Origin of the sequence: Castellaniella sp. (assembly GCF_049671645.1) — a bacterium.
GTDB lineage: Bacteria > Pseudomonadota > Gammaproteobacteria > Burkholderiales > Burkholderiaceae_B > Castellaniella.
In genome coordinates, this window is the sequence record NZ_JBATVG010000014.1 from 112505 (window position 1) to 226165 (window position 113661).

104 protein-coding genes (2 of these 104 only partly in view) are annotated in these 113661 nt (G+C 65.9%); 44 read left to right on the plus strand and 60 right to left on the minus strand.

From position 1 onward, the window contains the following. A protein-coding gene (locus WBG56_RS05155; RefSeq protein ID WP_424265926.1) for an ATP-binding cassette domain-containing protein crosses the window boundary here: on the plus strand, nt 1-702 show its end. 768 nt of this gene lie to the left of the window's left edge; only the last 702 of its 1470 coding nucleotides appear in the window; its start codon lies beyond the left edge, outside the window; its stop codon occupies nt 700-702. A 430-nt stretch (nt 703-1132) separates the two neighbouring features. Here the strand turns inward: WBG56_RS05155 and ruvB are convergent, their stop codons facing one another. The 4 genes from ruvB to WBG56_RS05175 all read right to left on the minus strand — a co-directional run bounded on the left by ruvB (nt 1133) and on the right by WBG56_RS05175 (nt 6482). Then, nucleotides 1133-2194 (minus strand): Holliday junction branch migration DNA helicase RuvB, encoded by a 1062-nt coding sequence (gene ruvB / locus WBG56_RS05160; protein ID WP_424265928.1) that lies wholly within the window; start codon nt 2192-2194, stop codon nt 1133-1135. A 140-nt stretch (nt 2195-2334) separates the two neighbouring features. Beyond that, nucleotides 2335-4083, minus strand: coding sequence for a ClcB-like voltage-gated chloride channel protein (locus WBG56_RS05165; RefSeq protein ID WP_424265930.1), 1749 nt, complete (start codon nt 4081-4083; stop codon nt 2335-2337). Between the two features lie 3 nt (nt 4084-4086). After that, nucleotides 4087-5136 carry a cytochrome d ubiquinol oxidase subunit II gene (locus tag WBG56_RS05170; protein ID WP_424265932.1) on the minus strand — a complete coding sequence of 350 codons (1050 nt, stop codon included), beginning with the start codon at nt 5134-5136 and terminating at the stop codon, nt 4087-4089. Further along, nucleotides 5133-6482, minus strand: a complete 1350-nt coding sequence (locus WBG56_RS05175) for a cytochrome ubiquinol oxidase subunit I (protein ID WP_424265934.1) — start codon at nt 6480-6482, stop codon at nt 5133-5135. Before WBG56_RS05175 ends, WBG56_RS05170 begins: the two co-directional genes overlap by 4 nt. Before the next feature lie 32 nt (nt 6483-6514). Here WBG56_RS05175 and WBG56_RS05180 point away from each other — a divergent pair, with 32 nt between their 5' ends. The 4 genes from WBG56_RS05180 (at nt 6515) to minE (ending at nt 10247) form a co-directional block, all read left to right on the plus strand. Then, entirely contained in the window at nt 6515-8266 is a 1752-nt protein-coding gene (locus WBG56_RS05180; protein ID WP_424265936.1) for a glutamine--tRNA ligase/YqeY domain fusion protein, read from the plus strand. A gap of 7 nt (nt 8267-8273) precedes the next feature. Then, nucleotides 8274-9044, plus strand: a complete 771-nt coding sequence (minC, locus tag WBG56_RS05185) for a septum site-determining protein MinC (RefSeq protein WP_424265938.1) — start codon at nt 8274-8276, stop codon at nt 9042-9044. A 103-nt stretch (nt 9045-9147) separates the two neighbouring features. Then, a complete protein-coding gene (gene minD / locus WBG56_RS05190; protein ID WP_424265940.1) occupies nt 9148-9963 on the plus strand; it encodes a septum site-determining protein MinD in 816 nt (271 codons plus the stop codon). Nucleotides 9964-9965: 2 nt separating this feature from the next. Beyond that, complete coding sequence (gene minE / locus WBG56_RS05195) at nt 9966-10247, plus strand: cell division topological specificity factor MinE (RefSeq protein WP_424265942.1); 282 nt, start codon at nt 9966-9968, stop codon at nt 10245-10247. A gap of 360 nt (nt 10248-10607) precedes the next feature. On the opposite strand, the gene WBG56_RS05200 is transcribed toward minE, so the two are convergent. The 5 genes from WBG56_RS05200 to ettA form a co-directional block, all read right to left on the minus strand. Continuing rightward, on the minus strand, nt 10608-11492 hold the full coding sequence (locus WBG56_RS05200; RefSeq protein WP_424265944.1) for an AEC family transporter: 885 nt from the start codon (nt 11490-11492) through the stop codon (nt 10608-10610). A 137-nt stretch (nt 11493-11629) separates the two neighbouring features. Further along, nucleotides 11630-13435 (minus strand): acyl-CoA dehydrogenase C-terminal domain-containing protein, encoded by a 1806-nt coding sequence (locus WBG56_RS05205; RefSeq protein ID WP_424265946.1) that lies wholly within the window; start codon nt 13433-13435, stop codon nt 11630-11632. A 236-nt stretch (nt 13436-13671) separates the two neighbouring features. Continuing rightward, entirely contained in the window at nt 13672-13899 is a 228-nt protein-coding gene (locus WBG56_RS05210; RefSeq protein ID WP_298013986.1) for a glycine zipper 2TM domain-containing protein, read from the minus strand. A 116-nt stretch (nt 13900-14015) separates the two neighbouring features. Continuing rightward, nucleotides 14016-14573: an isochorismatase family protein gene (locus WBG56_RS05215; RefSeq protein WP_424265949.1), complete on the minus strand. Its 558-nt coding sequence runs from the start codon at nt 14571-14573 to the stop codon at nt 14016-14018. A gap of 54 nt (nt 14574-14627) precedes the next feature. Further along, the gene (gene ettA, locus WBG56_RS05220) at nt 14628-16301 is read right to left on the minus strand and encodes an energy-dependent translational throttle protein EttA (RefSeq protein WP_424265951.1); all 1674 of its coding nucleotides are present in this window, start codon (nt 16299-16301) and stop codon (nt 14628-14630) included. Nucleotides 16302-16494: 193 nt separating this feature from the next. On the opposite strand from ettA, the gene WBG56_RS05225 reads away from it, so the two are divergent. Continuing rightward, a complete protein-coding gene (locus tag WBG56_RS05225; RefSeq protein ID WP_424265953.1) occupies nt 16495-17043 on the plus strand; it encodes a hypothetical protein in 549 nt (182 codons plus the stop codon). A 32-nt stretch (nt 17044-17075) separates the two neighbouring features. On the opposite strand, the gene WBG56_RS05230 is transcribed toward WBG56_RS05225, so the two are convergent. Continuing rightward, nucleotides 17076-18041: a glycosyltransferase family 2 protein gene (locus WBG56_RS05230; RefSeq protein ID WP_424265955.1), complete on the minus strand. Its 966-nt coding sequence runs from the start codon at nt 18039-18041 to the stop codon at nt 17076-17078. 125 nt (nt 18042-18166) lie between these two features. After that, entirely contained in the window at nt 18167-18295 is a 129-nt protein-coding gene (locus WBG56_RS05235) for a hypothetical protein (protein ID WP_003803595.1), read from the minus strand. Between the two features lie 231 nt (nt 18296-18526). Here WBG56_RS05235 and uvrA point away from each other — a divergent pair, with 231 nt between their 5' ends. The 4 genes from uvrA to WBG56_RS05255 all read left to right on the plus strand — a co-directional run bounded on the left by uvrA (nt 18527) and on the right by WBG56_RS05255 (nt 26974). After that, complete coding sequence (gene uvrA, locus WBG56_RS05240) at nt 18527-24226, plus strand: excinuclease ABC subunit UvrA (RefSeq protein WP_424265957.1); 5700 nt, start codon at nt 18527-18529, stop codon at nt 24224-24226. Further along, nucleotides 24223-25446: an aminodeoxychorismate synthase component I gene (gene pabB / locus WBG56_RS05245; RefSeq protein WP_424265959.1), complete on the plus strand. Its 1224-nt coding sequence runs from the start codon at nt 24223-24225 to the stop codon at nt 25444-25446. The genes uvrA and pabB overlap by 4 nt, the downstream gene beginning before the upstream one ends. Next, entirely contained in the window at nt 25421-26209 is a 789-nt protein-coding gene (locus tag WBG56_RS05250; protein ID WP_424265961.1) for an aminotransferase class IV, read from the plus strand. The genes pabB and WBG56_RS05250 overlap by 26 nt, the downstream gene beginning before the upstream one ends. 156 nt (nt 26210-26365) lie before the next feature. Further along, nucleotides 26366-26974, plus strand: a complete 609-nt coding sequence (locus WBG56_RS05255) for a C40 family peptidase (RefSeq protein WP_424265963.1) — start codon at nt 26366-26368, stop codon at nt 26972-26974. Between the two features lie 45 nt (nt 26975-27019). On the opposite strand, the gene WBG56_RS05260 is transcribed toward WBG56_RS05255, so the two are convergent. Further along, the gene (locus tag WBG56_RS05260) at nt 27020-27385 is read right to left on the minus strand and encodes a DUF2325 domain-containing protein (protein WP_424265965.1); all 366 of its coding nucleotides are present in this window, start codon (nt 27383-27385) and stop codon (nt 27020-27022) included. 253 nt (nt 27386-27638) lie between these two features. Here WBG56_RS05260 and WBG56_RS05265 point away from each other — a divergent pair, with 253 nt between their 5' ends. The 5 genes from WBG56_RS05265 to WBG56_RS05285 are packed head-to-tail and all read left to right on the plus strand — an operon-like array spanning nt 27639 to nt 32154. Continuing rightward, nucleotides 27639-28856, plus strand: a complete 1218-nt coding sequence (locus tag WBG56_RS05265) for an amino acid ABC transporter substrate-binding protein (RefSeq protein WP_424265967.1) — start codon at nt 27639-27641, stop codon at nt 28854-28856. Between the two features lie 28 nt (nt 28857-28884). Then, on the plus strand, nt 28885-29748 hold the full coding sequence (locus WBG56_RS05270) for a branched-chain amino acid ABC transporter permease (RefSeq protein WP_424265969.1): 864 nt from the start codon (nt 28885-28887) through the stop codon (nt 29746-29748). Continuing rightward, nucleotides 29745-30692 (plus strand): branched-chain amino acid ABC transporter permease, encoded by a 948-nt coding sequence (locus WBG56_RS05275; RefSeq protein WP_424265971.1) that lies wholly within the window; start codon nt 29745-29747, stop codon nt 30690-30692. Before WBG56_RS05270 ends, WBG56_RS05275 begins: the two co-directional genes overlap by 4 nt. Further along, a complete protein-coding gene (locus tag WBG56_RS05280; protein ID WP_424265973.1) occupies nt 30689-31423 on the plus strand; it encodes an ABC transporter ATP-binding protein in 735 nt (244 codons plus the stop codon). Before WBG56_RS05275 ends, WBG56_RS05280 begins: the two co-directional genes overlap by 4 nt. Continuing rightward, entirely contained in the window at nt 31420-32154 is a 735-nt protein-coding gene (locus tag WBG56_RS05285) for an ABC transporter ATP-binding protein (RefSeq protein WP_424265975.1), read from the plus strand. Before WBG56_RS05280 ends, WBG56_RS05285 begins: the two co-directional genes overlap by 4 nt. A gap of 15 nt (nt 32155-32169) precedes the next feature. Here WBG56_RS05285 and WBG56_RS05290 read toward each other — a convergent pair whose 3' ends face one another. Then, nucleotides 32170-33132 (minus strand): CysB family HTH-type transcriptional regulator, encoded by a 963-nt coding sequence (locus tag WBG56_RS05290; protein ID WP_424265977.1) that lies wholly within the window; start codon nt 33130-33132, stop codon nt 32170-32172. A 163-nt stretch (nt 33133-33295) separates the two neighbouring features. Further along, nucleotides 33296-34789 carry a CoA-acylating methylmalonate-semialdehyde dehydrogenase gene (locus tag WBG56_RS05295; RefSeq protein ID WP_424265979.1) on the minus strand — a complete coding sequence of 498 codons (1494 nt, stop codon included), beginning with the start codon at nt 34787-34789 and terminating at the stop codon, nt 33296-33298. 149 nt (nt 34790-34938) lie between these two features. Here WBG56_RS05295 and WBG56_RS05300 point away from each other — a divergent pair, with 149 nt between their 5' ends. Continuing rightward, complete coding sequence (locus tag WBG56_RS05300; RefSeq protein WP_424265981.1) at nt 34939-35901, plus strand: LysR family transcriptional regulator; 963 nt, start codon at nt 34939-34941, stop codon at nt 35899-35901. 21 nt (nt 35902-35922) lie between these two features. Here WBG56_RS05300 and lptF read toward each other — a convergent pair whose 3' ends face one another. Further along, complete coding sequence (gene lptF, locus WBG56_RS05305; RefSeq protein ID WP_424265983.1) at nt 35923-37044, minus strand: LPS export ABC transporter permease LptF; 1122 nt, start codon at nt 37042-37044, stop codon at nt 35923-35925. Between the two features lie 99 nt (nt 37045-37143). On the opposite strand from lptF, the gene WBG56_RS05310 reads away from it, so the two are divergent. From WBG56_RS05310 to WBG56_RS05320, 3 genes are all read left to right on the plus strand, one after another. Then, entirely contained in the window at nt 37144-38640 is a 1497-nt protein-coding gene (locus WBG56_RS05310) for a leucyl aminopeptidase (RefSeq protein WP_424265985.1), read from the plus strand. Then, complete coding sequence (locus WBG56_RS05315; RefSeq protein ID WP_424265987.1) at nt 38637-39080, plus strand: DNA polymerase III subunit chi; 444 nt, start codon at nt 38637-38639, stop codon at nt 39078-39080. The genes WBG56_RS05310 and WBG56_RS05315 overlap by 4 nt, the downstream gene beginning before the upstream one ends. Nucleotides 39081-39190: 110 nt before the next feature. Then, the gene (locus WBG56_RS05320) at nt 39191-39892 is read left to right on the plus strand and encodes a Bax inhibitor-1/YccA family protein (protein WP_424265989.1); all 702 of its coding nucleotides are present in this window, start codon (nt 39191-39193) and stop codon (nt 39890-39892) included. A gap of 123 nt (nt 39893-40015) precedes the next feature. Here WBG56_RS05320 and rarD read toward each other — a convergent pair whose 3' ends face one another. The 18 genes from rarD to WBG56_RS05410 all read right to left on the minus strand — a co-directional run bounded on the left by rarD (nt 40016) and on the right by WBG56_RS05410 (nt 56018). Further along, the gene (rarD, locus tag WBG56_RS05325; protein WP_424265991.1) at nt 40016-40915 is read right to left on the minus strand and encodes an EamA family transporter RarD; all 900 of its coding nucleotides are present in this window, start codon (nt 40913-40915) and stop codon (nt 40016-40018) included. 21 nt (nt 40916-40936) lie between these two features. Then, nucleotides 40937-41527 carry a DNA repair protein RecO gene (gene recO, locus WBG56_RS05330; protein ID WP_424265993.1) on the minus strand — a complete coding sequence of 197 codons (591 nt, stop codon included), beginning with the start codon at nt 41525-41527 and terminating at the stop codon, nt 40937-40939. Then, the gene (era, locus tag WBG56_RS05335; protein WP_424265995.1) at nt 41520-42455 is read right to left on the minus strand and encodes a GTPase Era; all 936 of its coding nucleotides are present in this window, start codon (nt 42453-42455) and stop codon (nt 41520-41522) included. The genes recO and era overlap by 8 nt, the downstream gene beginning before the upstream one ends. Then, nucleotides 42452-43207, minus strand: coding sequence for a ribonuclease III (gene rnc / locus WBG56_RS05340; protein ID WP_424265997.1), 756 nt, complete (start codon nt 43205-43207; stop codon nt 42452-42454). The genes era and rnc overlap by 4 nt, the downstream gene beginning before the upstream one ends. Beyond that, entirely contained in the window at nt 43207-44094 is an 888-nt protein-coding gene (lepB, locus tag WBG56_RS05345) for a signal peptidase I (protein ID WP_424265999.1), read from the minus strand. Before lepB ends, rnc begins: the two co-directional genes overlap by 1 nt. A 9-nt stretch (nt 44095-44103) precedes the next feature. Next, entirely contained in the window at nt 44104-45897 is a 1794-nt protein-coding gene (gene lepA, locus WBG56_RS05350) for a translation elongation factor 4 (protein WP_424266001.1), read from the minus strand. Between the two features lie 143 nt (nt 45898-46040). After that, complete coding sequence (locus WBG56_RS05355; RefSeq protein ID WP_424266003.1) at nt 46041-47522, minus strand: DegQ family serine endoprotease; 1482 nt, start codon at nt 47520-47522, stop codon at nt 46041-46043. Nucleotides 47523-47546: 24 nt separating this feature from the next. Next, on the minus strand, nt 47547-48566 hold the full coding sequence (locus tag WBG56_RS05360) for a MucB/RseB C-terminal domain-containing protein (RefSeq protein ID WP_424266005.1): 1020 nt from the start codon (nt 48564-48566) through the stop codon (nt 47547-47549). Continuing rightward, a complete protein-coding gene (locus WBG56_RS05365) occupies nt 48566-49072 on the minus strand; it encodes a sigma-E factor negative regulatory protein (protein WP_424266007.1) in 507 nt (168 codons plus the stop codon). Before WBG56_RS05365 ends, WBG56_RS05360 begins: the two co-directional genes overlap by 1 nt. A gap of 9 nt (nt 49073-49081) precedes the next feature. Next, nucleotides 49082-49681, minus strand: a complete 600-nt coding sequence (gene rpoE / locus WBG56_RS05370; protein ID WP_424266009.1) for an RNA polymerase sigma factor RpoE — start codon at nt 49679-49681, stop codon at nt 49082-49084. A gap of 19 nt (nt 49682-49700) precedes the next feature. Then, nucleotides 49701-50930: a beta-ketoacyl-ACP synthase II gene (gene fabF, locus WBG56_RS05375; protein ID WP_424266011.1), complete on the minus strand. Its 1230-nt coding sequence runs from the start codon at nt 50928-50930 to the stop codon at nt 49701-49703. Between the two features lie 140 nt (nt 50931-51070). Continuing rightward, nucleotides 51071-51310 carry an acyl carrier protein gene (gene acpP / locus WBG56_RS05380; RefSeq protein ID WP_043680887.1) on the minus strand — a complete coding sequence of 80 codons (240 nt, stop codon included), beginning with the start codon at nt 51308-51310 and terminating at the stop codon, nt 51071-51073. Between the two features lie 186 nt (nt 51311-51496). Continuing rightward, nucleotides 51497-52237, minus strand: coding sequence for a 3-oxoacyl-ACP reductase FabG (gene fabG, locus WBG56_RS05385; RefSeq protein WP_424266013.1), 741 nt, complete (start codon nt 52235-52237; stop codon nt 51497-51499). Between the two features lies 1 nt (nt 52238). Next, nucleotides 52239-53171, minus strand: coding sequence for an ACP S-malonyltransferase (gene fabD / locus WBG56_RS05390; protein WP_424266015.1), 933 nt, complete (start codon nt 53169-53171; stop codon nt 52239-52241). 11 nt (nt 53172-53182) lie between these two features. Continuing rightward, on the minus strand, nt 53183-54157 hold the full coding sequence (locus WBG56_RS05395) for a beta-ketoacyl-ACP synthase III (RefSeq protein WP_424266017.1): 975 nt from the start codon (nt 54155-54157) through the stop codon (nt 53183-53185). Nucleotides 54158-54176: 19 nt separating this feature from the next. Further along, nucleotides 54177-55235 carry a phosphate acyltransferase PlsX gene (gene plsX / locus WBG56_RS05400; RefSeq protein WP_424266019.1) on the minus strand — a complete coding sequence of 353 codons (1059 nt, stop codon included), beginning with the start codon at nt 55233-55235 and terminating at the stop codon, nt 54177-54179. Nucleotides 55236-55263: 28 nt separating this feature from the next. Continuing rightward, entirely contained in the window at nt 55264-55446 is a 183-nt protein-coding gene (rpmF, locus tag WBG56_RS05405; protein ID WP_298013908.1) for a 50S ribosomal protein L32, read from the minus strand. Between the two features lie 65 nt (nt 55447-55511). Further along, entirely contained in the window at nt 55512-56018 is a 507-nt protein-coding gene (locus WBG56_RS05410) for a YceD family protein (protein WP_424266022.1), read from the minus strand. 167 nt (nt 56019-56185) lie between these two features. On the opposite strand from WBG56_RS05410, the gene WBG56_RS05415 reads away from it, so the two are divergent. Together WBG56_RS05415 and WBG56_RS05420 are read left to right on the plus strand one after the other, a co-directional pair. Continuing rightward, nucleotides 56186-56782 (plus strand): Maf family nucleotide pyrophosphatase, encoded by a 597-nt coding sequence (locus WBG56_RS05415; RefSeq protein WP_424266024.1) that lies wholly within the window; start codon nt 56186-56188, stop codon nt 56780-56782. Nucleotides 56783-56786: 4 nt separating this feature from the next. Next, nucleotides 56787-57494, plus strand: coding sequence for an SAM-dependent methyltransferase (locus WBG56_RS05420; protein WP_424266026.1), 708 nt, complete (start codon nt 56787-56789; stop codon nt 57492-57494). A 317-nt stretch (nt 57495-57811) separates the two neighbouring features. Here the strand turns inward: WBG56_RS05420 and WBG56_RS05425 are convergent, their stop codons facing one another. Both WBG56_RS05425 and WBG56_RS05430 read right to left on the minus strand, forming a co-directional pair. Next, the gene (locus WBG56_RS05425) at nt 57812-58552 is read right to left on the minus strand and encodes an HAD family hydrolase (protein WP_424266353.1); all 741 of its coding nucleotides are present in this window, start codon (nt 58550-58552) and stop codon (nt 57812-57814) included. A 14-nt stretch (nt 58553-58566) separates the two neighbouring features. Then, nucleotides 58567-59538, minus strand: coding sequence for an RluA family pseudouridine synthase (locus WBG56_RS05430; protein WP_424266028.1), 972 nt, complete (start codon nt 59536-59538; stop codon nt 58567-58569). 454 nt (nt 59539-59992) lie between these two features. On the opposite strand from WBG56_RS05430, the gene WBG56_RS05435 reads away from it, so the two are divergent. After that, nucleotides 59993-62905 (plus strand): Rne/Rng family ribonuclease, encoded by a 2913-nt coding sequence (locus tag WBG56_RS05435; protein WP_424266030.1) that lies wholly within the window; start codon nt 59993-59995, stop codon nt 62903-62905. A gap of 228 nt (nt 62906-63133) precedes the next feature. Here WBG56_RS05435 and accD read toward each other — a convergent pair whose 3' ends face one another. The 4 genes from accD to WBG56_RS05455 all read right to left on the minus strand — a co-directional run bounded on the left by accD (nt 63134) and on the right by WBG56_RS05455 (nt 68388). Further along, nucleotides 63134-64015 (minus strand): acetyl-CoA carboxylase, carboxyltransferase subunit beta, encoded by an 882-nt coding sequence (accD, locus tag WBG56_RS05440; RefSeq protein WP_424266032.1) that lies wholly within the window; start codon nt 64013-64015, stop codon nt 63134-63136. Next, nucleotides 64012-64845, minus strand: coding sequence for a tryptophan synthase subunit alpha (trpA, locus tag WBG56_RS05445; RefSeq protein ID WP_424266034.1), 834 nt, complete (start codon nt 64843-64845; stop codon nt 64012-64014). Before trpA ends, accD begins: the two co-directional genes overlap by 4 nt. A gap of 9 nt (nt 64846-64854) precedes the next feature. Beyond that, the gene (gene trpB / locus WBG56_RS05450; protein WP_424266036.1) at nt 64855-66054 is read right to left on the minus strand and encodes a tryptophan synthase subunit beta; all 1200 of its coding nucleotides are present in this window, start codon (nt 66052-66054) and stop codon (nt 64855-64857) included. Nucleotides 66055-66189: 135 nt separating this feature from the next. Continuing rightward, a complete protein-coding gene (locus WBG56_RS05455) occupies nt 66190-68388 on the minus strand; it encodes a RelA/SpoT family protein (protein ID WP_424266038.1) in 2199 nt (732 codons plus the stop codon). Between the two features lie 219 nt (nt 68389-68607). On the opposite strand from WBG56_RS05455, the gene fdxA reads away from it, so the two are divergent. The 9 genes from fdxA (at nt 68608) to WBG56_RS05500 (ending at nt 76550) form a co-directional block, all read left to right on the plus strand. Further along, entirely contained in the window at nt 68608-68934 is a 327-nt protein-coding gene (fdxA, locus tag WBG56_RS05460; RefSeq protein ID WP_424266040.1) for a ferredoxin FdxA, read from the plus strand. A 190-nt stretch (nt 68935-69124) separates the two neighbouring features. After that, the gene (locus WBG56_RS05465; protein ID WP_424266042.1) at nt 69125-70342 is read left to right on the plus strand and encodes a polyhydroxyalkanoate depolymerase; all 1218 of its coding nucleotides are present in this window, start codon (nt 69125-69127) and stop codon (nt 70340-70342) included. A 105-nt stretch (nt 70343-70447) separates the two neighbouring features. Further along, nucleotides 70448-71056 (plus strand): RnfABCDGE type electron transport complex subunit B, encoded by a 609-nt coding sequence (locus WBG56_RS05470; protein WP_424266044.1) that lies wholly within the window; start codon nt 70448-70450, stop codon nt 71054-71056. Beyond that, nucleotides 71053-71691 carry an endonuclease III gene (gene nth, locus WBG56_RS05475; RefSeq protein WP_424266046.1) on the plus strand — a complete coding sequence of 213 codons (639 nt, stop codon included), beginning with the start codon at nt 71053-71055 and terminating at the stop codon, nt 71689-71691. The genes WBG56_RS05470 and nth overlap by 4 nt, the downstream gene beginning before the upstream one ends. A gap of 144 nt (nt 71692-71835) precedes the next feature. Continuing rightward, nucleotides 71836-72618 (plus strand): ABC transporter ATP-binding protein, encoded by a 783-nt coding sequence (locus WBG56_RS05480; protein WP_424266048.1) that lies wholly within the window; start codon nt 71836-71838, stop codon nt 72616-72618. Next, on the plus strand, nt 72615-73328 hold the full coding sequence (locus WBG56_RS05485; protein WP_424266050.1) for an ABC transporter ATP-binding protein: 714 nt from the start codon (nt 72615-72617) through the stop codon (nt 73326-73328). Before WBG56_RS05480 ends, WBG56_RS05485 begins: the two co-directional genes overlap by 4 nt. A gap of 54 nt (nt 73329-73382) precedes the next feature. Continuing rightward, the gene (locus WBG56_RS05490) at nt 73383-74594 is read left to right on the plus strand and encodes an ABC transporter substrate-binding protein (protein WP_424266052.1); all 1212 of its coding nucleotides are present in this window, start codon (nt 73383-73385) and stop codon (nt 74592-74594) included. Nucleotides 74595-74682: 88 nt separating this feature from the next. Continuing rightward, complete coding sequence (locus tag WBG56_RS05495; RefSeq protein WP_424266054.1) at nt 74683-75570, plus strand: branched-chain amino acid ABC transporter permease; 888 nt, start codon at nt 74683-74685, stop codon at nt 75568-75570. Then, entirely contained in the window at nt 75567-76550 is a 984-nt protein-coding gene (locus WBG56_RS05500; RefSeq protein ID WP_424266056.1) for a branched-chain amino acid ABC transporter permease, read from the plus strand. The genes WBG56_RS05495 and WBG56_RS05500 overlap by 4 nt, the downstream gene beginning before the upstream one ends. A gap of 148 nt (nt 76551-76698) precedes the next feature. On the opposite strand, the gene WBG56_RS05505 is transcribed toward WBG56_RS05500, so the two are convergent. The 5 genes from WBG56_RS05505 to WBG56_RS05525 form a co-directional block, all read right to left on the minus strand. Beyond that, complete coding sequence (locus tag WBG56_RS05505) at nt 76699-77901, minus strand: ABC transporter substrate-binding protein (RefSeq protein ID WP_424266058.1); 1203 nt, start codon at nt 77899-77901, stop codon at nt 76699-76701. A gap of 215 nt (nt 77902-78116) precedes the next feature. Continuing rightward, nucleotides 78117-78878: an ABC transporter ATP-binding protein gene (locus WBG56_RS05510; protein WP_424266060.1), complete on the minus strand. Its 762-nt coding sequence runs from the start codon at nt 78876-78878 to the stop codon at nt 78117-78119. Further along, the gene (locus WBG56_RS05515; protein ID WP_424266062.1) at nt 78875-80719 is read right to left on the minus strand and encodes an ABC transporter permease subunit; all 1845 of its coding nucleotides are present in this window, start codon (nt 80717-80719) and stop codon (nt 78875-78877) included. The genes WBG56_RS05510 and WBG56_RS05515 overlap by 4 nt, the downstream gene beginning before the upstream one ends. Before the next feature lie 4 nt (nt 80720-80723). Next, complete coding sequence (locus tag WBG56_RS05520; protein ID WP_424266064.1) at nt 80724-81761, minus strand: branched-chain amino acid ABC transporter permease; 1038 nt, start codon at nt 81759-81761, stop codon at nt 80724-80726. Nucleotides 81762-81825: 64 nt separating this feature from the next. Continuing rightward, a complete protein-coding gene (locus tag WBG56_RS05525) occupies nt 81826-82995 on the minus strand; it encodes an ABC transporter substrate-binding protein (protein ID WP_424266066.1) in 1170 nt (389 codons plus the stop codon). A 286-nt stretch (nt 82996-83281) separates the two neighbouring features. Here WBG56_RS05525 and msrB point away from each other — a divergent pair, with 286 nt between their 5' ends. Genes msrB through WBG56_RS05545 form a run of 4 tightly spaced genes read left to right on the plus strand, consistent with a single transcriptional unit; the run spans nt 83282 to nt 85342 of the window. Beyond that, nucleotides 83282-83677, plus strand: coding sequence for a peptide-methionine (R)-S-oxide reductase MsrB (gene msrB / locus WBG56_RS05530; RefSeq protein ID WP_424266068.1), 396 nt, complete (start codon nt 83282-83284; stop codon nt 83675-83677). Further along, nucleotides 83674-84255 (plus strand): septation protein A, encoded by a 582-nt coding sequence (locus WBG56_RS05535; protein ID WP_424266070.1) that lies wholly within the window; start codon nt 83674-83676, stop codon nt 84253-84255. Before msrB ends, WBG56_RS05535 begins: the two co-directional genes overlap by 4 nt. Next, a complete protein-coding gene (locus WBG56_RS05540; protein ID WP_424266072.1) occupies nt 84252-84551 on the plus strand; it encodes a BolA family protein in 300 nt (99 codons plus the stop codon). Before WBG56_RS05535 ends, WBG56_RS05540 begins: the two co-directional genes overlap by 4 nt. Next, nucleotides 84548-85342 (plus strand): peptidylprolyl isomerase, encoded by a 795-nt coding sequence (locus tag WBG56_RS05545; protein WP_424266074.1) that lies wholly within the window; start codon nt 84548-84550, stop codon nt 85340-85342. Before WBG56_RS05540 ends, WBG56_RS05545 begins: the two co-directional genes overlap by 4 nt. Nucleotides 85343-85399: 57 nt before the next feature. Here WBG56_RS05545 and WBG56_RS05550 read toward each other — a convergent pair whose 3' ends face one another. Then, nucleotides 85400-86320, minus strand: a complete 921-nt coding sequence (locus tag WBG56_RS05550; RefSeq protein WP_424266076.1) for a LysR substrate-binding domain-containing protein — start codon at nt 86318-86320, stop codon at nt 85400-85402. A gap of 101 nt (nt 86321-86421) precedes the next feature. On the opposite strand from WBG56_RS05550, the gene WBG56_RS05555 reads away from it, so the two are divergent. Together WBG56_RS05555 and WBG56_RS05560 are read left to right on the plus strand one after the other, a co-directional pair. Continuing rightward, nucleotides 86422-86877, plus strand: coding sequence for a cupin domain-containing protein (locus tag WBG56_RS05555; protein WP_424266078.1), 456 nt, complete (start codon nt 86422-86424; stop codon nt 86875-86877). After that, complete coding sequence (locus WBG56_RS05560) at nt 86874-87323, plus strand: carboxymuconolactone decarboxylase family protein (RefSeq protein ID WP_424266080.1); 450 nt, start codon at nt 86874-86876, stop codon at nt 87321-87323. Before WBG56_RS05555 ends, WBG56_RS05560 begins: the two co-directional genes overlap by 4 nt. 29 nt (nt 87324-87352) lie before the next feature. On the opposite strand, the gene ligA is transcribed toward WBG56_RS05560, so the two are convergent. From ligA to smc, 3 genes are read right to left on the minus strand one after another with little or no spacing between them, the layout of a single operon-like run. Next, nucleotides 87353-89473 carry an NAD-dependent DNA ligase LigA gene (ligA, locus tag WBG56_RS05565; protein ID WP_424266082.1) on the minus strand — a complete coding sequence of 707 codons (2121 nt, stop codon included), beginning with the start codon at nt 89471-89473 and terminating at the stop codon, nt 87353-87355. After that, on the minus strand, nt 89470-90462 hold the full coding sequence (locus tag WBG56_RS05570) for a cell division protein ZipA C-terminal FtsZ-binding domain-containing protein (RefSeq protein ID WP_424266084.1): 993 nt from the start codon (nt 90460-90462) through the stop codon (nt 89470-89472). The genes ligA and WBG56_RS05570 overlap by 4 nt, the downstream gene beginning before the upstream one ends. 19 nt (nt 90463-90481) lie before the next feature. Further along, nucleotides 90482-94015, minus strand: a complete 3534-nt coding sequence (gene smc / locus WBG56_RS05575) for a chromosome segregation protein SMC (RefSeq protein ID WP_424266086.1) — start codon at nt 94013-94015, stop codon at nt 90482-90484. 173 nt (nt 94016-94188) lie between these two features. Here smc and lplT point away from each other — a divergent pair, with 173 nt between their 5' ends. Then, the gene (gene lplT / locus WBG56_RS05580) at nt 94189-95493 is read left to right on the plus strand and encodes a lysophospholipid transporter LplT (RefSeq protein WP_424266088.1); all 1305 of its coding nucleotides are present in this window, start codon (nt 94189-94191) and stop codon (nt 95491-95493) included. A gap of 10 nt (nt 95494-95503) precedes the next feature. On the opposite strand, the gene WBG56_RS05585 is transcribed toward lplT, so the two are convergent. Beyond that, nucleotides 95504-96415 (minus strand): uracil-DNA glycosylase, encoded by a 912-nt coding sequence (locus tag WBG56_RS05585; protein WP_424266090.1) that lies wholly within the window; start codon nt 96413-96415, stop codon nt 95504-95506. Then, the gene (tsaB, locus tag WBG56_RS05590) at nt 96412-97653 is read right to left on the minus strand and encodes a tRNA (adenosine(37)-N6)-threonylcarbamoyltransferase complex dimerization subunit type 1 TsaB (protein ID WP_424266092.1); all 1242 of its coding nucleotides are present in this window, start codon (nt 97651-97653) and stop codon (nt 96412-96414) included. Before tsaB ends, WBG56_RS05585 begins: the two co-directional genes overlap by 4 nt. Nucleotides 97654-97808: 155 nt before the next feature. On the opposite strand from tsaB, the gene ompR reads away from it, so the two are divergent. Genes ompR through WBG56_RS05605 form a run of 3 tightly spaced genes read left to right on the plus strand, consistent with a single transcriptional unit; the run spans nt 97809 to nt 100574 of the window. Beyond that, a complete protein-coding gene (gene ompR, locus WBG56_RS05595; protein ID WP_298013833.1) occupies nt 97809-98543 on the plus strand; it encodes a two-component system response regulator OmpR in 735 nt (244 codons plus the stop codon). A gap of 45 nt (nt 98544-98588) precedes the next feature. Continuing rightward, nucleotides 98589-99980: an ATP-binding protein gene (locus WBG56_RS05600; RefSeq protein ID WP_424266094.1), complete on the plus strand. Its 1392-nt coding sequence runs from the start codon at nt 98589-98591 to the stop codon at nt 99978-99980. A gap of 45 nt (nt 99981-100025) precedes the next feature. Next, nucleotides 100026-100574, plus strand: coding sequence for a peroxiredoxin (locus tag WBG56_RS05605; protein ID WP_424266096.1), 549 nt, complete (start codon nt 100026-100028; stop codon nt 100572-100574). Nucleotides 100575-100652: 78 nt separating this feature from the next. Here WBG56_RS05605 and ispF read toward each other — a convergent pair whose 3' ends face one another. Together ispF and WBG56_RS05615 are read right to left on the minus strand one after the other, a co-directional pair. Continuing rightward, entirely contained in the window at nt 100653-101153 is a 501-nt protein-coding gene (gene ispF / locus WBG56_RS05610) for a 2-C-methyl-D-erythritol 2,4-cyclodiphosphate synthase (RefSeq protein ID WP_424266098.1), read from the minus strand. A 61-nt stretch (nt 101154-101214) separates the two neighbouring features. Next, nucleotides 101215-101955 (minus strand): IspD/TarI family cytidylyltransferase, encoded by a 741-nt coding sequence (locus WBG56_RS05615; RefSeq protein WP_424266100.1) that lies wholly within the window; start codon nt 101953-101955, stop codon nt 101215-101217. Nucleotides 101956-102138: 183 nt separating this feature from the next. Between WBG56_RS05615 and eda the strand changes: the two genes are divergently transcribed. After that, a complete protein-coding gene (gene eda / locus WBG56_RS05620) occupies nt 102139-102762 on the plus strand; it encodes a bifunctional 4-hydroxy-2-oxoglutarate aldolase/2-dehydro-3-deoxy-phosphogluconate aldolase (protein ID WP_424266102.1) in 624 nt (207 codons plus the stop codon). Between the two features lie 3 nt (nt 102763-102765). Here eda and WBG56_RS05625 read toward each other — a convergent pair whose 3' ends face one another. The 8 genes from WBG56_RS05625 to WBG56_RS05660 form a co-directional block, all read right to left on the minus strand. Continuing rightward, nucleotides 102766-103737: a 2-hydroxyacid dehydrogenase gene (locus WBG56_RS05625; RefSeq protein WP_424266104.1), complete on the minus strand. Its 972-nt coding sequence runs from the start codon at nt 103735-103737 to the stop codon at nt 102766-102768. Next, nucleotides 103734-104678 carry a sugar kinase gene (locus WBG56_RS05630; protein ID WP_424266106.1) on the minus strand — a complete coding sequence of 315 codons (945 nt, stop codon included), beginning with the start codon at nt 104676-104678 and terminating at the stop codon, nt 103734-103736. Before WBG56_RS05630 ends, WBG56_RS05625 begins: the two co-directional genes overlap by 4 nt. Beyond that, a complete protein-coding gene (locus WBG56_RS05635; RefSeq protein ID WP_424266108.1) occupies nt 104671-105459 on the minus strand; it encodes a sugar phosphate isomerase/epimerase family protein in 789 nt (262 codons plus the stop codon). The genes WBG56_RS05630 and WBG56_RS05635 overlap by 8 nt, the downstream gene beginning before the upstream one ends. An 11-nt stretch (nt 105460-105470) precedes the next feature. After that, entirely contained in the window at nt 105471-106235 is a 765-nt protein-coding gene (locus WBG56_RS05640; RefSeq protein ID WP_424266110.1) for an amino acid ABC transporter ATP-binding protein, read from the minus strand. Nucleotides 106236-106261: 26 nt separating this feature from the next. Next, on the minus strand, nt 106262-107065 hold the full coding sequence (locus tag WBG56_RS05645) for a transporter substrate-binding domain-containing protein (protein ID WP_424266112.1): 804 nt from the start codon (nt 107063-107065) through the stop codon (nt 106262-106264). Between the two features lie 64 nt (nt 107066-107129). After that, nucleotides 107130-107786, minus strand: a complete 657-nt coding sequence (locus tag WBG56_RS05650) for an amino acid ABC transporter permease (protein WP_424266114.1) — start codon at nt 107784-107786, stop codon at nt 107130-107132. After that, complete coding sequence (locus WBG56_RS05655; RefSeq protein WP_424266116.1) at nt 107783-108457, minus strand: amino acid ABC transporter permease; 675 nt, start codon at nt 108455-108457, stop codon at nt 107783-107785. Before WBG56_RS05655 ends, WBG56_RS05650 begins: the two co-directional genes overlap by 4 nt. Nucleotides 108458-108541: 84 nt before the next feature. After that, complete coding sequence (locus WBG56_RS05660; RefSeq protein WP_424266118.1) at nt 108542-109564, minus strand: LacI family DNA-binding transcriptional regulator; 1023 nt, start codon at nt 109562-109564, stop codon at nt 108542-108544. 158 nt (nt 109565-109722) lie between these two features. On the opposite strand from WBG56_RS05660, the gene WBG56_RS05665 reads away from it, so the two are divergent. Both WBG56_RS05665 and mfd read left to right on the plus strand, forming a co-directional pair. After that, complete coding sequence (locus WBG56_RS05665; protein ID WP_424266120.1) at nt 109723-110568, plus strand: SIS domain-containing protein; 846 nt, start codon at nt 109723-109725, stop codon at nt 110566-110568. Continuing rightward, a protein-coding gene (gene mfd, locus WBG56_RS05670; RefSeq protein ID WP_424266122.1) for a transcription-repair coupling factor crosses the window boundary here: on the plus strand, nt 110568-113661 show its 5' portion. 386 nt of this gene lie beyond the right edge of the window; 3094 of the gene's 3480 nt are visible here — the first part of the coding sequence; it begins with the start codon at nt 110568-110570; its stop codon lies off the right edge, out of view. The genes WBG56_RS05665 and mfd overlap by 1 nt, the downstream gene beginning before the upstream one ends.

Consider the following 113661-nt stretch of genomic DNA (forward strand, 5'->3'; position numbering starts at 1 on the left):
CCGACCAGAAGGTTGCTGCAGGCGCGGATCGACTCGGTCCGCTATGGCAAGTCACAGGCGCTGCGCGATATCGACCTGCACGTGGACGAAGGAGAATTCGTCTCCGTCGTCGGTTTGAACGGCGCGGGCAAGACCACGCTGTTCAACAGCATCCTGGGATTCGTGGACTACGCAGGCGACGTCCACTTCCACGGCCAGTCATTGCGATCCCGCAAGCCATCGGCCAATGCCTCTCTGGGCATCGCATTGTGTCCGGAAACCCGAGAACTGTTCTCGGCCATGTCGGTGCGCGAGAATCTGGACATGGGCGGCCACGCCCTGGACACCCGCGAACGAGCACGACGGCTTGAATGGGTCTATGACCTGTTCCCGGTGCTAGGCGCCCGCGCCGCGCAAAGCGCCCATACCCTGAGCGGCGGCGAGCAGCAGATGCTCACGATCGGACGCGCGCTCATGCAAAAACCCAGTCTGCTGCTGTTGGACGAGCCCACTCTGGGCCTGGCGCCACTGGTGCTGGAAGACATATCCGACGTGCTGACCCGGCTGCAGCAGGAAGGCGGGCTGACGGTCCTGCTGGCCGAGCAGAACCTGACTTTCTCGCTCAAGCATTCGGACCGCATCTACCTGCTGGAGACGGGTTCCTTGCGTTGGGACGGCCCCGCAGCGCGCTTTGCCGCGGAGGTCGGCGAAGACCTGCTATAGGAGGGAATGGCAACTTCATCGTCGTCTCGTGCGTGACCTCATCGTCGTGTCGCGGTCATCCGGCGCCGGTCGCCTATTGGCGGCTGCGCCGCGTATGGACCAGTATGCTCCAACAGCACCGGATGACCGCGACACGACGATAGACGACAGGATCACACTGCCATTCTTTTGAGATGGCGCGGTTCAAGAACCAGCAATGCTCCAATTCTCGTCATTCGGGGCGTGGGGCGTCGGGGTGGACTGTTGGAGCTTACTCGTCCATACGCGGCGCAGCCGCCAACAGGCGACCTGTCCACCCCGGCGCCCCACGCCCCGAAGAGATCCCCCAAAGAGATCCCTCGAAAAGATCTCCCCCCAAACGGCCGCCCCACGAGCCGTGATACCCCCAGGCAGCCAAACGAACAATGACCATTCCTGACAGGAGCAAGCTCTAAAACAGCTGGGCCCCGTCCCCGCCGCTGGGGGCCTTCAGGCCCAGATGCTGCCAGCAGCGGCGCGTGGCCATGCGGCCCCGGGGCGTGCGCTGCAGGTAGCCATGCTGGATCAGATAGGGTTCGATGACGTCTTCGATGGTGTCGCGTTCCTCGCCGATGGCCGCCGCCAGGCTGTCCACCCCCACCGGGCCGCCATCGAACTTGTGCACGATGGCCTCCAGCAATTTGCGATCCATCAGATCCAGCCCCTGGGGATCGACTTCCAGCATGGCCAATGCCGCCCGCGCCGTCGCGGTGTCGATCCGCCCATCGGCGCGGACTTCGGCATAGTCGCGCACCCGGCGCAACAGGCGGTTGGCGATACGCGGCGTGCCCCGGGAACGGCAGGCGATCTCCGCAGCGCCTTCAGGGGTGGTGTCGGCGCCCAGCAGACCGGCGCTGCGCCGCACGATGTGGGTCAGGTCTTCGGCCGAATAGAATTCCAGCCGCGACACGATGCCGAAGCGGTCGCGCAGCGGATTGGTCAACATGCCTGCGCGGGTCGTCGCCCCCACCAGGGTAAAGGGCTGAAGATCGATCTTCACGCTGCGGGCGGCCGGACCTTCGCCGATCAGGATGTCGATCTGGAAGTCTTCCAGGGCGGGATAGAGGATTTCCTCTACCACGGGGGACAGGCGGTGGATCTCGTCGATGAACAGGACGTCGTTGCGTTCCAGATTGGTCAGCATGGCGGCCAGGTCGCCGGGGCGTTCCAGCACCGGGCCGGAGGTCTGGCGCAGCTGCACCCCCATTTCGTGGGCCACGATGTGCGCCAGGGTGGTCTTGCCCAGCCCCGGCGGGCCGAAGAGCAGCACGTGATCCAGGGATTCGCCGCGCTGGCGGGCGGCCGCGATGAAGATGTCGAGCTGGTCGCGCACCCGCTGCTGGCCCACATAGTCGCCCAGGGATTTGGGCCGCAGGGCGCGTTCGATGGAGTCTTCGGCGTGCGAAGCCACGTCGGGGGCCACCAGCCTGGGCTCGGGAGCCCCGGAAGACAGGGAATCGGGTTGTATCGCCATGAATTGCCGCGCTGCGAAAAAACTGCGTTAAACAGAGGCCTGACTGTGCAAAATCACAGTATATCGTACAGGAGGGACATCCAGCCGTCCGGCCCGGCTCGCCGTCCCAGGGACGACGGCCGCATGGCAGGGCGCGTGTCTCACCGCCTTCGGGGCGACAGCACGAAAGCATCCTCGCTGTCCACGGCCCGCTTCAACTGCGAATAGCGTTCCAGCAGATCCGATTTATAGACGACCCCCAGCAAGCGCGCCGGCCGGTCCCGGCTGACGACGGGCAGGCGTTCGCCCTGGAAAGCGCTGAACTGCGCCTGGGCCTCGTCCAGGCTCAGGTCCGGATACAGGGGCTTGACGAAATCCAGGCGCAGGACCTCGCCGCAAGTCTTGGCCGCCACGTCGATTTCCCCCAGCATCATGCGGGTCAGGTCCTGCTGGGCGATCACGCCCTGCCAGCAATTGCCCTCGTCCACCACGTACAGATACTTGACGGGGTAATCCAGGAACATTTCCTGGGCCTGGCGCACCGGCATGGTCGTGCGCACCACGGTTTCCGCAGGCCGCAGCAGGCTGTCCAGCCGCGCCTGCCGCAGGCGCTGGCGCAGCGCCTGATTGTCCTCGTGGTGCAGCGTGACCTCGTACATGACGGCCTGCGCCAGACCGCGCGAGACGAAATAGGCCACGACGCAGGCCAGCACCAGCGGCAGCACCATCTGATAGCTGAGCGTCATTTCGAAAATCATCAGGATGGCCATGAACGGCGCGCTGGTGGCGGCCGCCAGAAAGGCGCCCATGCCCACCAGGGCGAAGACCGCCCCGTGCCCGGCCAGCATCGGCCAGGCATCGCCCAGCACCTGACCGAACAACACCCCCAGAGCGCCGCCCACGAACAGGGTCGGGGTGAATACCCCGCCCACAGCCCCCGAACCCGCCGTCAGGGCGGTCGCCAGCACTTTGCACAGCAGCATCAGCAGCACGGTCTGCCAGGCCCAGTGGTCGTGCAGCAATGACAGCACCACCCGATTGCCATTGCCCGCCATATCGGGCAACTGGGTCAGCAAAGCCCCCAGCAAGAGTCCGCCCAGCGCCAGGCGCCAGGGCAGGCCCAGTCCCGTGCGGTCGAACAGCGTCCTGACCCCATGAATGCACCGCAGGAACTGGGCCGCCCCCACCCCGGCCAACACGCCCAAGGCCAGGCAAGGCAGCAGCAATTCGACCGGCGCCGCCTGCAGATCCGGCAGCGGATAGCGGGGTTCGTAGTGGCCGGTCAGATGCATGACCAGGCTGGAGACCGCCGCCGCCACCAGCAAGGGACCGAAATTCTGGAAAGACATCGATCCCAGGATGATCTCGCCGACGAACACGGCGCCCGCCAACGGGGCGCCATAGGCGGCCGATACCCCGGCGGCGGCGCCGCAGGCCGCCAGCAGGCGCAGATGCGCCGTATCGACCCGCAGCAAGCGCCCCAGGCCCGAAGACCAGAGCGCGGCCAAGTGCACCATGGCGCCTTCACGGCCGATCGAGCCGCCCGACGCCACCGTGCACAACGACGACAGGGAACGCAGCAGCCCCTGCCCCAGGGACATGCGGCCATCGCCGATGGCCACGGCCTCCATATAGCTGGAATGCTTGTCGCGCGATACCCGCCGGGCCGCCACCAGCAAGGCGCCCGCGCACAGGCCGCCCACGGCGGGCACCAGCAGGCGCAACGGCCAGGACAGGCTGCCCATGACCTGGGTGATCAGCCCCGGCTGTTCGGTGAACAGGCGCTGGATGGCATGGATGCCGGCGTGAAAGGCGATCGTGACGAGCGCGCCGCCCAGTCCGGCCAGGGCCGCCCAGCACAACATGGCCGTCACCCCATCCGCCTGAATCCGCAGACTAGGTCTTCGCATGGCTCAACCGCGAAAATCCGGCGGACTGGGCGGACGCGAACGCCCCAACATGCGCCAATACACCCAGAGATTGAAGATCAGCGCCACCGGGAACGCGATCACCGTGGCCGACAGGACCAGGCGCAGCGTCGCCACCGGGGCGGCGGCGTCCCAGAGCGTGACCTCGTCGAGCACCACGTAGGGGAAGAAACTGTAGGCCAGCCCGCCCAGCAGCAACAGCACGATCACCAGCACCAGCGCGTAAGGCAGGGCCGAGGCCCGGTAGCTGTGCGCGATCATCCGCTGGAGCGTCATTTCCGTCAGCACGAAACACAGCAGCAAGGCCCCCCACACCAGCCCGACGGCCAGCCAATGATCGCCATCGCCCCATTTCAGGAAGACGCCGGCATTGGAAAAATCCAGCACCACCGATATGCCGACGGCGCCCACGGCGCTCCAGCGCAAGGTGCGCCGCGCCCAGCCGACCGCCCGGACCCGGAGCTCCCCGGCTTCGCGCATCATCAGCCAGGCCGCCCCCAGCAGGCCGTAGACCGCCACCGCGCAAATGCCCATCAGCACGGCAAAGCCGGTGTAGCCCGCCCCGACTTGGTAGGCGACCGCCACCCGGGCCAGCAGATAGCCGTGGGAAAACGCGACCAGGACCGCGCCCGCCCCGAAACCGAATTGCCACCGGCCCTGCTGTTCCACCGGCGCCCGAAACCGCCACTCGAAGCAGACCGAGCGCAACAAGGTCCCCAGACCCAGCAGGGACAGGGGCAGATACAGACGCCCCAAGGTCTGCGACCAGGCATAGGGGAAAGCGGCGGCCAGCAGGCCGATGCCCAGGAACAACCAGAATTCGTTGGCATCCCGCCAGGGGCTCAGCAACGAGAGCATGCGCGGCCGCAAAGCAGTGGGCGCCACCAGGGACACGCAACCCACGCCGATGTCGAAACCGTCGAGCAACACGCCGGCCACCAGCACGGCGAAAAAGATCACCATCAGGGCCAAGGGCATCCAGAAGGCGGGATCCTGCGCCCCCAGGCCCACCAGCGCGGCCAAAGAATCAATCATGCGCGCCCCCGATGACGAGCGACCGGCACCACGCCGTAGCGCAGGGTATGACCCAGCAATTGGCGAAACCCCAGGGCCAGGGCGCCGTACACCAGGATCTGCAGCCCCAGGACCAACCACAGGGTGCCCGGCGCCTGCACGGTGCCGATTTCCCGAAGCGTGACAGTGCCGTAGATGGCATATGGCAGGCTGCCCACCAGCAAATGGCCCCATCCGGCCGCCTGCACCCCCAGCGCCACCCAGGCCATGGCGCGCAGCCCTGCGCGACCGGGGTCGCTGAGGCCGTCGGGCTCGAAGCCCATGCGCCGGCCCCGCCACCAGGCGACCAGCGCCATCAAGGCCAGCATCCCCGTCAGCAGAACCGCCAGCCGCGAGCTGGCATAAGTCAGCCAGACGGGTGGACGCATGCCCATCAAGTCATCCAGCCCCTGGACCTTGTCCATCACGCCGCCATCCACCGCCGCGGCGCCGGGCAACCAGTCCGGCGGCACGGCGGGGCCGGTCAGCACCCAGGCATTGCGGCCCGCCGGCACGTCCAGCCAGGCCAGCAGGGACAAGCGCTCCGCCGGCCCGCTCTGCCACTGCGGCACGACCGCCGCCACCCGGGCCGGCTGAACCGGCAGCAACTGGCGTCCCAGCCAGGCCGCCATGCAGACCTGCAGGACCAGCGCCGCCAACAGCAGCCAGGCGCTCCCCGCGAACACGGCCCGGTCGCCCTCGTCGCTGGGCCGCGAGCGTGTGCGCTGGGCCATGATCGACAGCATCAGCGTGGCCGCCAGCATCAGGCCGCCCGACACCAGCACCCCGAACAGGGCCGGCGCGGCCCCGCCCAGCAGCGCGGGCCAGTCGGTGATCTGGTAGTGATTGTCGGTCAGCGTCGTGCCCACCGGCCACTGCAGCCAGGCCAGCAACACCACGATCCACCATGCGGTCAGCGATGTGCCCAGCGCCACCATGCCCACGACCGCCGTATGCGCCCGATCGGACAGCGAACGCTGGCCATACAGCATGGCCCCCAGGAAGCAGGACTTGAAGATGAACGCGGTCAGGATGGCCATGGCCAGCAGCGGCCCGGCCACTTCGCCGGCGCGATCCATGAAGTCGGGCCAGAGCGTGCCCAACTGCAGCAACAGCGGCAGGCTGGCCGCGAAACCGACGATCAGGGCCAGCGCGTAGATGCGCACCCAGAAGCGGTAAGCCAGCAGCGGCGCGCCCCCACGGCGTGCCCGCAGGCGCAGGACGAACAGCACCCACGCCAGGCCGAGTTCCAGCGCCAGGAAGAACAGCATGAAACCCAGTCCCAGATAGAACTGGGTCAGCGACAGAACCCATGCGGTTTGAGTCATAATGTGCGCTAGTTTATTATGCACCGGACAGTATGACCACCGACGCCGCGCCTGTTTCCAATTTTCTGCGCACCATCATCGACAACGACCTGAAAGCAGGCCGCTACCAGGACCGGCGCTGGGCGCTCCCGCCCAGCACCGCCAGCGCGCGCCTCGCCGGGGCGGTCGATCCCGCGCGCATCCGCACCCGCTTCCCGCCCGAACCCAACGGTTACCTGCACATCGGCCACGCCAAAAGCATCTGCCTGAACTTCGGGCTGGCGCGCGACTACCAGGGCATCTGCCATCTGCGCTTCGACGACACCAACCCTGAAAAGGAAGAAGACGAATACGTCCAGGCCATCATCGACACGGTCCACTGGCTGGGCTTCGACTGGTCGGCCAACGGCACGGAACACTGCTTCTACGCCAGCGATTATTTCGAAACGCTCTATCAATTCGCCGAAGCCCTGATCCAGGCCGGGCACGCCTACGTCGACCAGCAGTCAGCCGACGACATGCGCGCCACCCGGGGCACCCTGACCGAGCCCGGCAAGGATTCTCCCTGGCGCGACCGCCCGGCGGCCGAATCCATCGCCCTGCTGCGCGACATGCGGGACGGGAAATACCCGGACGGCGCCATGGCCTTGCGCGCCCGCATCGACATGGCCTCGCCCAACATCAATCTGCGCGACCCGGTGCTCTACCGCATCCGCCACGCCAGCCACCATCGCACGGGCGACACCTGGTGCATCTACCCCATGTACACCTGGGCGCACCCGGTGGAAGACGCCCTGGAAGGCATCACGCACAGCATCTGCACCCTGGAATTCGAAGACCAGCGTCCGTTCTACGACTGGATCCTCGAACGCCTGGCCGAACTGGGCCAGTTGGCGGCTCCGCTGCCGCGCCAATATGAATTCGCCCGGCTGAATCTCAGCTACGTCGTGACCAGCAAACGCAAACTGCGCCAACTGGTCGTCGAAGGCCACGTGCAAGGCTGGGACGATCCGCGCCTGCCGACGCTGGCGGGCCTGCGTCGCCGCGGCTACACGCCGGGCGCCATCCGCCTGTTCTGCGAACGGATCGGCGTCGCAAAAGCCGATTCCCGCATCGACTACAGTGTGCTGGAGCAGGCCCTGCGCGACGACCTGGACCCGACCGCCGCCCGCGCCGTCGCGGTGCTGGACCCGCTCAAGCTCGTCATCACGAATTTCCCGGCCGACCGCACCGAACCCTGCACCGCTCCCGTCAATCCCCATGACCCGGACGGCGCGCGGCGCGAATTCCCGCTGACCCGCGAACTCTGGATCGAACGCGACGACTTCCGTGAAGAGCCCCCGAAAAAATACTTCCGCCTGTTCCCCGGCAACCTGGTGCGCCTGAAATACGGTTACGTGGTGCGCTGCACCGGCTGTGTGAAAAACGATCAGGGCGACATCGTCGAAGTCCATTGCGAATACCTGCCCGACACGCGCAGCGGCACCCCGGGCGCCGACGCCGTCAAGGTCAAGGGCGCCATCACCTGGGTCAGCGCGGCGCACGCCATCTCCGCCGAGATCCGCCTGTACGACCGGCTGTTCCGCGAGGCCCACCCTGATCGGGGCGACCAGGACTTCCTGCAGGCCATCAACCCGGACTCCTGCCGGATCACGCAGGCCTGGCTGGAACCGGGCACCCGGGCCGAGCCCGGCGCCTGCTGGCAGTTCGAACGGCTGGGCTATTTCGTCGCCGACCGCCACGATTCCAGCGCCAGCCGACCGGTGATCAACCGCACCGTGACCCTGCGCGACACCTGGGCCTGATACCACCATGGCTACCCGATCCGACACGCTGGATTTCAAGAGCGCGACACTCTACACGCTGCGCGCCGTGCTGCACACGGCCGATACCCACGCCCTGCTGCAGGCGCTGGACGAGCGCATGCGCGAGGCCGGCGCCTTCTACGAAAACGAACCCGTCATCCTGGACGCGCTGGGCCTGGAGCAGGCCCCCGACTGGAAGGCCCTGATGGCCGCGCTGCGCAAGCACCACCTGCATCCCATCGGGGCGCAGATCGACCCGGCCCTGCAGACATCCGCCCTGAAGGCGGGTCTGGCGCCGCTGGACGCCTCGGCCGGCCGCCCCGCCGCCACAGGCAATCCGGACCCATCCGATACACGGGACGATGCGCCCGCCGTCAGCCTGATCCCGGCCGCGGCGGCTGCCGCGCCGGCATTGCCGGACACCCCGAAGACCGCGGCGCCCGGCGCCAGCCAGACGCTGGTCGTCCGCCACCCGCTGAGATCCGGCCAACGCATCTATGCCAAGGGCGGCGATCTGATCGTCATGGGTCAGGTCAGCCAGGGGGCCGAGGTCATCGCCGACGGTCACATCCACGTCTACGGCCCCTTGCGCGGCAAGGCCATGGCCGGCGCCCAGGGGCGCGCCGACGCCATGATCCTGACCACCCAACTGGACCCGGAACTGCTGGCCATCGCCGGCGTCTACCGGGTGGTTGAAACCCGTTTGCCGGAAACACTGCATAATCAAGCTGCCCAGATCACGCTGGACGGCGAAACGCTGCGAATCCGGGCACTCTAAAAAATCGTCAAATGCGGATACGTTCGGCCACGACCTGCCCTATGTACCGCCGCATTTTGCTTTACGATGTCATGAACTTTGAAAACAGGGGAATACCAACACTATGGCGCGCATCGTTGTAGTCACTTCCGGCAAGGGGGGCGTGGGCAAGACCACCACCAGCGCGAGTTTTTCGGCCGGCCTGGCCATGCGCGGCCACAAGACCGTCGTCATCGATTTCGACGTCGGCCTGCGTAATCTGGACCTGATCATGGGATGCGAACGGCGGGTCGTGTACGACTTCGTCAACGTCATCCAGGGCGAAGCCACACTGAACCAGGCCCTGATCCGCGACAAGCAGTTGGACAACCTCTACATCCTGCCGGCCTCGCAGACCCGCGACAAGGAAGCCCTGACCCGCGAAGGCGTGGAAAAGATCCTGAACGATCTGCAGACCATGGATTTCGAATACATCGTCTGCGACTCGCCCGCCGGGATCGAAACCGGCGCCATCATGGCCTCGTACTTCGCCGACGACGCCCTGGTCGTCACCAACCCGGAAGTCTCCTCCGTCCGCGACTCCGACCGCATCCTGGGCATCCTGTCGGCCAAGTCGCGCCGCGCCGAAAAAGGCGAGGAACCCATCAAGGAACACCTGCTGCTCACCCGCTACAACGCCAAACGTGTAGCCGACGGCGAAATGCTGTCGCTGGGCGACATCGAGGACATTCTGCGCATCCGCCTGATCGGCGTGATCCCCGAATCCGAAATCGTGCTGCAGGCCTCCAACGAAGGCATCCCCGCCATCCACAAAGACGAGACCGACGTGGCCCTGGCCTACCAGGACGTGGTCGCCCGCTATCTGGGCGAAGAAAAGCCGCTGCGTTTCGTCGACTACGAAAAACCGGGCCTGTTCAAACGGCTTTTCGGGGGTAAATAAGCATGTCGTTCCTGGATTTCCTGCGCGGATCAAAGAAAAATTCGGCCAGCATCGCCAAAGACCGGCTGCAACTCATCCTGATCAATGAACGCAGCAGCGGCCACAGCCCGGACTTCCTGCAGCAGATGCAGCAGGAACTGATCGCGGTGATCTCGAAATACGTCCAGATCAACCCGGAAGACATCAAGGTCAACCTCGACCGCCAGGATTCTCTGGAGGTCCTGGAAGTGAAGATCGAAATGCCCCAGGACGAGGCCGGACGCAAACCAGCCCCTGCGGGCTGATTCGCGCCTGCCGAATCAAAGCGGCCTGCAAGCCGCGACGTGTAAAAGCAGTCCGCAACTGGACGGGACGCGCATCTTCGTCCGCTTGCCCCGGACTGCGAGTTTGTAGTTTCGGGCTGTGCAGAGCGGGGCTGCCGGTCGCGAACTTCGAGCCCGCCAAGATGAACGGCATCAGCGGGGTGGCAAGCGAGCCACCGTTCAAGCGGGACGCTTGTGCTCAGTCCGGGGGACTGAGCACCCCGCGCGTTTGGCGAGCGCCCCGATGATGCCGTTGATCTTGGGGAGTCCCGGCAACGCCGGGACCGGGCGAGGTGAGCGGCCGGCAGCCCCGCTCTGCACAGCCCGAAACGGGCCGCCACCTCATATCCAGGTCAACGTCGCCCAGACCACCAGCGGAATCACCCCCACGGACAGCAGATTGCCCAGCAGCACCACGCTGGCCACCGTCTTGGGCTCCACGCCGTACTGTTCCGACAGCAGATAATTCAGCACGGCCGGCGGCAGCATCACCGACAATGCCACCAGGCGCGCCCATTCCGGCGTCAACGGCAGCAGCCACAACACGAACGGTAGCGTCAACAGCCCCGCCAGCAGGTAGAGCGCATTGATGCGCAGGGCCAGCCCCAGCTTCTCGATGCGATCCTGGGACAGCCGCACCCCCAGGGCGAACAGCATCAGAGGGATGGCGATCTGTCCTGTCAGATCAATGGACGTCGTCACGAACGCCGGAATCCAGTCCCGATGCGGCGCCAGGACAACCCCCAGCACAGCCGCCCAGATATTCGGATTGCGCAGCCACAGCCAGCGATTGCGGCCGCGCGACAGCAGGAACAGCCCCAGGGAAAACTGCAGCAGATTCGACAGCACGAACAACACGACGATGTCGCCCAGCAGGCCCTTGCCGTACGCCAGCATCATCAGCGGAATGCCGATATTGCCGGTATTGCGAAACATGCCGGGCACCAGGAAGGCCGTGCGCGACACCCCTCGGCAGCGCATGCAGGCCAGCAGCAGCCCCGGCACGATGATGATCAACACCCCCGCCGCCACCAGCGGCCACCCCTGAGCCAGATCGACGGGGTTGTCCAGCAGGGCCGAGAACACCAGGGCCGGACAGAACACCATCACATTGGCATGGTTGATGAACCCCATGTCCGGCGGTCGGACCTGGCGCCGCCCGAAGACATAGCCCAGGGCCGCCACGGCAAACACGGGCAGGACAATGTTCAGCAGGGTCAGCAGCATGTCGGAGTCGCAGATCAAGCAAAGCGCCCAGTGTACAGCGGCCGCATGACGGGCTTACGGACGCCCGGACGCGCAAGGGGGCTGCATCGCGCAGCCCCCTTGCACAAGCAACGGCCGAGGCCGCTGGTTCCGACGGATCAATACCCCAGGGCGAAATCCTCGGCCGGCAGATCCAGCAGCACGGCGGGCCCTGCCTTCATGGCTTCCGCGTGCGCCAGGGTGCGCGGCAGGATGCGGGTGAAATAGAAGCGGGCCGTATGCAGCTTGGCCTGGTAGAAGGCCTTGTCGCCCTCGCCGGCCTTCAGCTTTTCAGCAGCGACCCGCGCCATGTCGGCCCAGAAATACGCCAGAGTCACGTAGCCGGAATACATCAGGTAATCGACCGAAGCCGCGCCCACCGCCTCGCGGTTGGTCATGGCCGACATGCCGATCTTCATGGTCAGGCTGCCCCATTCCTTGTTCAGTTCGGCCAGAGGCTTCACGAATTCGGCAATCGCCCGGTTGCCGCTTTGCGCCTTGCAGAATTTGTGCACGACCTTGGTGAAGGCGCGCAGGGTCTCGCCCTGGGTCATCAGCACCTTGCGACCCAGCAGGTCCAGCGCCTGCACGCCGGTCGTACCTTCGTACAGCATGGAAATGCGGCTGTCGCGCACGTTCTGCTCCATCCCGTGTTCGGAAATGTAGCCATGGCCGCCGAACACCTGCACCCCCAGATTGGCGGCCTCGAAGCCGGTTTCCGTCATGAAGGCCTTGGCGATCGGGGTCAGGAAGCTGAGCAACTTGTCCGCCAGCTCGCGCTGTTCGGCATCCTGGCTGTAGTGGGCGATGTCCACCTGCTGCGCGGCGTAGTACAGCAGCGCCCGATTGCCCTCGGCAAAGGCCTTGATGGTCAGCAGCATGCGGCGCACGTCGGGATGCACGATGATGGGGTCGGCCGGCTGGTCCGGGAATTTCGGGCCGCTGAGCGCCCGCATCTGCAGACGGTCGTGGGCGTACTGGTTCGCCCCCTGGAAGGCGACCTCGGCGTGGGCCAGACCCTGGATGGCCGTGCCCAGGCGCGCCGTGTTCATGAAGGTGAACATGCAGTTCAGGCCCTTGTTGGCCGCGCCGATCAGAAAACCGGTGGCTGCGTCGAAATTCATGACACAGGTGGCGTTGCCATGGATGCCCATCTTGTGCTCGATGGATCCGCAACTGACGGCATTGCGCGCGCCCAGGCCGCCCTGCCCGTCCGGCAGGAACTTCGGCACGATGAACAGGGAAATACCCTTGGTTCCCGCCGGGGCGTCCGGCAGACGGGCCAGCACGATGTGCACGATGTTTTCCGCCATATCGTGCTCGCCGGCGGAAATGAAGATCTTGGTCCCGCTGATCTTGTAGCTGCCGTCCGCCTGGGGTTCTGCCTTGGTGCGCAACATGCCCAGGTCGGTGCCGCAGTGCGATTCGGTCAGGCACATGGTGCCGGTCCATTTGCCGGACACCAGGGGTTCCAGATAGGTTTTCTGCTGTTCCTGCGTGCCATGCGCCTGCAGGGTGTTCATGGCGCCATGCGACAGGCCGGGATACATGCCCCAGGCCCAGTTGGCCTCGCCCATCAGTTCGCTGATGGCCATGCCCAGCGACTCGGGCAAGCCCTGGCCCCCATGGGCGGGATCGTGCGACAGGGCCGGCCAGCCGCCTTCCACGTATTGTGCGTAGGCCTCCTTGAAGCCCTTGGGGGTGGCGACGCCATCCGGCGACCAGGTGCAGCCCTCGCGGTCGCCGACGGAGTTCAGGGGCGCCAGCACTTCCTGGCAGAATTTCGCGCCTTCTTCCAGGATCGCATTGACCATGTCCGGCGTGGCGTCCCCACAGCCCGGCAGGGACTGGTAGTGATCGGAATAATTCAGGACCTCGTCGCGCACGAAACGAATCTCGCGCAAAGGGGCTTTATAGTCGGGCATCTCCAGGTCTCCGGGTGGTTGGCCATCCGGCTGGCGCAGCGCCAGCACAGGAACAGCCGGGTCTCACATTAATTCAAACGATCGTTTGAATTTAAGTCGAGATCGCCCGGAAAGTCAAGGTCGGCAAGAGGAAAACCCAAAAAGAAAGGTCTTTGCGACGATTGCCGCAAAGACCCTTGAATCGGCCGGGACGGAGACGGATCCCGACGCCGTGTGTTAGCCGCCCGTGCTGCCGATCAGCGGTTCTTCCCGACTTGATCGCCGATCACGCCGCCGATGGCGGCGCCGCCGACCGTACCCAGGATACCGCCGCCTGTGATCACAGCTCCCGCCACACCTCCGAGTCCGGCACCGGTCACGGCGGATTTCTGACGATGGCTCATGTTGTCCCAGGAGGAGCAGCCTGCCATGGCGGTCGCCAACACCAGCACTGCACTGAATTTCCCAAGGGTACGAATAGTCATAGGAGGCTCTCCTTCTTTGAATACCTTGATTTCTTTATAACCCGGCGCCAGAGCGGAAACTGTGAGCCGAGGCTACATTTGTTTCGGGTCGGACCGCCCGCAAGCCCGAAAAACCCTTATTTCACCAGGGCCAGCACGTCTCGGAAAGCCGGGTGCGCCGGCGTTTCCAGCCACTCATACAGGGCCATCTCGGACGTGACGGTTTCCAGCCCGTAGCGACGCCAGCGCTCGCAGGCCGCCGCCCGATCGGACGGATGCCTGGAGCCGATGCCGTCCGTGACCAGCACGGGCTCGTAGCCGGCCTGGGCCAGGCCCAGCCCAGTTTGTAACACGCAGATGTGGGCTTCGGTGCCTGTCAACAACACCCGGGTGCGGCCCGCCGGCCACTGCCGCAGAAAAACGGCTTCGCGGCAGGCGTTGAAATGGGTCTTGGCGACGACCCGGTCGATATGGGGCGCCAGATCGGTGTGGGTCGGACCGATCTTCTGCGGCCAGTGCTCGGTGGCCCAGACCGGCACGGACAGCAGGCGGGCCGCCTGGGCGAACCGGGCCACCCGGCCCCGCAAGGCATCGGTATCCTGGATCGCCGGCAGCAGCTTTTCCTGCATGTCCACGATCAGCAGCAGGCTGGCGCTGGCCGTCAGCAAGGCCTGGTTCACATCCCTGGTTGTCATGACGCACTCCATATCGTCGGCCAGAAGGCCCCCGTGGCGGCCGGCCAGTCGGATTTACTTCAGAGCCTTGTAGCGGATCCGGTGCGGCCGGGCTGCTTCCTCGCCCAGGCGCTGGCGCTTGTCGGCCTCGTATTCCTGATAGTTGCCATCGAAGAACACCACCTGGGAATCGCCTTCGAAGGCCAGAATGTGCGTGGCGATCCGGTCCAGGAACCAGCGGTCGTGGCTGATGACCAGCACGCTGCCGGCGAATTCCAGCAAGGCGTCTTCCAGGGCGCGCAAGGTTTCCACGTCCAGATCGTTGGAGGGTTCGTCCAGCAACAGTACGTTGCCGCCCGCAATCAGGGTCTTGGCCAGATGCAGGCGGCCGCGTTCGCCGCCCGAGAGTTTGCCGACCTGCTTGCCCTGATCGGCGCCCTTGAAGTTGAAGCGGCCCAGATAGGCGCGGGAAGGCATCTCGAAGCGGCCGACGGTCAGCAGGTCGGCGCCATCGGAAATGGCGTCGAACACGGTCTTGTCGTCGGGCAGGGAGTCGCGCGACTGGTCCACGTAAGCCAGCTTGACCGTCTGGCCCAGCACGGCCTCGCCGGCGTCCGGGGTTTCCTGACCGGCGATCATGCGAAACAGCGTGGATTTCCCCGCGCCATTGGGGCCGATGATGCCGACGATGGCCCCGGCGGGAACCTTGAAGCTGAGATCGTCGATCAGGAGCCGGTCGCCGAACGATTTGGAGACGTTGCGAAACTCGATGACCTCGTTGCCCAGGCGTTCGGCCACGGGAATGAAGATTTCCTGGGTCTCGTTGCGCTTCTGGTATTCGTGCGACGACAGTTCCTCGAAGCGCGCCAGGCGCGCCTTGGCCTTGGCCTGGCGGCCCTTGGGGTTCTGCCGCACCCATTCCAGTTCTTTCTTGATGGTGCGCTGGCGGGCTGATTCGGCGGATTCCTCGTGCTTCAGGCGGTCTTCTTTCTGTTCCAGCCAGGAACTGTAATTGCCCTTCCAGGGAATGCCGTGCCCCCGGTCCAGCTCCAGGATCCATTCGGCGGCATTGTCCAGGAAGTAGCGATCGTGGGTCACGGCCACGACCGTGCCCGGGAACTGGCGCAGGAAGACTTCCAGCCATTCCACCGATTCGGCGTCCAGGTGGTTGGTGGGCTCGTCCAGCAGCAGCATGTCGGGCTTGGACAAAAGCAGGCGGCACAAAGCCACCCGGCGCTTTTCACCGCCGGACAGTTTGCCGACGATGGCATCCCAGGGCGGCAGGCGCAGGGCATCCGCGGCGATTTCCATCTGGGTTTCGATATCGTCGCTGCCGCTGGTGGCCGCCGCCGCGATGACGGCCTCCAGCTCGGCCTGTTCCGCGGCCAGGGCGTCGAAATCGGCATCCGGCTCGGCATAGGCGGCATAGACCTCGTCCAGCCGCTGGCGGGCCTCGAATACCTGGCCCAGGCCGGCTTCGACGGACTGGCGCACGGTGTGTTCAGGGTCCAATTGCGGTTCCTGGGGCAGATAGCCGATCTGCAGGCCCGCCATGGGGATGGCCTCGCCTTCGATGTCCTTGTCCACCCCGGCCATGATTTTCAGCAGGGTGGATTTGCCGGAACCATTCAGGCCCAGCACGCCGATCTTGGCGCCGGGAAAGAAGGACAGGGAAATATCGCGCAGGATCTGGCGCTTGGGGGGCACGATCTTGCCCACCCGGTTCATGGAATACACGTACTGTGCCATGGCGTCACCGTCAAAGCTCGGGCCGAGGGATTCGGCCCGCATAAAGGGTCGATTGTAGGCCGGACGTCGCGCGGGCATGCAAGTATGCCGTATATGGATGCATGCAGCGGCTGTCGGCCTGCCGGGAGCGGTCCATTGCGCCAGTGTGGGTCCTCTCCATGCCTGCCCCCGCAGGCTCTCCGCAAGAACTCCGATGCAGACCGTACAATGGGCGAAGACCGACTTTCTGAATTCCCGGACCACCACCATGCTGACCTTCACCGCCGCCGAGGCCGATCTGCTGGGCCGCACGGCCGACGCCCTGTGCGCCTACATGGGCAAGCCCGTCATTGCCGAAATCGTCGTGGAAACAGACGAAGGCTTCGAATGGGCGCTGTTCGCCCTGCCCCTGGGCCCCGACGACGAGGTCGAGGGCCGCCCGCGCGTCCAGGCCGGCGGTCCCGGCGCCCGGTTCCTGGGCAACGGCGGCGGGCTGGACCTGAGCGACGGCCAGCCGATCGACTGCGAATTCCTGTGGGCCATCCAGCTGTCCGAACTGGACGGCTGCCGCTACATCAAGGTCGATGCCCAGGGCGAGGAAGCGGGCTGGTCGGACACCTTGTCCGAACTGCTGCCCTTCGAACTGTCGGAGGCCGACCTGCCCGACGACGAGGATGACACCACCGACATCGATGAACCCGATGCCGGCGAAAACGGCGGCGATGAGGACGACATGCCCGGCGCGGGCCGCACCCTGCACTGATCGATGCGCTGAGTCGGCGTCTGCCTCGCGGGTCAGGTCGCCACGGAATGCTTGCTGCGAGCGGCGGCGTCGCGCACGCGATCCCGCGCATACAGGATCACCCCGGCCGGCCACATGGCCACCACCAACAGCCGGGACAGCGGATGGGTCAGGCGCCGCCCTTGGGGCCGGGCCACGCGGCGGGCGCGTAAATGCAGGGCAAACCGGGTATATCGCACGGCCGCCGCCAGGAAGGATGACGGTTGGTAGCGTAACCACGGCAGACAGCATTCCACGGTGTCATAGGACAGCAGCCACAAGCCCAGCGCATGACGGCTGCTGTCGGCCGCCTTCCGCTGGCACGACAGGCCGTCACCACTGTCGTGATAGACCCGGAACACCTGGTTGACGAAGCGCGTCAGATAGCCCGCGCGGGCGATGGAACGCCACACCAGGCTCTCGGGCACGAAGCCCGGGATGTCTTCCGGAAAGGGAAACTGACGCAGGACATCGGTGCGCAGGCAGCCGAATTTTTCCCCCCGCACATGGTAGCGGAACGTCATGTCCAGCGACGTGATGTCCATCACGTCATGGGGATACATGTCCCCCACCACCCGGCCATCCGGCCGGGCGCACAGCCCTGTGATCGCCACGTAGCGGCCGCGCTGGGCCGGGGGCACCTGGTCCCAGACCTGCGCCATCTGATACAAGGCGTTGGGGTCCAGTTCATCGTCGCTGTCGATGGCCACCAGCCATTCGCCCCGGGCTTGGCGCACGCCATTATTGAAGGCTGTTTTCTTATGTTGATTGGGTTGCCAGATGTAACGAATGGGAAAGCTGGCTTCCTCTTGCCACCCCCGCACCAGCGTGCGGGTATGGTCAGTGGATCCGTCGTCCACCACCACCCATTCGAAGTCCTGGAACGACTGTTCCTGCAAAGACAGATAGACGCGTTCCAGCGTGTGCGCCCGGTTGAAAGTGGGGGTGACGACAGAAAATAAATGACGCCAGCAAGCCATGCCGGTGAACTCCTCCTGTCCTCAGGGCTTCATGATAGCGGCAAAAAAAAACCACGGACGACGGTGTCCGTGGTTTCCCCGATGCCGAATTGTATGCAAACAATACGGCAGGTCCGGATGCGTCATCAGACGCGCTTGACCTTTTCCAGCATCTTGAAGACGCCTTTGGGGGCGCGCACGAAAAGACGCTTGAACGCTTTGCCAAGGCAACGGCGTTCGAGCGTATTGCGCCGCGTGCGTTTGATTTCGGCCATGAGAATCTCCTGGGTGTAAGGCGGGCTTGAATGCAAAACACGCCATTTTAGCAAAGTTCCTTGCCTCTGGCCCTGAAGCCGGACCAGCTTCCCGGGCGGGTCTGGTAACACATGCTTCCGATCTGTTGCCGGAACCCGCCGCCGGCCGCCGCGCCGCGGCTGCCCGCAATATCCCCGAGCCCCGCCGGACCACCCTCGCCGCCCGGCCCGGCCGCAGATTATGATGACGTCATGAACGCACCCATCCGCATCTTCGGCGCCCGCCAGAACAACCTGAAAAACCTGGACGTCACCGTCCGCACCGGCGAGCTGCTGGTGGTGACCGGCGTATCCGGCTCGGGCAAATCGTCGCTGGCTTTCGACACCCTCTACGCGGAAGGGCAGCGCCGCTACGTCGAAACCTTTTCGCCCTATGCCCGCCAGTTCCTGGACCGGATGGACAAACCGCAGGTGGACCGCATCGAGGGCATCCTGCCGGCCATCGCCATCGACCAGGTGAACCCGGTGCGCAATTCGCGCAGCACCGTGGGCACCATGACGGAACTGAACGATCACCTGAAGCTGCTGTATGCCCGCGCCGGCCATCTGCATTGCGCCGGCTGCGCCCGCCCCGTCGTGCGCGACAACCCGACCAGCATCCGGCGGCAGCTGGATGCTCTGTGCGCCGCCAGCGACCCTCGTCTGGTCGTCACCTTTCCGATCACGGTCCCGGGCAATTTCACCGAGGACGAGGTGCGCGGCTTCCTGGAACAACAAGGCTACACGCGCGTGCACGAGCCCGCTGCCGGCGCGTCGGGCACGACCGATGCCGCTGCGCAGCCGGCGGCGTCGGCCGCCATCGACCCGCAGGCCGCGAAAGCGTCCCGCCCGGCCAAGAGCAAGGCGGCCGCCGCGGGCCGTCGCCTGCATGTCATCCAGGATCGTTTCCGCCTGGGCAATGCCGAGGCGGCCCGGGTCGACGAGGCCCTGGAAACCGCCCTGCTCCAGGGCAACGGGCGGCTGACGGTCTACGCTCTGTTCGACGACCACGAAGAAGCCTGGCGCTTCAGCGCCGGACTGCACTGCGCCCAGTGCGACATCGAATACAGCACTCCGCTGCCCAGCACCTTCTCGTTCAATTCGCCCTTGGGCGCCTGCGAGGCCTGCAAGGGCTTCGGCCGGGTCATGGGCATCGACTATGGGCTGGTCGTCCCGGACGAGACGCGCAGCCTGCGCGACGGCGCCGTCAAGCCCTGGCAGACCGCCAGCTACAAGGAATGCCAGCAGGAAATGGAGCGCTATGCCGCCAGGATCGGCATCCGCCTGGACACGCCCTGGCGCGACCTGACCGCGGCGGAGAAAACCTGGGTGATCCACGGCGCGCCCGACTGGAAGGGCGGGTCATCCGCCTGGAAGCATCAGTGGTACGGCATCCAGCGCTTTTTCGACTGGCTGGAAACCAAGGCCTACCGCATGCACGTGCGCGTGCTGCTGTCCAAATACCGCAGCTACACCCCCTGCCCGGTGTGCCTGGGCGCCCGCCTGAAAGCCGACGCCACGCTGTGGCGGCTGGGCCGCGACACGGATGCCATACCCGGCTACCCGCGCTTCAAGCCCGCGCACGCCCGCTGGAGCGCCCAGCAGTTGGCCGACCTGCCGGGCCTGGGCCTGCACGACCTGATGCGCCTGCCCATCGAGCGCGTGCGCGACTGGTTCGAACACATCGAACTGGGCCAGGCCCTGGACGAGGCCCTGACCGAACTGCTGGATGAAGTCCGCACCCGGCTGCGCTTCCTGTGCGACGTGGGCCTGGGCTACCTGTCGCTGGACCGCCAGAGCCGCACCTTGTCGGGCGGCGAAGTCCAGCGCATCAACCTGACCACGGCCCTGGGCACATCGCTGGTCAACACGCTGTTCGTGCTGGACGAACCGTCCATCGGCCTGCATCCCCGCGACATCCATCGCATCGTGCAGGTCATGCAGCGGCTGCGCGATCACGGCAACACCCTGGTCGTGGTGGAACACGACCCTCAGGTCATGGTGGCGGCCGACCGCATCCTGGACATCGGCCCCGGCCCCGGCGAACGCGGCGGGCACATTGTCTTCGACGGCACCCCGGCGCAGCTGGCGGCGGCCGACACGCTGACGGGTCGTTATTTCGGCGGCCGCGAGCGCATCGAGGCGCCCCGCCCCATGCCCGTGGCGGACAAGACCCCGCGCCTGTTGCTGCAAGGCGTGCGGGCCAACAACCTGAAGGGCATCGATTTTTCACTACCGCTGGGGCGACTGGTCTGCCTGACCGGGGTGTCGGGATCCGGCAAATCCACGCTGGTGCAGGACGTGCTGCATCCGGCTTTGCTCAAGCGCATGGGCCGCCCGACCGAAGCGCCCGGGGAACACGACGCCCTGCTGGGCGCCGAGCAGATCGCCGACGTCGTCCTGGTGGACCAGACGCCCATCGGCAAGACGGCGCGATCCAACCCGGCCAGCTACGTCGGCGCCTTCGACGCCATCCGCAAACTGTTCGCGGCGGCCCCGCTGTCCCAGGAACGCGGCTACACCGCCGGCACCTTCAGCTTCAACACCGGAGACGGGCGCTGTCCGGGATGCGGCGGCACCGGCTTCGAACACGTGGAAATGCAGTTCCTGTCGGACGTCTACCTGCGCTGCCCGGATTGCAACGGCCGCCGCTTCCGGCCGCAGATCCTGGAAGTGCGCATCGAGCACCTGGGCCGCACCGCGTCCATCGACGAAGTCCTGGACATGACGATCAGCGAGGCCACGGAATTCTTCAAGGGCCTGCGCGACGTGCAATGGGGCCTGGCGCCGCTGGTCGATGTGGGCCTGGAATACGTGCGCCTGGGCCAGCCCGTGCCCACCCTCTCGGGGGGCGAGGCGCAGCGCCTGAAGCTGGCCGGGCATCTGGCGCAGGCTGCCAAATCCCGCGCGCCCCAGGGCATGCTCAAGGGCAGCCTGCTGCTGTTCGACGAACCCACCACCGGCCTGCATTTCGACGACATCGCCCGGCTGATGCGGGCCTTCCGCAAACTGCTGGCGGCCGGGCATTCGCTGCTGATCATCGAACACAACCTGGACGTGATCCGCGCGGCGGACTGGATCATCGACCTGGGGCCGGAAGGCGGCGACCAGGGCGGCCGCATCATGGCGCAGGGCTCGCCCGAGCAACTGATGCAGGAAGCCGGATCCCACACCGGACAGGCCCTGGCCGACTACACCCGCCTGCTCGACAGCCCGGCGCTGATGCTCCAAGAGCCCGCGCCACGGCCGCCGTCGGCATCCGCCAGCGCCGACATCCACATCGTCAATGCCCGCGAACACAACCTGAAAGGCATCGAGGTCCACATCCCGCGCAATGCCTTCACCGTCGTCACGGGGGTGTCCGGCTCGGGCAAGTCCACCCTGGCTTTCGACATCCTGTTCAACGAGGGGCAGCGCCGCTATCTGGAATCCCTGAACGCCTATGCCCGCGCCATCGTGCAGCCGGCAGGCAAGCCCGACGTGGACGCCATCTACGGTATCCCGCCGACCGTGGCCATCGAACAGCGCACCAGCCGGGGCGGGCGCAAGTCCACCGTCGCCACCATGACGGAAATCCACCATTTCCTGCGCCTGCTGTATGTGCGCCTGGGCACGCAGATGTGTCCGGATTGCCAGGTGCCGGTCGCCCCCCAGACGCCGGAGCAGATCGTCGCCCAGTTGCTGCGCGACCACGCGGGCGAGCACATCGGGCTGCTGGCGCCGCTGGTCGTGGCCCGCAAAGGCTATTACACGGACCTGGCGAAATGGGCGGCCTCGCACGGACACACCCATCTGCGCGTGGACGGAGCATTCATCCCGGTCGCCCCCTGGCCGCGCCTGGATCGCTACCAGGAACACACGATCGAGCTGCCGGTGCGCGACCTGATCGTGGACGTCCGCGACGAGGCGGGGCTGCGCGACGCCGTGCGTGCCGCGCTGGCCCTGGGCCACGGCAGTTTCCGCGTCCTGACGGGCCTGACGGCCGCCGGTCCCGCCACGATCGAGGCCCGCCGCGCAGCGGGCCTGGCCCCTCAACCGCTGCTGCTGACCTTCTCCATCAAGCGGGCCTGCCCGAACTGCGGCACCAGCTTCCCCGAACCCGATCCGCGCCTGTTTTCCTACAACTCGCGCCACGGCTGGTGCCCGGGGTGCTTCGGCACCGGCCTGTCCCTGGCGGGCTTCACGGAAGAACAGACCGGCGAGGAATCCGCCTGGCTGGAGTCCAGTCCGGACGACGCCCTGTCTGCCTGCCCCCAATGCCACGGCCAACGGCTCAACCGCGTGGCCCTGGCCTTCCGCTGGCACGATCGTTCCATCGCCGAACTGGCCGCCTTGCCCGTCAGCGACGCCCAGCGCTTTTTCCTGGGCCTGGGCACCCAGGGGCGCGAGGCCGAGATCGCCCGCGATGTCCTGGCGGAGATCCGCGGCCGCCTGGACTTCATGATGGACGTGGGGCTGGGCTACCTGGCCCTGGACCGGGCCGCCCCCACGCTGTCGGGCGGCGAGGCCCAGCGCATCCGCCTGGCGGCCCAGCTGGGGTCGAATCTGCAGGGGGTGTGCTACGTGCTGGACGAGCCCACCATCGGCCTGCACCCGCGCGACAATCGCATCCTGCTGGACGCCTTGAGCCGCCTGGAAGGCAACGGCAATACGCTGGTCGTCGTCGAACACGACGAGGACACCATTCGCCGCGCCGAACATGTGATCGACATCGGCCCCGGGGCCGGGACGCGCGGCGGCATGGTGGTCGCCCAGGGCACGGTGGCCGACATCGCCCGCCATCCGGCGTCGCTGACCGGCCGCTACCTGCGCGAACCGCTGCGCCACCCCATGAACGGCCGACGGGCCGTGGACGCGCAGACCCCGGCCATCGAGATCATCGATGCCAGTCTGCACAACCTGCACCAGGCCCGGGCCCGCATCCCCCTGGGACGCCTGACGGTCGTGACCGGGGTGTCGGGCTCCGGCAAGTCCACCCTGGCCCGCGAAGTGCTGCTGGACAACCTCAGCCGCCGGGTGAACAGCCGCCTGTCCGTCCCCTGGCAGGGTTGCCGCGACATCCGCGGCTGGGAAGCCATAGACCGGGTGCTGGAAGTCGACCAGACGCCCATCGGCAAGACCCCCCGATCCTGCCCCGCCACCTACGTCGGCTTCTGGGACGACATCCGCAAACTCTACGCCAGCACGCGGGAATCCCGCTTGCGCGGCTGGACGGGCTCGCGGTTTTCCTTCAATACAGGCGATGGCCGCTGCCCGGAATGCGAAGGCCAGGGCATGCGCACCATCGAGATGAGCTTCCTGCCGGACGTCAAGGTGCCCTGCGAAGCCTGCCATGGCGCGCGCTTCAACCAGGAAACCCTGGGCGTGCAGTGGAACGGTCGCAGCGCCGGCGACGTGCTGCGCATGGAAGTCGACGACGCCATCGGTCATTTTTCCGCGCACCGCAAGATCGCCCGCGCCTTGCAGTTGATGCAGGACGTCGGCCTGGGCTATCTGACGCTGGGCCAGCCGTCCCCCACGCTGTCGGGCGGCGAGGCCCAGCGCATCAAGCTGGTCACGGAACTGACCAAGGCGCATCTGGACGAGGGCGTGCTGCGCACCGGCCGGGCGTCGCGCGCGCCCCATACCCTGTACGTGCTGGACGAACCCACCGTGGGTTTGTCCACCGCCGACGTGGAAAAACTGATCGGCGTGCTGCACCGTCTGGTCGGCGCCGGGCATACGGTCGTGGTCATCGAACACAATCTGGACATCATGGCCGAAGCCGACTGGATCATCGACCTGGGGCCGGAAGGCGGCGAGCAAGGCGGCCGGGTGGTGGCCCAGGGCAGCCCGGAACATCTGTGCGCAGCGCCCACCCACACAGGCCGCATCCTGGCGGAATTCCTGCAACGGACACCAACCCCAGCATGAATACCCCACCCGTTTGCCTGTTTGAAAACCGCCTGAGCGGCTGGTCGCTGCGCCTGGACGAGCCGATCGACCGGATCGCGGTTCACCGCCGGGCCGACCTGCCGGCGGCCTGGGACGCCATCGAGGCCGCCCGCAAGGCCGGCCGCTGGGTGGCCCTGCTGCTGGATTACGAACTGGGCGCATGGCTGGACGCGGGCCCCGGCGGGTCCGACCCGCACGATCGGGAGCCGGACCCCCTGCCCCGACTGACCGCGCTGGTGTACGCCCGGGCGCAGGAACACGGTCGATGGGAACCGGACAGCCAGCCTGCCCGGTTCCCATCGCGACCCGCCCGCGACACACCGGCCGCGTCGCCCCAACAGCCCGCCGCGCCGGACCTGCGCCTGCGCAGCGGCCGATCACAAGCCGAGCATGCCCGGGCCGTCGCGTCGATCCGCAACGGCATCGCACGCGGCGACTTCTATCAGGTGAACTACACGATTCCCCTGCAACTGGACTGGCCGGCGGCGCTGGCGCCCGCGCAGGTCTACCAGGACCTGATCGCCCGCCATCCCGTTTCCCAGGCGGCCTGCCTGCGCGACGGCGACCGCTGGGTGCTATCGCTCTCGCCCGAATTGTTCGTCGCCCGCCAGGGCGGCCGCCTGCTGACCCGCCCCATGAAGGGCACAGCCCCGCGACACCTTGATCCGACACAGGACCGGCAGGCGGCGGAAGCACTGCTTCACAGCGAAAAGAACCGCGCCGAAAACCTGATGATCGTCGATCTGTTGCGCAACGATCTGGGGCGTCTCGCCACGCCGGGCACTGTGCACGTGCCAGCCCTCTTCAGCCTGGAGGGCTATCCTTCCGTCTGGACTCTGACATCCTCGGTGCAGGCCGAGGCGCCCGACGTACCGTTATCCCGGGTGCTGCATGCCCTGTTTCCGTGCGGGTCGGTGACAGGCGCCCCCAAGATCGCCGCCATGCGGGCCATCCAGGAGCTGGAAAACCGGCGCCGGGGCATCTACTGCGGCAGCGTGGGCTGGCTGGCGCCCAACGGCGATTTTTCCCTGAACGTCGCCATCCGGACCATCGAAGTGCGCGACGGCCAGGCCCGGTTCGGTGTCGGCGGTGGTATCGTTTTCGACTCCAAGGCCGATGAAGAATGGCAGGAATGCCTGTGGAAGGCCAGAATCCTGGACCGCTGGACCCCCTATGACGACGCCACCCGCCCTGATTGAAACCATGCGTCTGGAGCACGGACGGATCGCTCTGTGGCCCGGACACCGGGCGCGGCTGCTGGCCTCGGCCGCCGCGCTGGGCTATCCACTGGACCTCGCCGAGCTGGATGCCCGGGTGTCGGCCGGCATCCGCGCCGCCTCACTGGATGCTCCCGACAGTCGGCCGCCGACTGGCCCCGGGGCCGCCTGGCGCCTCCGTCTGCTGCTGGCGGCCGACGGCCAGATCTCGCTGGCGGCCGCGCCGTTGCCCGAGACTCCCGTGCCGGTCCGCCTGGCCATCGCCGCAGAAGTTCTGGGCGACGCATCCGCGGACGCCACGGCCGAACCCTGCCCGCCGCCTTCCCCCGAGCCCCGGTTCCCGGACGACTTCTGGCGGCGGCACAAGACGACCCGCCGCCCCTGGTTCGACGCCGCCCAACATTGGCTGCAGGCCCATACGGACTACTTCGATCTGGTGTTCGGCGACGCATCGGCCCTCCTGTGCGAAGGCAGCCGCTGCAATCTTTATGTCCGCGACCCCCAGGGCCGCTGGTTGACACCCACCGCAAACGGCGGCCTGCTGCCCGGCGTCCAGCGCCAGTGGCTGCTGGATCAGGGCCTGGTCAGCGAAGCGGACCTGAGCCTGGCCGACCTGCGCGCAGCGCCCGCCCTGCGGGTGTCGAACGCCCTGCGCGGCTGGCTGGATGCGCGACTGGATCAGGAAACCCGACACTGGGTGGAAACACAGGCTGGTGACATGCACAGCTTTACCCCACGAGCATGATCCTTTAGAATCGGACGGTTGCCCCGCAGGGTGGGCAAATTTTTCAACCCTCAGGCGTTCACTGGCCTTCCCAGGCCGCACGCCGAAGACAGAACTCAAGAACCCATGCCACCGCCACATTCCGCCTGCGCACTTCCATTCCAGCCCACCCCATTCGTGGCGCGTCTTTTGAAACTGGCTTTGTGCGCCAGCGCAGTGGCCCTGGCAGGATGCGCCACCCAGCCCCGCCAGACGGCGGACGCCAGTTCCAACCACCTGCTGCGCGACAGCTACCTGCTCAGCACCCAATCCGATCCCCTCGGCGCCTGGCTGGACAGCAAGGACCAGCTGGCCATCGACTATCCGCAGTCCGAGGCGCCCTCCAGCCAGGTACCCAAGACCCTGGCCGCCACGGCCCTTAAGTTCCTGGGGGTCAAGTATCGCTATGGCGGGGATGCGCCCGGCGAAGGCTTCGATTGCAGCGGCCTGGTGGCCTACGCGGCGGAAAAATCCCTGGGTTTGAAGCTGCCGCGCACCGCCAGCAGCCAGGCCCAGGAGGGCATCTCGGTCAATCGCGGCGAACTGCGCCGCGGCGACCTGGTGTTCTTCAATACCCTGGGCCGCCGCTTTTCGCATGTCGGCATCTATCTGGGCAACCACAAGTTCGTGCACGCGCCGCGCACCGGCGCGGCCATCCGCGTCGAGAGCATGGACGTGGCCTACTGGCGCAAGCGCTACAACGGCGCCCGCCGCCTGAAGGTCCAACCCGAAACCGCGCAGCGCTGACGCCCCCGGGGACAGGGGCCCGCAGCCTCCTCCGATCCCGCAGCCTCAGTTCAGACGCACTCCGGCCGATACGACCGCCCCGGCATTCTGCCGCAAAGGACACGCCTTGCAGTAGCCGCACTGGTCCAGAGCCTGCTGCATGCTGCACACGGATCTTCGGCAGGTCAGCACACGCACCCCGGCTCGCTGGGCGGCCGCCCGGAACGTCTTCATGACGTTGTGCCCCAGGAAATCCGTCAACAGGATCACCAGGTCCGTTCCCGACGGCAAGGCCGGCGCTTTTTTCTGATGAGAGGGATCCCGGCCGCTGATGTGGTGCCGGATCGCAATATTGTGGTCGCGCAGCAGATCCGGAATATTGCCCAGACGGTCCGCGCCGACGATCAATGCACTGACTTGAGACTGCGCCATGTGAGTGGCTCCTGGAAAAGGAACAGGAAGAAACGGGCTTCTTCCAATGAACATAAATAATAATCATTCTTATTCAAGAATGCAATTTTCACATGCCACAAAACGTCTCCGCCGTCGCGACGGCCTCAGAGAATTACGCCCTATTTGAAAGCAGGTTGCGGTGATTTTCAGCCGATGGTCAGGGATCATTCAGACGTTTGTTACGTTACAAAGCGCACAATGGAACGCAAGATAATCCTTAGGAGACTGTTCCATGCATACGCTATTTCGGCAAGGCCTGCCCTGCGCAGCCGTGGCGCTGGCCCTGGGCCTGGCCAGCGGCGCCAGCCAGGCGGCGGACGACCAGATTCTGCTGGGCGCATCCGTCCAGTTGACGGGCCCGGTCGCCAATACCGGCCGGTATTACAACGATGCCTACAAGCTGGCCATTGATCAGATCAACCGCAAGGGCGGCGTGACCGTCGGCGGCAAAAAATATACCCTGGCCCTGAAAATCTACGACAACCAGTCCGACGTCAACCTGAGCGTGCGCCAATACACGCAACTGGTCTCCCAGGACAAGGTCAACTTCCTGTTGGGACCGTTCGCCAGCAACTTCGCCCTGGCGGACTCGGCCGTCTCGGAAAAGTACCAGGTTCCCATGGTCCAGGGCGGCGGCGCATCGGACCAGATCTTCTCGCGGGGCTTCAAGTACGTCTTCGGCACCCTGGCGCCGGCCAGCGACTATTTCGGCAGCACGATCAAGATGTTCAAGCAACTCAAGCCTGAACCCGCGAAGGTCGCCCTGCTGTACGCGGATGACGCTTTTGACGTTTCCGTCGCCAAGGGCACCCGGCCGCTGCTGAAGGAAGCGGGCGCCGACACCGTGCTGGACGAACGCTACAGCTCCAATGCCAGCGACTTCAACACCCTGCTGTCGCAGATCAAGTCCAAGCAGGCGGACGCCGTGCTGGTCGCCGGTCACGAAACCGAGATCCTGAACTTCATCCGCCAGGCCAAGAGCCTGGACGTTTCGCCGAAGTTCTATTCCTTTACCGTGGGCGTGCCCAGCGAGGACTTCCGCAAGGCCCTGGGCAAGGACGCCGAATATGCCTTCGGCATGACGGCCTGGCTGCCCAGCGAAACCCTGAAGGACGAATGGTTCGGCGACGCATCCCAGTTCGCCAAATCCTGGGGCGCGCAATACCGCTACGAGCCGGACTATCACGCCGCATCCGGCGTGGCCGATGTCGAAGCGCTGGTCAAGGCCATCGAAAAGGCCGGCACGCTGGATCCGAAGGCCGTCCGCAACGCGCTGGCCGCCAGTGACTTCAACAGCCTGTACGGCCACATCAAGTTCGCCGACAACGGCCAGATCCATCTGGACCAGACCGTGATCCAGGTGCAGAACGGCAAGCCGGTCGCGGTGTTCGACGGGGACAAATTCATGACCCAGCCGAAATACCCGATGCCGGACTGGTCGAAGCGCTGATCCACCCCGAACCCCCGGAGCACCCGTCTTGGATCTTCTGCTGCAAGTCCTCATCAACGGCATCCTGCAGGGCGGGCTGTACGCCATCGTGGCGCTCGGCCTGGCCCTGGTCTGGGGGGTGCTCAATATCGTCAACCTCTCGCATGGCGCCTTCATCATGCTGGGCGCCTACATTTCCTGGTACAGCTTCCAGTGGCTGCACCTGGACCCCTTCCTGGGGCTGCCGCTGACGGCGGTCCTGATGTTCTTCGTGGGCTACGCCGTCCAGCGCGGCATCCTGAACCTGATCGTGCGCGCGCCCATGTTCAACACGCTGCTGATCACTTTCGGGCTGGAAGTCGTGCTGACGTATCTCGCCCAACTGGTGTTCTCCGCCGATTTCCGCACCATCAACCCCGCCTACTCCGGCCAGAACATCACCCTGGCGGGCCTCACCATCCCGCTGGTGCGGCTGGCGGCCTGCATCATGGCCATCGCCCTGACCCTGATCATGTGGTATTTCCTGCTGCGGACCCGGCTTGGCCGGGCCATCCGGGCCACGGCGCAGAACCTGTCCGCCGCGCGCCTGTATGGCGTCGAACCACGCCATCTTTACGCCGTCACCTTCGGGCTGGGCCTGGCGCTGGCCGGCGCAGCCGGCGGCCTGTACGGCACCGTCTCGCAGATCAACCCCTACATCGGCGCCACCTTGACCGCCAAATCCTTCGCCATCGCCATCATCGGCGGTCTTGACACGCCGTTGGGCGTGATCGCCGGCGGCCTGATCCTGGGCCTGATCGAATCCCTCGCCACGCTGTACATCGGCCCCACCTACGCGGACGTCGCCAGCTTCGGCGTGCTGATCCTGGTGCTGATCGTGCGGCCCACCGGCCTGCTGGGGAGAACCGCATGAAAATCTGGCGCCCCATCCTGATCGTCGCGGCGCTGGTCGCCCTGGCCCTGCTGCCCTGGTACGGATCCGACACCCTGGTCCAGTTCGGCATCAGCACTCTGCTGCTGGCCGTGCTGGCGCAGGGCTGGAACATCATCGGCGGTTATACCGGCTACCCATCCTTCGGCAATTCCGTGTTCTATGGCCTGGGCGCCTATGGCGTGGGCATCGCCATGGTGCAGTGGCAACTGCCCTTTGCCGTGGGCATGGCCTTCGGCGTCGTGCTGGCCGTGATCTTCGCCTTCCTGCTGGGCATCCCGGTGCTGCGCCTGAAGGGTCACTATTTCGCCATCGCCACCCTGGCCCTGGCGCAGATCATGGCGGCCATCGTCTCGAATGTGCCGCTGGCCGGACAGAACATCGGCCTGGTGCTGCCGCCGCTGAACGATGACCGCATGTTCTATGAACTGTCGCTCATCCTGCTGCTGGCCGCGACCCTGACTGTCTGGTGGCTGACCCGCAGCCGCTTTGGCTTCGGCCTGATCGCCATCCGCGAAAACGAGGAAGGCGCCGTCGTCATGGGGGTGGACACCACCCGCTACAAGGTCCTGGCCTTCGCCCTGGCCGGGGTGTTCAGCGCCCTGGCCGGCGGCATCCAGGCCTACTGGATCACCTTCCTGGACCCGGGCAGCGCATTCGACATCACACTGAACGTCAAGATGATCATCATGGCGGTATTCGGCGGCCCCGGCACGATCCTGGGACCGATCGTCGGGTCCTTCATCCTGTCGGCCATCTCCGAACTGCTGTCCAGCGAGGTCACCAGCATCGCGGGTCTGTTCTTCGGCATCGTCATCGTCGTCGCCGTCGTGCTGATGCCGCGCGGACTGGCCGACGTGGTACGGCGCTTTCACCGCCTGGGATGGCGCTATTTCATCGACAACATCCGGACCAACCGCATATGAGCCCGATTCTAGAAGCCCGCCAGCTCACGCGCCGTTTCTCGGGGTTGGTGGCGGTCCACGACGTCAGCTTTTCCCTGTCGCCCGGTGAAATACTGGGCTTCATCGGCCCCAATGGGGCCGGCAAGACCACGCTCATCAGCCTGCTCAGCGGCACGCTGAATCCCACCGAGGGCGAGGTCTGGTTCGACGGGCGACGCATCGACCGCATGGCCGCATTCCGCCGCGCGCGCCTGGGCATCGGGCGCACCTTCCAGATCATGCAGCCCTTCCCGGGCCTGTCCGTTCTGGACAACGTCGCCGTCGGCGCCCTGTTCGGGCGCGGCCAGGGAGAAGCGAAACTGTCCAGGGCCCGCGAAAGCGCCCGCGAATGTCTGCAGTTCGTCGGCCTGGGCAAGCACGTGGATCACCGCGCCGAGGACCTGGGCGGGCCGGACCGCAAGCGCCTGGAACTGGCCAAGGCCCTGGCCATGCAGCCGCGCGTGCTGCTGTGCGACGAAGTCATGGCCGGTCTGAACCTGGTGGAGATCGACGAAGTCATCGACATCATCCGCAAGGTGCGCGACACCGGGATCAGCATCATCGTCATCGAGCACGTGATCAAGGCCATCCGCAATCTGTCGGACCGCATCATGGTGCTGCACCACGGCGAAAAGATCGCCGATGGGGCGCCCGACAGCGTCCTGAGCGACCCGCGCGTGGTCGAAGCCTATCTGGGGAAAAAACGCACATGAGTTCCGCTCCTTCGACACGCACGCCGCTGCTGCAGATCCACAATCTGTCCGCCGGCTACGGACTGGTACAGGTGCTGCACGACATCACCCTGGAAGTGCGCGAGGCCGAATTCCTGGCCCTGGTCGGCAGCAATGGCGCGGGCAAGACCACCTTGCTGCGGGTCCTGTCCGGCCTGCTCCCCAGCCAATCAGGCCGCATCACATGGGCCGGCGCGGAGATCCAGGGCAACACGCCCGACCAGATCTTCCGGCAGGGGATCGTTCAGGTCCCCGAAGGCCGCCAGCTCTTTCCCCGCATGTCGGTGCAGGACAATCTGCTGATGGGCGCCTACCGGCGCGCGGATGCGGCGGCGATCCGCACCGATCTGGAGCAGGTGTACACCCAGTTCCCGCGCATGGCCGAGCGCCGCCGGCAACTGGCCGGCAGCATGTCGGGCGGCGAACAGCAGATGTGCGCCATGGCCCGCGCCCTGATGGCGCGCCCGCGCCTGCTGCTGGTGGATGAAATGAGTCTGGGCCTGGCGCCCATCGTCGTCGATCAGTTGATGGACAGCCTGGCGAGCATCCGCGACCAGGGCGTCACGGTGCTCCTGGTCGAACAGGACATCCATCTGGCCCTGGCGGCGGCCGATCGCGCCTACGTGCTGGAAACCGGCCATATCGTCCAGGAAGGTCCGGCCCGCGAGCTGATCGAGGACCCGGAGCTGAAACGGGCGTATCTGGGCGTATAGCGGTCGCCCGGCCGATCAGGCGACTTCGCGCACGGCCGGGGCCGGCTGCGCGATCGCCTCGGACACCCGGTCGCGGGTCAGTTCGGGGGCCAGCATCTCCATCAGCACGTACACGAAGTCACGCAGAAAGACGCCGCGCTTGATGGCGACGCTGGTGGTGTGCTTGCCGAACAGATGGCCGGCCGGCAGCCCCACCAGGCCTTTATCGCGCCGGGGGTCGAACGCCACGCCGGCGATGATGCCGATGCCCAGGCCGATGTCGGCATATGTCTTGACCACGTCCGCGTCGATGGCTTCCAGCACGATATCGGGCGTGATGCCCGCCTGCTCGAAAGCGGCATCGATGGCGCGGCGCCCCGAAAAGGCCCGGTCGTAGGTGACGATGGGATATTGGGCCAGATGTTCGAGCGACAGATTGCGGGCCGCGCTGGACGTCAGGCCGGTCAGGGGGTGATCGGGCGGCACCACCAGCGTGTGTTCCCAGGAATACACCGGCAAGGCCACCAGGCCCGGCGTATCGGCCAGGGTTTCGGTGGCGATGGCCAGATCGGCCTGCTCATGCAGCACCAGACGGGCCAGATGCTCGGGGTTGCCCTCGGCCAGCGAGACGTGCACTTTCGGAAACCGGGCCCGGAAGGCCGGAATCACGCGCGGCAACAGATAACGGGCCTGCGTGTGGGTGCAGGCGATCACCAGCGCGCCTTCGTCGCGCTGGGCGAACTCATCGCTGACCTTTTTCAGATTGTCCACCTCGCGCATGATGCGGTCGATGACGGTGGACACGGCCTGGCCCGGCTTGGTCAGGCCCTTCAGGCGCTTGCCATGGCGCTCGAAGATCTTGATGCCCAGTTCATCCTCGAATTCGATGATGGCCTTCGATACCCCGGGCTGCGAGGTATACAGGGCCCGGGCGGCTTCAGTCAGGTTGAAGCCGCGGCGGATGGTTTCGCGGACAAAACGGAATTGCTGAAGATTCATATGCCATGGCCCTGTAGGAACAGCCATTATATGGAATATGAAACGCGCTTTATATTATTTTTTGTTATTTGTTTAGTCGGCTGAATGGAAACGCGGCAGGGCGCCGGGCGGCCTTTCGACCGCACCGGCGCCCTGCCGTTCCAGACCCGATGGTCCGCCCGCGTCACCGCATGGCGATCGTCGTATTCACGTCCGTGGGGTGCGCCTGCCAACGCGCCGTGATGGTCTTGGTCTGCGTCCAGAAATAGATGGACTGACGGCCGTTGGGCCCCAGATCGCCGAGTTTCGAAGCCCTCGACCCCGTGAAGCTGAACCAGGCCACCGGCACCGGGATGGGGATATTGATGCCCACCTGGCCGACGTCGATGTTGTTCTGGAAATAACGGGCATGCCCGCCATCCTGGGTGAAGATCGACGTGCCGTTGCCATTGGGGTTGGCATTGACGAATTCGACGGCCTCTTCCAGGGTATCGACCAGGACCACGGACAGCACCGGCCCGAAGACTTCTTCTTCGTAGATGCTCATGCCGGCCTTGACCTTGCTGAACACGGTGGGACCGACGAAATTACCCTGCTCGTAGCCTGCGACCTTGATGCCGCGCCCATCCAGCAGCAATTCCGCGCCTTCGTCCACGCCTTTCTGGATGAAGCCCTCGACGCGTTTTTTGGCGGCGGGCGAAATCAGGGGGCCCAGATCCGCCTTGCGGTCGGTGCCGATATTGACCTTCAGTTTCTTGGCCCGCTCGACGAAGTCCGGCAGCCATTTCTGCGCCTCGCCGACCAGCACCAGCACGGAAATCGCCATGCAGCGTTCGCCGGCCGCGCCGAAGGCGGCCCCCAGCATGGAATTCAGGGCGGCCTCGCGATCGGCGTCCGGCATGATGATGCTGTGGTTCTTGGCGCCCATCATGGCCTGGCAGCGTTTGCCGGCATTGGACGAGCGGCGATAGATTTCCGTGCCTACCCGCGTCGAGCCGATGAAGGACACGGCCTTGATGTCGGGGTGATCGCACAATGCGCCGGCCACATCCGGGCCGCCATGCACGACGTTCAGCACGCCGGGGGGCAAGCCGGCTTCCAGGGCCAGTTGCGCCACCATCAACGAGGCGGTCGGGTCCTGCTCGGAGGGCTTGTACACGAAGGTATTGCCCATGGTGACGGCGATCGGGAACATCCAGCAGGGCAGCATCACGGGGAAATTGAACGCCGTGATCCCGGCGCAGACGCCCAGCGGCTGCAGGATGTTGTAGACATCGATGCCGGTGGCCGCGTTTTCCGCGTAATCGCCCAGTTGCAGCACATTGGCCGACACGGCGTGTTCCACGCCTTCCAGGCCGCGGGCAACCTCGCCTTCGGCGTCGGGGATGGTCTTGCCGTGTTCACGGGACAGGACTTCCGCGATCTTGCCGGTGTTGTCCCGCAGCAGGCGGGCCAGGTCGGTCATGATCTGCCGGCGCTTGGCCTGGCTGACGTTGCGCCAGGTCTTGAAGGCTTCTTTCGAGTTGGCGATGGCCCGCTCGACTTCGGCCGGCGTGGCGAAGGGCACCCGCGCCACCACTTCCTGGGTGGCCGGATTGATGACGTCCCGCCATTCTTTGGTTTCGGACTGGACCAGTTTCCCGTCGATCAGTAGCGGGACGCGTGGAATATCGCTCATGCAAGTCTCCTTGTTGAAATCGGATGGATTCCGCAGGGCGGGCTACTCAAGTCAAGTGCCGCCTCCTATGTCATTCCCCAGTGTAGTTGTGTAAAAAACTTATTACCATGAAAATATTTGCACATTGGTTGACGATATTTGCACAAGCCATGACAGACTGGGATGCCATCCGCTATTTTCTGGAAGTCGCTCGCACACAGAGGGCCAGCGCCGCCGCTCAACGGCTGGGGGTGCGGCACAGCACCGTCACGCGGCGCATCCGGGGCCTGGAACTCGACCTGGGCATCACCCTGTTCGAAAAATCACGCGTCAGCGGCTTCACCCTGACGGAAGAAGGCCTGCGCTTCTTCGCCTATGCCGAACAGGTGGAAAGCGCCCTGCTGGCCGCGCGCGAAGCCCTGTCCGGATCCGCGCAGGGGCCGAGCGGCCACCTGCGCATCGGCTCCACTGAAGGTTTCGGCAGCACCATCCTGACGCCGCTGATGATCGACTTCCAGCGCCGCCACCCCGGCATGACCCTGGACATCATGCCGGTGCCGCGCTACATCAGCCTGTCCAAGCGCGAGGCCGACATCGCCATTGCCCTGGAACGCCCCCAGCGCGGCCCCTATCTGTGCACCAAGCTGGGGGACTATGCCCTGCAGCTTTACGGCACCCGGGAATATCTGGACCGCCAGCCGCCCATCCGCCACCGGCACGATCTGGAACACCACCGCTTCATCGGCTATGTGGACGAGCTGCTGTTCAGCGACCGCCTGCGCTATCTGGACGACCTGGCGCCGGCAGCCAACGTCGTATTCCGCAGCACCAGCGTGCTGGCGCAATATCAGGCCGTCCTGGGCGGCCAGGCCCTGGCCATCCTGCCGTGTTTTCTGGCGGCGCAGGACACGCGCCTGGCGCCGGTGCTGGAACGCGACATCCACGTCACCCGCAGCTTCTGGATGTACTGCCACGAAGACCTGCGCCAGACCCGTCGCGTCATGGCCCTATGGGATTATCTGAAGCACGCCATCGACCTGAACCGCGACCTGCTGCAAGGCGGTAGCCGCACGCTGCGCACACCTGCCGAGGACTGGACGCCCTCCTACAGGGCGGATCCGGACGCCGCGTGAAGGCGGGTTGCCCGCGCGGGATCAGCCAGCGGCCGACGCTGCGTGCTGTCTGCGTGGCTTGGGCATGCGGATGCGCCGCCACAGCAGCCCCAGCCCCAAGGCCAGGAACAGGCCATGCACCAGCCAGACCCCCAGCCAGAAGGACAGCACCCCATTGCCGATCCAGCCGCGCGACAGATTGATCAGGTTCATGTACAGCAGCGCCAGCAGCCCGGCCAGCAGCAGGTCGCCGGAACGCCCCAGGCGTGGATTCACCGCGCCCAGCGGCAAGGCGATCAGGGCCAGATTCAGCACGGCGATCGGCAAAGCCAGGCGCCACATCAATTGGGACAGGGATTCATTGTCCCCATGCCGCAGCAGATCCAGCGTCGGCCGCGCCTTGATTTCCTGCAACGCCTTCTGGCGAGCGGCTTCCAGCGCCCCCGGGTCCGTGCGGCTTTCGATCCGCACGCCGTACCGCTGGAAATCCAGCATCCGCAGTTCGGGGGTGCCCGGCTTCAGGTCGTAGCGGTGCCCCGGTCCCAGCACCAGGAAACGGTCGCCGTTGGCTTCCGTGCGGATGGCGGCGCTGTCGGCGGTGACGATGCTCAGCCAATCGGGTTCGATGATCCGGGCCACGACGCGGCCCAGCTCATCGTCGGGGCGCGAAGGCGATTCGGCGAAAAAGACCCGCTGCCCATCGTCGGTTTCGATGAACTGGCCGGCCGTGACCTTGGACAAGTCGGAACGTTGTTCGAACCGCTGGCGATATTCGGCAATCTGCCCGTAGGCCCAGGGCGAGGCCGACAACGTCAACACGGCCACCACGGCGGCAACCGGCACCGCGAACATCATGACGGGGCGCAGCCAGTCGGCCAGCGACAGGCCGCTGGCGAACCAGACGGGCATTTCCGATTCGCGGTAGCTGCGCGTGACGGTCGTCAGCACCGCCACGAACAGGGCCACCGACAAAATGACCGGCAAGGCCGTGATGCTGGAAAAGGCCGCCAGCCCCAGCACGACGTTGGCGCCGATGTCGCCATTGGCGGCTTCGCCCAGCAGCCGCACGATCAGCACACTGAGCCAGACCACCAGCAAGGTGGAAAATACAATGCCGGCGTGGCTGGTGATTTCGGAAAAGACGGCGCGCTTGAACAATGACATGGGAAAATGCGGAATAATGGGCCGTCAATCTGAGGCGGGCATGTTGACCGGCGAATCAGCCGGATGCAAGACGCGCACAGCCGGATCTAAGGAAAACGAATGGAATTTAGCACAAGCACCTCGACTACCCTGCACACCGTGAAAACCCAGGCGCTGGCGGTCGGCGTCTTTCAGGACGGCATCCTGAGCCCCGCCGCCGATGCGCTGGATCAGGCCTGCGGCGGCGCGATCCGCGCCGTCGTCCAGTCGGAGTTCGACGCCGCCCCCGGCAGCTGCCTGACCCTGCACGCGCCCGCCGGCATCACGGCCAGCCGGGTCATTTTACTCGGCCTGGGCCGCCAGGATAGTCTGACGGCCTCCACCCTGGCCAAGGCGCATCAGGCTTTGGCGGGCTACTGCGTCCGCGCCGGCGTCAGCACGGCCGTCTCCACCCTGTGCGCCTTGAGCGCGAACGATGCGTCCCTGACGGATTGCGCCCGCGCGGCGGCCCGCCTGGTCAGCGCCGCGTCCTACCGCTACGACCAGACCTTCAGCCAGGCCAAACCCGCCGTCAAGCTGCGCAGCTTCACCCTGCACCTGCCCCGCGCCAAAGCCGCCCAGGCCAAGACCGGCCTGGAACAAGGCGCCGCCATCGGCGCGGGCATCAACCTGGCCCGTCTGCTGGGGGATTTGCCGCCCAACGTCTGCACCCCCACCTACCTGGGCCAGACCGCGCGGAACCTGGCCAAGCAGTTCAAGACGCTGAAGGCCGAAGTCCTGGACCAGAAAAAGATCGAAGCTCTGAAAATGGGTTCCTTCCTGTCCGTGGCGAAGGGATCGACCGAACCGCCGGCCTTCATCGTGCTGCGCCATACGCCCAGCAAACCCGCCAACCGCAAGGCCGCCCCCATCGTGCTGGTCGGCAAGGGCATCACCTTCGACGCCGGCGGCATTTCCCTGAAACCGGGTCCCGGCATGGACGAAATGAAGTTCGACATGTGCGGCGCGGCCAGTGTCCTGGGAACGATGCGCACCGTGGCCGAGCTCGACCTGCCGCGTGAAATCATCGCCATCGTGCCCAGTTGCGAAAACCTGCCCAGCGGTTCGGCCGTCAAGCCGGGGGACATCGTCACCAGCCTGTCGGGGCAGACCATCGAGGTCCTGAACACCGACGCCGAAGGCCGCCTGATCCTGTGCGATGCCCTGACCTATGCCGAACGCTTCAAACCGGCCGCCGTGATCGACGTAGCCACCCTGACCGGCGCCTGCGTCATCGCGCTGGGCCACGTCAACAGCGGCCTGTTCACCCAGGACGACACCCTGGCCGCCGAACTGCTGGCCGCGGGCCGCCAGGCCCAGGACCCCGCCTGGCGCATGCCCCTGGAAGACGCCTACCAGGATCTGCTGAAATCGAATTTCGCCGACATGGCCAATATCGGCGGCCGTCCGGCCGGGTCCGTCACGGCGGCCTGCTTTCTGTCGCGCTTCACCGGAAAATACCGCTGGGCGCACCTGGACATCGCCGGCACAGCCTGGCTGGAAGGCAAGCAGAAAGGCGCCACCGGCCGCCCCGTGCCCCTGCTGGTGCAGTATCTGCTGGGGCAATGCGGGGCATGAGCCGCGTGGATTTCGCCTACGGCGCGGCGCACCGCCTGCGGGCGGCCTGCCGCACCGCGGCCCGCCACGTAGAGGCGGGCCACCGCCTGCTGGTCTACTGCACCGACCCCCGGCGCCTGCGGCGCTTCGACGGCCTGCTCTGGGATTTCGACCCTGCCAGCTTCATCCCGCATGCCTACGCGCACGACCCGCTGGCCGACCAGGCCGACGTCATCCTGGCGGCGGACGCCGACGCCCTGGCTGCGGCGCCCGCCACCGGCTGGCTGCTGAATCTGGATCTTGCCTGCCCTCCGGATGCCGGCCAATTCGATCGCATCCTGGAAATCGTATCCGGGCACGAGGCCGACCGCGAAGCCGCCCGCAGCCGCTGGGCGCAGTACCGGGACGCCGGACATGACGTGCGGGGGCACCAGTTGTCAGCGGGAACTTGGGAACCCTGAGCCGGTCCAAGCCATGACAGTCTGGACGATTTCGTTCAGCTTAATGTAAGATTACTGCATCCACTATGCTATAAGCGTTAGACTGATCTGACGCACGACAGGAAACCACCATGTCCGACTTTCGCAATACCCTACCTCGCGCCGGCGCCTACGACGTGTCGGTCACCGCCCGCAACCGCGTGCTGCGCAACACCTACTGGCTGCTGGCCTTATCCCTGATTCCCACCGTGCTGGGCGCGGCCGTCGGCCTGCATTTCGGCATGGGCAAGGTCATGGCCTCCAACCCGGGCACCAGCACGCTGGTCTTCCTGGTGGGCGCCTTCGGCCTGATGTTCCTGGTCGAACGCAACAAGAACTCTTCGCTGGGCGTGGCCCTGCTGCTGGGCTTCACCTTCTTCATGGGGCTGATGCTGTCCAACCTGCTCGGTTTCGTCCTGGGCATGGGCAACGGCGCTCAGTTGATCATGCTGGCCTTCGGTGGCACGGCGGCCGTCTTCGGCACCATGGCCACGGTGGCCACCACCACGAAACGCGATTTCACCCACCTGCAGAAATTCCTGTTCGTGGGCGTGGTCCTGCTGATCGTGGCTTCGCTGGCCAATATGTTCTTCCAGATCCCGGCCCTGATGCTGACCTTGTCGGTGCTGGCCATCGGCATCTTTTCCGCCTTCCTGCTGGTCGACCTGCAGCGGGTCGTGCAGGGCGGCGAAACGAACTACGTCACGGCCACCCTGGCGGTCTACCTGGATCTGTACAACATCTTCGCCAACCTGCTGATGCTGCTGGGCATCCTGGGCGGCAACCGCGACTGATCCACAGTCTCACGCAGTGATCTGGCGGGCTTCGGCCCGCCTTTTTATTTGCGGCAAGCCCCGTCCGATGTCAACGGACCGGATCGGCCGGGAAAGCCCCCGGCGCCACCCCAGCGCCCAGCCTTACGCCGACGAGTCGGGCCGAGCGGCCGGCGCAGACAGTTTCTTCACCCCCTCGGCGGCGATCAGGATCACCGCCAGCCAGATCGGTCCGTAGGTCAGCCACTGGGCCGGGGCCACCGACTCGCCCATCAGCAGGAACGCCACCCAGAACAGCAGCACCGGCTCCACATAGCTGAGCAGCCCGAACAAGGTCATGGGCAGCAGTCGGCTGGCCGCCAGGTACATGGACAGCGAGACGGCGCTCAGCAGCCCCAGCAATGGCACCTGCAGCAGCAGGCGCGGATGCGCCGCGAAAATGCGGGCAGCCTCGGCCGCCTGGGACTGCAGGATCAGGACGGCAACGGGCAGCAGGAACAGCATGTCGAACCACAGGCTGCTCAGCGCATCGACCCGCAGGCGTCGCCGCAGGATGAAGTACGGCGGATAACCCAGCGCCACCAGCGCGGTCGCCCACGATACCGACCCCAGCCGCCACCATTCATGACCGACCCCCAGCAAAGCGAACGCGACCGCCCAGGCCTGCCAGCGGCTGAGCCGCTCGTGGTAGACCAGCCGGCCGGCCAACACCATGACCAGCGGCAGCAGAAAATAACCCATGGACACGTCCAGGGCATAGCCATGCAGGGGCGCCCAGACGAACAACCAGAGCTGGACCCCCAGCAACCCGGAGCACAGGAGCATCGCCGCCAGAAACCGGCCATGCCCGAATCGCCGCGCCGTCGCACGCAGGGCGCCCCAGCCCCGCGCCCGATGGACCACCAGGGCCATCATCGGCAAGCCCATCAGAATGCGCCAGGCGAACACGATGTCGCCATCGAAGGGCTGCATCAGCGTCGCATAGAAATACATGGCGGCAAACAACGCCGACGAAGCGACCGACAGGACGATGCCTTGCTTCATGAGAACAGACTTAAAAAAGATTCAGTAGCGTTGCAGGTCCATCAGCACCTGGCGCGTACGCAAGGGGGCGTCCAGCAGCATGTCCAGGCGCTCCCGCAAGGCCTGACGCAAGACCGGCTCGGCGCCCGCATCGGCGAAATCGGGCACAGGCGCATCCACGCCGTAGCCCGCTTGTTCCAGCAGCAACCATTCAAACCGCCGCAAAGCGGCGGCATGAGAGCGGGCCTGGGTATCGGCCAAGGCGTCCAGCGCCGCTTCGTAGGCGTCATAGACGCCGGGGTGCGGGTCCTCGCGCGCCAGCAGGCGCAGGATCAGCTCGTTCAGATACCAGGCCGACATCATGGCCCGGCCGTTCAACAGCCGCACAGGACCGGCTTCCGCCCGCACCAGGGTATGGACTTCGGCGGCCCCCGACCAGGACAGCCACAGCGGCTGGAACGCGACCAGCACCGGCCTCAAGACGGAATATGGGCGCTTGGCGCCCTTCGCCACCACCGCGACGCAACCGTGGTCGCGGGTGAAACACTGGACGATCAGCGAGGTTTCACGCCATGGGCTGGCATGCAGCACATAGCCTTGCGCATCCTGGATGCGCAAGCCTCGTCTAGTCATACCCCAGTTCCCGCAGGGTGGCCTCGCGCCCGGACCAGCCCTTGCGGGTCTTGACGTAGACATCGAGGAACACGGGCTTATCCAGCAGCTTGACCATATCCTGGCGCGCCTCGGTGGCAATGCGCTTCATGTGCTGCCCCCCCGCCCCCAGCAAAATCGGCCGGTGGCTGTCGCGTTCGATGACGACGCAAGCCGCGATCCGCACCCCGCTGTCGTCTTCTTCCCATTGTTCGATCACCACCGTGCAACCATACGGCAATTCATCGCCCACCAGCCGGAAAATCTTTTCCCGGATCAGCTCGGACGCGAGGAAGCGGACCGGGCGGTCGGTGAAGGTGTCGGCCTCGAAGAGGTGTTCGCCTTCAGGCAGATACTGGGCGATCTCGCCCACCAGCACGTCCAGCTGCACGGAACGCGCGGCGCTGACGGGCACGACCGCCGCATAGGGGAATTCCTGGGTCAGGCGCGCCACGTAGGCGAACAGGGCGTTCTTGTCCTTCAGGGCATCGATCTTGTTGACGACCAGGATCACCGGCCGCTGGCGCGGCAGCAACGGCACCATGGCCGCATCGCCCGCCGACCATTTACCGGCCTCGACGACGTGCACCACGACGTCGACTTCCGCCAGGGCCTGGGTGACGACCCGATTCATCATGCGATTCATGGTCCCGCCATGGCGGGTCTGGAAACCGGGGGTATCGACGAAGACGAACTGGTCCGCCCCCTGGGTCAGCACCCCGTGAATGCGGTGGCGGGTGGTCTGCGCCTTGCGCGACACGATGGACAATTTGGCGCCGATCAGGGCATTGCCCAGCGTCGACTTGCCGACATTGGGCCGCCCCACCAGGGCGACGAAACCGCAGCGGCTGGCGGGCTTTTCCGCATCCGCCCCCGTATCGGGAGGCGCCTTCAGGGAATCATCATTCATGTCTTTTCCTGGGAAACCGCGACCGGCAGGGACAACTGGGCGGACTTGCGATGGCGGCGCCCCGACCGGCGCGCCGGCCCCAGCGATTCCACTGCCGCGATGACCTGGCCGGCGGCAGCCTGTTCGGCCGCTCGCCGGCTGGCGCCCGAGGCCTGGACCCGGATATCGAGCTGCGCGACCGAACATTCCACGTCGAACGTCTGATTATGCGCCGCCCCGCGGGTGGAGACGACTTCGTAGTGCGGCAGATCCAGCCCGCGTCCCTGCATGATTTCCTGCAACAGGGTCTTGGGGTCCTTGCCGAAGGTGCGCACGTCGATGTGCGCCAGGATCGGGCGGTACAGTTGTTCGATGACCCGGCTGACCTGATCGTAGCCGCCGTCGAGCAGCAAGGCGCCGAAGATGGCTTCCAGGGCATCGGCCAGGATGGAAGGGCGCCGGAAACCGCCGCTTTTCAATTCGCCCTCGCCCAGGCGCAGGTAACTGGACAGGGACAGTTTCTGCGCGATGTCGGCCAGAGCCGACTGCTTGACCAGGTTGGCCCGCACGCGCGACAGATCGCCTTCATCCATTTCCGCGTGCTCGGTGAACAGCAACGCGGAGACGACGAAATTCAGCACCGAATCACCCAGGAATTCCAGGCGTTCGTTATGCGGCATGCCATGACTGCGATGCGTCAGGGCCTGTTCCAGCAGGGCCTGGTCCCGATAGCGGTAATCCAGGGCCGCCTGCAGCGTATCGAGCCCAGCCATCAGTGGAACCCGCCGATCCGGCTGGGCGAACTGAAGTTCATCCAGACGAAAAATGCCCGTCCGACGATGTTGCGGTCCGGCACGAAGCCCCAGTAGCGGCTGTCCAGGCTATTGTCGCGGTTGTCGCCCATCATGAAGTAATGGCCCGCCGGCACCGTGCAGCGCACCCCGCCATCCTGATACGCGCAATTGTTGATGTCCGGGAAACGCGTGATCGGCATGAAATCCTGGGGCGCGTGGACATTCAGCAGGATGCGGTGCGAAACCTGCCCCAACTGTTCCCGGTACTGGCCCACATAGACGGCGCGGTCGGGCTCGAAATAATCGCCGGCGCGCTCGCGCGGCACCGGCTGGCCGTTGATGGACAAGGTCTTGTCGCGGTATTCGATGACGTCGCCCGGCACCCCCACCACGCGCTTGATGTAGTCCACGGACGGGTCCACCGGATAGCGGAACACCACCACGTCGCCCCGATTGGGCGTGCCGATGTCGATGATCTTGCGGTCGATGACCGGCAGGCGGATGCCATACTGGAATTTGTTCACCAGGATCAGGTCGCCGTTTTCCAGGGTCGGCAACATGGAGCCGGACGGAATGCGAAAGGGCTCGACCACGAAAGACCGCAGCACGAATACGAACAGGATCACCGGGAAGAAGCTGACGCAGTACTCGACCCACCACGGGGCCTGAAAGGCGCGGTCGTACGCCTGCTGGCATTCGGCCTGCAAGGCGGCCGGGTCCAGGCCTGCCGCATTGTTGCGGCAGGCCTGGGCGGCGGCCTCGGCTCGCGCGCGGCGCCGGCCCCGCAAGCGGACCCGATCGAGCAGCCAGACCAGTCCGGTCACGACCAGGGCGACAAACAGCAGCAATGCAAAATCCCAGCTCATCGGCAATCCTTACTTATCCTCGACCTGCAGGACAGCCAGGAAGGCTTCCTGCGGGATTTCCACGTTTCCGACCTGCTTCATGCGCTTTTTGCCGGCTTTCTGCTTTTCCAGCAGCTTCTTTTTACGCGAGATGTCGCCGCCATAGCATTTCGCCAGCACGTTCTTGCGCAGCGCCTTGACGTTTTCACGGGCAACGACCTCCGCCCCGATGGCGGCCTGGATGGCGATATCGAACATCTGGCGGGGAATCAGGCCGCGCATGCGGGTCACGACATCCCGGCCCCGGTGCCGGGCATTGGCGCAGTGCACGATCATCGACAAGGCATCGACCCGATCTCCATTGATCAGCAGGTCCACGCGCACCACGTCGGCCACGCGGTATTCCTTGAATTCATAATCCATGGAGGCATAGCCGCGCGACACGGATTTCAGGCGGTCGAAGAAGTCCAACACGATTTCCGCCAGCGGGATTTCGTAGCTGAGATGCACCTGGCGGCCGTGATAGCTCATGTTCAGCTGCACGCCGCGCTTGGATGTGCACAGCGACATCACCGGACCCACGTATTCCTGCGGCATGAACAGGGTCACCGTCATGATGGGTTCGCGGATCTCCTGGATGTGGCCGACTTCCGGCATGCGGGCCGGGCTGTCCACCCGGAGCAGCTCGCCGTCGCGGTGCAGGACTTCGTAGACCACCGACGGCGCGGTGGTGATGATGTCCATGTCGAACTCGCGCTCCAGGCGCTCCTGCACGATGTCCATGTGCAGCAGGCCCAGGAAGCCGCAACGAAAGCCGAAACCCAGGGCCTGGGAGACTTCCGGCTCGAACATCAGGGACGAGTCATTGAGCTTGAGTTTCTCCAGGGAATCGCGCAGTTGATCGTATTCGCTGGATTCCACCGGGTAGACGCCGGCGAACACCTGGGGTTTGACTTCCTTGAAACCGGGCAAAGGACCGGAGGCCGGCTTGCCCGCCAGCGTGATCGTGTCGCCGACCTTGGCGTGCTCGAGTTCCTTGATGCCCGCGATGATGAAGCCGACCTCGCCGGCCGACAGGGCATCCCGAGCCTCGGATTTAGGCGTGAACACCCCCAACTGCTCGCACAGGTGCGTGGCGCCGGTGGCCATCAGCAGAAGCTTGTCCTTCGGACGCAGAACGCCGTTGACAACGCGCACCAGCATCACCACGCCCACGTAATTGTCGAACCAGGAATCGATGATCAGGGCCTGCAGCGGCGCGGCGGGATCCCCCTGGGGCGGCGGCACGCGCGCCACGACGGCTTCCAGGATCTCGTCGATGCCCAGGCCGGTCTTCGCGCTGGCCTGGATGGCATCGGTGGCGTCGATGCCGATGACGTCCTCGATTTCAGCGGCCGCGGCGTCCGGATCGGCGGATGGCAAGTCCATTTTGTTCAGGACCGGCAGGACTTCGACCCCCAGCTCGATGGCGGTATAGCAGTTGGCCACCGTCTGGGCCTCGACTCCCTGAGTGGAATCGACCACCAGCAAGGCCCCCTCGCACGCCGACAGCGAGCGGCTGACCTCGTAGGAAAAGTCCACGTGACCCGGCGTGTCGATCAGGTTCAAGGCATAGACGCGGCCATCGGCGGCGGTATAGCGCAATGCGGCCGTCTGCGCCTTGATGGTGATGCCGCGCTCACGCTCGATATCCATGGAATCCAGCACCTGCGCCGCCATCTCGCGGTCTTGCAGGCCGCCGCAACGGTGGATCAGGCGGTCGGCCAGAGTCGATTTGCCATGATCGATGTGCGCGATGATGGAGAAGTTGCGGATGTGGTCCATAGACTGCGTGCGGAACTCGGGAAAGTCGGAAAAGGATAGGGAAGGCAAACCGGTATGCCGTCAATAAAGGGGGGCGCCGCAAGGCGCCCCCCTTCGGTACAGACCGTATTTTAGCTTTTTCCCGTCGGGGAATCCCTAGGGGGTCATTGGAGCTTGACGATCACCCACTGGGACTGCTGATCCCGGCTGACCAGCAGCACGACCGGATTGGACTTGTCCAGAGCCTTGACCGCCTTTTCGTACTGCGCGGGGCTGGTGATGTCGGTGTTGTTCACCCGCAGGATGACGTCGCCCGCTTCGATCCCGGCATCCGCCGCCGGACCTTCGGCCCGGCTGACCAGCACCCCCTGATCCAGGCCCGAATCCGCAGGCAAGGCCTTGACGCCGAGCCCCAGGCGGTCGGTGCCGTCATTGGCGGGAGCTTCGGGGTTGGAGGACGCGGCCGCTTTCTGATCCAGTTCCGCGACTTTGGCCTTCAGTTCCAGCGACTTGCCCTTGCGCCAGACCTGGATCGTGGCATTGGTGCCCGGCTTGGTCGCTCCGACCAGGCGCGGCAGATCCGTCATGTGCTTGATGGCATGGCCGTCGAAGGCGGTGATCACGTCGCCGGCATGCACGCCCGCCTTGGCGGCCGGACCGTCGGGCTCGACGCTGCTGACCAGGGCGCCCTGCGACGTGCCCAGCCCCAGGGCCTTGGCGACGTCATCCTGGACTTCCGTGATCTGCACCCCGATGCGGCCACGCGTGACCTTGCCCTGCGTCTTGAGCTGATCCACCACCCGCATCACTTCATCGATCGGAATGGCCAGGGAAATGCCCATGAAACCGCCGCTGCGCGAGATGATCTGGGAATTGATCCCCACCACCTGGCCTTGCAGATTGATCAGCGGGCCGCCCGAATTGCCGGGGTTCACCGCCACGTCGGTCTGGATGAAGGGCAGATAATCCCCGGTATCCCGATTGATGGCGCTGACGATGCCGGCCGTCACGGTCGAATCCAGCCCGAACGGCGAGCCGATGGCCAGCACCCACTGGCCCTTCTTCAATTTGTCGGAATCCCCGATCGCCAGGGGCTTGAGCCCGGTGGCGTCGATCTTCAGAAGGGCGATGTCCGTGCGGGCATCCGTGCCGACGACCTTGGCCTTGTATTCCTTGCCATTGGTCATGGTGACGAAAATGCCATTGGAATTATCCACGACATGGTTGTTCGTCAGGACGTAGCCGTCGCTGGAAATGATGAAACCCGATCCGATCCCGCGCGGCACGGTGCGTTCCTTGGGCGCCGGCTGATCGGGCTTGGCATGCGGCCGCTGGGGCTGCTGCTGAGGCCCGTATCCGGGCGGCATGAAATCCGGCCCGAAAAACCAGCGGAACAGGTCGGAGGGGTCCCCGCCGGGCCCGACGGGCGACCGGCGCACCGGAACGGCCTCGGTCGTGCGGATATTGACGACGGAACCCTCGGTTTCAGAGACGATCTGCGTGAAATCCGGCAGCGCCGCCGATGTCGACACGGCGGTTTCGGCCTGGGCGGCGCCCATGGGCGCCGCCGAGATCAGCAGCAGGCCGGCGGCGGCGCCGGCAAAGGCCCGCTTGACACCCAGTGCTCGGGGCAATTGGAAAGCCATGGAGTTCTCCTTGGAAGAATAGATTTAGCGGGCCGCCTGCGGCACATATTGCACGGCACGGGCCAGATCGCGAACCGTCTGGGCGGGTGCTTCGCCAACGGCAGTCAACCAATAGGACGCCAGACGCATCCGATAGATATTGACTGCACCTTGCCGCAGGTCTCCCTGTCTGATGTTTTGATCGCGTTTCGGGTCAAAGGTTTCAATAAAAATCGAAATGGCGGCCAAGCCGTCGGAAACCACCAATTGGTTCACGGCATGGTCCGGCCCGATCTGACGTGATAATTCCGCGACGGACTGGAAACCGGGTGGCAGCGTGAAGCGCCAGCCCTGGGCTCGCAGGTCGGTGGGTTCGCTGGATTCCGTCACCAGCTGCCAATTGCGGGTGTCCCAGTGCGTCGTCAGGGAAGCCGGCTGCACGTCGGCCCCGACGCGGATGCTGCTGAACGCCACCTGGTCCACCAAATGGCCGGCCGGGTCCAGCGTCTGGGATTTCAGCAGCAGATGCGTCTTGACGTCGGTGCAGATGCGATAGCTGTAGCGCAGATGATCGCGGGCCTTGAGCTCGGACACCGTGCATTCCCGCCCGGCAATCCGGTAGACGCGGGACGAGGCGCGCCAGTCATAGTGCGTGGTGATGGCCTGGGAATTGCCCAGCAGCAGGCCCGGAAAATGATCGCTGCGCGCGGGCTGGATGATCACGACCTTGTGATCCGGCCGCAGGCACTGCTCAATACCGTTCTGACGCAGGCATTCGCGCGGGGCGCCGTCCAGCACCTCCAGGCGCTCGCGCTCGCCGGTGCCATCGACCAGATGCACCAGGCGGGACGCCTGCAGCACATGGCCCTGCTGATACACATAGATGCCGGAATAATCCAGCGACCGGGCGGCCTGCTGGACCTGCTGCAAAAAGGCCAGCGCATCGCTGCCGGCGCCCGCCGCCGGGGCGGACTGGGCCGCCGGGGCGCCCGCGCACAGCATCAGGCCCGCCAGCAGGCCGCAGGCCCAGCGGGCAGACCGGGCGCCGCCCTGCTGCGTCATCATCAGTGAGACCCCATGCCGTCATAGGATACCTGGCGCACCGGGCCTGCGCCGGCCATGTCCTGGTGCGCCGCCATGTAATCCGCCAGGCTGGGATCGCTGGCCTCGGACTCGGCGGCCTGGGCCAGCACCGGCGTGCCGGCCGGCGCGGCCTCCTGCCCGGAGAGAAATGGCCGCGCCATCCAGACCACCGAGGCCACGGCCGCCGCCACCGCCAGGCCGGACAGGCCGACGCGCCAGGCATGATGCCGCGCCAGCGGCGCCGGCGCGACGATCGCGGGTTCGGCATCCAGGGCAGCCGATACCCGGGCGTAGAAGCGCTCGGACGGCTGGATGGCCAGATCCTGGCTGCGCATGACATCGCCGATCAGGTGATAGGTATCCCAGACCTGGCGGCCATAGGGGCTGTCGAGCTCTTCGGCCCGCAGATCGGCTTCGCCGTCCACCCAGGACGACACCGAGGCTTCCCAGTCATGGTCTGCGACGGCCGGTTCATGCTTGATATTCATGAGGGCTCCTTACCAGCGGCGGGCCGGATCCTGTTCCATGACCGGCCGCAAGCGGCTGGCAATGGCTTCCCGCGCACGGAAGATCCGGGATCGGACCGTCCCGATCGGACACTGCATGGTGCTGGCAATATCTTCATAACTCATCCCTTCGATCTCTCGCAACACGATGGCCGTCCGCAGGTCCTCGGGCAAGGCATCGATCGCCTCGTTGACGGTCTGGGCGATCTGGCGACTGGCCATCATCGATTCGGGCGTGCTCTGGTCACTTAGGCCATCAATCTGGTCAAAAGTTTCACCATCATCGTTTTCCAGTACAGAAACGGTCGCCGGCCGGCGAAAGCTGGCGGCCTGCCAGTTGCGGGCCGTGTTGATGGCAATGCGATACAGCCAGGTGTAGAAGGCGCTGTCGCCCCGGAACTGCGGCAAGGCCCGATAAGCCTTGATGAAAGCTTCCTGGGCGACGTCCTCGACGTCGGCGGGATCATGGATCATGCGCGACAACAGGCGCATGATCTTGCGCTGGTATTTGATCACCAGCAGATCAAAGGCATGCCGATCGCCGCGCCGCACGCGTTCGACCAGCGCGAGGTCGACCTCGCGCTCGCTCATGCCAGGTCCCCGACGAAGGTCAGATTCGCCTCACGATCATGGAACCGTTGGTGCCGCCAAACCCGAAGGAATTGGACAAGGCGACGTCGATCTTCAGATCGCGCGCCTGGTTGGCACAGTAATCCAGGTCGCATTCCGGGTCCTGGTTGAACAGATTGATGGTCGGGGGCGAGATCTGGCGGTGAACAGCCAGCGTCGTGAAAACGGCTTCAATCCCGCCTGCGGCCCCCAGCAGATGGCCGGTCATGGACTTGGTGGAATTGATGACCAGCTTGCGGGCATGGTCCCCGAAGGCCAGTTTCAGGGCTTCGGTTTCGTTCTTGTCGCCCAGCGGGGTGGAGGTGCCATGGGCATTGACGTAGCTGATTTCATCCGCGTTCACGCCGCTATTGCGCAAGGCATGCAGTATGCCCCGGCGCGGACCGTCCTGGTCGGGACTGGTGATGTGATGCGCATCGGAACTCATCCCGAAACCCAGGAATTCGCCATAGATGCGAGCGCCCCGGCGCTTGGCGTGTTCGTATTCTTCCAGCACCAGCACCCCGGCGCCTTCGCCCAGGACGAAGCCGTCGCGGTCGCGATCCCAGGGGCGCGAGGCCGTGGCGGGATCATCGTTGCGCGTGGACAACGCGCGCATGGCGGCAAAGCCCCCCATGCCCAACGGCGAGACGGAGCTTTCGGCGCCGCCGGCGACCATCACATCGGCATCGCCGTATTCGATCAGACGGGCCGCATCGCCGATGGAATGCAGGCCGGTGGTGCAGGCCGATACCACCGCATAGCTGGGGCCCTTGAGGCCCAGCATGATGGACAACTGGCCGGAAATCAGATTGATCAGGGAAGCCGGCACGAAAAACGGCGAGATCCGCCGTGCGCCGCGCTGGAGGTATTCGGTCTGCATTTCCTCGATGCGAGGCAGGCCGCCAATGCCCGAGCCGATGATGGTCCCGATGCGGTCGGCATTCTCGCCCGTGATTTCCAGGCCGGAATCACGCCAGGCCTGGATACCGGCCGCCACGCCATAATGGATGAAAGTATCCATCTGCTTGGCTTCCTTGGCGGTCATGTAGTCCGTGACCTGGAAATCCTTGACCTCGCCCGCGATCTGGCTGTTGAGCACCGAGGCGTCGAATCGCGTCACCCGCCCAATACCGGAGCGGCCATGGATGAGGTTGTCCCAGGCGGTCTCGACATCATTCCCCACAGGCGACACGATGCCCAATCCGGTTATGACGACTCGTCGTTTCACATACGGCTCCTGAAAAGAAAAAGGCAGTTCATGGCAGATCATCAGGTCGGACATGCAGACCTGCCTGCCCGATGATCACCCGTCACGAACTGCCATGGCCCTGACGCGGCGGATTGCGCCTGCGTCGGGTCGAAATGAGATTACTGTTTGCTATGCGAGGTGATGTAATCGACCGCCTGCTGCACCGTCGTGATTTTCTCGGCTTCCTCGTCGGGGATTTCCGTTTCGAATTCGTCTTCGAGCGCCATCACGAGCTCGACCATATCGAGCGAATCGGCACCGAGGTCGTCAAGGAAGGAAGATTCGTTTTTGATCTCGGCTTCGTTGACGCCGAGCTGTTCAGCGACGATCTTCTTGACGCGCTGTTCGATGCTTTCCATGCATATCTCCAGTTAGGAAAAATCCCGCGAATTATAGCCAAACGAGGACAGCCGGGCTGCGGGTCTTAGTCAAAAAAAAGCAGCTCGGGACCAGACGACTATACGCTGGACGGTTGAAGCACCGAGATCTGCCTACTGAGTTTGAACGGATTTTACCTTAGACGGGTGTCGTCCGTTCTCTTTACCCTACATGTACATACCACCATTGACGTGCAAGGTCGTGCCTGTTACGTAGCCCGCCTGGGGGCTGGCCAGGTAAGCGACGGCATGCGCGATCTCCGCCGCGGAGCCCAAGCGGCCCAGGGGGATCTGCTGCAGAATCGCCGCCGTCTGGGTGTCATTGAGCGCCCGCGTCATATCCGTATCGATGAAGCCCGGCGCCACGCAATTGACCGTGATGCCGCGGCTGCCGAGTTCCTGGGCCAGGGCGCGCGACATACCAGCCACGCCGGCCTTGGCCGCCGCGTAATTCGCCTGGCCCGGGTTGCCGCTATAGCCCACCACCGAGGTGATGTTGACGATACGGCCCCAGCGGGCCTTCATCATGATCTTGGCCACGCCGCGCGACAGCCTGAACACAGCCGACAGGTTGGTGTTCAGCACGGCTGCCCAGTCTTCGTCCTTCATGCGCAGAATCAGCCCGTCGCGGGTGATGCCGGCATTGTTGACCAGAATATGGGGCCCGCCCTGCCCTGCCAGTTCCGCCAGCAGCGCGTCGCAGCCCGCTGCGTCATCGACATTCAGGACCGCGCCCCGGCCGCCCTGGGCCGCCAGGGCCTCGGTGATGCCGTCCGCCCCGGCCTGCGAGGTGGCGGTGCCCACCACAGTGGCGCCAGCGGCGGCAAGTTCCAGAGCGACCGCGCGGCCGATGCCGCGCGAAGCGCCGGTAACCAGGGCGATCTTGCCCGTCAGAATGAGTTCTGCCATATCAGCCTCTCAATGCGTCCAGCGTCTGCTGCAATGACGCCGGATCGGTGATGTTGAAGGTTGTCAGGTCGCGGTCGATGCGCTTGACCAGGCCGGTCAGGACCTTGCCCGGACCGCATTCGACCAGATGGGTGACGCCATCGCGTTTCATCGCCTGGATCGTTTCCACCCAGCGCACCGGATGCCAGGCCTGGCGCACCAGCGCATCGCGGATGGCGGCGGGATCGGCCGGTTGGGCCACATCCACATTATTGATCAGGGAAACGGCGGGCGCACGCACGGCGACCCCGGCCAGGGCCTGTTCGAGCACGGCCGCCGCCGGTTTCAGCAGGCGGGAATGGAAAGGCGCGGACACCGGCAGGGTGACGGCGCGCTTGGCGCCGGCCGCCTTGGCCAATTCGCAGGCCCGTTCCACCGCGGCCGCATGGCCGGCGATCACGACTTGGGCCGGCGCATTGTAATTGACGGCCTCGACGATCTGCTCGCCGGACGCCTGGGCGCAGGCCTGGCGCACGGCGTCGTCGTCCAGCCCCAGGATGGCGGCCATGCCGCCTTCGCCCACGGGAACCGCCGACTGCATGGCCTGGGCGCGCACCCGGACCGTACGCACGGCATCCGTCAGATCCAGCGCGCCGGCGGCCACCAGCGCGGAATATTCCCCGAGGCTGTGCCCGGCCACGACGGCAGGCGCGGCGCCCCCCGCCTGCTGCCAGGCGCGATACATGGCGACCGAGCACAGCAACATGGCGGGCTGGGTATTGGTCGTCAGATTCAGGGATTCGACCGGGCCCCGGGCGATCAGGCCCGTCAGGTCTTCGCCCAGGGCGTCATCGCCCTGCCGCAGGACGGATTGCACGCCGGCGTGATCCGCCCAGGCGTCCATCATGCCTACGGTCTGGGAGCCCTGGCCGGGAAATACGAATGCGATTTTCATGGATGCGAGCCTTACAGTCGGACGAGGACGGAGCCCCAGGTAAAGCCGCCGCCGACACCCTGCAGCAGGGCCAGTTGCCCCGGACGGATACGCCCGTCCCGCCAGGCCACATCGAACGCCAAGGGGACGCTGGCCGCCGACGTGTTGGCATGCTTGTCCAGCGTCACGATCACCTTGTCTTCGGGCAGAGCCAGCTTGCGGCTGATGAAATTCAGGATACGGACGTTGGCCTGGTGCGGGACCATCCAGTCCAGGTCCGAGAGTTCGACGCCGGCCTCTTCGCACACTTCGTGCGCCGAACGCGTCAGGGAATTGACCGCGAGCTTGAACACGGCCTGGCCATCCATCCGCAGGAAGGGATCGCCCGTGACCTGGCCGCCGGCCACGTTGCCCGCAGCGCACAAGATATGCTGTTGGCGCCCATCGGCATTGAGCCGGGCCGCCAGAATGCCGGGTTCGTCCGAGGCGCTGAGCACCATGGCCCCCGCGCCGTCGCCGAACAACACGCAGGTGCGCCGGTCGTTCCAGTCGAGAATGCCGGAAAAGACCTCGGCGCCGATCACCAGGGCATGGCGGGCGCGGCCGGCGCGGATCATCGCATCAGCGGTCGCCAGGGCATAGACAAAGCCGCTGCACACGGCCTGCACGTCAAAGGCGGCGGCGCCGCCGACGCCCAGATTGGCCTGCACCAGACAGGCGGTGCTGGGGAAGATGAAGTCGGGCGTGGAGGTGGCGACGATGATCAGATCCAGGTCGCCCGCCTGCACACCGGCGTTCTCCAGCGCGGCTCGCGCCGCGGCCGTGGCCAGGGTGCTGGTCTTGGTGCCGGGATCGGCGATATGGCGCTGGCGGATGCCGGTACGTTCCACGATCCAGGCGTCGGACGTTTCCACGCCGCGCGTGGCCAGGTCGGCAGCCAGATCATCGTTGGTGACGACACGAGGGGGCAGATAGCCGCCCGTTCCGGTAATCCTGGCGTAAGGCATATCGATTCCGAAAAAGAAACTAGACAGCCTGGGCAGCATCGCCCTGCGAGGGCGAAGGCACGCGGCTGCGCAAGGCATCCAGGCGCTGGATGGTGCCCTCGAGCAGGCCGTTCAAGACGGCCTCGCGGGCACGCTGCAGCGCCTGTCCATAGGCATAGATATCGGCAGATCCGTGGCTCTTGATGACGATGCCGCGCAAGCCCAGCAGCGCTGCGCCATTGTAGCGACGATTGTCCACCCGATCGCGAAAGCGGCGCAGCACGGGCGTGGCCGCCAGACCGGCCGCCATGGTGAACGGCGTGCGGCGGAATTCCTCGCGCATCATGGTGCTGATCATCCGCGCCAGGCCTTCGACCGACTTCAGGACGACGTTGCCGACGAAGCCGTCGCAGACGACCACGTCCACCGTGCCCTTGAAGATGTCGTCGCCTTCGACGTTGCCATAGAAGTTCAACCCGCTGGTCCGCAACAATTCGGCCGCCTGCTTGACGACCTCGTTGCCCTTGATGACTTCTTCACCGATGTTGAGCAGGCCCACCGAAGGCTGGGTCCGGCGGTCCACCGCCGACACCAGGGCCGCCCCCATCAAGCCGAACTGCAGCAGATGGTCGGCCGAGCAATCGACGTTGGCGCCCAGGTCCAGCACCGTGGTCGCCCCGCCCTTTTGATTGGGCAAGGCGGTGGCGATGGCAGGCCGGTCGATGCCGTCCAAAGTCTTCAGCACATAGCGGGATATCGCCATCCAGGCGCCGGTGTTGCCGGCGGAGACCGCCGCATCGGCGCGGCCGTCCTTGACGGCCTGGGCCGCCACCCGCATGGACGAATCCTTTTTGCGGCGCAGGGCGACTTCGACCGAATCGTGCATGGCGACGACTTCGGAAGCATGCAGGATGTCGAACTGCCCGGCGGACACCATGTGCTGCGCCAGCATGGGGCGAATCTGGGATTCGTCCCCCACCAGCAGGCAGCGGGTGTCAGGATGCGCCTGGGCGAACGCCACCGCCGCCGGCACCGTGACGGGCAGGCCGTGATCGCCGCCCATGCAATCGATGGCGACGGTAAGAGTGTGATCGGGCATTGGGCGCGATGGAAACCGAGGCGCCGGATTACTCGTCGTTCTTGGTCTTCAGGACCTTGCGGCCGCGATACACGCCGTTGGGGCTGATGTGGTGGCGCAGGTGTTGTTCGCCGGTGGTGGGCTCGATGGCCGTGGCCGGCGCCGTCAGGAAATCGTGCGAGCGATGCATGCCGCGCTTGGACGGGCTCTTTTTGTTTTGCTGGACAGCCATGATGACTCCTGTGATCGAGGTCGCTTATTTTAAGGTAAGCGCGAACCCGAGTGTTAAATGATGGTTCAGTGTTTCCTGAGCTGTTCGAGAACGGCAAAGGGCGAAGGTTTGGTCACATCCTGGTGTCCTGGTTCATCCGCCGTCCCAGGGCAGACATCGTGCCGGGGGGCGTAGGGCAAAGCCAGAATCAGTTCGTCTTCGATCAGCGCCAGGACATCCAGCTGCCGATCGGCAACCAGATATTCGACGTCGGAGCCTTCACCGGCGGATTCAAGCGCGTCCAGGGCTTCCAGCTGGGCCTGGTCTTTGACCAGCCCGACCGTATTACCCACCTGCACAGGCAAGACAAACGGCCTCAGGCACCGCTGGCAGACCAGTCGCACCGCCCCTTGGGCATGCACATCCAGCCACAAACGCCCGGTGCCGCCATCCTGACGACCCGCGACACGCCAAGTGATTTCAGCATCCTGAGGCACCGGCAGGCCTTGGGTGAGACGCACGAACTCGGAAGCTTTCCGGCTGCCTTCCAGCACCCGACCCGCCCGCGAGAACGCAACGGCATCGACGACCATGAATTCTGACTTCCAGGAAAACTCTAGATTTTACTTGGCAACGGCGATTTAATCAATTTGGGAGATCGATTCACACGAATCCCCTCGAACGGAGTGTAGGGATCCGACAACCCGTGGCGGTCGCGGCGGCGCAGTACACTGCCGGATCCCACCCTACGGCTTGCGTCATGACTCTCATCCTGGCCTCCAGCTCCGTTTATCGGCGCGAACTGCTGCAGCGGCTGCGGCTGCCCTTCCAGTCCCGCTCGCCGGACGTCGACGAGCGTCCGCTGCCGGGCGAATCCCCCCGGGACCTGGCCTGGCGGCTGGCCCGGGAAAAGGCCGACCGTGTCCTGGCCGATCACCCCGGCGCCCTGGTGATCGGATCGGATCAGGTGGCCGCCTGCGAAGGCCAGGCCATCGGCAAGCCCGGCACCCACGAGGCCGCCCGAGCCCAGTTGCAGCGCTTCAGCGGCCGGGAAGTCCGGTTCCATACAGCTGTCTGCGTCACCGACGGGCAATCGCATTTGCAGGACGAGATCACTACCGAATGCGAATTCCTGCCCCTGAGCGCCGCCCAGATCGAGCATTATCTGCGCACGGAACAGCCGTACGATACGGCGGGCAGCGCCAAGGCCGAGGCCCTGGGCATCGCCCTGATGGCCCGCATGCGCAGCGACGACCCGACAGCCCTGATCGGTCTGCCCCTGATCGCGGTATGCCGCATGCTGCGCGCCTTCGGCCTGGACCCCTTGGGATCCTCTGAACCTACCCCATCGGCCTGACTCCATGACTATTCTGCATCTCATTCCCGTCGGACTGGGCGAATCCGCCCCGGAGCGCTGGCTGCCTCTGGCCGCCCGGGAAATCACCGCGCAACTACGCTATTTCATCGCCGAAAACGCGAAGTCGGCACGGGCATTCCTGAAGTTGATCGGCACGCAGGTTCCGCTGCAGGAGATCACGATCCACACGCTGAAACCGGATAGCACGCAGCAGGAGATCCGCGGCTGGCTGGATGCCGTGCCCGCGGACCAGGATCTGGGGCTGGTGTCCGAGGCGGGTTGTCCGGCGGTGGCGGATCCGGGGGCGCTGGTGGTGGCGCAGGCGCATGGGCGCGGTCTGCGGGTGCTGCCCTGGACAGGGCCGTCGTCGATCATGCTGGGGCTGATGGCCAGCGGTCTGCAGGGTCAACGCTTTGCATTTCACGGCTATGCGCCGGTGAAGGCGCATGAGCGCGACGCGCAGTTGCGGGCCTGGGAATCCATGTCGCACAAACAACAGCAGACGCAGATCCTGATTGAAACCCCCTACCGCAACAAGGCGATGTTCGATGCCTTGACGCAGACGCTGAGGGAGACGACGCGGGTGTGCATTGCCAGTTCGTTGACGTGCGCGGACGAGTCGATCCAGACCCGGACGGTGGCGCAGTGGCGCAAGGCGGGGGCGCCGGATTTCGAGAAGAAGCCGACCTTGTTTCTGTTTTTGGCGAGTTGAACGACCAGGGCTTCATTCAGTGAGACCTCGGCGGCGGCCCGCAAGTCTTGCGCCGGCCGGTCGCTTGGTTCCGGCTGCGCCGGAACTGCCCGGACATCAGGCCGGGATCGGGGCGCTCGCCAAACGCGCGGGGTGCTCAGTCCACAGGACTGAGCACAAACGTCCCGCTTGAACGGTGGCTCGCTTGCACCCCCGATCCCGGTCTGATGCCCGGCAAGCTCCAACAGCCGGCGCAAGACTTGCGGGCCACCGCCTGACGAAAAATGCCCGCCCCGGATCCTTTGACAGGTCGTTACCTGGACTGACGGACAACCGCCCTAGGAATCGACGACTTCCCGGTTCAAAGTGCCGGGAGCGACGCGGGCGCGGATCCAGGCCTGCATGTCGGGCACCGTGCCGACCAGCGCCGTGGGCTGGGCGGATTCCAGCAGGGAGGCCCGGTGCGCCCCATAGGACACGGCCAGGCTGTCGATGCCGGCGGCCTTGGCCATCAGCACGTCGTGCGTGGTGTCGCCCACCATCAGGACGGATTCGGGGGCCAGGTCCAGTTCGGCCAGCAGTTGCTCCAGCATGTCGGGGTCGGGCTTGCCTCGGGCCTCGTCCACCGTGCGGGTGGCCCGGAACAGATCTTGCAGGCCCAGACGCTCGATGGAGGTATCCAGGCCCAGGCGGCTTTTCCCGGTCGCCACGGCCAGCACCACGCCTTGGGCGTGCAGGTCGCGCAGCAATTGCGCCTGTCCGTCGAACAGGTGCATGTCGGCCAGCAGATGCCTGAAGTGGGTTTTGTAGCGTTCCGCGAAGGCGTCGACCTGGTCTGCCCGCAGTTCGGGGACCAACTGGTACAAGGCCGTCTGCAGCGACAGTCCGATCACCCAGCCGGCCTGTTCCCGGGTGGGTTCGCGCAGCCCCAGGTCGCGGCAGGCGCCGATCAGGGCGCCGACGATGTGATGGGTGGAATCCAGCAGGGTGCCGTCCCAGTCGAAGATCACGGCCCGGTAGGCTGAGAGGCCGGCATCGGCGATCGGGTCGGCGGCTGTCAGGGGGATGTTCTGTGTCATGTCGTCCAAGGGGGTCATCGTTTCGTATCCAGCCAGTCCAGCACCGCCCGGCAGGCGGGCGGCAGGGGCGCTTCCAGCGCCAGGGGTTCGCCCGTCACGGGGTGAGGAATGTCCAGCCGGTGGGCATGCAGGAACATGCGCCGGAAGCCCTGGGCGAAGAGCGCCGCGCGGACGGCATCCGGTCCGTATTTCTCGTCGCCCGCGATGGGATGGCCCTGGGACGCCAGATGCACCCGGATCTGGTGGGTGCGCCCGGTGCGCAGCTCGGCGCCCAACAGGGAATAGGCGCCGCCATAGCGGCGCTGCAAGGTGATGATGGTGTGCGCGGGTTTGCCCAGGGGGTCGACCCGCACGCGGCGCTCGCCGCCCGGGGTCAGGTATTTCAGCAGCGGCAGGCGGATGTGCTGGCGGTCGTTGACCCAATCCCCGACCACCAGGGCCAGGTAGTGCTTGCGGCCCAGGCTGTTGCGCATCATGTCGTGCAGGGCCACCAGGGCCTTGCGGCTGCGGGCGATCATGAGCACGCCGGACGTTTCCCGGTCCAGCCGGTGGGCGAGTTCCAGCAGACGTTCGTCGGGGCGGGCGGTCCGCAACTGCTCGATGACCCCGAAAGAGACACCGCTGCCGCCGTGCACGGCCACCCCGGCGGGCTTGTCGATGACCAGAAGATGGGCGTCTTCGTACAGGACGGGGAAGGTGGCCGGCGGCGCGGCCGGGCGGGCGGCGGGGTCGGGCAGCCTCAGCGGCGGGATGCGCACCACGTCGCCCGCCTGCACCCGTGTGTCGGCGCGGCAACGGCCCTTGTTGATCCGCACCTGACCGTCGCGGATGGCCTTGTACAGATGGCTTTTAGGCACGCCTTTGTTCAGGCGCAGCAAGAAATTGTCCAGCCGCTGGCCCGCCGATTCGCTGTCCACCAGCACCTGACGCACAGCCGGTTGGCGCTCGGGTGACATATCTATTTTGCGCATAGGGAAAAGCGGCATATAATCGCAACAGCCTATAGAGGCCGAAAACCGCCAGACGTAGAGACGCAAGGCATGCGCTCCGCCGGGCTGCAGGGACATCATTGTACTGCCTGGATTTCGGTTTCTGGGTCCTTGGTCGCCGGCTCTGTCCCGGTTCCTCCGTCCACCCTATCAGACGGGGAAATCGACAAGCCGCGTGCGACGTTGCAGATTTCTGCTCGCTCTTCCGCACCGGACGCCGCGTTTCGCGCGTTCGCCGTTCCCAGCAACCTTTCGTCAATCACGACCGTGCCCTTGACCTTCCTGCTGCCAGAACCTCGCGCCTACCGGCGCGCCGTGCCACTCTTACCGGAGACTGGCGCGGCCTGATTTCGTCCGCAGCCACCTCCACCGCAGACTGCCGCTATGCACACCGAGTGACCCGTGGTCGTGCGCCGAATCCGGCGCACCTTGACAACGGAGAAACCCACTCATGAAACGCATGCTGTTCAATGCGACGCACCAAGAAGAACTACGCGTCGCCATTGTCGATGGCCAGAAACTCATCGATCTGGACATTGAAACTGCCGGGCGCGAACAGCGCAAAGGCAATATCTACAAGGGCGTCATCACGCGCATCGAACCGGGCCTGGAAGCCTGCTTCGTCAGCTACGGTGAAGAGCGCCACGGCTTCCTGCCCTTCAAGGAAGTCGCCCGCACCTACTTCAAGGAAGGCGTGGACGTGCGCACGGCGCGCATCCAGGATGCGCTGACCGAAGGCCAGGAACTCATCATCCAGGTCGAAAAGGAAGAGCGCGGCAACAAAGGCGCGGCCCTGACGACCTTTATTTCCCTGGCGGGCCGCTACCTGGTCCTGATGCCCAACAATCCGCGCGGCGGCGGCGTCTCGCGCCGCGTGGAAGGCGAAGATCGCCAGGAACTGCGCGACACCATGGACCAGCTGGAAGTCCCGGCCGGCATGAGCATGATCGCCCGCACGGCCGGTATCGGCCGCAGCGTGGAAGAACTGCAGTGGGACCTGAATTACCTGCTGCAACTCTGGACCGCCATCGACGGCGCCGCCCGTGAAAACAAGGCTCCGATCCTGATCTACCTGGAATCCAGCCTGGTCATCCGCGCCATCCGCGACTATTTCTCGCCTGAAATCGGCGAGATCCTGATCGACACGGACGACATCCACGACCAGGCCACGGCCTTCATGAGCGTGGTCATGCCCGACAACGTCAGTCGCGTGAAACGCTACCGCGACGACGTGCCGCTGTTCTCCCGCTTCCAGATCGAACACCAGATCGAAACCGCCTACTCGCGCACGGTGACGCTGCCCTCGGGCGGCGCCATCGTCATCGATCACACCGAGGCCCTGGTGGCCGTGGACGTCAACTCGGCCCGTTCCACCCGTGGCGCCGACATCGAGGAAACCGCCCTGCGCACCAACGTGGAAGCGGCCGACGAAGTCGCCCGCCAGCTGCGCCTGCGCGACCTGGGCGGCCTGATCGTGATCGACTTCATCGACATGGAAGAAGGCAAGAACCAGCGCGCCGTCGAACAGCGCCTGCGCGACGCCCTGCACTTCGACCGCGCCCGCGTCCAGATGGGCAAGATTTCCCGCTTCGGCCTGATGGAACTGTCCCGCCAGCGCCTGCGTCCCGCCCTGAACGAAGGCTCGCACGTCACCTGCCCGCGCTGCACCGGCACCGGCGTGATCCGTGATGCGGAATCCAGCGCGCTGCACGTGCTGCGCCTGCTGCAGGAAGAAGCCATGAAGGAAGGCACCGCCGCCCTGCACGCTCAGGTGCCGGTGGACGTCGCCACCTTCCTGCTGAACGAAAAGCGCCACGACATCAGCCAGATCGAGTCGCGCCTGAAGGTCAACCTGGTCCTGATCCCCAACAAGTCCCTGGAAACGCCGCATCACCACATCGAGCGGCTGCGCCACGACGATCCCCGGCTGGACGACAACAAGACCAGCTTCGAACTCGTCCAGGAACCCGAAGACAAGCTCGTCTGGCAGCCCAACAAGGACCAGGAAGCCAAGGCGCGCCCGGAAGCCCTGGTCAAGGGCATCCAGCCCGCCCAGCCGGCGCCGCACCACGTCGAACGTCCGGCCAAGGCCGCTGCCGCCGCACCGGCGCCGGCCGCCGATGCCACGGGGGGCCTGCTCAAGCGCGTCCTGTCCTGGTTCACCGGCACGACCGCGCAACCGGCCGCGCCTGCGGAATCCACCCCATCCAGCCCGGCTCGCCGGGAAGATGACGGTCGTCGACGCAATGGCGCCGGCCGCCACAATGGACGCCGCCCGGAATCCCGCGCCAATGGCCGCGGCGACCGCGGCGGTCGCGCGGAAAAGGCGGAACCCCAGGATCGTGCCGAGCGCGCGGAGAAATCCACGGACAGCCGCCCCACGCAGCGCCGCGAACGCACGTCGGACGACCGCGCCGCTCAAACGGCAAGGCCCGCCGTCCCCGCGGCTGACGCCACGCAAGACACGGCAGAACCGCGCCGCAGCCGCAACCGCCGTGGCCGTGGCCGCACCCGCAGCGAAGACACGCAGGATCAGGTCGCAACCGACACTGCCGAACTGACGGCCGTCGCCGCTGTGGCAACCGCCTCGACAATGGAACCCGCCGCGCCCGCCGCCGCTCGCGATGACGCGCCGGCGCCGACCGACACCGATGCCGACCTGGTCGCCGGCCCGGCCGTCGACGTCGAAGGGGACGCCGGCCTGGACAGCCCGGACCCGGAGCGCAAGCGCCGTCGTCGTCGCGGCCGTCGCGGTCGCCGTACCGGCGAAGGCGCGGAATCCGCGTCCAGCACAGACACGACGGACACCCCGGAGACCGGCTCAAGCGATCTCGAAACGCATGAAACGCCGCGCTTCGATCCGGAAGCCCTGGATACGGAAGAAGAAGCGGACTCCCTGCAAGCTGCGCCGGCCGAAGAAACCGACGTCACGCCGGCAGCGCCCGAAGCCGTGGCTGCAGAAACCGCTGCCTTCGCGGAACCAGCGCCTGCCGTCGTCCCGGCCGAGATCTTCGAGGCCCCCTCCGCGATGCCGGCCGCCGCGCCCGAAGTCGACGCGCCGGAAACCGACGCCTCCGAAGCTGATGCGCCTGAGGCCGCCGACGTCCCCGCAGCCGCCGCGACGCCTGCTTTCCACCTGCCTCCGGCAGCCCCGGTGCCTGCGCCGGCAGAGGACAGCCATCACCCGATCGTCCTGCCGACCATCGATGAATCCCTGCAATCCGCCGGCATGCAGCTCATCGAAACCCGGGCGGGAGCCACCCCGGCCACGCCCGAGTCGGCGCCCAAGCCTCTGGGCCGCGCCCGCAAAACCGTCGCCAAGGCGCAGGAAGAACCCCTGCAGCAGGTGGAAACCACGCACTGACGGCACGACAGTCGTGGAATAACGCGCCAGCGCTATTCCACGACCGGGCGCCTCCCAGGGGAACACTGTCATCCCCGGAAACGCCCAGTGGTAAAAAAGGCCCGGGATCTGCGAAGATCCCGGGCCTTTTCATGCCTCGGACGCAATGATCAGAACGGCGCCGGACGCATCGCCGCGGCGGGCGCCATGACAGCATCGTCCGCCGCCGGGCTGCCCGCCTGCGGGGCGTCAGGCCGCCTTGGAGACGACCTCGATCGGCTGGCGGGTGAACAGCGCCAGGATATGGGCCAGTTCGGCCTGCATCTCGCGGCGATCCACGACGCAATCGATGGCGCCCTTGGTCAGCAGGAACTCGGCCCGCTGGAAGCCTTCCGGTAATTTTTCACGCACGGTCTGTTCGATCACGCGCGGGCCGGCGAAGCCGATCAAAGCGTTGGGTTCGGCCATGACGACGTCGCCCATGAAGGCAAAGGACGCGGACACGCCCCCCATGGTGGGGTCCGTGAGAATGCTGATGAACGGCAGGCCGGCTTCGGACAACTGATGCAGCATGGCCGTGGTCTTGGCCATCTGCATCAGGGAAAACAGCGATTCCTGCATGCGGGCGCCGCCGGAGGACGACACGCAGATGAAGGGCATGCGGTGATCGATGGCCGCCTGGACGCCCCGGGCGAAGCGTTCACCCACCACCGACCCCATCGAACCGCCCATGAAGGAAAATTCGAAGCAGGCCAGCACAGCCGGCACCGACAGTATCGTGCCGCTCATGACCACCATGGCCTCGGACTCACCTGTCTGCTTGGTTGCTTCGGAAACGCGTTCCGGGTATTTGCGCGAATCCTTGAATTTCAGAGGGTCCATGGGACGCGTCTGACTGCCGATTTCAACCCGGCCTTCCGAGTCCAGCAAGGCGTCGATCCGCGCCCGCGCCCCGATGCGCATGTGATGACTGCATTTCGGGCACACATTCAGGGTCGCCAGCAGATCTTCTTTGTACAGCACGGATTCGCACGAGGGGCATTTGACCCACAGGCCTTCCGGGACCCGTTTGGATACGGCGTCGTGTTGTCGATTGATGCGCGGGGGCAGGATTTTTTCGAACCAGCTCATGGTTGACCTTTTTGGACGTGATCGAGGGCTTGGCGGACATCGGCCAGCCACGCGGCAGCGGCGCCTACCGCTGCCTGAGGGCCGTCGCCAAGCGAGGTTTCCTCGATGATTTGAATCAGTTTGCTGCCGATGACGACGGCGTCGGCATGCGTCGCCACGCGGGCGGCGCTGGCGGCATCCCGGATGCCGAAACCGACGCCGACGGGAATGCCGACGTGGCGGCGGATGGTGGCCAGATGGCGGGCGACGTCATCGGTATCCAGATGACCGGCGCCCGTGACGCCCTTCAGGGAGACATAGTACACATAACCCCGGGCCAGGCGCGCGACGTCGGCCATCCGGGATTCGGTGGAGGTCGGCGCCAGCAGGTAGATGGGATCGATGCCGGCCGCCGACAGGCCGGCGGCGAAATCGACGGATTCCTCGGGGGTGTAGTCCACCACCAGAACCCCGTCGACGCCCGCTTGGGCGGCGCGGCGCACGAAATCATCCCGGCCCATGCACTCGATGGGATTGGCATAGCCCATCAGCACGACGGGCGTACGGTCGTCCTGGCGGCGGAATTCGGCCACCAGATCCAGCACCCGGGCCAGGCTGGCGCCGGCCGCGATGGCGCGTTCTCCGGCCCGCTGGATGACCGGGCCATCGGCCATGGGATCGGAAAACGGCACGCCCAGTTCGATGACGTTGGCGCCTGCGGCCACGAGCGCGTGCATCAGGGCAGGCGTGGACGTGACCAGAGGATCTCCGGCCGTGATATAGGGGATCAGGGCCGTGCCCCCCGACAGGCCGGAAAAGGCAGCCGCCAGGCGGTGATTGGATGCAGTCAAGAGAAGCTCCTAAAGCGCGATGCCGCTGGTTTCGGCCACGGTATGCATGTCTTTGTCGCCCCGCCCGGACAGATTGACCAGAATGATCTGGTCTTCGGGCAGCGTGGGCGCGAGTTTGGCCGCATAAGCGATGGCATGGGCGGATTCCAGCGCCGGCATGATGCCTTCGATGCGGCAGCAGCTGTGGAAGGCGGCCAGGGCTTCCTGGTCCGTGATGCCCACGTACTGAGCCCGCCCTGAATCCTTCAGCCAGGCATGTTCCGGCCCGACGCCCGGGTAGTCCAGACCGGCGGAGATGGAATGGGTTTCGGTGATCTGGCCGTTGGCATCCTGCAGCAGGTACGTGCGGTTGCCATGCAGCACGCCCACCACCCCGCGATTCAGGGACGCGGCATGGTGCCCGCTGTCCAGGCCTTCGCCGGCGGCTTCGACGCCGATCAGGCGCACGGATTCATGTTCGATATAGGGATGGAAGATGCCGATGGCATTGGACCCCCCGCCCACGGCGGCGACCACATAGTCAGGCTGGCGCCCGGCATCGCGCGGCATCTGCTCCAGGCATTCGCGGCCGATGATGGTCTGGAAGTCGCGCACCATCAGCGGATACGGATGCGGGCCCGCCACCGTGCCGATGATGTAGAACGTATTTTCGACGTTGGTGACCCAGTCGCGCATGGCTTCGTTCAAGGCGTCTTTCAGCGTGCGCGACCCGGATTCCACCGGCACCACCTGGGCGCCCAGCAGCTTCATGCGATAGACGTTGGATGCCTGACGGCGCACGTCTTCGCTGCCCATGTAGACCACGCATTCCAGACCATAGCGGGCCGCCACCGTGGCCGTCGCCACACCGTGCTGGCCGGCGCCGGTTTCAGCGATCACGCGGGGCTTGCCCATGCGGCGGGCCAGGAGCGCCTGGCCGATGCAGTTGTTGACCTTATGGGCGCCGGTATGGTTCAGGTCTTCGCGCTTGAACCAGATCTGGGCGCCGCCCAGTTGCTGCGACCAGCGCCGCGCATGATAGACAGGGCTGGGGCGCCCGACGAAGTGTTCCAGCTCGTCGGCGAACTCGCGCAGGAATTCAGGATCGTCCCGGTAGTGCTGATAGGCTTTCTGCAGGGCATCCAGGGCGTGCACCAGGGTTTCGGCCACGAATGAACCGCCAAACTGGCCAAAATGCCCCTGTGCATCCGGCAAATGATAGGGTTTCAAATCCAGACTCGCTTCAAAGGTGCCCGAACCGGGCGGAGCGGGCCACAACGGCCAGCCAAACAGGCATTTTAACAGCGCGGGCCGACGGGCAGCAGCCGCTGCCGCATCCGGCCCGCGGCGGGTCGCGCCGTCCGGCTATTGCCGGCTGGCCTGGACCCCCGGCAACTCATTGACGGCGTCCAGCGCCTGGCGGATCTGCGCGCCGTCGCGCACTTCGATCGTGAACACCATATGCGCCAGAGACCGCCGGCTGTGGGTCGTCACCCGAACCACCCGCAGCCGCAGGCGGGCGAACACTTCGGACAGATCCCGCAGGAGATTGGGCCGATCCTGGGCATGGATGCTGAGATCCACCGGGTACAAAGCCTGGCCGGTTTCCCCCCAGGCCACCTGGATGCAGCGTTCCGGATGCCGCTGGGCCAGCGCAGCCCAGGACGCGCAATCCTGCCGGTGAATGGACACCCCCCGGCCCCGCGTCACGAACCCCTGGATGGCATCCGGAGGGGCCGGACGGCAACAGCGGGCCAACTGCGTCAGCAGGGAATCCACTCCCACCACCAGGACCCCGCTTTTACCGGTGCGCGCCACGCTGCCGGCATCGCTGGCATACACGCGGGCGGCATCCGGCATTGCCGGTTCGGATTCCGGCTCGCGGAAGGCCTGGTCGATCTGCCTCAGGCTGAACTCTTCCTTGGCGGCTGCCACATACAGATCATCCGCCCGGGCGAACCCCAGTTGCTGGGCCAGATGCTCCTGGTTGACGGCGGTCCTGCCCAGGCGCTGCAGTTCTTTTTCAACCAGCGTCTGGCCCTGGGCGATGCGCTGCTGCAATTCCACCGCGTTGAACCAGGCCCGCACCTTGGCCCGGGCGCGCGGGCTGGCCAGATAGCCCAGCTGCGGGTTGAGCCAGTCCCGCGAAGGCCCCCCCGATTTGGCCGCGATGATCTCGACCGTCTGGCCGGTGCGCAAGGACGTGGACAAGGGCACCATCTGGCCGTCGACCCGGGCGCCGCGACAGCGGTGCCCCAGGTCGGTATGCAGCAGATAGGCGAAATCGACGGGAGTGGCGCCTTCGGGCAGCTCCAGCACCCGGGCCTGCGGCGTCATGACATAGATGTGCCGTTCGCTGCGCGGCGCCTCGGGCGCCGGCGCCGGCCCGCCGTCTTCCTTCCACGCCAGCAACTGGCGCATCCAGGCGATCTTCCGATCGTATTCCCCCGACGCCGCCACCTGTCCGCCCCGGGACCCGGCCTCTTTATAGCGCCAGTGCGCCGCCATGCCGAACTCGGCGAACTGATGCATGTCCCGGGTGCGGATCTGCACCTCGAATGCCCGCCCCTGGCCGTCCGCCACCACCGTGTGCAGGGACCGGTAGCCGTTGGGCTTGGGCCGCGCGATGTAGTCGTCGAATTCTTCGGGCATCGGGGTCCACATGGCATGCACCAGGGCCAGCACAGCGTAGCAGGTGCGCTCGTCGGCCACGATCACGCGCAGGGCCCGCAGGTCGAACAGCTGGTGGAATTCCAGGTGCTTGATACGCATCTTGTTCCAGATGCTGTAGATGTGCTTGGGCCGGCCGCTGATATCCGCCTGGATGTGCGCGTCATCCAGCGCCGTCCGCAGCCGGTCCACCACGTCATCGATGAAGGCTTCGCGCTCGACGCGTTTTTCTTCCAGCTGGCGGGCGATGGTCTTGTAGGTATCGGGCTGCAGAAAGCGGAAGGACAGGTCCTCCATTTCCCATTTCAGCTGCCAGATCCCCAGCCGGTTGGCCAGCGGCGTGTAGAGCGCCATGGTTTCCCGCGCGAATTCCGGCGGACAGGGCGTGTGGGTCGCGGCGAACCAGCGCAAGGACTGCAGCCGCGAAGCCAGCCGCATCAGCACGATACGCAGGTCGGCCGCCATGGCCAGCAGCATCTTGCGCTGCATTTCCTTTTGATCGGCCCCGGATTCACCCCCGGCGCGCCTGGCCACGGCCCCCAGATGCAGCAGGGCGCGCGCGCCCTGCACCAGCGTGGCGACTTCCGGGCCGAAGGCCTTGCGCAAGGGGTCCGTGCGGGAGAGTTCGCCTGCCGGCACCGGCTGCACGGCCAGCAGGGCCCCCGCCTGCGTCGCGGCGTCCGCGCCCAGATCCCGCAGGATCAGGGCCACGGCCGCGCAGTGCGCAGCCAAGGGTTCCCCCGTGCTGGCCCGAGCCTGGCTCAAAGGCTCGCGCACCCAATCCACCGCCTGCCGCAGCAGAGCCGCCCCATCGTCATCCAGGCCCTGGGTTGCCGCCCGGAACCAGTCCGGGTCAAACGGGTCGGTCAGTACAGTGCTCGAAGGGATGCTCATGGCAAGGAAACACAAGGGAAGACAGCCGCAATCGGCCACCCCTCTATACTACTTGAGTCCTCCGGCCGATGGTCGCCGCCGACCGGCGGCTCTCCGGGGGCGTGGCTCGCGCGGCCCCATCCCTATCCCCATATCAGGCTCTGCGGGTTGACCCGGATAAATTCGGTAAAATCCCCCCAGGCCGTCATCGGCCTCTGTTTGCCTGCCGGAGTTCCCCCCATGACCCACGTCGTCACCGAAAACTGTATTAAATGTAAATTTACCGACTGCGTCGACGTCTGTCCGGTGGACTGTTTTCGCGAGGGGCCCAATTTCCTGGTCATCGACCCCGAGGAATGCATCGACTGCGCGGTCTGCGTACCGGAATGCCCCGCCAATGCCATCTTCGCCGAAGAAGACGTGCCTCAGGATCAGGTCGACTACATCCCCCTGAATGCCGAGCTGTCCCCTATTTTCGGACCCATCAACCGCTCCATCCAGGCCCTGGACGGCGCCGACGAATGGAACGGCGTCGCCGACAAGCTCAAATACCTGGAACGCCCCTGAGCCCCCCGCGCGAAGCGAGCCGCCAGCGCGGCCGCGTCTGTCTGTAAAAGCCCACACCCTGAGCAGGGAATCCGCCCGCCTCGGGTAATTCCTGTAGCGCGTCGTAACGATTACCAGTACTTTAAATCCGGACTACCGATATGAGGGCGCACGATCTGCGCCATCGCCGACCACCGGAACGCATTCATCCATGCTGTACGATCTTCACGAGCTGCAACGCTCTCTCCTGGCCCCCTTCACCGCCTTCACCGAAACGGGGTCCCAGCTGTTCTCCAATCCCTACAGCCCGCTGGCCTACACGCCCTTGTCGCGGCAGTTCGCCGCCACCTACGAGCTGGCGCACCGCATGGGCAAGGACTACGAGAAACCCGCCTGGAACCTGCCGGTCACGACGATCGACGACCGGGAAGTCGCCGTCGCTGAAGACATCGCCCTGGCCCAGCCTTTCTGCCGTCTGGTGCATTTTCGCCGCGACATCCGGCGCCAGGATCCCTGCATCCTGCTGGTGGCGCCGCTCTCGGGCCACCACGCCACGCTGCTGCGCGACACCGTCCGGGCGCTGCTGCCCGATCATGACGTCTACGTCACCGACTGGATCGACGCGCGCATGGTGCCGGCCGCCGAAGGCACTTTCGGCCTGGACGACTATGTGCACTATATCCAGACATTCCTGCGCCACCTGGGACCCGACACGCACGTGATGTCGGTCTGCCAGCCCACGGTGCCCGTGCTGGCCGCGGTCTCCCTGCTGGCCGGCGCCGAAGAGCCCTGCCAACCGCGCAGCATGATCATGATGGGCGGCCCCATCGACACCCGGAAATCGCCCACGCAGGTCAACCGCCTGGCCACCACCAAGCCCTACGCCTGGTTCGAAGACAACCTGATCCACCGCGTGCCGGCCCGCTACCCGGGCGCCGGGCGCCTGGTATACCCCGGTTTCCTGCAGCACGCGGGCTTTGTCGCCATGAATCCCGACCGCCACCTGAAATCCCACTACGATTTCTACCTGCACTTGCTGCGCGGCGACGACAACGACGCGGAAGCCCATCGCCGCTTCTACGACGAATACAACGCCGTGCTGGACATGCCGGCCCGCTTCTACCTGGACACCATCCGCACCGTCTTCCAGGAATTCAGCCTGCCCATGGGCAACTGGACCATTGACGGCGCCCTGGTGGAACCCGCCGCCATCCGCAAGACCGCCCTGCTGACCATCGAAGGCGAACTCGACGACATTTCGGGCTCCGGCCAGACCCATGCGGCCCACCAGCTGTGCGCCAATCTGCCGCCCTCGATGCGGGAAACCTACACGGCCAAGGACTGCGGGCATTACGGGATTTTCTCCGGACGGCGCTGGCGTTCGCAGATCTGTCCTAAAATCTCGGCGTTCATCCGCGCCCACGCCTGATTCATCGCACGCGCCCGCAGCAACCCGGCCGCACCGCCGGGACGCAGGCGCTTCCCGCCCGGAACACGGCCACGCGACGGTGTTTTCAGCGAACCTGTTTTCCTCATGCCTTCTCTCATTGACGATCTGGACGCCCTGCTGCCGCAGACACAGTGCGGACAATGCGGCTTTGACGGCTGCCGCCCCTACGCGCAGGCCATGGCCGAAGGCCGGGCCGACACCAACCGCTGCCCGCCTGGCGGGCCGCGGACCATCGCCGCCCTGTCGCAACGACTGAACCGGCCGGCCAGGCCGCTGGACCCGGACTGCGGCGCCCACCAGCCCTTTCGCGTCGCGCTGATCGACGAAGAACACTGCATCGGCTGCACCCTGTGCATCCAGGCCTGCCCCGTGGACGCCATCCTGGGAGCCAGCCAAAGCATGCACACCGTCATCGAGGCCGACTGCACCGGCTGCGAGCTGTGCGTGGCCCCCTGCCCGGTCGACTGCATTTCCATGACGCCGGCCGGGCGCGACTGGTCCCCCGATGACGCCCGGGCGGCCCGCCAGCGCTATCGGTCGCGCACCGAGCGGCTGCTGGCCCGCCACGCCGAATCCGCCGGGCCGGCCGCCCGCACCCTGGCCAACAAGCCGGCCCTGGCCGCCGCCACCGACCACGATAAACAGGACCGCATCGCCCAGGCCCTGGCCCGGGCCCGCGCCCGACGCTCATGAAACGCACAGCCATCGAGGAATGCTTCCGCCGCCTGCGCGAGGCCAACCCCCACCCCAAGACTGAACTGGAATACGACAGCACCTTCCAGCTGTTGATCGCCGTGATGCTCTCGGCGCAAGCCACCGACCGCTCGGTCAACCTGGCCACGCGCCGATTCTTCCCCGGGCACGGCACGCCTGAAGGCCTGTTGGCCCTGGGCGAAGACGGCCTGAGAGACGCCATCCGCACCATCGGCCTGTACAAGACCAAGGCCCGCAACGCGATCCGCACATGCGAACTGCTGCTGGAACGCCACGGCGGCCAGGTGCCCGACCGCCGCGAGGCCCTGGAGGCGCTGCCGGGGGTCGGCCGAAAGACCGCCAACGTGGTCTTGAACACGGCATTCCGGCAAACCGCCATGGCGGTGGACACGCATATTTTCCGCGTCGCCAACCGGACTGGAATCGCACCGGGGAAAACCGTGCTGGCCGTCGAACAGGCGTTGCTGAAACGGGTCCCGAAAGAGTATCTGCTGGACGCTCACCACTGGCTGATCCTGCACGGCCGCTACGTCTGCGTGGCCCGCACGCCCAAATGTCCGCAATGCCCGATCAGCGACCTGTGCGACTACCCGGACAAGACCCGGCCGACCTGAGTCGCCGCACTGCAGCATTTTTAATTGACGTTAGGGAAACTCTGAGAAACCCCTATGGAGGCCTGTCCGGATCCGGCCCATACTTCAAGCATTCCGCCAAACGGCGCTGCACTGCGACAGGACACACAGGACTCCTCGGACACTATGGGCACGGAACAATCCACCATCCTCGAAACCCGCGATCTGACCAAAACCTTCCTGGGATTCGTCGCCGTCGATGCCGTCAACCTCAAGGTCCAGCGCGGCCACATCCACGCCCTGATCGGCCCCAACGGGGCCGGCAAGACCACCTGCTTCAACCTGCTCACCAAATTCCTGACGCCCACCCAGGGCCAGATCTTCTTTGACGGCCAGGAAATCACGCGCGACAACCCCGCCGAAATCGCCCGCAAGGGCATCATCCGGTCCTTCCAGATCTCGGCCGTATTCCCGCAACTGTCGGTGCTGGACAACGTGCGCATCGCCTTGCAGCGCAACACCGGAGTGTCCTTCCACTTCTGGCGCAGCGAAACCAGCCTGCATCACCTGAATTCCCGCGCCCTGGAACTGCTCGACGAAGTCGGCCTGGCCGATTTCGCCAGCGTACTCACCGTCAACCTGCCCTACGGCCGCAAACGCGCCCTGGAAATCGCCACCACCCTGGCCATGGAACCCAGCCTGATGCTGCTGGACGAGCCCACCCAGGGCATGGGCCACGAAGACGTCAACCGCGTCACCCAGCTCATCAAACAGGTCAGCGTCGGGCGCACCATCCTGATGGTCGAACACAATATGAAAGTCGTGTCCTCCATCGCGGATCGGATCACGGTCCTGGCCCGGGGCGCCGTCCTCGCCGAAGGCGACTACGCCACCGTCTCGAACAACCCCGCCGTCATGGAAGCCTACATGGGCACAACCCAGGGCGAACTCGAAGGAGCACAGGCATGAGCGCCCCTGCACTGGAAATCTCCAATCTGCAAGCGTGGTACGGCGAATCCCACGTGCTGCACGGGGTCAACATGCGTGTCGAACCCGGCCAGGTCGTCACCCTGCTGGGGCGCAACGGCGCCGGACGCACCACCACGCTGCGGGCGCTGCTGGGGCTCACCAGCCGGCGCACGGGCTCCATCCGCATCCAGGGCACCGAATCCATTCACCTGCCCACCTATCGCATCGCCCACCTCGGCATCGGCTACTGTCCCGAAGAACGCGGCATCTTCGCCTCGCTGTCCTGCGAGGAAAACCTGCTGCTGCCGCCGACTGTGGGCAACACCCTGGGCGGGGGCATGTCGCTGGCCGAAATCTACGACATGTTCCCCAACCTGCTCGAACGCCGCCATTCCCCGGGCACCCGCCTGTCCGGCGGCGAACAGCAGATGCTGGCCGTCGCGCGCATCCTGCGCACCGGCGCCAATCTGCTGCTGCTCGACGAAATTTCCGAAGGCCTGGCGCCCGTCATCGTGCAGGCGCTGGCCCGCATGATCACAACCCTGAAGTCCAAGGGCTACACCATCGTCATGGTCGAGCAGAATTTCCGTTTCGCCGCGCCGCTGGCTGACCACTTCTACATCATGGAACACGGCCAGATCGTCGAGGAATTCCCCGCTGCCCAGCTGCAAGAAAAACAATCCACGCTCGACAGCCTGTTGGGCGTCTGACACGAATCCATCATGACATCTACCGGCACAACCGGTTTCCTCAGGAGTCTTCCCATGAAATTGCGTACCCTATCCGCCGCACTCGCCGTAGCCGGCCTGGGATTTGGCCTTTCCGCCCACGCCGCCGGGATGTCCGACGACGTCATCCGCATCGGTTTCATCACCGACATGTCAGGGGTCTACGCCGACGTCGACGGCAACGGGGGGGCTGATGCCATTCGCATGGCCATCGCCGACATGGGTGGCGAGATCAACGGGAAGAAAATCGAACTGCTGACCGCCGACCACCAGAACAAGGCCGATATCGCCTCGGCCCGCGCCCGCGACTGGTTCGACACCGAGCACATGGACATGCTGATCGGCGGCACCAATTCCGCCACGGCGCTGGCCATGGCGGGCGTCGCGGCCGAAAAGAAAAAGCCCTTCATCGCCATCGGCGCGGGCTCCTCCCAACTGACCAACGCAAAATGCACGCCCTATACCGTGCATTACGCCTACAACACCACGGCGCTGGCCAACGGCACCGGCTCCGCCGTGATCCGGGAAGGCGGCAAATCCTGGTTCTTCCTGACAGCCGACTACGCCTTCGGCCACTCCCTGGAACAAGACACTGCCGCCGTCGTGAAAAAGGATGGCGGCAAGGTCCTGGGCGAGGTCCGCGCCCCCTTGTCCACGACCGATTTCTCATCCTTCCTGCTGCAGGCCCAAAGCTCGGGCGCCCAGGTGCTGGGCCTGGCCAACGCGGGCGGAGACTTCATCAATTCGGTCAAGGCCGCCAAGGAATTCGGCATCACCAAGACCATGAAACTGGCCGGCCTGCTGGTGTTCATCAACGACGTCCATTCACTGGGCCTGGACAATACAGCGGGGCTGTACCTGACCACGCCCTGGTACTGGAACCAGTCTGACGCGTCCCGCGCCTGGGCCAAACGATTCTTCGACAAGCTCAACCGCGCGCCGTCCTTCGTCCAGGCAGCCGATTATTCCGCCGCCCTGAACTACCTGCAGGCCGTCAAGGCCACAGGCACCGATGACGGCGACACCATCATGCAGTACCTGAAATCGCACAAGATCAACGACATGTTCGCGAAAGACGGCTATGTGCGCAAAGACGGCCTGTTCATGCACGATATGTACCTGGCCCAGGTGAAACGCCCCGACCAGTCCAAAGCGCCCTGGGATTACTACAACATCATCCGCGACCTGCCGGCCGAATCGGTCTACGGCCCGGAATCCGCCTCCACCTGCCCGCTGCTCAAGGGCTAATCTCGACGCCTGATCCGCATGGCCCCGCCGCGACGGCCGGGCCATGCGCTCATCCAGCGCTCCAGTCATCCCCCTTCACTGCGGCTCTATGACAGAACTTTTCGGTGTCCCCATCCAGGCCCTGCTCGGGCAATTGCTGCTAGGCCTGGTCAACGGCTCTTTCTACGCCGTCCTATCGCTCGGGCTGGCCATCATTTTCGGCCTGCTCAACATCATCAATTTCACCCATGGCGCGCTCTATATGCTGGGGGCCTTCGTCGCCTGGCTGGGCCTGCAATACCTGGGCCTGAATTACTGGGTGATGCTGATTCTCTCGCCCATCGTCGTGGGGCTGTTCGGCATCCTGCTCGAACGCCTGCTGCTGCGCCACCTGTACAAGCTCGACCCGCTATATGGCTTGCTGCTCACCTTCGGCCTGGCGCTCATCATCGAAGGCCTGTTCCGCAGCATCTATGGGGTTTCCGGTCAGCCTTACTCCACGCCCGCGCTGCTCTCCGGCGGCGTCAACCTGGGCTTCATGTATCTGCCGATCTATCGCGCCTGGGTCGTCGTGGCATCCGTCCTGGCCTGCCTGCTGACCTGGTTCCTGATCGAAAAGACCCACCTGGGCGCCCTGTTGCGCGCCGGCACTGAAAACGCCAAGCTGGTCGAGGCCTTCGGCGTCAACGTGCCGCTGATGATCTCGCTCACCTTCGGTCTGGGCGTGGGCCTGGCGGCCTTCGCCGGCGTGCTGGCAGCCCCCATCCTGCAGGTGTCCCCCCTGATGGGCTCCAACCTGATCATCGTGGTGTTCGCCGTGGTCGTCATCGGCGGCATGGGCTCGATTCTGGGATCCATCCTCACGGGCCTCGGGCTGGGCATCGTCGAGGGCTTCACCAAGGTCTTCTGGCCGGAAGCCTCCAGCACCGTGGTGTTCATCATCATGGTGATCGTGCTGCTGCTGCGCCCGGCGGGGCTGTTCGGGAAAGAATCATGAATCGACAACTGCTTGCCTATCTGGCCGCCATCGTGGTGATCGCGGCACTACCCGAACTGGGCGCCTATCCGATCTTCATCATGAAGGTCATGTGCTATGCCCTGTTCGCCTGCGCCTTCAATCTGCTGCTGGGCTACACCGGCCTGCTGTCCTTCGGCCATGCGGCCTTCCTGGGGCTGGCGGGCTACGCCTGCGGCCAGGCCCTGACGGTCTGGGGCTGGCCCACCTTCAGCGGCCTGCTGGTCGGCACGGCCAGCGCCGCCTTGCTGGGCCTGGTGTTCGGGATCCTGTCCATCCGGCGCAGCGGCATCTATTTCGCCATGATCACCCTGGCGCTGGCGCAGATGCTGTTCTTCTATTTCCTGCAGGCGCCCTTCACAGGCGGCGAAGACGGCCTGCAAGGCATCCCGCGCGGCAGCATCCTGGGCCTGGATCTGAACCAGGACATCAATCTGTACTATGTGGTGATGGCGATCTTCGTGCTGGGCTACGCGCTCATCTGGCGCACGGTGCACTCGCCCTTCGGCCAGGCGCTGAAGGCCATCCGCGAAAACGAAGCCCGCATGGTGTCCCTGGGTTATCACGTCGATCGTTTCAAGCTGCTGGCCTTCGTGTTGTCCGCCGCCCTGTCGGGGCTGGCGGGCGCCACCAAATCCGTGGTGTTCGTCTCGGCCACCCTGTCGGACGCCACTTGGCAGATGTCGGGCATGGTGATCCTGATGACGCTGATCGGCGGCATGGGCACCCTGACCGGGCCGGTGCTGGGGGCCATCATCGTCGTGGCGCTGGAAAACAAGGTCGGCGACATCGGGCGCTTCCTGATGCAGGAAACCGGCATCCAGTGGTTCAGGGTGCTGGGCGAATCCGTCACCATCGTCATCGGTCTGATCTTCGTCATCTGCGTGCTGACCTTCCGCCGCGGCATCGTCGGCGAATGGCTGCACCGGCACGCGTTGCGCAAGGCCCGCGCCACCGACTGAACAGGGGGGCGCTCCACGCACCGCCCGCCCGGCCCCAAGACGCTTTTCGTCTCGGGACGACCCAAGGGCAAAGAACTCCGGCCCGCCTGATAGGCGGGCCGGAGTTCTTTGCGGCATTGTCGGGCCGGGGCTCCCCGCCCCGGATCGATCAACCTTGTTTGACCAAGGGGCAGGCGCTTTCCGACAAGGGCACCGACACCAGATCGGCCGGCAAAGTCCTCAGGATCTTGTAGTAATCCCAGGGGCCCTTGGATTCGGCCGGAGTCTTCACCTGGACCAGGTACATGTCGTGGGCCATCCAGCCGTCCTTGCGGACGACGCCGTTGTGGGCGAAGAAGTCATTGACCGGCAGTTCACGCATCTTTTCGGCCACGGCCTTGCCATCCGTCGTCCCGGCGGCCTTGACGGCCTTCAGGTAATGCAGGGTGGACGAATAGACGCTGGCCTGCACCATGCCGGGTTCGCGCTGGGTCAGTTTTTCAAAGCGCGCGGAAAATTTCCGGCTGGCGTCATCGCGATCCCAGTAGAACGGCGTGGTCGCCACCAGCCCCTGGGCCTTTTCCAGGCCCAACGCATGCACGTCGCTGATCACGATGCCCAGGGCCACGAGTTTCTGGCCGGCCTTGGTCAGGCCGAATTCGGCTGCCTGCTTGATGCTGTTGCTGGTATCGGCCCCGGCATTGGCCAGCGCCACGGCCTGCGCCTTGGACGACTGGGCCTGCAGCAGGAAGGACGCGAAGTCGGACGTGCCCACCGGGTGGAAGACTTCGCCGACCACCTTGCCGCCGTTCTTGTCCACGACCTTGGTCAGGTCGGCCGCCAGTTGTTTGCCATAGGCATAGTCGGCCCCCAGAATGAACCAGTTCTTGGCGCCTTCCTTGACCAGCCCGGTGGCCGTTCCCACCGACGACGCATAGGTGTCGAACGCCCAGTGGAACCCCGTGGGGGAGCAGGCCTTGCCCGTCAGCGCCGCCGAAAACGGGCCGGACGCAATCGTGATCTTGCCCTTTTCCTGAGCCAGGCCCTGCACCGCCAAAGCCACTGCGGAATTGGTGAGATCGCCGATCATTTCGACATGATCCACATCGAACCACTTGCGGGCGATGGACGTCGCGATATCGGTCTTGTTCTGATGATCAGCGGACACCACTTCGATCTTCCGGCCCAGGACCTCCCCGCCGAAATCCTTCACGGCCATCTGGGCCGCCGTCACCGACGTCACCCCGCCAAAATCGGAATACAGGCCCGATTGATCGTTCAGAATCCCGATGCGCAAGGGTTCCGCCGCGCCGGCAAACTGAGGGATCGCCGCAGAAATAGCCAGGCACAGCAACAACTTCTTCATCTTCATGGAGTGTCTCCGTTGATTATGTTTTGTGTTGCGAAGTCGCGCGCGCGGGACGCCAAGGCCCCGGCGTGGGCTGCCTTTCGAGAGTATCGTCGGGGCGAGGAGGTGTCAATGCGATGGAACCCTGCATGAGCGGGCCGCGGGAGCGCTTCAAGCCGTTGCAGCTCTCCACGTCGCGGCCTGCATGCCGCTCGGACTTGCCTGGCGCAACAGAGTTCTCAAGAACTCTGCTGCGTCCCGGCAAGTCCCAGGTAGCTTTCGATGACTCGGGGGTGGGTGGCCAGCGTGGCGGCGTCGCCCTGCAGGACGACGGAGCCGGTTTCCAGCACGTAGCCGGTATCGGCCACATGCAAGGCCGCCCGGGCGTTCTGTTCGACCAGCAGGATGGACACGCCCGTGCTGCGCAACTGGGCGATGGTCTGGAAGATTTCCCGCACCACGCGGGGCGCCAGACCCAGGCTGGGTTCGTCCAGCATCAACAGGGACGGGCGAGCCATCAGGGCGCGGCCCACCGCAAGCATCTGGCGCTCGCCGCCCGACAGGGTGCCGGCCGCCTGGTCCGCCCGCTCGCGCAGGCGCGGGAACAGGGCGTAGACCTGATCCAGGGTATCCCGCCACCCGCGCACCCCGGCCCTGTACAGGCGGAACCCGCCCAGCAGCAGATTGTCGTGAACCGACATGCTGGCAAAGAGCTCACGCCGCTCGGGCACCAGCGTCAGGCCCAGTCCGACCCGGCGTTCGATATCCCAGTCCTGGATCGCCTGCCCCTGGAACAGCACCCGGCCCTGGCTGTGGCCGCGTTGCGGCAAGGCCCCCATCAGGGCATTGAGCAAGGTGGATTTCCCGGCCCCGTTGGCGCCGATCACCGTCACGATCCGCCCCTGCCCCACCGTCAGGTCCAGGGGGTCCAGAGCGGCCACCTTTCCATAATGAGCCGATAGGCCTTGAACCGACAACACCACGTCTTCGCCCGCCGTCATGACACGACTCCGGCAGACAAAGGCGCGGAGGCCGGCGCGATGGGATCCCAATCATCATCGAGGCCGCCCAGGTAGGCTTCCAGCACGGCGGGATTGGTTTGAATGTCGGCCGGCACGCCTTCAGCCAAGGGCGTGCCGAAGTCCATGACCAGCAGATGATCGGTCAGCCGCATGACGAAATCCATATCGTGTTCCACCAGCAACAGGCTCATGCCCTCGCGGCGCAACTGATCCAGCACGGCCGACAAGGCCTGTTTTTCCTGATAGCGCAGGCCGGCGGCAGGCTCATCGAGCAGCAGCAAAATGGGATCCCCGCACAGGGCGCGGGCGATCTCGACGATACGCTGCCGACCCAGCGGCAGGCTGCCGGCGGGCAGATCCATGACGTCGCCCAGTCCCACTCGCTGCAACTGGCGGGCGGCCTCCTGCAGCAACGATGCCTCGCTGGCCCGATCCAGGCGCAATGCCGCCGCGACCACCCCGGTGCGGCTGCGCAGGTGCGCGCCCAAGGCGACGTTGTCCAGCACCGTCATGTCCGGCAGCAGCTGCACGTGCTGGAAGCTGCGCACCAGGCCTCGCCGGGCGATATCGTGGGCCGGACGGCCATCGATGCGCTCGCCCATGAACCGCACCTGGCCGCCGCTGAGCGGCAAGACCCCGCTGATCAGATTGAAGGTCGTGCTCTTGCCCGCGCCGTTGGGGCCGATCAGCCCCATGATTTCCCCAGCCCGCAACTGGAAGCTGATGTCGTTCACCGCCACCAGTCCGCCGAATTCCTTGCGGACCCGGTCGACTTCCAGCACGATCTGCCCGCTGGGCGGCAAAGGCCGATGCGGCAGGTCGGCCGCCGCGCTCCGTGGCGGCCGACCGGGCGCGCCGGCGGATACCCGCCCGCCCAGCCAGTGCCCGATCCGGGCCAGCACCGGCCACAGGCCGTCGCGGGCGTACTGCAGCACCAGGATCATCAGCACCCCGAAGGCCAGCAGTTCCAGGTTCACCCCCGTGCCGACCAGCTTCGGCAGCAGGTCCTGCAACTGATCCTTGACGATCAGGATGGCGGCCGCCCCGGCCACCGCGCCCCAGACGCTGCCGGCGCCGCCCACCACCGCCATGAACAGGTATTCGATGCCATACCCCAGGCCGAAGGGGCTGGGGCTGACGGCCCGCTGCATGTGCGCGTACAGCCAGCCCGACACGCTGCCCAGCAGGGCCGCATAGACGAAGATCACCACCTTGTAGTGCGCCAGATCGACACCGAACGATTCCGCCATGGACCCGCTGCGCAGGGCGCGGATCGCGCGTCCCGCGCGGGAATCCAGCAGATTATGCGTGGCCCACAAGGCCAGCAGCAGCACCAGCCAGATCAACAGATACATGGATTCGCTGGCCGCCAGCGACCAGTTGCCCAGCATCAGCGGCGGAATGCCGGCAATGCCGTCGTAGCGCCCGAGGAAATCCAGATTGCCGTACAGGTAATACAGGGCTAGGCACCAGGCCAGAGTGCACAACGGCAGATAGTGGCCGGACAGGCGCAGGGTGATGACCCCCAATCCGTAGGCCACCAGACAGGTCAGCGCCAGGCCCGCCAGCAAACCCCACCAGGGCGATACGCCCAGGGCCGTCGACAGCCACGCGGTGGAATACGCGCCCAGTCCGACGAAGGCGGACTGGCCGAACGAGGTCAAGCCCCCGACCCCTGTCAGCAGGACCAGCCCCAGGACGACCAGGCTGTACAGCCCGATGTAATTCATCTGCGTGATCCAGAATGCGGGCACGCCCGGTATCCAGGGAAGCAGCGCCAGCACGGCCAGGGCCAGGATCTTGAGCCAGAGACGGCGCATCGACTCAGTCCTCCTCATCCAGTTGCACGCTGCCGAACGACCGCCACAGCAGCACGGGGATGATCAGGGTGAACACGATCGCTTCCTTGAAGGGGCTGGCCCAGAACGAAGAAAAGGCTTCCAGGATGCCGACGAACAAAGCGCCCGCCGCCGCAACCGGGTAGCTGACCAGGCCGCCGAAAATGGCGGCGACAAAGCCCTTCAGCCCGATCAGAAAGCCGGTGTCGTAGTAAATGGTGGTGATGGCGGCAATCAACATGCCCGACAAGGCGCCGATCGCAGCCGCCAGGGTGAAGGTCAGGCTGCCCGCGACTCTCGTGCTGATGCCCACCAGCCGGGCGCCTCGGCGATTGACCGCGGTCGCCCGCAAGGCGCGGCCATATAGCGTGCGACTGAAGAACAGCCACAGGGCGGCGATCAGGACGGCGCACAGGCCCAGCACCGCGAAGGTCTGGGCTGTCCAGGCCACCGGGCCGATCTGCACGCTGCCTTCGACCAGCGCGGGGGTGCGCCAGCCCTCGGCGCCGAAAAACAGCAGGCCCAGGCCCGTCAGGGCGAAATGCACGGCGACGGAAATGATCAGCAGCACCAGCACGCTGGCCTGTTCCACCGGCTGGTAGACCAGGCGATAGATCATCGGCCCCATGGGGATGACCAGCGCCAGAGCGAACAGCACTTGCAGCAGCAAAGGCGTCCCCTGGGCTGCCGCCCGGGGGGCCAGCGCCAGCAGGATCAGCGGCAGGATCAGCGCCCACGCCAGGGTGCGGCCATAGCCGCGCCACTGATGCGTGCGCCAGGCGGACACGGCTTCGGCCAGGCAGACCAGCCCGCCCAGCAACACCAGCAGATACGCGGTGCCCGGCACCCGGCCATTGGCCAGGAAGGCCAGCGACAGGGCGCCGAACGTGACGAATTCACCCTGCGGAATCAGAATGACCCGGGTCACCAGGAATACCAGCACCAGCGCCAGTCCCAGCAAGGCGTAGATGGCCCCGTTCAGGATGCCATCCTGCAGCAGGATCAGCGCGATCGTCAGATCCATGACTGCCCCGCCCCGTGGACGCGCCCATGCCCTGCGGCGCGATCAAGACCGCCTTGCGTCATGCTTACAGATCCGGCTGGTAAGTCCATTTGCCCTGGACGACCTTGACCATGACGCGGCCGCGCGTGTCCAGGCCTGCATGGTCCGTGGGGCTCATGGTGAAGATCCCCTGGGAAGCCGGCAGTTCCTTGACCTGTTCCAGGGCGTCGCGCAGCGCCGAGCGGAATTCCGGCGTGCCCGGTTTCGCGCCGGTCTTCAGCGCGCGCGGGATTGCATCGTTGATCAGCCGGCCGGCATCCCACATATGGCCGCCGAAGGTATTGGTGGTTCCGACGCCGTATTTGCCTTCATAGGCATGCACGTAGACCAGAGCGCTCTTTTTCACCGGATTGCTGTCGGGCAGCTGCGCAGCCACCAGCAGAGGCCCAGCGGGCAGGATCATGCCTTCGCAGGCCTTGCCGCACACCCGCAGCACGTCGTTATTGGCCGCGCCGTGGGTCTGGTAGATCTGGCCCTTGTAGCCGCGTTCGACCAGTTCCCGCTGCGGCAGCGCCACCGGCGTGCCCGAGGCCGCGATCAGGATACCGTCCGGCTTGGCGGCCAGCAGCTTCAGCACCTGGCCCGTGACGCTGGTGTCGGGGCGGGCGAAACGTTCGGCGGCCACGACCTTGATGCCCTTGGCTTGGGCGGCGGCCTTCATTTCCTGCAGCCAGCCGTCCCCATAAGCATCGCTGAAGCCGATGAAGCCCAGGGTCTTCACCTTCTGCTTGACCATGGCGTCGGCCAGCGCGCTGGCCATCAGGGCATCATTCTGCGGCGTCTTGAAGATCCATTTGCGCGGGCCATCCACCGGCTCGACCAGTTTGGCGTTCGCGGCCACGCTGATCATGGGCGTGCCGGTTTCGGCCGCCACGTCCGACATGGCCAGGGAAGCGGGCGTGACCGAGGTCCCCAACACTACGTCGACATGGTCGTCGGCCGTGAATTTGCGGATGTTCTTGACCGCCTGCGTGGTGTCGGTGGCGTCATCCAGAACAATATACTGGACCTGTTCGCCGCCGATCTGCGTCGGCAGCAGCGCGACGGTATCGCGCTCCGGAATGCCCAGCGACGCGGCCGGCCCGGTGGCCGAGACGGTCACGCCGACCTTGATCTGGGCCGACACGGTCAAGGGCAAGGCGGCCAGCAGGGCGGCGGCGCCCAGGGTCAGCCGGAAGGAACATGCGAATTTCATGGTTGTCTCCGTAGGTTTTTGATCGCTGCGCAAGCGCATCAGGGCTTCAGGCAGACGGGCGGATCGGTGCATCTGTGCAATCCCTGATGACAAATCAGCCTGTTTTCAGCATGAATCATAATCGGGCGTCATATTATCGCAGGATGACGCAATTTGCTGCTGAAACCATCCGCTCGACACATCCGGGGGCCGAAATGAAACCCGAGGTGACAGCCGGGGGACAGCGATGGAAAAGTCGTTTAAGATAAACAAGTTACTGATTCAGCTACTCTACACTGGGTTTTTCGTGGACAAGGTCACTCGCACCGACGCCCAATGGCGCGCGCAACTGTCGCCGGATGAATTCGCCGTCACCCGCCTGAAACACACCGAACGCCCCTTCACCGGCCGCTACTGGGATTCCACCCAGGCCGGTACGTACGTCTGTGTGTGCTGCGGCACGCCGCTGTTCGTCTCCGACACCAAATTCGATGCCGGCTGCGGCTGGCCCAGCTATTTCGAACCCATCCGCCCCGATGCGATCCGCGAAGAGCACGACGCCAGCCACGGCATGGTCCGCACGGAAACGCTATGCGCCACCTGCGGCGCGCACCTGGGCCATGTCTTCCCTGACGGCCCCGCGCCGACCGGGTTGCGCTATTGCATCAATTCCCTTTCTCTCAAATTCATCCCGGCCGAATGAAAAAATTTCTTTTCGACCTTTTCCCCCTGATCCTGTTTTTCGTGGCGTTCCGCTTTGCCGACATCTATGTCGCCACAGGCGTGGCCATGGCGGCGGCCATTGGCCAGATTCTCTGGCTGCGGCTGACGCGCCGCGCCATCGAGGGCACGCACTGGATCAACCTGACCGTGATCGTGGTGTTCGGCGGCGCTACGCTGCTGTTCCACGACGATACCTTCATCAAATGGAAGCCTACCGTCCTGTACTGGCTGTTCGCCGTCATCTTGCTGGGCTCCCGCATCCTGACGGGCCGCAACCTGATGCGCCGTCTGATGGGTGAAAAGATCGCCCTGCCCGACCGCGCCTGGGCTCGTCTGAACGACAGCTGGGCGGGGTTCTTCATCGCGTCCGGGGCGCTGAACCTGTACGTGGCCTTTTCCGGGCGATTCACCGAATCGCAGTGGGTCAACTTCAAGGTCTTCGGCCTGATGATCCTGCTGCTGTTGTTCGTCGTCGTGCAATCCGTCTGGCTCGGCCGGCACATTCAGGCCGACGCGCCGGCGGATGCCACGCCCGCCAAGCGCCCGGATGCCTCATGAACACGGCTGCGGCACCCGATCCGGCGGACCTGCGCCGTCAGTTGCAAGCCCGGCTGCAAGACCTCGCCCCGGATGCGCTGGACGTCATCGACGAATCCCATCTCCATGCCGGGCACGCGGGCGCCCAGGGTGGCGCGCGGCACTTTCGGGTCCGGATCGTGTCCAAACAGTTCGAGGGGCTGGGGACCCTGGCACGCCATCGCCTTGTGTATGATTGCGTGCGGGATCTGATGCCCTTTCCGATTCACGCATTGGCCATCGAGGCCAGCATTTCCCCCAACCAAGGACTTTCATGAAACGTATTGCTGTTGTAGCCCTGGCCTGCTCTCTGGCTCTGCCGGTCTACGCCAAGGACCTCGTCACGGTCAACGGCCAGGGGATTTCCCAGGCCAAGTTCGACCAGTTCGTCAGTCTGCTCGTCAGCCAGGGCGCCCAGGACTCTCCGCAGCTGCGTGATCAGGTCAAACAGGAAATGATCAACCGCCTGGTCGCTGTCCAGGCCGCCGAAAAGGCCGGGCTGCAAAAAGACCCCGCCGTCCAGCAGGAAACCGAACTGGCCTCGCAAAGCATTCTGGTGCGCGCCCTGATGGCCAAATACCTGAAGGACCACCCCGTCACCGACGCGGACCTGAAGAAGGAATACGACACCCTCAAGGCCGAACAGGCCGACCGCAAGGAATACAAGCTGCGCCACATCCTGGTCAAGGAAGAAGACCAGGCCAAGGCCCTGATCAAATCCATCAAGGCCAAGAAGACCACTTTCGAAGCCGCCGCGAAAAAGGATTCCATCGACACCGGCAGCGGCAAGAACGGCGGCGAACTGGGTTGGGGCCCGACCAGCAACTACGTGCCTGAATTCGCCCAGGCCGTGGAAAGCATGAAGAAGGGCCAGATCAGCAGCGAACCGGTCAAGACCCAGTTCGGCTGGCACGTGATCCAGGTCGAGGACGAGCGCCCCGTCGCCTTCCCGTCCTTTGACGAAGCCAAGCCCCAGCTGGAAGAAATGATGCGCCAGCAGGCTCTGGGCGAATACCAGAAAGGCCTGATGAAGGACGCCAAGGTCGTGGATAACAGCGCGGCCAAATAAGCGCCTGCGCTCTTGCACGCCAGCGGCCTCCAGTCATGGAGGCCGTTTTTTTTGGGGTTACCCGGATTGGCTCCATAAAGGATCGGCAGCCATGAGGCCGGCGACCCAGTCGGTGAATACGCGCACCTTGGCCGACAGACGCCGCGTGTACGGATAGACGACCGACATCGGCATGCTGGGCATGCTCCAGTCCGCCAGGACCTCGACCAGGCTGCCCGTGTTCAGATGGTGCTGGATCTCCGCCCGGGCCAGGAAAGCGACACCCAGCCCAGCGACGGCCGCCGCAGTGGCCGCGCTGCCATTGTTGAAATACATGAAGGGGGCCTGATCGAGCGTGAAGCTCTCGTTCCCGCGGGTCACGGTGGGGACGAATCGCTTCCCGGTTCCGGGGAACCTGAAACCCAGATGCCGATGATCCACCAGGCTGGAGGGGTGGTCGATCAGGGCCGCGCTTGCCAGGTACGAGGGCGACGCGCAAAAGCAGAACCGCATTTGTCCCACAGCCCGCGACACCAGGTCGAGATCGGCCAAAGCCCCTCCCCGGATGGCGCAGTCGATGCCCTCTTCCACCAAATCCACCACGCGTTCGCTGCAACCGATATCGAGCCGGATTTCAGGAAACTTCGCCGTGAAATCCGGAAGCGCGGGGATGACCAGATGAAGGCCCACCGGCGAAGGCATCTCGACGGATACGCGGCCCCGCACGACGTTATGGCTCTGCGACACCGCGGACTCGAGTTCGTCCACTTCGTCGATCAAGGCACGGGCACGCGCATAGTACGCGGCGCCTTCGGCCGTGGGCGCGACCTTGCGGGTGCTGCGGTGAAGCAGCCGGATCCCCAGCAGCTTTTCCAACGACCGCACCTGACCCGAGACCGTTGTGGTGGCCAATCCCAAGGATTCCGCCGCCTTGCTGAAGCTGCCGATCTCCACGATCCGGCAAAAGGCGCGCATTGCTTCCAGACGATCCAATGCCATGATTATCCGAATTCACGTACAAACAAAACGATTTTAGCCACTTTATCCGACAACACAGCCCTAATACAGTAGAGCCATCCCAACAACGAATGCCCCCAAACATGCCCCAGTCCCTCAAACGACCCATCGCCGCGGCGCTCTGCTCAATAGCGGCGCTCACCTGGACTGCCGCCTCATCGGCGCACGAAGCGGGAGAAAAAGTCACACCCAATTTCGAGCAGGCAATCCCCAATATTCCGGGGAAGTCCCTCATCGCGGTCGAAGTCGAATACCCGCCCGGCGAATCTTCCGCGCCGCACCATCACGCCCGATCGGCCTTCATCTACGCCTACGTCGTGTCCGGAGCCATCGAATCCAAGGTCAATGACGGCGAAACCCGCATCTACACGGCGGGCCAGAGCTGGTCGGAGCCTCCGGGAGCGAGCCACCCGATCAGCCGCAACGCGAGCAAAACCGAACCCGCCAAGCTGCTGGCTGTCTTTGTCGCCGACACGGACGACCGCGAACTGACCACCCCCACAAAATCACCCGAACAATCGACAGGAGTTCTGAAATGACACAACGAATCGACTACAACCAGGTCGCGCCAGGCGGCGCGAAGGCGCTCGGCGGGGTATACAGCTACGTGACGCACAGCGGCTTGCCGGCTGACCTGGTCGACTTGGTGTATCTCCGGGTTTCACAGATCAACAACTGCGCGTACTGCCTCGACATGCACACGCGGGATCTGGTGAGAAAAGGGGTGGCGGTCGAGAAGCTCGCCCTGGTCCAGGCCTGGAGCGAAGGCGGAAACCTGTTCAGCGCCCGGGAGCGCGCCGCGCTCGCGTGGGCGGAGACCGTCACCCGCGTTGCCGCCACCGGCGTCCCGGATGCGGACTACCAGGCGGCAAAGGCGGTGTTCAGCGAGAAGGAACTCGTGGACCTGACGATTGCGGTGGGGCTGATGAATGCCTACAACCGCATGGCGATCAGCTTCCGGAATACGCCTCAGGCTGCGGCCTGACGGCGCCGCTCACAGGAACCGGCACGGGCTCAGTGCGACTCCAGCAGCGCCAGCAGGCCGGCTTCATCCAGGATGGCGACGCCGAGTTCTTCCGCCTTGACCAGCTTGCTGCCGGCTTCCTCGCCGGCGACCACCCAGGCGGTCTTGCGTGACACCGAGCCGCTGACCTTGCCGCCCGCCGCGAGAATCCGGCGGGTGGCCTCGTCGCGCGCCAGAGTGGGCAGTGTGCCGGTCAGCACCAGCGTCTTGCCGGCCAGGGGCTTGGCGCCGACCGGGGCGGCATCCGCCTGCGGTTCGACGCCCGCCGCCTGAAGCGCGGAGACGACTTCGCGGTTATGCGCTTCGGCAAAGAAGCGGCGGATGGAGGCCGCCACGACCGGCCCCACGTCGGGCACCTGCAGCAACTGATCCTCGGAAGCATCCATGATGGCCTGCATGGACCCGAAATGGCGGGCCACGTCCCGTGCCGTCGTTTCGCCCACGTGGCGGATGCCCAGGGCATACAGCAGCCGCGACAACGGCGGACGGCGGCTCTGATCGATGGCCCGCACCAGATTCAACGCCGACTTGCGCCCCATGCGCGGATAGGTGGACAGCTCCAGCTCCTGCAAGCCGTACAGGTCGGCCAGGGTGCGCACCCGGCCGCCGTCGACCAATTGCTCGATCAGCTTGTCGCCCAGGCCGTCGATATCCAGAGCCTTGCGGCTGGCCGCGTGCCACAGGGTCTGTTTGCGCTGCGCGGGGCAGAACAGGCCGCCCGTGCAGCGTGTGATGGCCTCGCCTTCGGGTCGTTCCACGGCGGAACCGCAGATCGGACAAACCGGGCAGACGGCCAGCAGATCGAACGGCAGCGCATCCGCCGGCCGCAATTCCAGCACCGGCCCGACCACTTCGGGAATCACATCCCCGGCGCGGCGCACGATCACGGTGTCGCCGATACGGACGTCCTTGCGGCGGATTTCATCCTCGTTGTGCAGGGTCGCATTCGTGACGGTGACGCCGCCCACGAAGACCGGCTGCAGCCGCGCCACGGGGGTCAACGCCCCAGTGCGTCCGACTTGGACGTCGATGCCGACCAGGCGGGTGGTTTCTTCCTGGGCCGGAAATTTGTGCGCGATGGCAAAGCGAGGCGCGCGCGCCACGAAGCCCAGCACATCTTGCGCTCTCAGGTCATTGACCTTGTAGACCACCCCGTCGATGTCATAGGGCAGTGTGGATCGCTGCGCGCCGACCGAAGCATAGAAACGCAGCAGTTCCGCCGCGCCCCGGCAGTGCCGGCGCCCGGGGCTGACGGCGAAGCCGAACGCCGCCAGCCAATCCAGCATGGCGGCATGGGTGGCCTGCGGTTGCAGATCGCGCCCCGCGGCATCCCGGATCTGCCCCCAGCCATAGGCGTAGAACCTCAGGGGCCGCGTCGCCGTCACATGCGGATCCAGCTGACGCAGGCTGCCGGCCGCGGCATTGCGCGGATTGACGAAAGGCTTGTCGCCCCGGGACAGTTGCTGCTCGTTCAGACGGGCGAAATCGGCGCGCGCCATCAGCACCTCGCCGCGCACCTCAAGCACGGCGGGCGCGGCATCCCCGCGCAGGCGCAGCGGCACGGAACGCAGGGTGCGAATGTTGGCGGTGATGTCCTCGCCCTCGGAACCGTCACCCCGGGTAGCGGCCTGGACCAGGCGGCCCTGTTCATACCGCAGGCTGACGGCCAGGCCGTCGAACTTGTATTCCGCCACGTAATCCACACCCGGAGTGGCGGAGCCCGAGGCCCCGGCCGCGGCATCCGTCGGGAACAGTTCGCTCTGTTCCCTGCCGGCGGAGGCCAATAGCCCGGATTCGGCCAGGATCGCCGTCACGCGATCATCGAAGGCCCGGATGTCCTCGTCTTCGAAGGCATTGCCCAGGGACAGCATGCGCACCGCATGACGTACCGGCTCGAAATGCCCGGCGGGCGCAGCCCCGACCCGCTGAGTCGGCGAATCCGGCGTCACCCAATCGGGGTGATCCTGTTCGATGGCCTGCAAGCGGGTCATCAAGCGGTCGTACTGCGCGTCGGAGATGGACGGCTCGTCCTGCACGTAATAACGGTGATTGTGGGCTTCGATCTCAGCCCGCAGGTCCTGCAGTTCCTGGCGCAGGGGGTCGACGGTCACGAAAATACCCGGGCGGTGCGTTCGGTGCCGGCCAGAAAGCCCGCCTGATCCAGTTGGTCGTACAGGGCGCTGATCTGCTTGTCGATGGCCGGCGCCGAGGCATCCTGGAAGGTGCGGCCCTGGTCATCCAGCACGTGGGCCTCCAGTCGCTGGGCCAGGTCGCGTCCCACCGCCACCATCCGGCTGAATGCCTGGTCATCGGGGATGCTGTTGGGCACATCCAGGATCAGGTCGGCCCGGTGGGATGCGTCTTGCGCCTGCTGATCGACCCGCAGCACGAAACGCGGCAGACCGTTTTCAGCCATCCAGGCCCACTGCCCGCGGGACTGCACGAAACCGGCCTCGGCGGCGGCCTCGGCGATGGCGGCGGCGGGGCGCGGAGCGGCCAGTTGCAGAATCAAGCCGACCTGGGCATCCATCGCCGCGCAACGCGCGTCCAGCTCGGCAGCCTGTTTCAGGACCACGTCCTGTTCAGGCGCCTCGATCTGCCCGTCGAAACGCTCGGCCAGGTTCTGCGCCAGGGTCCAGAGATTCGACCATTCAATGGCGGTCAGCGCGCCGCCCCGGTTGGCCATCACCACGGCCAGCTGCAACGATACATAGGATTCGTCATCCCGCAGGCGGGTGCGGTGACCGCCGCCTTCCCGTTCGGCGAAGACCCGCACCGGCTTCTTGCCGACCCGCGCGATGGACTGCACGGCTTCCGACAGCGCCTCGCCCGAGGCCGGATGCGCCAGGGCGATATCGATCACGGCTTCACAGGCCGGGTCGATTTCCGGGGACTCGTCGGCCACCGCCGCGCGGTCGGGTTCCCAGAGACTGGGTTCACGCCGGGGCACGACGTCCTGCATGAGCACGTCTTGTTCGGATTCGGGCAGAGTCGCCCGCATGCTGCGCCGCGCGCGCCATTCCTGCCAGCCGTTGTACAGCAGGACGATGACGATCAGCGCCGCCCCAATCGAAATCAGCAAAATCTGCAAATCGCTCATAAAGACCTCGTTACCCTGTTCAGACAGTGCCGGCAACCCACTGCAAGGCTGAATCCATATCCACTGCCACGATTCGCGACACGCCTTGTTCCTGCATGGTGACTCCGACCAGCTGCCGCGCCATCTGCATGGCAATTTTATTATGTGAAATAAAGAGAAACTGTGTCTGATTGCTCATGCCCCGCACCAGATTGGCGTAGCGTTCCGTATTGGCGTCATCCAGCGGCGCGTCGACCTCGTCCAGCAGACAGAACGGCGCCGGATTGAGCTTGAACAGGGCAAACACCAGCGCCGTCGCGGTCAGGGCCTTTTCGCCGCCCGACAGCAGATGGATCGTGCTGTTGCGCTTGCCGGGCGGCTGCGCCATGACCTGCACGCCGGCGTCCAGGATTTCATCGCCCGTCATGCTCAGGCGCGCCTCGCCGCCACCGAACAGCTGCGGGAACAACTGCCCGAAATGCTGGTTCACCGTATCGAAAGTCTGGGACAGCAGTTCGCGGGTTTCCCGGTCGATCTTGCGGATGGCGTTTTCCAGCGTGTCGATGGCCGACAGCACGTCGTCGCGCTGACGGTCCAGGAATGTCTTGCGGTCCCGCGCGGCGGACAACTCATCGAGCGCGGCCAGATTGACCGCGCCCAGCGATTCGACGCGCCGGGTGATCCGCTGGACCTCGGACTGCAGCCAATCCAGCCGCTGCCACTGCGGCGGCTGTTCAGCCAGATGGCGCTGCAGAGCGGCCCGGTCCACCTGCCGGGCATCCAGCTGTTCGGCGTATTGTTCCACCGACAGGCGCGAGGCCTGTTCTTTCAGCTGCAATTCGGTGATCCGCGCCCTCAGAGGATCCAGGTTGCGCTCCAGCGTCAGGCGGCCTTCATCGGCTTCCCGCAGCGTGGCGGCGGCCTGATCCTGTTGCACACGCGCCAGACGCAAAGCCTCTTCTGATTCGGCCCGCGATTCCAGGGCGTCCTGCAAACCGGTCTGGGCTACGGACTCGTCCAGTTCGAACAATTCACCCTGCAGGGATTCCAGTTCGGTACCCGAGCGGCGGCTTTGCTCGGCCGCCAGTTGCAAAGTGCGGCGCAGCTCGTCCAGGCGAGTGCGCAGCGCGCGCACAGCATAGTCGGCCTCCTGGGCGGCGCGTTCCTGGTCGCGCCCCTGCTGGCGGGCCTGCTCGGCCTGGGCGGCCAGATCTTCGATCTGCATGTCCAGCGCCGCCTGCCGTTCCTGCTGTTCGGCCAGCACGGCATCCAGGGATTCGAACCGGGTCTCGGCCTCGTCGCGCCGGGCGGCCAATTCAAGCTGCTGCGCCTCGACATCCTTCAGATCGCCGTCCAGGCGGCGAGCCTGGTCGTCGGAGCGAGCCATCTGCTGGCTGATCTGATGATGCTGCATCCGTGCATCGTGCTGGGCCTGCATGCGTTCGGCGATCTGCAGCCGCGCCGGCTGCAAGGCCTGTTCCAGGGCGCGGCGCTCGGCATCCGCGCGCGCATGGGCATCCAATGCCTGGTCGGCGATCAACTGGGCCGCCTTGATTTCACGAGCCAGATTGTCGATCTGCTGCTGACGCGCCAGCAGACCGGCCTGTTCGGAGTCCGCCGCGTAAAACCGCACGCTGCAGACATCGACGCGATGCCCGGCCTGCACGACCCACAGCCCTGCGGGCGGCAGTTCGGTCCGACGCGACAGGGCCTGGCCCAGATCGTCGGAGACATACACCCCCTGCAGCCAGTCGGCCAGCAAAGGCTGCAGCGCGGCATCCCGCACCCGTACCCGATCCAGCAAGAGAGCGGCCCCCGCCGGCGCCGGCGCCGGGCTCGGCGCCTGGGCGGGAGCCTGATAAAAAGCCAGGCGGGCGGGCGGCGCATCCTGCGCAAACGCGCGCACATGATCCAGCGTGCGCAGTCCCAACGCGTTCATGCGTTCGTGCAAGACGGCTTCCAGCGCCGTTTCCCAGCCGGCATCCACCTGCAATTGCTGCCACAGGCGTCCCAGGCCCTGCAGTTCCTGGCGCTGCAGCCAGGGTTCCAGGGCATCTTCGGACTGGATTTTTTCCTGCAAGGCAATCAGCGCCTGGCGGCGGGCGTCCAGCCGTTCCAGATCGAGCCGGGCCGCCTGGCTGGCCTGCTGCGCCCGCGCCCCGGCGGACTCCAGGTCCGGCTGCCGGGATTCCAGCTCCAGCAGGCGCGCCTGGGCTTCTTCCAGGCGCGCCTCGGCCACCGCGCACTCGCCCGCCCAGCGCTGCAATTCCGCCGGGTCCGGCATCCCCAGCGCCTGGCGTTCGTCCTGCAGACGCTGGCGGCGGTCGTCCAGGCCGCGCCACTGATGATCGGCATCGCGCTGCGACTGGGCCGCCAGCGCCAGATCCTGTTCGGTGCGGGCCAGGCCGCGCCGCCACTCATCCCGCTGCAGGTTCAGCGCCCGCAGACGCTCATCCAGTTCCGGCAAGCCGTCCTGAGCCGATTGGGCCTGGACGGCCAGGGTCTCGGCCCGGGCCAGCGCCTCGTCAATCTGTTCCTGGACTTCCTCGATGGCCGCCTGGCTATGGGTCTGCTGATCGCCCCATTCCTGCAGCTGGGACTGCAGCTGGGTGCGCCGCGCCTGCAGGCGATGGCGGGAATCGACCACGTGGCGGATCTCGGCCTCCAGGCGGCTGACCTGGGCCCCCGCCTCGAACACGCGCCCCTGAGCCTGGTGCACCGCCTCGCTGGCGGTGAAATGGCCCTCGCGCCGGGATTCCAGATCGGTTTCCAGGGCTCGCAGGCCCGCCACAGCCGATTCCAGTTCGGCCTGGGCGCGCTCCGTGTCCGCGGCCAGCGTCTGGCGGCTTTCGCGGGCGGCCTGTTCACGCAACAGCCACAAGGCATGCTGTTTGAGTTCGCCCTCGGTCTGCAAGGCCCGGTAGTCGGAGGCGACCCGGGCCTGCGATTCCAGTTTTTCCAGCTGCGCGGCCAGTTCACGCAGAATGTCTTCCAGGCGCGTCAGGTTTTCACGGGTATCCTGCAGGCGGTTTTCCGTTTCGCGACGGCGTTCCTTGTAGCGGGACACGCCGGCGGCTTCTTCGAGATAGACACGCAATTCCTCGGGACGCGCCTCGATCAGGCGGTTGATCATGCCCTGACCGATGATGGCGTAACCGCGCGTGCCCAGGCCGGTGCCCAGGAAAATATCGTGGATGTCGCGCCGTCGCACGGGCTGGTTGTTGACGAAATAGCTGCTGGCGCCGTCGCGCGTCAGGATGCGGCGCACCGCGATTTCCGCGAAGGTCGACCACTGGCCCGCAGCCCGGCCCTGGCTGTTGTCGAAAACCAGTTCGACCGACGCGCGGGCGGCGGGCTTGCGCTGCCCCGACCCGTTGAAGATCACATCCTGCATCGAGGCGCCGCGCAATTCGGAGGCCTTGGTTTCCCCCAGCACCCAGCGCACGGCGTCGATGATGTTGGACTTGCCGCAGCCGTTGGGGCCCACCACGCCGACCAGTTCACTGGGCGTGGGAATCACGGTCGGATCCACAAAGGACTTGAATCCGGCAAGTTTTATCTGCGTGAGGCGCACGGAAGTCTGGTGGGCAAAATTCGAGTGAATCGCAACAGCGTATGATAACGCACCAGGATAAGCCCCCTGGCAGGGCCGCCCCGTCCGGGCCCAGTAACCCGCTATACTGCAACTCCATTTTACAGTCGCGCACCTTAGTGCCGACCTGCCACCACTCACTTCGGGGTCCGCGATTGAACAAGGGCTTTTTCATGGTCATGGCCGCGCAGGCGCTGTCCTCCATCGCGGACAACGCCCTGCTGATCGCCGCCATCGGGCTGATCGCCGATCTCAGCGGCCCGGACTGGATGGCCCCCATGATGAAGTGGTGGTTCGCCCTGGCCTACGTGGTGCTGGCGGCTTTCGTGGGGGCCTTTGCCGATTCTTTCCCCAAGGGCCGGGTCATGTTCGCCACCAACGCGCTCAAGACCTGCGGCTGCCTGCTGATGTTCAGCTATGGGGCCTTCGGGTTCAGCCATGGGCACCAGTTGGTGCTGATTTTCGTCGCCTACACCATCGTCGGCATAGGCGCAGCCGCCTATTCCCCGGCAAAATACGGCATCGTCACCGAAATGCTGGCTCCCGAGCTGCTGGTCAAGGGCAATAGCTGGATCGAAGGCCTGACGGTCCTGTCCGTCATCATCGGCACCGTGCTGGGCGGGGTGTTGATCAGCCCGTCGGTATCCGCCTGGCTGATGTCCTTCGACTGGGTGGACAGCCTGGTCAACAACACGGCGCAATGCGCCATCCTGATGATCGGCCTGGTCTACGTGGCCGCCGCCATCTGCAATCTGCTGATCCCGGACACCCACGCCTTCTATCCCCGCCAGCAGACCCGCCCGGCGGCGCTGATCCGCAATTTCACCACCTATGTGCGCATCCTGTGGTCGGACAAGCTCGGCCAGATCTCCCTGGCGGTCACGACCCTGTTCTGGGGGGCGGGCGCCACGCTGCAATTCATCGTCATCGAGTGGGGCGCCCAGCACCTGGGCTACCGCCTGGACCAGGCCTCCGTGCTGATGGGCGTCGCCGCCTTCGGCACCGTGATCGGCGCCATCCTGGCTGGCCGCGTCCCCTTGCGCCGCGCCCTCAGCGTGCTGCCTGTCGGCGTGGCGATGGGTCTGGTCGTGCTGCTGATGCCGCTGGTCTACCAGCCCTTCGCCGTCTACTGTCTGCTGCTGCTGATCGGCGGCCTGTCGGGCTATTTCGTCGTGCCCATGAACGCCCTGCTGCAGCACCGGGGCCACGTGCTGCTGTCGGCGGGTCATTCGATCGCCGTGCAGAATTTCAACGAGCAGCTGAACATCCTGCTGATGCTGGCCGTCTACAGCCTGATGCTGTGGCTGGGCCTGCCCATCAACGCCATCATTGCGCTCTTCGGCGTGCTGGTCGCCTGCCTGATGGTCGTCTTCATCCAGTGGAACCGCCTGAATCACCGCGCCCACCCCGAACTGGAGCAGCAGATCGGGCAGACCGGCCACGGGACGGCGCTACGCTAGCCGGATGGGCTCAGGGGGCGGCGCTCTCCGGATCGGCCGCCTGCACAGCCCGCGCCAAGCCCACCAGGTCCCGCCATGCCTCGGCCTTCAGCGCCGAGCGCACCAGGAGCGATGCCGGCTGGTGCGTCACCCAGACCGGGATTTCGCGGCCATCCTCTTGCCGATAGCGATGGGCGGCGCCGCGCAGGACGTCCAGATCCGCCGTGTCGCCCAGCACCGCCTGGGCGGCGACCCGCCCCAGCGCCAGAATCCAGCGCGGCTGCAGCAAGGCAATTTCACGATGCAGATACGGCACGCAAGCGGCCACTTCCGCAGCATCGGGCTCGTGCCCGCCCGGCGCCCGGCATTTCACCACATAGGTGCCATAGCGGGAATCCGCCTGCGGCAGATGGACGGCGGCCAGCATGGCAGCCAGCAGGCGGCCGGAATCACCCTGGAACGGCTGGCCGGCAACCTCGTCATCGATGCCGGGCTGCTCCGCCACGATCAAGTAATACGGGTGGGCTGCCTGGCCCGCGCCTGACACGGCGCGCAGCCGCTGCTGATGCCGGAGGCATTGCTGGCAGGCCTCCGCCATCCGGGCCAATGTGGCCAGATCGGCGTCTCCCACCCGCGGCGCCGGCTGGACGGCAGGCGCCGCGGCCGGAGCCCGGGCGGAAGGCCCGGACGGACGCGCCACCGGCCCGCCCTGGGCAGGCTCGTCGGCAGCGCCGGGAGCCATCGGAGCGGGCAAGCGCGCCGATGGTCCGTCATGGACGGGGCGGGCATCCTGTGCGGCCGCTGGCGGCGGCACGGGCTGCGCCACCGGGGCGTCTCCCGCGGACGCCGCCACCGGGGCGATGGGCCGCACATCCAGCCAATGCAGGTCCAGCCCGATTTCCGCCAGCCAGGCGGCCTGCGCCGGGCGCAACTGGGGCTTCATGCCGGGATTTCCTGAAACGTCAGCGTCATGATCCAGGCGTCCTCCCGGGCGCCATGGGCCGCCGGGTAATAGCCGCGCCGCAAGCCCAATTGCCGAAAGCCGTGCTGCTGGTAGAAGGCGACGGCCCGGATATTGCTGGGACGCACCTCCAGCGTCAGCGCCGGCAGGCCCGCCTGATGGCAGTGCGCCGCGCAATAGCGCAGCAGTTCGGCCCCCACGCCCTGTCGCTGGCTGTCGGGGCGCACCCCGATGACCAGCAGATGGGCCATGTCCGGCGCATCCATGACCAGAGCGAACCCCAGCAGGGCCCCCAGGCGGCGCACGACCCAGCCCCGATATCCGGCGGCCAGGCCATCGGCAAAATTCTGCCGCGTCCAGGGAAAGGACTGGACTTGCCGTTCGATCGCGGCGACCTCGTCCAGATCCGTCATCCCCATGTCGTGCACCGACCAGCGCGCCGCATCCGCCTGGGGATTGCCGCCCAGCCCTCCCGCCCGCTCGACCGTGGTGTAGGCGACTTTGTCGCGCACATAGGCCGGCGCGGCCAGGGCCGCGTCCAGGGTCCGCCCCTGTTGCCAGGCGCGCGCGGCCATGCGGGCCACCGTGGAGGCATGGGCGCAGACCCGCTCATCGCCGCTCGCCGCGACCTCGGCCCCCAGCGCACGCAATTCCCCGGCCAGGCCGGGAAAGACGTCCAGGGCATCCCCATGCGCCGCCCACCCGCTCCCGGCCCGCATGGCCCAGGCGGCCGATTGGTCGGCAACCCAGGCGGTCGCATCGGACCGGGCGATCAGGGCCGGGGCCTGCAAAGTCGTCCATTCGCCCTCGACGCATTGATAGGCGGCGGCGTAAATCTCGTTCATACGGGCATCCTGCAGGACCAGGTGGACGCCGGAGGCATCCGCCCCCGCCTGCTGGAAGGCCAGCGCGCACAGAGAATCCACCGGCAGCACCGGAATATCCAAGGCGACGGCCAGGCCCTGCGCCACGCCGCACGCCACCCGCAGGCCCGTAAACCCCCCCGGCCCCTGTCCGAAGGCCACCGCGGACAGGTCGGCGCGGCTCAGGCCGGCGTCGGCCAGCAACTGCTGAGCCAGCGGCAGAATGCGCTCGGCGTGTTCCTGGCGGCCTTCGTGCTGCGCGACGCGCAGGCGCATGCGCCCGGCGGCCTGCGACAACAAGGCGACGCTGCAAAGAGAGCTTGATGTTTCAAACGCTAGAATGTGAAAATCGTCCATGGCGCTGTTATTTTAATGGAGGAGCGACCCGCACTGGATCCGGCCGCGCATCTGGTCTTTCCGCCGGCCCTACTTACGACACAACCAAACGCTTATTGTGTAATTTGTTGTGATAAGCGCTGGTGCTGTTTTCCCGACCCTGTTACATTTTCCTCATGAATACACATAACCAGACCCTCACCCGCAAGATCCTGATCGTCGACGACGATCCCCGCTTGCGCGACCTGTTGCGGCGTTATCTGTCCGAACAGGGGTTCAACGTCTACGTGGCCGAAGACGCGAAAGAAATGGCCAAGCTCTGGCAGCGGGAACACTTCGACCTGCTGGTGCTCGACCTGATGCTGCCCGGCGAGGACGGTCTGTCGATCTGCCGCCGCCTGCGGGGCAATCACGACAACACGCCCATCATCATGCTGACCGCCAAGGCCGAGGAAATCGACCGCATCGTCGGTCTGGAAATGGGGGCCGACGACTACCTGACCAAGCCCTTCAACCCCCGCGAACTGCTGGCCCGCGTCAACGCGATCCTGCGCCGCCGGGGCACTGAAGAACATCCGGGCGCGCCCAGCCAGGAAAACGAATCCGTCGAATTCGGACCGTACGTGCTGAATCTGTCCACCCGCACGCTGATGAAGAGCGGCGAATCCGTTCCCATCACCACGGGCGAATTTTCAGTGCTGAAGGTCTTCGCCCGCCACCCCAAGGTCCCGCTCTCGCGCGACAAACTGATGGAACTGGCCCGAGGCCGCGAATACGAAGCCTTCGACCGCAGCCTGGATGTCCAGATCTCGCGCCTGCGCAAACTCATCGAACCCAATCCTTCCAAACCGGTGTTCATCCAGACGGTCTGGGGACTGGGCTACGTCTTCGTCCCCGACGGCGGACAATAATCGTTGCACGGCCCGCAGGGGACTCTCCTGCGGGCCTTTCCTGTCATGATGCTCGTCAAACGGCTTCGGCGCGCCATCCTGCCCCGGTTGCGCCTGGGATTGTTCACCCGCTCCTTTCTGCTGATCGCCTTCCTGATGCTGGTCAGCCTGGGCGCATGGCTGCAGATCGTCTTCAACATCGAGGAAGGCCCCCGCGCCGTCCAGCTGGCCCAGCGCATCGCCACCACGGTCAGCATCACGCGCTCGGCCCTGGTCTACGCGCCGCCGCAAGTCCGCCCGGCCCTGCTGCTGGACCTGGCCACCCAGGAAAGCCTGCGGGTGCAGCCGCGCGAATCCACCGACGTCCTCGAACCCCTGCCCCACACGGCGTACTGGGACAATGTCTCGACCGAGATCCGCAACCGCCTGGGGTCGCAGACCGCCATGATGTGGGCCGTCAACCAGGTGCCCGGCATCTGGATCAGCTTCCAGATCGACGGCACGCTCTACTGGCTGGTGTTCGACCGCGACCAACTGCGGCTGACCACAGGCCGCGAGTGGCTGGGCTGGGTAGCCGCATCCCTGATGCTGGCGCTGCTGGGAGCCGCCGTCAGCGTGCGCTTCATCAACCATCCCCTGGCGCAGCTGGCCAAGGTCGCCCAGCAACTGGCGCGCGGGGAAACCCCCACCCCATTGCCTGAAAAAGGGCCCATCGAAATCCGCGACATGAACATCGCCTTCAACCGCATGTCCCGGGACCTGCGGCAGAACGAGGCCGACCGGGAAATCATGCTGGCGGGCATCTCGCACGATCTGCGCACGCCGCTGGCCCGCATCCGCCTGGAAATCGAAATGAGCCACATGAGCGACGAGGCGCGCCAGGCGATCGACGACGACCTGGCGCAGATCAATCACAGTATCGGCCAGCTGATGGAATACGCCCGCCCTGCGGGACAGGTGCCCGAGACCGGCATCGACGTCTCGCGGGTGCTGCAGGACCTGCTGGAACGCGAACGCAGCCATACCGAATCCCTGGGCGGCGACCTGCAGGCCGGCATCGAACCGGGCCTGCAGGCGCGCATCAGCGCCAACGATCTGAAGCGCATCGTCAGCAACCTGATCGAAAACGCCCGGCGCTACGGCCGCAGCGTCAGCGATGATCGCGCCCACATCGTGCTGCGGGCCTACCAGAGCGGCAACCTGTTGCGCATCGAAGTGCAGGATCATGGCGTGGGCATTCCGCACGCGGACGTCCAGCGCCTGCTGCGCCCGTTTGCCCGGGGCGAGTCCGCGCGCACCGGCGTCAGCGGCGCCGGCCTGGGCCTGTCCATCGTGGAACGGCTGCTGGGCCAGGTAGGCGGGAAATTCGAACTGATTTCCCAGCCCACGCAGGGGCTGCTGGCGCGCATCGAAATACCCAAGGCCAAGGCGCGGCCGGCCGACAAGGCCATGGCGTAGAATGACAAGGCGGCCCGATTGGCCGTCCTTCACTCAGGAGCCCCGATGAAAACCATAGGCGACAAGCTCGAGGCCTTCCGCGTCACCGGCGTCAAACCCGGATTCAATCAGCACGAGGAAAACGGCGTTTCAGCCTTCGAAGACATCACCGAATCATCCTTCCCCGGCAAATGGAAGGTGATCTACTTCTACCCCAAGGACTTCACCCAGGTCTGCCCCACCGAAATCATCGGCTTCAATGCCCTGGCCGATGCCTTCGAAGAACGCGACGCCGTGCTCATGGGCGGATCGACCGACAACGAATACGTCAAATTGGCCTGGCGGCGCGAAAACCCCGAACTCAGCAAGCTGAACCACTACCAGTTCGGCGACACCAACGGCGCCCTGATCGACCAGTTGGGCATCCGCGACAAATCCGAAGGCGTGGCCCTGCGTGCCACTTTGATCATCGACCCGGACAACCTCATCCAGCACATCTCGGTGAACAACTTCAAGGTCGGCCGCAACCCGGAAGAAACCCTGCGCATCCTGGACGGATTGCTGACCGACGGCCTGTGCGCCTGCAATCGCGCCATCGGCGGCGGCACGCTATAGCACGACAAGGGCCCGCGGATGCGCCGACCGGCGCTGCGGCCCCTGGCGCCTGCGCCCGCGGTCAGCACCTGCGCCCGATCAGGCGCCCGGGCAGGCCGCCAGCAGCACGGCGGCGCTGGCTGCGATGCCTTCGCCACGCCCCAGATAGCCCAGGCCCTCGTTGGTCTTGGCCTTGATGTTGACATCCGCCGCTTCGATCCCCAGGTCCAGGGCGATGCACGCGGCCATCGCCGCCGCGTGAGGGCCGATCTTCGGCGCCTGGGCATGCACGGTGGCATCCACGTTGACCACCTCCCACCCGGCTTCGCGGGCCATGCGGGCAGCCTCGCGCAGAAACAGGCGGCTGTCGGTCCCCGCCCAGCGCGGATCCCGATCGGAAAAATGGCGCCCGATATCCCCCAGGCCCGCCGCGCCCAGGACGGCGTCCGTAACGGCATGCAGCAGCACGTCGGCATCCGAATGACCGTCCAGGCCCCGGTCATGGGGAATCGTGACCCCGCCGATGATCAGGGGACGGCCGGGAACCAGCACATGCAGATCATGGCCCTGCCCCACACGAAAGGGAAAGCGTTGCGTCATTGTCGTCTCTGCTGATGATCAAGCCCCGATTTTAGCCGGGGCGCAGTCCGGCGACAGACCGTCAGGAGGCTTCCGGCTGCCCGCGCAGCCACGACTCGAACCACTCGAAATCTTCCGGCCAGGTGAGTTTGTCGTTCTGGCGGCTGCCGGGCACCAGCAAGGGCGGCCGTCCTCCCGACAATTCCACCGCCGAGGCTTCGTCCGTGACGCGTGGGTCGGCGGCGCAGGCGTCCAGCGCGGCGCCCAGGTCCCCCGCGCGAAACATCTGCGGGGTCTGCGCCAGCCACAGATGATCGCGCGGCAGCGTCCGCGCAATGGCGTCCAGCTGCGATCCTGCGTCATCCGCCCCGGGTCCCGACGCGGGAGCGGCCTGCTTGACCGTGTCGGCCACCGGCAGGGCCAACAGCCCGCCCCGCCCCTGCCGCAGGCAGGTATCGATCAGGCGCGCCAGGGCTTGCGCGGGCAAGCCCGGGCGCGCCGCATCATGCACCAGCACCCAGGCATCCGGCGCCAGGCCGGCATCCCGCAGCGCAGCGCCCACGGTCGCAGCCCGCGTGGGGCCGCCGCACGGGCGCCAGACCGTGCGCGGCAACCCCGCCAGGGCCTGCGCCACCCAAGGGTCTTCCGCCGCCACGGCGACCCGCACCTGGTCGATGCGCGGATCAGCCAACAGCGCGCGGACGGCGCGGCGCAACATAGGTTCGCCCTGCAAGGCGCGATACTGCTTGGGCGCGCCGCCGGCGAGGCCGGCCCGGGCGCCGATGCCGGCAGCCGGCACAATGGCAATCAGGGGGGGGTTCATAGACGCGGATTTTAGCCGAGCGGACCCGGACCGCGCCAAACGCCCGTCCCGCTTCCGATGGCCGACAAGTAGCCAAATAATAAAAACTACAGATTATTCCCTATTATTTTCTGATTATGTAGAATGGCTACATTCCTCCGGCCGCCTTGCTGCCGGTTCATCGACCCTGTCCCGCCGTCACGCATGAACGCTCTGGAACTTCTCGCATATAGCCCGGTCATGCCGGTGATCGTCATTCAGGATACGGAATCCGCCGTGGACCTGGCCCGCGCACTGGTGACCGGCGGCATCCGCTCCCTGGAAATCACGCTGCGCTCGCCCGCCGCGCTGGATGCCATCCGCGCCATCCGGGACCAGGTCCCCGACGCGCTGGTCGGCGTGGGCACGGTTCGCACACCCGGGCAACTGGATGCCGCCCTGCAGGCCGGAGCCTGCTTTGGCGTCAGCCCGGGCCTGACACCCGCCCTGGCCCGGGCTGCCCAGGCAGCCGGCATTCCCTTTCTACCCGGCGTCGCCACCGCCTCGGAAGCCATGCAGGCCGCCGACTGGGGCTTCACCGTCCAGAAACTGTTTCCCGCCGAAGCCGTCGGCGGCGCGGCGCTGCTGAAAGCCTGGCACGGCCCCCTGCCCGACCTGAGATTCTGCCCCACGGGCGGCATCCACGCCGGCAACGCCGCCGGCTATCTGGCCTTGCCCAATGTCGGGTGCGTCGGGGGTTCCTGGCTGACGCCGGCCCAGGCCGTGGCCGAGCGCGACTGGGACGCGATCACGCAACTGGCCCGGCAGGCCTGCGCGCTGGCGCGATAAACACTACGCAGGCAGCGGATAGGCCGCCAGCGGCGCCTCGCCCCGCAGCACCCGCAAGAGATTGCTGACGGCCATGTCCGCCATGGCCAGGCGTGTCTCGTGCGTGGCCGACCCGATATGCGGCAAGGCCAGGATGCCGGGGTGGCCGCGCAGAGGCGAATCCGTCGGCAAGGGTTCCACATCGAACACATCCAGCCCCGCCGCCCGCAAGCGGCCGCTGTCCAGGGCATCCAGCAGGGCGCGTTCCTGAACGATCGGCCCGCGCGCGCCATTGATCAGGATGGCGCCCGGTTTCATGCGCTCGAAGGCCTGGGGCCCGATCAGGCCTCGCGTCTGATCCGTCAGGGGCAGGACCAGCACGATGAAGTCGGCCGATGCCAGCACTTCGTCCAGGCCCGCCGCCCGGGCCTTGCCATCCGGCAGACCGCTATCGGCCGGATGGCGGCTATGGTAGAGCACCGGCATGTCGAACCCCAGCGCCGCCCGGCGCGCCAAGGCCCGTCCGATACGGCCGTAGCCGACGATGCCCAGCGTCTTGCCATGCACGTCCCAGCCGTACTGATCGGCGCCGACACTGCGCTGCCAGCGGCCCTCGCGGACCATGGCCGCCATCTCGCAGACCCGGCGGCTGGTTGCCAGCATCATGGTGAACAACAGATCGGCCACCGACTCCGTCAGGACGCCGGGGGTGTGACACAGGACGATGCCCCGGTCCCGCAGCGCCGCCAGCGGGTAGGCATCCACGCCCACGGAGATGCTGGACACCACCCGCAGCCGGGGCGCCCGGTCCAGCATGGCCGCATCCAGGCGGACACTGGACCCGATCATGCCGTCGACCTGCGGCAGGGCCTCGAAAAACGCATCCCGCTGGTCCTCGCGCCGGGGATCGGCCTGGATGACGTCGTGTTCCCGCAGAATCCTGTCCAACTGAGGCCGGGGCAGGTCGCGATAGACGAGGACGGATTGGCGGCTCATAGCCCCGCCTGCCGCAGGGCCGCCCGGGTCGGCAGGCCCTCGGTATCGCCTCGGACCTGCACGGCGCGGGCGCCGATCCAGGCTCCCCGGACCACCGCGCTGCGGAGATCCGCGCCTTCCAGCAGCGCGCTGATCACCCCGACGGCAAAGCCGTCGCCGGCTCCCACCGTATCGACCACCTGCTCGACGGGGCAGGCCGGCACGTAACCCTGTTGCTCCCCATCGTCGTAATACGCGCCCTCGGGACCCAGCTTGATCACGACCAGCCGCGCGCCCAGATCCCGGTAAAACCGCGCGATCGCCTCGGGCTGTCGCTCCCCCGTCAGCAGACGTCCTTCCTCCAGGCCGGGCAGGACCCAGTCGGCCAGGGCGGCCAGCTGATGGATCCCGGCGCGCATCGCGTCCTCCGATGCCCACAGCGTGGGCCGCAAATTCGTATCGAAAGACACGGTCCTGCCGGCCTCGCGCATCAGCCGCATGGTCCGCAGCGACACCTGAAAACTATCGGCGGACACGGCGGCGAATACGCCGGTGGCATGCAGGTGGCGCGCGCTCAGCAGCCAATCCCGGTCCACATCGGCCGGCGCCATGCGGCTGGCGGCGGAGCCGGCCCGATGATATTCAACCAGCGGATCGCTGCCGTCCTCGACCCGGCCCTTGAACAACATTCCAGTCCGTTCGCCGGCGACCAGCTCCACGCGGGAACAGTCCACGCCCTCGTCCCGGATGCTGGCGAGCAGATACCGCCCCATCGAGTCCTGCCCCAGGCGGCTGCCCCAGGCCACGTTCAAACCCAGCCGGGCCAGACCGATGGCCACATTGGTCTCCGCGCCCGCCGTCCGCTTGTGGAACACATCCACCTGTTCCAGCGGCCCGGGCGCGCCCGCCACCAGCATCATCATCGCCTCACCGAGGGTGACGACATCCAAGGCATCATTCATCAGACATTTGCTCCAATCGACGCAGCGCATTCAAGGCCTGCCGGGTCACGTGTTCTAGATCGGCGCCCGTCAGGGGATATTCAATGGCCCGGAAGGCGGCCGCGGGCAGCGCCCGCAGGACGGCGCGCCACGGGGCCGCGGACGTCTGCAGGGGCACGGCGACCCAGCGATCGGGGCGCCGCAACACCCCCTTGCAATGGACGTAGCGCACCCGGGCGGCAAAGACGCGCGCCGCCTCCAGCGGGCATTCCCCCACCCAGTGCCAATTCCCGACATCAAACGTCATCCCCAGCGACACGCCGGCCGCATCGGCGGCGCGAAAAAAGGACGACAGGGCCGGCACGCTGCCCGCCGCTTCCGTCTGGTCGTTTTCCACCAGCAACGTCACGGGGCTGACGGCAAGCGCGTCGCGCAAGACATCCATGCCCGCCGCATCGCCGGGCCGACGCCCGCCGATGGACATCTTCAGGACCTTCGCGCCCAACCGCCGGGCACGCTCCAGGCCTTCCCGGACGGCATCGCCGTCGAACCGGCCGTCCGCATCCCACATGCCTTGCGCGCTGGAATAGACGCAGGCCATCCCGGATTCAGCGACCAGATCCGCCAAGCCGTCGAGTTCGGCGGCCCCGCCGCGCAACAGCTCGCTGCGGACCTCGATGCCGTCCGCGCCCGCCGCCCGCGCCAGACGCGCGAACCCGGCCTGGCCATGGCGGCGAACCTCGTCGGCGCCATAGGCCGTCAGGGATACGAGCACGCTCCCCGCGGAAATCATCCCTGTCATACCCGCATCCTTCAGTGATTCAGAATCTGACCCAGGAAGCTGCGAGTCTTCTCGTGCCGGGGCTGGCTGAAGAATTGTTCCGGCGGCGCCTGTTCGATGATCACGCCGTCGGCCATGAAGATCACGCGGTCGGCCACGCTGCGCGCGAAGCCCATTTCATGAGTGACACACAGCATGGTCATGCCGTCGCCCGCCAGACCGATCATGGTATCCAGGACTTCCTTGACCATTTCCGGATCCAGCGCCGACGTCGGCTCGTCGAACAGCATCACTTTCGGCGTCATGCACAGCGCCCGGGCGATCGCCACCCGCTGCTGCTGCCCGCCGGACAGCTGGCTGGGGTATTTATGCGCCTGCTCGGCAATGCGCACCCGCGACAGATATTCCATGGCCAGGGCCTCGGCCTGATCGGCCTTGAGCCCGCGCGAGCGCATCGGCGCCAGCATGCAATTGCGCAATACCGTCATGTGCGGGAACAGATTGAACTGCTGGAACACCATGCCGACCTCTTGCCGGACGGCCTCCACCCCGCGCCCATCCGGGCTGAGGGTGGTGCCATTGACCACGATCCGCCCGTCCCGGATGGTTTCCAGGCCGTTGATGCAGCGGATGAGCGTCGATTTCCCCGAGCCCGAAGGCCCGCAGATCACGATGCGCTCTCCCGCCGCCACAGTCAGATCGATATCCGCCAGCGCGTGGAACTGGCCATACCATTTGTTGAGCTTCTCGATCTGGATGATCGGGCCTGCAGCTTCGGGATGCGGGGTCGTCGTCATGGCAAGGCTTCGGTTTTCAATCGGGATTACTTCAGTGCCGGCAGCGGGGTGCCCAGCCATTTCTGGTAGAACTGGCTGAATTGGCCATTCTGGATGTTGCGGCTGATCACGTCATTGACGGCCTTCAGGGTTTCAGGCTGGCCCGGACGGATCGCCACGGCCATTTCCTGCTGCAGCAGCACGAACTTGTTGTCGAAACGATTCGGCGCCCGCTTGGCGATCCCGGCCGCCACCGTGGTGGAACACCCGATGGCATCCACCTGCCCCGACAGCAAGGCCTGCATGGCCGACGCATCGTCATCGAAACGACGGATCTCCGCATCCTTGGGGGCGATCTTGGTCACAGCGATATCCTGGGTGCTGGCGCGCGCCACGCCGATCCGCTTGCCCGACAAGCCTTCGGGGCCCGACACCTTCAGGTCCTTGCCGCCGAACACCACGATCTGGGCAGCGGAATACGGCTGCGAGAACTGCACCTGTTTGGCGCGTTCGGGGGTGATGGCCAACGAGGCCACCAGCATGTCGACCTTGTCGGTCAGCAGATACGGGATGCGATTGGGTCCGGTGACGGGCACGATCTTGACCTTGACGCCCAGATCCTTGGCCAGGGTCTTGGCGACGTCGGCATCATAGCCATCCGGTTGATTGTCGCTGTTCATGATGCCGTAGGGCGGAAAGTCGACCAGCATGCCGACCGTCAGCTCGCCTTTTTGCTTGACCTGATCGATGGTTTCGGCCGATGCCGTCGGCGCCAGGCCGACCACCAGGCTCGTGCAGGCGGCCAGCAGGGTGGTCCCCAGGATGCCGCGCAAGGTATGACGCTTGAACATAGGATGTCTCCGTGAAGTTGGCCTGAGCCAGGATGGGGCGCGGCGCGCCCCGACAGTGAAAGTGCTATTCCCGCGCCAGGGAAATCGCCAGGCGCTTTTCCATCCGCCCCGCCAACAGCGACAGCGGCCAGCACAACAGGAAATACAGGACCGCCACGACCGAGAACACCATCATGGGTTCGAACGTCGCGTTGTTGACGATCTGCCCCGCCCGGGTCAATTCGGTGAAACCGATGATGGCCGCGAGCGACGTCCCCTTGATGACCTGCACAAGGTAACCCACGGTCGGCGGGACGGCGATCTTCAGGGCCTGCGGCAGGATCACGTCGCGCAGCAGATAGCGGTATTTCAGGCCCAGCGCGGCGGCGGCTTCCCACTGCCCCCGGGGGACGGATTCGATGCAGCCGCGCCAGATCTCGCCCAGGAAGGCGCCGGCATTCAGCGCCAGGGCCACGGCGGCGGCCGTCCAGGGGTCCACGTCGAACCCGATCACCGGGGCGCCGAAGAACACCAGGAACAGCTGCAGCAACAACGGCGTGCCCCGGAAAATCTGGATGAAGCCCATGGACAGCGCACGGGCCGTCCGGTTGGTTCCGGTGCGCGCCAGCGCCACCGCCAGCCCGACCAGCCCGCCGCCGGCGAATGCCGTCAGCGACAGCAGCACCGTCCATTGGGCGGCATAGACGATGTACCAGAAGTCAGACAGCCCGAATGTTCTCATGATCGACCGTCCGGATAATGCAGGTACCGCTGATGGATTCTGTGAAACACATAAGAGAAGAACAAGGTCAGCAGCAGGTAGATCACCGTGATCACGATGTAGATCTCGAAGCTGCGGAAGGTTTCGGACTGCAGCGTCGCCGCCACCGAGGTCAGGTCATCGGCCGAAATCACCGACACCACGCTGGAGGCCAGCATCAGCAGGATGAACTGGCTGGTCAGCGCCGGATAGATGGCGCGCAGGGCGGGCTTGAGGATGACGAAGCGGAAGATCTCGACGCGCGACAGATTCAGGGCAAGACCGGCTTCGATCTGGCCCCTGGGAATGGCTTCGATGCCGGCGCGGACGATTTCCGTGGCATAGGCCCCCAGATTGACGGTCATGGCCACCAGCGCCGCCATGTAGGGCGACCAGCGCACGCCGATGGCCGGCAGCGCGAAAAAGAAAAAGAACAGCTGCACCAGGAACGGTGTATTGCGGATCAATTCGATGTACACCTGGATCAGGGCGCGGACCGGCGCCGGGCCGGCCGTCTTTCCCCAGGCGCACAGGACCGCCACCACGCCGCCGAACAGCATGGCCAACGCGGACAGCTGGATCGTCATCCAGGTGCCGTGGAGCAGCAAAGGCCAGGCCTCGAACACGGGGCCGAACTGAAAGGTGTAATTCATGAGGTGCCGGGAAAACAATATCCGGACGCTATTGAAACCGGTTTCAACATACTAGGCAAGCCCTACATCGAGGAAAATCAGGAATTACCCTAGCTGCGTGGAGCCCCGCGCCACCAGGACGCCCGGCAAGCGGATGGCGCGGGCAGGCGCATCCAGCCCCGCCATGCGTTCGATCAGGCATTGGGCCGCCAGCGCGCCCAAGGCATCCGTGGGCTGCGCGACGGCGCTGATGCCCGGCCCCACGTAGGGCGCCCATTGCGTGTCGTCGATGCCCACCAGGCCGATGTCCCGCCCCAGCGTCCAGCCCAGCTCCGCCACCGCCGCGACAATCCGCATGGTGACCACCGCATTGCCGGCGATCAGCGCCGGCGGGCGCCGGGCGGCGCGGCGAAGCGCACGCAAGGCATCGACCAGGCCGGCATGATCGCCGGGGCGCGCTTCCATCCATTGTCCCTGGGCGCCTTGCCGGGATTCGAAGGCGGCGAGACGTTCCAGCCGGGAGCTGACCCCATCGAGCGGCTCGGTCACCAGCAGGAACTCCCCATACCCGGCCTGCGTCAGATGCTGGACGCACATGCCGATGGCCTGTTGATTGTCCAGGGATACGAAATCGGCATCCATGCCCTGCCGCAGGCGATCCACCAGCACCACCGGACGCCCGGCAAGCGCCTGCGTCACCACGGCCTCGCGTTCCAGGCCCATCGTGTTCAGGATGAAGCCTTCGACCTGGTAGCTGGACAAAATCCGCAGACCGACGCTTTCGCGTTCGCGGTCATTGCCCAGGTTGAACAGCATCATCAGGAACCCCGCCCGGCGGCAGGCCTGCTCCGCGCCGCTCAGGACTGCGACCGAGTACGGATTGGTGATGTCGGCCACGACCAGCCCCACCAGACGGGACCGCCCCCGCTTCAGGGCCTGCGCCATCGGGCTCGGGGTATACGACAAGGCGTCCACCGCAGCGGCAACCCGCCCGGAGATCTCGGGCGACAGCAGCGTGTCCCGATGGTTCAGGAATCGGGATACCGTGGCTTTCGAGACCCCGGCATGACGGGCGACGTCGGCGATCGTGGCCCTGGGCGCGGCATTTTTACGGATGATATCGGCCATTGAAAAAGAGGTGTCCCCTGGAGGCAGGCAGCGTCGGATCACGTCCCGCCGGATGACCCCAGGCATCCTGGCGCAGACGGACGAGAGGCTTGCGGGATGATATCAGCCCCCCACGGCCGATGCCATGCGCGCCACGCGGCCTTTATACTAAGCCCCTCATGAGCACCCCCATTCTGCCCGAGCTGCGCAGCCGCCTGCCGCACCTGAGCCGCGCCGCCGCCCGCGTCGCCCGCCTGGTCATCGCCCGGCCGGGCGATACTTCGCGCATGGCGATCAGCGACCTGGCCCAGGCTGCCGAAGTCAGCGAACCCACCGTGATCCGGCTGTGCCGCGCCCTGGGCTACGCCGGCTGGCCGGCCTTCAAGGTCCAGCTGGCGGCCAGCCAGATCAGCGGCGTGCCTTACGTCCATTCGGCGCTCGCGCCCGGCGACGGCGTGCCCGCGCTGACCGGCAAGGTCTTCGACAATGCCGTGTCGGCCCTGCTGCGCGTGCGCAACGGCCTGGATCCCGTCCAGGTCGAAGCCGCCATCGACCGGCTGACGGCGGCCCGACGCATCGAGTTCTACGGCATCGGCAATTCGGGGATCGTCGCGACCGACGCCCAGTACAAGTTCTTCCGTTTCGACCTGGCGGTGGCCGCCTATGCCGACAGCCACACGCAAAGCATGGCGGCCTCGCTGCTGGGCCCCCGGGACGCGCTGGTGGCGATTTCGCATTCCGGGCGTTCACGCGAACTGCTGGATGCCGTCGCCCTGGCCCACGGCAACGGCTGCCCCATCATCGCCATCACCGCGTCGGGCTCGCCACTGGCCCGGCTGTCCGCCATCCTGCTGCGCGCCGACACCCAGGAAGACACCGAACTCTACAGCCCGATGATCTCGCGCCTGGCGCACCTGACCATCATCGACGTGCTGGCGCTGGGCGTCGCCCTGCGCCGCGGCGATCAGGCCAGCCGCGTGCTGGCCAAGACCAAACACAGCCTGAAGAACAAACGAAAGTCCTGATGCCCGACCTCTCCACCCGCACCGCAACCCCCGCTCTGCCCACCCTGCCGGCGACGCTGACCGCCCTGAGACCCGGCCAGCGCTACGCGCAGCCGCGCCCGCCGGGATCCGGGGACGCGCTGTGGCTGGCCGCGCTGGCCCGGCAGGCCGGGCGCCCGCTGGCGGCATTCTGCGCCGACCCCCTGGCGGCCCAGCGCCTGGCCGATGAAATCACCCTGTTCGACCCCGACCTGCGGGTGCGATTCCTGCCCGATTGGGAAACCCTGCCCTACGACAGTTTCTCCCCGCACCAGGATCTGATTTCCGAGCGCTTGCGCACCCTGCACGCCCTGGGCCAGAGCGCCGTGGACGTGCTGGTCGTCCCGGTCACGACAGCCCTGGTGCGCCTGGCGCCCCCGGAATTTCTGGCTGCCTATACCTTCCAGTTCCGCCAGGGCGATACCCTGGACGAAGAACGGCTGCGGGCGCAGCTGACCCTGGCCAACTACAGCCACGTCACTCAGGTCAGCGCCCCCGGCGAGTTCTGCATCCGCGGCGGCCTGATCGACCTGTTCCCCATGGGTTCGGCCCTGCCCTACCGCCTCGATCTGTTCGACCGCGAGATCGAATCGATCCGCAGCTTCGACATCGACACCCAGCGCAGCCTGTATCCGGTGCGCGAGATCGAGCTGCTGCCCGGCCGCGAATTCCCCATGGACGAGGCCGCCCGCAACCGCTTCCGGGCCCGCTTCCGGGAAATCTTCGAGGGCGACCCGTCGCGGGCGCTGCCGTACAAGGACATCGGCAACGGCATGGCCTTTGCCGGGATCGAATACTATCTGCCGCTGTTCTTCGAGCACACCGCGACCCTGTTCGATTATCTGCCGGAAGACACCCTGGCCGTGACGCTGGGCGATGCGTCCGCCGCCATCGGCCGCTTCACCCAGGACGCGCACAACCGCTGGCAGTTCCTGAAGTCCGACCCTGAACGGCCCGTGCTGCCCCTGGACATGCTGTTCCTGGACGACGAGGGCTTTCACGCCCGGCTGCGCGAACTGGCGCGCCTGGCCCTGGTCCACGACCAGACCCACCCGGATTTCGCCGCCTGCCCGGACGTCGCCGTCAACCGTCGGGCCGAAGACCCCCTGGCCGGCCTGCGACGCCACCTGGACAGCAGCCCGCTGCGCACCGCCATCTGCGTGGATTCCGCCGGCCGGCGCGAAACCATCACCGAGCTGCTGGGCGACTACCGCCTCAAACCCGACGCGGCCTTCGATACCTGGCAGGACTACCTGGACAGCAAGGCCCGTTTTTCCCTGATCGTCGCGCCCCTGACCGGCGGCTTCCTGATGCCCCCGGCCGGCCTGGCCATCCTGACGGAAAACGACCTCTATCCCGCCCAGGCCGCCCGTCCCGCCCGCAGCCGCCGGCGACGTCTCGAGCAGCACAGCGATATCGACGCCATGGTGCGCGACCTGGCCGAGCTGCACGTGGGAGACCCGGTGGTGCACGTGCAACACGGCATCGGCCGCTACCGGGGCCTGGTCAGCATGGACCTGGGCGACGGCCCCATCGAACTGCTGCACCTGGAATACGCCCGCGACGCCACCCTGTATGTGCCCGTGTCGCAGTTGCACCTGATCGCCCGCTACAGCGGCGCCGATCCGGACCAGGCGCCGCTGCATCCGCTGGGCTCCGGCCAATGGGAAAAGGCCCGCCGCAAGGCCGCCCGCCAGGCCCGCGACACCGCCGCCGAACTGCTGGCTCTGTATGCCAAGCGCGCGGCTCGCGAAGGCCTGCACTTCCAGTTCCCCGCCCGCGACTACCAGGCCTTCGCCGAAGGCTTCGGCTTCGAGGAAACCCCCGACCAGGCCGCCGCCATCACCGCCGTGATCCAGGACATGACGTCCGGGCGGCCCATGGACCGCCTGGTCTGCGGCGATGTGGGCTTCGGCAAGACCGAAGTCGCCCTGCGAGCGGCCTTCCTGGCCGCCATGAACGGACGCCAGGTGGCGCTGCTGTGCCCCACGACACTGCTGGCCGAACAGCACGCGCAGAATTTCGCCACGCGCTTCGCCGACTGGCCGGTGCGCATCGCCGAGCTGTCGCGTTTCCGGACCAGCAAGGAAACCGCCAAGGCCATCGAAGGCCTGGCCGACGGCTCGGTGGACATCGTCATCGGCACCCACAAGATCCTGTCCAAGGACATCCGCTACAAGCAACTGGGCCTGGTCATCATCGACGAGGAACACCGCTTCGGCGTGCGCCAGAAGGAAGCCCTGAAGGCCCTGCGGGCCGAAGTCGACGTGCTGACCCTGACGGCCACGCCGATCCCGCGCACCCTGGGCATGTCGCTGGAAGGCATCCGCGATTTTTCCGTCATCGCCACCGCCCCGCAAAAACGCCTGGCCATCAAGACCTTCGTGCGCCGCGAGGACGGCAGCACCATCCGCGAAGCCATCCTGCGCGAACTCAAGCGCGGCGGGCAGGTCTATTTCCTGCACAACGAGGTGGAGACCATCGGCAACCGCCGTGCGCGGCTGGAAGAGCTGGTCCCCGAAGCCCGCATCGCCGTGGCCCACGGCCAGATGGGCGAGCGCGAGCTGGAAGACGTCATGAAAGGCTTCTACCAGCAGCGCAGCAACATCCTGCTGTGCACCACCATCATCGAAACCGGCATCGACATCCCCTCGGCCAACACCATCATCATCCACCGCGCCGACAAACTGGGCCTGGCCCAGTTGCATCAGCTGCGCGGGCGGGTGGGCCGGTCCCACCACCAGGCCTATGCCTACCTGCTGACTCCCGGCGAGGACGCCATCACCAGCAATGCCAAGAAGCGGCTGGAGGCCATCCAGTCCATGGAGGAACTGGGCGCGGGATTCTTCCTGGCCATGCACGACCTGGAGATCCGCGGCAGCGGCGAAGTGCTGGGCGAATCGCAGTCCGGGAACATCCAGGAAATCGGCTACACCCTGTACAACGATATGCTGGCCGCCGCCGTGCGGGCGCTGAAATCCGGAGAGGAACCCGACCTGGACGCGCCTTTCGGCTCGCAATGCGAGATCAATCTGCACGCCCCCGCCCTGCTGCCCTCGGACTACTGCGCCGACG

Coding starts and splice junctions, on each gene's coding strand:
- ruvB (WP_424265928.1), bottom strand. CDS start 2,194: ATGGCGATACAACCCGATTCCCTGTCTTCCGGGGCTCCCGAGCCCAGG.
- WBG56_RS05165 (WP_424265930.1), bottom strand. CDS start 4,083: ATGCGAAGACCTAGTCTGCGGATTCAGGCGGATGGGGTGACGGCCATG.
- WBG56_RS05170 (WP_424265932.1), bottom strand. CDS start 5,136: ATGATTGATTCTTTGGCCGCGCTGGTGGGCCTGGGGGCGCAGGATCCC.
- WBG56_RS05175 (WP_424265934.1), bottom strand. CDS start 6,482: ATGACTCAAACCGCATGGGTTCTGTCGCTGACCCAGTTCTATCTGGGA.
- WBG56_RS05180 (WP_424265936.1), top strand. CDS start 6,515: ATGACCACCGACGCCGCGCCTGTTTCCAATTTTCTGCGCACCATCATC.
- minC (WP_424265938.1), top strand. CDS start 8,274: ATGGCTACCCGATCCGACACGCTGGATTTCAAGAGCGCGACACTCTAC.
- minD (WP_424265940.1), top strand. CDS start 9,148: ATGGCGCGCATCGTTGTAGTCACTTCCGGCAAGGGGGGCGTGGGCAAG.
- minE (WP_424265942.1), top strand. CDS start 9,966: ATGTCGTTCCTGGATTTCCTGCGCGGATCAAAGAAAAATTCGGCCAGC.
- WBG56_RS05200 (WP_424265944.1), bottom strand. CDS start 11,492: ATGCTGCTGACCCTGCTGAACATTGTCCTGCCCGTGTTTGCCGTGGCG.
- WBG56_RS05205 (WP_424265946.1), bottom strand. CDS start 13,435: ATGCCCGACTATAAAGCCCCTTTGCGCGAGATTCGTTTCGTGCGCGAC.
- WBG56_RS05210 (WP_298013986.1), bottom strand. CDS start 13,899: ATGACTATTCGTACCCTTGGGAAATTCAGTGCAGTGCTGGTGTTGGCG.
- WBG56_RS05215 (WP_424265949.1), bottom strand. CDS start 14,573: ATGACAACCAGGGATGTGAACCAGGCCTTGCTGACGGCCAGCGCCAGC.
- ettA (WP_424265951.1), bottom strand. CDS start 16,301: ATGGCACAGTACGTGTATTCCATGAACCGGGTGGGCAAGATCGTGCCC.
- WBG56_RS05225 (WP_424265953.1), top strand. CDS start 16,495: ATGCAGACCGTACAATGGGCGAAGACCGACTTTCTGAATTCCCGGACC.
- WBG56_RS05230 (WP_424265955.1), bottom strand. CDS start 18,041: ATGGCTTGCTGGCGTCATTTATTTTCTGTCGTCACCCCCACTTTCAAC.
- WBG56_RS05235 (WP_003803595.1), bottom strand. CDS start 18,295: ATGGCCGAAATCAAACGCACGCGGCGCAATACGCTCGAACGCCGTTGC.
- uvrA (WP_424265957.1), top strand. CDS start 18,527: ATGAACGCACCCATCCGCATCTTCGGCGCCCGCCAGAACAACCTGAAA.
- pabB (WP_424265959.1), top strand. CDS start 24,223: ATGAATACCCCACCCGTTTGCCTGTTTGAAAACCGCCTGAGCGGCTGG.
- WBG56_RS05250 (WP_424265961.1), top strand. CDS start 25,421: ATGACGACGCCACCCGCCCTGATTGAAACCATGCGTCTGGAGCACGGA.
- WBG56_RS05260 (WP_424265965.1), bottom strand. CDS start 27,385: ATGGCGCAGTCTCAAGTCAGTGCATTGATCGTCGGCGCGGACCGTCTG.
- WBG56_RS05265 (WP_424265967.1), top strand. CDS start 27,639: ATGCATACGCTATTTCGGCAAGGCCTGCCCTGCGCAGCCGTGGCGCTG.
- WBG56_RS05275 (WP_424265971.1), top strand. CDS start 29,745: ATGAAAATCTGGCGCCCCATCCTGATCGTCGCGGCGCTGGTCGCCCTG.
- WBG56_RS05280 (WP_424265973.1), top strand. CDS start 30,689: ATGAGCCCGATTCTAGAAGCCCGCCAGCTCACGCGCCGTTTCTCGGGG.
- WBG56_RS05285 (WP_424265975.1), top strand. CDS start 31,420: ATGAGTTCCGCTCCTTCGACACGCACGCCGCTGCTGCAGATCCACAAT.
- WBG56_RS05290 (WP_424265977.1), bottom strand. CDS start 33,132: ATGAATCTTCAGCAATTCCGTTTTGTCCGCGAAACCATCCGCCGCGGC.
- WBG56_RS05295 (WP_424265979.1), bottom strand. CDS start 34,789: ATGAGCGATATTCCACGCGTCCCGCTACTGATCGACGGGAAACTGGTC.
- WBG56_RS05300 (WP_424265981.1), top strand. CDS start 34,939: ATGACAGACTGGGATGCCATCCGCTATTTTCTGGAAGTCGCTCGCACA.
- lptF (WP_424265983.1), bottom strand. CDS start 37,044: ATGTCATTGTTCAAGCGCGCCGTCTTTTCCGAAATCACCAGCCACGCC.
- WBG56_RS05310 (WP_424265985.1), top strand. CDS start 37,144: ATGGAATTTAGCACAAGCACCTCGACTACCCTGCACACCGTGAAAACC.
- WBG56_RS05315 (WP_424265987.1), top strand. CDS start 38,637: ATGAGCCGCGTGGATTTCGCCTACGGCGCGGCGCACCGCCTGCGGGCG.
- WBG56_RS05320 (WP_424265989.1), top strand. CDS start 39,191: ATGTCCGACTTTCGCAATACCCTACCTCGCGCCGGCGCCTACGACGTG.
- rarD (WP_424265991.1), bottom strand. CDS start 40,915: ATGAAGCAAGGCATCGTCCTGTCGGTCGCTTCGTCGGCGTTGTTTGCC.
- recO (WP_424265993.1), bottom strand. CDS start 41,527: ATGACTAGACGAGGCTTGCGCATCCAGGATGCGCAAGGCTATGTGCTG.
- era (WP_424265995.1), bottom strand. CDS start 42,455: ATGAATGATGATTCCCTGAAGGCGCCTCCCGATACGGGGGCGGATGCG.
- rnc (WP_424265997.1), bottom strand. CDS start 43,207: ATGGCTGGGCTCGATACGCTGCAGGCGGCCCTGGATTACCGCTATCGG.
- lepB (WP_424265999.1), bottom strand. CDS start 44,094: ATGAGCTGGGATTTTGCATTGCTGCTGTTTGTCGCCCTGGTCGTGACC.
- lepA (WP_424266001.1), bottom strand. CDS start 45,897: ATGGACCACATCCGCAACTTCTCCATCATCGCGCACATCGATCATGGC.
- WBG56_RS05355 (WP_424266003.1), bottom strand. CDS start 47,522: ATGGCTTTCCAATTGCCCCGAGCACTGGGTGTCAAGCGGGCCTTTGCC.
- WBG56_RS05360 (WP_424266005.1), bottom strand. CDS start 48,566: ATGATGACGCAGCAGGGCGGCGCCCGGTCTGCCCGCTGGGCCTGCGGC.
- WBG56_RS05365 (WP_424266007.1), bottom strand. CDS start 49,072: ATGAATATCAAGCATGAACCGGCCGTCGCAGACCATGACTGGGAAGCC.
- rpoE (WP_424266009.1), bottom strand. CDS start 49,681: ATGAGCGAGCGCGAGGTCGACCTCGCGCTGGTCGAACGCGTGCGGCGC.
- acpP (WP_043680887.1), bottom strand. CDS start 51,310: ATGGAAAGCATCGAACAGCGCGTCAAGAAGATCGTCGCTGAACAGCTC.
- fabG (WP_424266013.1), bottom strand. CDS start 52,237: ATGGCAGAACTCATTCTGACGGGCAAGATCGCCCTGGTTACCGGCGCT.
- fabD (WP_424266015.1), bottom strand. CDS start 53,171: ATGAAAATCGCATTCGTATTTCCCGGCCAGGGCTCCCAGACCGTAGGC.
- WBG56_RS05395 (WP_424266017.1), bottom strand. CDS start 54,157: ATGCCTTACGCCAGGATTACCGGAACGGGCGGCTATCTGCCCCCTCGT.
- plsX (WP_424266019.1), bottom strand. CDS start 55,235: ATGCCCGATCACACTCTTACCGTCGCCATCGATTGCATGGGCGGCGAT.
- rpmF (WP_298013908.1), bottom strand. CDS start 55,446: ATGGCTGTCCAGCAAAACAAAAAGAGCCCGTCCAAGCGCGGCATGCAT.
- WBG56_RS05410 (WP_424266022.1), bottom strand. CDS start 56,018: ATGGTCGTCGATGCCGTTGCGTTCTCGCGGGCGGGTCGGGTGCTGGAA.
- WBG56_RS05415 (WP_424266024.1), top strand. CDS start 56,186: ATGACTCTCATCCTGGCCTCCAGCTCCGTTTATCGGCGCGAACTGCTG.
- WBG56_RS05420 (WP_424266026.1), top strand. CDS start 56,787: ATGACTATTCTGCATCTCATTCCCGTCGGACTGGGCGAATCCGCCCCG.
- WBG56_RS05425 (WP_424266353.1), bottom strand. CDS start 58,552: ATGACACAGAACATCCCCCTGACAGCCGCCGACCCGATCGCCGATGCC.
- WBG56_RS05430 (WP_424266028.1), bottom strand. CDS start 59,538: ATGCCGCTTTTCCCTATGCGCAAAATAGATATGTCACCCGAGCGCCAA.
- WBG56_RS05435 (WP_424266030.1), top strand. CDS start 59,993: ATGAAACGCATGCTGTTCAATGCGACGCACCAAGAAGAACTACGCGTC.
- accD (WP_424266032.1), bottom strand. CDS start 64,015: ATGAGCTGGTTCGAAAAAATCCTGCCCCCGCGCATCAATCGACAACAC.
- WBG56_RS05455 (WP_424266038.1), bottom strand. CDS start 68,388: ATGAGCATCCCTTCGAGCACTGTACTGACCGACCCGTTTGACCCGGAC.
- fdxA (WP_424266040.1), top strand. CDS start 68,608: ATGACCCACGTCGTCACCGAAAACTGTATTAAATGTAAATTTACCGAC.
- WBG56_RS05465 (WP_424266042.1), top strand. CDS start 69,125: ATGCTGTACGATCTTCACGAGCTGCAACGCTCTCTCCTGGCCCCCTTC.
- WBG56_RS05470 (WP_424266044.1), top strand. CDS start 70,448: ATGCCTTCTCTCATTGACGATCTGGACGCCCTGCTGCCGCAGACACAG.
- nth (WP_424266046.1), top strand. CDS start 71,053: ATGAAACGCACAGCCATCGAGGAATGCTTCCGCCGCCTGCGCGAGGCC.
- WBG56_RS05480 (WP_424266048.1), top strand. CDS start 71,836: ATGGGCACGGAACAATCCACCATCCTCGAAACCCGCGATCTGACCAAA.
- WBG56_RS05485 (WP_424266050.1), top strand. CDS start 72,615: ATGAGCGCCCCTGCACTGGAAATCTCCAATCTGCAAGCGTGGTACGGC.
- WBG56_RS05490 (WP_424266052.1), top strand. CDS start 73,383: ATGAAATTGCGTACCCTATCCGCCGCACTCGCCGTAGCCGGCCTGGGA.
- WBG56_RS05495 (WP_424266054.1), top strand. CDS start 74,683: ATGACAGAACTTTTCGGTGTCCCCATCCAGGCCCTGCTCGGGCAATTG.
- WBG56_RS05500 (WP_424266056.1), top strand. CDS start 75,567: ATGAATCGACAACTGCTTGCCTATCTGGCCGCCATCGTGGTGATCGCG.
- WBG56_RS05505 (WP_424266058.1), bottom strand. CDS start 77,901: ATGAAGATGAAGAAGTTGTTGCTGTGCCTGGCTATTTCTGCGGCGATC.
- WBG56_RS05510 (WP_424266060.1), bottom strand. CDS start 78,878: ATGACGGCGGGCGAAGACGTGGTGTTGTCGGTTCAAGGCCTATCGGCT.
- WBG56_RS05515 (WP_424266062.1), bottom strand. CDS start 80,719: ATGCGCCGTCTCTGGCTCAAGATCCTGGCCCTGGCCGTGCTGGCGCTG.
- WBG56_RS05520 (WP_424266064.1), bottom strand. CDS start 81,761: ATGGATCTGACGATCGCGCTGATCCTGCTGCAGGATGGCATCCTGAAC.
- WBG56_RS05525 (WP_424266066.1), bottom strand. CDS start 82,995: ATGAAATTCGCATGTTCCTTCCGGCTGACCCTGGGCGCCGCCGCCCTG.
- WBG56_RS05535 (WP_424266070.1), top strand. CDS start 83,674: ATGAAAAAATTTCTTTTCGACCTTTTCCCCCTGATCCTGTTTTTCGTG.
- WBG56_RS05540 (WP_424266072.1), top strand. CDS start 84,252: ATGAACACGGCTGCGGCACCCGATCCGGCGGACCTGCGCCGTCAGTTG.
- WBG56_RS05545 (WP_424266074.1), top strand. CDS start 84,548: ATGAAACGTATTGCTGTTGTAGCCCTGGCCTGCTCTCTGGCTCTGCCG.
- WBG56_RS05550 (WP_424266076.1), bottom strand. CDS start 86,320: ATGGCATTGGATCGTCTGGAAGCAATGCGCGCCTTTTGCCGGATCGTG.
- WBG56_RS05555 (WP_424266078.1), top strand. CDS start 86,422: ATGCCCCAGTCCCTCAAACGACCCATCGCCGCGGCGCTCTGCTCAATA.
- WBG56_RS05560 (WP_424266080.1), top strand. CDS start 86,874: ATGACACAACGAATCGACTACAACCAGGTCGCGCCAGGCGGCGCGAAG.
- WBG56_RS05570 (WP_424266084.1), bottom strand. CDS start 90,462: ATGAGCGATTTGCAGATTTTGCTGATTTCGATTGGGGCGGCGCTGATC.
- WBG56_RS05585 (WP_424266090.1), bottom strand. CDS start 96,415: ATGAAGCCCCAGTTGCGCCCGGCGCAGGCCGCCTGGCTGGCGGAAATC.
- tsaB (WP_424266092.1), bottom strand. CDS start 97,653: ATGGACGATTTTCACATTCTAGCGTTTGAAACATCAAGCTCTCTTTGC.
- ompR (WP_298013833.1), top strand. CDS start 97,809: ATGAATACACATAACCAGACCCTCACCCGCAAGATCCTGATCGTCGAC.
- WBG56_RS05600 (WP_424266094.1), top strand. CDS start 98,589: ATGATGCTCGTCAAACGGCTTCGGCGCGCCATCCTGCCCCGGTTGCGC.
- WBG56_RS05605 (WP_424266096.1), top strand. CDS start 100,026: ATGAAAACCATAGGCGACAAGCTCGAGGCCTTCCGCGTCACCGGCGTC.
- ispF (WP_424266098.1), bottom strand. CDS start 101,153: ATGACGCAACGCTTTCCCTTTCGTGTGGGGCAGGGCCATGATCTGCAT.
- WBG56_RS05615 (WP_424266100.1), bottom strand. CDS start 101,955: ATGAACCCCCCCCTGATTGCCATTGTGCCGGCTGCCGGCATCGGCGCC.
- eda (WP_424266102.1), top strand. CDS start 102,139: ATGAACGCTCTGGAACTTCTCGCATATAGCCCGGTCATGCCGGTGATC.
- WBG56_RS05625 (WP_424266104.1), bottom strand. CDS start 103,737: ATGAGCCGCCAATCCGTCCTCGTCTATCGCGACCTGCCCCGGCCTCAG.
- WBG56_RS05630 (WP_424266106.1), bottom strand. CDS start 104,678: ATGAATGATGCCTTGGATGTCGTCACCCTCGGTGAGGCGATGATGATG.
- WBG56_RS05635 (WP_424266108.1), bottom strand. CDS start 105,459: ATGACAGGGATGATTTCCGCGGGGAGCGTGCTCGTATCCCTGACGGCC.
- WBG56_RS05640 (WP_424266110.1), bottom strand. CDS start 106,235: ATGACGACGACCCCGCATCCCGAAGCTGCAGGCCCGATCATCCAGATC.
- WBG56_RS05645 (WP_424266112.1), bottom strand. CDS start 107,065: ATGTTCAAGCGTCATACCTTGCGCGGCATCCTGGGGACCACCCTGCTG.
- WBG56_RS05650 (WP_424266114.1), bottom strand. CDS start 107,786: ATGAGAACATTCGGGCTGTCTGACTTCTGGTACATCGTCTATGCCGCC.
- WBG56_RS05655 (WP_424266116.1), bottom strand. CDS start 108,457: ATGAATTACACCTTTCAGTTCGGCCCCGTGTTCGAGGCCTGGCCTTTG.
- WBG56_RS05660 (WP_424266118.1), bottom strand. CDS start 109,564: ATGGCCGATATCATCCGTAAAAATGCCGCGCCCAGGGCCACGATCGCC.
- WBG56_RS05665 (WP_424266120.1), top strand. CDS start 109,723: ATGAGCACCCCCATTCTGCCCGAGCTGCGCAGCCGCCTGCCGCACCTG.